This is a genomic window from Paenibacillus sp. J31R122, from assembly GCF_056269185.1.
In genome coordinates, this window is sequence record NZ_JBWDNM010000021.1 from 1 (window position 1) to 88046 (window position 88046).

An 88046-nucleotide genomic window follows, 5' to 3' on the forward strand; every position below is an offset into this window, starting at 1 on the left:
CTCTTGTAATCTGCATGCCCATGAAAGACGAACATCGGAAAGCCGTATGAGGGAAAACCTCACGTACGGTTTGATGAGGAGGGGCTGGGAAGACCAGCCCTTTACTCTAGTGTTGGTGTCCAGCCATATTGATGTATAGGTTTATATTTGCTCGTCATATAGGATATATATGGAACTTTAAACAGTTAATCTCGTAGAAGCATACTGGTTAAGTCATAACGAAGGGCGGATTTTTACATAATGATAGATGATAATAAAACCATAAAGTTAACCGACCATGTCCTGCGAGTTGCGATAACAGAGGCCGGTTATGAGGAAGATAAGCCAATAATTCGTCAAGTAGAGCTGCAGGTGGCACCCGGGGAGCTGGTAGGCTTAATAGGCCCGAATGGAGCTGGCAAGAGCACAACGATTAAAACGATTCTCGGCCTCATGCCGCATGTAAAAGGAGAAATTGAAATTGGCGGTAAAAATAAGCGTTATGCTTATGTGCCAGAGCAACCGCTCTTTTATGAATATTTAACGTTATGGGAGCATTTGAGGCTGGCGGCATCGGCATTTGAAATGGCGGAAAACCAATTTGAAACGAAAGCGGAAAAATTGCTGGAGCGTTTCAGATTGACCGAGGAAAAGCATAACTATCCCGTTCGGTTCTCCAAGGGCATGCAGCAAAAACTTATGCTTATTATTGCCTTTATGCTGGAACCGGACATCTATATCGTGGATGAACCGTTTGTAGGGCTTGACCCTCGTGCAACAAACGACTTCCTTATGCTGCTGGACGGTGAACGGGAGCGCGGTGCCGGCATACTCATGTCTACACATATTCTCGACACCGCTGAGCGAATCAGTAAGAGCTTTGTGCTTATCAATAACGGTTCCGTTGTTGCACAAGGCTCGCTAGAGCAAGTAAGAGTCGAAGCGGGATGTACGAAAGAAGCCACATTATTCGAATGCTTTCACGCATTGACTTAGGGGGATGCACAAGATGATCACACCTAGTCAGCTGTTTAGAATTCGATTGAAACGCAATGGCAAAGAACAGTTTCGAGCGTGGACAAGTGTATTGGATTGGACGGTTTGGGTCTATCTGCTTATTCCGGGGCTCTTTATTTCCGGAGGTCTCTACAGAGAGCTATGGATGGATATGGCTGATTGGGCAGACCAAATACCGTGGACTATTTTATATCCCATCGTACTGTTTATAATACTAATGTTTGGCAGACTGCGTATATTTGTGGAAGAAGCGGATCGATTATTTCTGCTACAGCATTTGCACTGGCTGCAAGTAATAAAGCGGTGGGGTTTACTCTATATGTTGGCATCCAAAGCCATTATTCTATTGCTTCCATTTGTGGTTCTGCTGCCGTTTCTATTAAAAGTCGAACAGCTATCCCTGCAACAGCTTGCTGTGGCCTCTGGATTTACTCTATTAACGGGTCTGGCAATGTCGCTTGGCTTTCATTTACTGGTTGGCAGGTTCAAAGGCTGGCGGAAGTGGACAGTGGAGTCGGTAATTTTAATTTTATTTGGAGTGATTTATTTCCTTCCTATGATTGCCGGGGTAAACGATAGAAATTGGCTGGCTATATCAATCATTGGCGTAATGATGCTAGTTTTGGTTCTATTATTTTTTACTTTACGTACTAGCATACAGTTTGAAGCAGAAGTGAAAAATGAAAGCGAAGCGCGTTTGCGCAGCACAGAATTATTGATGAGCCAGGTCATTGAGTCTAAAAAACTGATCAGCTTCAGACGGCCGATTGTATTTCGTCGTTCGCAGCGCTTATTTCGAAAGTCAGATGCTAGCACGATGCTTGCAGAAATGAGATTAAAAGCTTTTTTACGAGGCTTCACTCATATACGTGTATGGTTTGGCTTTATTTCGGCTTCCGCATTCGCGGTTAATATGGTACCAGCGCCGATAGCTGCGTTCTTACTTATATCCTTGCCAATGATAGGGAGTTCATGGCTGCACCTGCAATGGAGGCAATGGTTCACAGAACCATTTATTTCACAGTTTCCTTGGTCAGAGAAGGATGAGAAGAGAGCCGTGGTTTTGTCACGCTTCTGGCTACTGCTGCCCGCAATGGCAATATGGTCCGCGGTCTTTGGCTTTAAGCTAGCTGGTTTATGGACGGTGCTTCCAGCAGCAGTGATGGGTTGTGTTGTTTTGTATGGAGTGAATCACTTTGCGCTCCGGACAAAAGCCTGATTGAATGATAGTTAGTAGTTAAAGCGGACTGCTTTAAAAGGGGTTTATGAAGTGAGAGTAAAGTAACAAACCCAGTACCGGCGCGGTACTGGATTATTTTATACAGAAACTCTAGTTGTTTTTCAAGGCTCCCTTGAGGTGACGGCTTCCTTGAAAAACGATCTATAAATCTGAGTTTTCTGTCTTAGAGATAGTAAACCATGTATCTCCACTTATCGGAACATACTTCTGCTCCAGTACAATTCGAAAGATTTTATTGCCCCAGCTGGATACGAGCTTGCTGTCGGTTAACGGGATTTCTTCTATTTGAACGTTAAAGCTGCTCGTATCAAATTTCATTTGTACCACATCGTTATCAGATAAGAACAATATGCCATCTTCAGTATGTTTTACTTCACAAGGAGTTATAAAGTGATGCAGCAAGCTTTTATTCTGTTCTAGCTCATAACGATCATGGATGATGATCTTTTGTGCCTGCCGGTCAAGGGATGCATGACGCATATAGTGTTTGATCATGGCTTCTTCCTCATAGGATTTGCTAATGTCCATCGATATGCTGGCTATTTGCTCAGTCGCATGATAGCTTACCTGCTCTGCGTAGTATGCAGCCCCCTCGTGCTGCATCACTCCATTGATGGTGGGCAAATTGTGATATTGGGATTGCATGGTCCAAATATCATAGCGGTTTGGGCCGAAAAACTCTCGGCGATAAACCTCTACCCCGATATCAATGAGTATTGGACGGGCATTATAAAAGACGACATAATTTCCAACATCATTATGATTATGACTGTCTCCATTGCTTCCGCCTTTGATGCAGAGGAACAGACCTTTATCCGGCTCCTCGGTCTCTCGTGCTACCATAATGCCTAGACTTTCAATATAGGCTTCCGTTTCAAATTTAACAGACTTTGCTTTTTGCAGCATGCTGTGGGAATGACCAATTGAGGACAGTGCTCTCGAGAGGGAGAGTGTAGGGAAAGTTTTGTTGTCCAATTGGTACTTAAAGCAATACGCTCCAAAGTCCGCTAGCCGCATATCGTTCATCTGTATACCAGCGGTATATATAATCTCCGCAGCAGGATTGCACCTTGCACTTCCATCCGCAAAGTTTACGACATAATCCTTGCCAATATACAGCTTGCGAATATAGTCGGTAAAATGGCGAAGCTTAGGCTCCTGATAGATTTCAATTAAACCGTCAGTCGCATAATCGACCAGAGCTAGTCCTTCTAACAGCATACCGCACGATCTTCCCCAATAAGTGGCTCCCTCATCGATGCCACCGTCCTCGTCTATCCCTTGCAAGTAATAGTCCAGCATATCCATTGCACGGACAATCGCTCTTTTGCGAAGATCATCGTCTTCCTCACAAAGTAAAATGCTGGTTAAGCAGTTGACCACACACCAGGGATTCCAGTTATTCATATCTCGCCGATCGCTATAACCCATCCACCAATAATCATATCTAGTCAAAAAGGGGTCAATAATTCGGCGTTTGAGCTCTCGTTTTATTCGACGACTAATGAGCGGTTCGATCTCATCCAGCTTGTCTTTAAGAAGGTAGTAGACCATCGCCAGCGTCATTCCGGTCTCGCCAGCAAATATATCAAGTGCAGCCATATCGATGTCCGGAAGTGTACGCTCTCCATTAATAGGCTCTGGCTCGTAGATAAAGTTATGAGCAGAAACGACCCAGGAGCTTTCCTCGCAGATGCACCATATGCCATCTATAATATCCGTCAAATAGGAGCCTTCGCCTGCAAAGCACTCCGCTAGCGTCAAGGTGGAAAGGGCGTGCCTGCGAGCAAAATAAGGTGTTTCAAAGATCGCTCGGTCACCGCTTTTGAAGTATTCCATAAAGTCAGTCGCTTTCAGCATCGGATAGGCAAAGCTTTTGTAAGGCTTTGCTTGCTCTATAATTAAATTTCTGATCTGAGCATCGATGGAAGCCCATAGCTCTCGCTGCTCATAGCGGGGAAAGGGGACAAACTGCTTTAAGGGGAGAACTGGAAAAGGCTTCGTTCTTACATGGCCAGATGCGGTTGTTTCATACACTAGCTCTTTTAGCATGCTGCACCTCCGTTATTAGAAAGAAGGAGGGAAGAATAGCTTGGTTGTACAATGCCACTCTTCCCCTTTCGTTTTATTTATTGATTTCGTCAATGACAGCTTGAAGGTCGATTTCTTTGGCATAATTCGTAAAGTTAGCTGTGTAGCCATCGTAATCAAGCTTGCCCATGACATAATTGTGGAATAGATCCGTTACTTTCGCTTTAAGATCACCTACAACGTTGCTGTAGAGGGCAAACTCGCTGGATGGCAGGTTTGTCACTACTTGATCTTTATAGGTTTCGCCTATTTTTGCAATTTCGATAATGTTCTCATATTCGCCTTGAGTGTCATGATCAAATTTGAATGGATATTTAAAGTCTCGATCAAGTGGCGGGAATGACTGCCCACGGAAGCCGACACCACCATTATCCACATTCGCAACAAGTGCGCCATCAACTAGATCATAGTGATAGCCTTCAAAACCGCGGCTAGTTGCAATAATTGCTTCTGGATCCGTTAGCAGCCAAGTGAAGAAGGCATCAAACGTCTCCTTAGGATATTTGCTTGCGCTCGTAATACCGATTGGGGAGTCGGCTTCAAAGTACGATAGTCCGAATACACCCTTTTCACCTTCAAACGGTTTGACATAAGATAGATCCGCTCCCTTGAAGTTTTCATCTAAGCCAGCCTTGAGCGAGTCATAAATATCATCCCACATAATGATCGCTCCAGCTTCACCATTTATGAATTTCGTTCTAACTGCACCGTAGCTCGTGTTTGTTGGCATTTCAAGATCAATTAGTTTCTCACTGTAGAGCTTCTTCATAAAATCAAGATATTCTTTATATTCCGGCGTCAGGAATGGTACAACAGCCTTGCCATCCTTCATGTAAATCTGGTTGCGAGTGTTGAAATAAGCAGCGAACATATCTTGATCCTTCAGCACTGCAGAGAGGGTCAAAGGGATTGTATCCTTCTGTCCGTTGTTGTCTAGATCACTGTCACGAAATAAAGTCAGTACGTTGACAAGCTCGTCCATCGTTTTCGGCTGCTCTACTCCAAGCTTGGCCAGCCAATCTGTACGCAGCCACATATTCATATACTTTTGGTTTGTAACAGAGATACCGTATGTTTTTCCGTAAAACTTAAATGGTTCCACGACATTCGGATTAGCATCGAGAATAGCTTTTACTTTCTCATTGCCATTAATATAATCATCCAGAGGTACTAGAAAATCTTGTTTGACAAAAGGATACGGATTAGCAGGCAAGCGAGCAAGATCAGGCATGTCGCCAGAAACGAAAGAGGCAGTGACTTTATCCTCCCAGTTATTTTGCGGAACATGCTTAATTTCTAGATCAACGCCCGTTTTGCTCTTAAACTGATCGGATAACATTTGTGCTACATCGGGATTAGAATAATAATCCTTAGTTAGGAACGAGATTGAGGTTAGCTCTCCTTCCTTAGCTGCCCCTTCTGTCGCAGGCTTTTCAGTTGGACTTTTGGAACCGCAGGCTGATAATACCATTGTGCTGGTTAAAAGAATTGCGAGAGTAGTTTTGACTTTTTTCATTTTGCTCCACCTCTAATTGTTATTTTTGGATTAACCCTTTACAGAGCCAATCAGTACACCTTTTACAAAATATTTTTGTAGGAATGGATAAACAATCATAACTGGAATTAATGCTACAACAATCGTCGTATATTGAATGTTTTTTAATAGCGTCTGATCCGTACTGGTCGAATCCAACGAGTTTTCCATAACTAAGGTGCGTAAGACAACCTGTAACGTATGCATCTTAGGCTCACTAATATAGAGGATGACCTCCAAATAGCTGTTCCATGAGGCCATCATATAAAACAATCCGACCGTTGCTATTGCAGCAGTTGATAGAGGCAGTATGATTTTGAATAAGATTTTGATCTCCGAGCAGCCGTCAATTCGAGCGCTCTCAACCAGTGAAGACGGAATGCTCTCCAAAAAATTTCGCATAATAAGAATATTAAAGGTATTCAACGCAGCTGGAAAGATAAGTGCCGAGAAAGAATTAAGCAGCCCTAAGTCCTTTACAAGCAAATATTTGGGCAGAAACCCTAAGCTAAGGAGCATGGGGAGTACAATAATAAAGTTCAGAAATCTTCTGCCTACAAGCTCTCTTCTGGAGAGAGGGTACGCAATTCCAATAGTTAGCACCATGGACACAATAACACTGCATCCGGTTACGAACAAGGAATTTAAAAACGGTCCCTGAATGAGCTCATTTTCCAATACATATCTATAATGATCTAGAGTAAAGCCTCTAGGGAATATGCGGAATGACGCATCGGATGAGGTTGAAAAGGTGAGCTGAAAAATATACATGATCGGAAGCAGCACACTCAATGCGCATAATCCCATCACGACGTAGGATATTATTTTTACTATCTTTTCCTCAAGAGTCTGTTTAATAAGCAATGTCTACACTCTCCTTTCTAGCTTAAAATACACCTTCATCATTAATCTTTTTAGCGATTTTATTAGTAATCAGCACAAGCGTAAATCCAATTGCAGCCTTAAAGATACTGACAGCCATACCGTATCCAATCCTCATTTCACTAATCCCTGTTCTGTAGGCATAGGTTTGAATAACATCGGCTGTCTCATATACTACAGGAGCTGCCATAATAAGCACCTGGTCGAATATGTTAAGTATTTTTCCAAGCTGGAAAATAAGCATAATAACGATGGTGGGGCGAATTGATGCTAATGTGATATTCCATATTTGTGATAGCTTGCCCGCACCGTCCACCTTGGCTGCCTCGTATAGAGTTGGATCAACAGAAGTAATTGCAGCCAGGTAGACAATAGCTGAGTAGCCAGCTCCTGCCCAAATATCAGTTAATACGAGCAGCTCTCGAATATGCTCCTTGCTGGCGAACCAGTAGGTGGGTTCCACTCCTATCAGAGTGGCAAGCTGCGAGTTTATACTGTTTTGAGGAGCTAGAATAAGGAACCAAATGCTTCCGATTACAACCCATGATAGGAAATGCGGGAAATAAATAATGGTCTGCACTGATTTTTTGAACAGCTTTGAATTGATTTCGTTCAGCATCAACGCCACAATAATAGGAATTGGAAAGCCGAATAAGAGCTTCATCAAGCTAATTATAATCGTGTTCTTGAAAGCATTCATGAATGACGCGGAGTTGATTAGTCTTATGAAATTATCTAGACCGACATAGGAAACCTGCGATGCAGGAACCTCTCCGAAATTGGTAAACGCCCAACGCAGCTTGAGCATAGGGAGATATTCAAAGAGTAAATATAATGCCAGTGGGATGGCCATAATAATAAACAGCTGTCGTTGTTTGTACATGTTCCGAAAGATCGAAGCTATTTTCGATTTTTGTGGTTGCAAGGATAGGTATGCCTCAGATTTGCTAGTACGTATAACTTCCATCTCCTCTTTTGTATTTGCTTCCCCGACTTTTCACTTGAAGCTTAACAAATTGCCTTTTACCCTCACAATCCACAACATTAACGTAACATCCTGAAAATCAACCGACTTATTGAAAGCGCTTTAAAAACAATTACACTGCGTTAACAAAGGTATGCTTAGAATGAGCTATGTTGCAATGTATACTAAATGGGTGATCATTTTATAAGGGTTCATCTCTATGGCTATTCGATCGGAGGAGAAGGTAATGTTTGATATTGTAATCGTAGAGGACAAGAAAATAACCCGAGAAGGGCTTGTCCAGCTCATAGATTGGGAATCCATTAACGCACGTGTTGTAGGGGCCTTTGACAGCGGGCATTCGGCAATTGAATTTTTAAGTCACAATAAGGTCCACATTGTCATTACAGATATTGAGATGGAGAACGGAAACGGAATGGAGCTTTCAGCTTATATTCACGAGCGAATGCCTCAGACCAAAATCATTATTATTAGTGCATACGAGCGGTTTTCCTATGCCCATCAGGCGATTCAATTAGGTGTTTTCTCATATGTGTTAAAGCCAATTGTAGAGAAGGAGCTGCTAGACAAAGTACGTCATGCTACTCATCAAATCAAGAAGGATCGAGAGGTTCATGCCCTTGCCTCATTAGTGACTTTGCAGGAGCTTTCAACTACGATGGAAGCCTATCTCATGAACAGAGCAGTAGATCCTTCCATGCTGGAGCAAGCATTTGAAACGTTGCAAAGTGAGCTGGACTTTACTCGAGCTACTGCATTTGTGATTCGGGGGTATGGAGAACGTATTTCTATGCGCAGATTAAAGGAAGAGGTAGCTAGCTCAGGAAAGAAGATTATGCTGCTGCAATGCGGGACATTGCTCACCGGGGTCATCTTTGATGACAAGCCTCTTGACAGAATATATTTTGAAGACCTTTACAAAATCTTTAAATTTAGCAAAAAGGTTCGTATCGGTGTAGGAATAAACGTCGGTACGACTGCCGAGCTGAAAGCATCTTACGAAAGTGCGCTACAGGCCTATCGTTATGGTTTTCTGCACAGTTTAGAAATGGTCACCTTCTATGAACGAATACGGGAAGACCTGCAGGTTGAAAAGAAGAAGGACAGTACGCTCTATCTGGATTCCTCTTATTTAATTAAATGTATGGAAGCAGAATGGGATGTTGAGGCAGCAGAATACATCGACAAGATGTCTACGAAGTGGAAGGCCGGTAACAGCAGCATTACTCATATGATTAATCAATGCAGTGAAAGCATTTCTAGATTAACGTCAGAGCTGTCGGTCCACGCTGATGCATATGCACCTGAGACCGTGATGGCAGATTTCGAGCTCATTACTTGTCTTGCAGAGCTGCAAAGCTATATGAAAGAAAGCATGAGGTCTATTTCGAGCGAGGTTAAGAAAAATAAAACGCAAAAAATACGTCCGATTGTAAAGCTGGCCTTGTCTTATTCCTTGGATCATATAGAGGAGGTAGGTTTGAGTTTAAAGTTTATAGCGAACAAATTAAATACGAGCTATGTCTATCTGAGTAAAGCCTTTAAGGAGGACTACCAAATCGGATATACGGAATATATGAATCTATATCGGATTGAGCTGGCGAAGAAGCATCTGTCCACTCCTCACGCTAAAATTGGTGATGTTTGTGCTCGGATAGGACTGGAACAGAAAAATTTCTATTTTCTTTTCAAAAAATATATGGGAATGACGCCCAAGGAGTATCAGATTAAAAATTCACCTAGTGTTGGCTAGCCGTAAGGAGTGCCTATGTTCTATTCAATCAAATGGAAAACCTACTTCACCATTATTGCTTTCTTTACAATTACAATGGCTGTTTCAGGCATCATTGTCTATAACATCATAGAATCGGACCTACAGAAAAAAGCGATCCATACTGCTAATTTGGAAATCAACTTTGCTATTAAGCAGATTGATGATCAGTTTAAATACTTGGATCAGGCCTACTATGCAATTGCTTTTGATGAAGAAATAATTAAAGAATTAGCCAAAGAGCCAGATGAAATTAACTATAATAAAATTTTAACCAAGCTTGAAAATATTTTGTTTTCTACGAATTACAAGGCTTACTCCATTTATTTAAAAGATATTCGGAGCGGTGTGATCGTTTCTACAGAGGAATCCAGTATTGTGAAGCATAAAAGCGGCTATTGGGTGGAGGGCTTCACTAGAGAGGAGCTGAAAAAGCCAGGACTGATCCATACCCGGGATCTTACTACCGGCTCTGTTCCTCTCGTAGCACTTGCCGGGCGAGTGAAAAAAAATTATTTTGAAGATGCAGTGGCAATGCTTTCTGTGAATATGCTGCAATATTCGTTTAAGGAAATATTAGTGAAGGATAATGTATACCCTAATTCTATTCAAATAATTAGTGACCAAAACAATGAGGTTGTCGTCAATAGCAACAACGATGATCCCGCGTCGGTTATGGTGAAGATCCAAGGCGTACCAACTGGAGAGCGGGTAATGATTGATGATCAGTCGTATATTGTAATTAGCGGTGAATCGGAAAAATACGGCTGGAAATATACGAAACTGCTGCTCGAGAAAGAGGTTTTCTCTGGCATTTATAAAATTCGAAGCCTGCTTCTCTTCATTACATTTCTGTTTTCTGTTGCGATGCTGATCTTTATTTATCGCGTGTTGGATCATGTAACAGCCCCGATTTATCAGCTTTCTGCTATGATCAAAAAGTATCGTCAGAATAGCAATGAAAAAGTGGTTTTTAAGACTGACCGAAAGGATGAATTTTCCTACTTGTTTCAGAGCTTGGATGACATGGTCCAGCGAATTGACCACTTAATTGACGAGGTTTATAAGGCAGGGTTATATAAGAAAGAAACGCAGCTGCGTGTATATCGCAACAGCATTAATCCGCATTTCATTTACAATATTTTAGATTCAATTATTTGGACGATGAAGTTTAAAGACTATAACAAAGCTACCGACATTATTCAAGATTTCTCCACGTTTCTGCATCATACACTTCATGAGAGCAAAGAGTTTATTAGCGTCTTGGATATGGGGGCTGAGCTGATCTCATATTGCAAGCTGGAATCGTTTTTGAAGGACGATCTTATTACGTTTACTGTTGAGTTTCAGGAAGAGATTCAACAGCAAATGGTGCCATCGTTTATTCTTCAGCCGCTTGTAGAAAACTGCTTTAAGCATGGCTTCAAGGGTCGGAAGCAAGGACATATTACGATTAAGGGGTATATTGAAGGGCAGGAGCTTTTATTCGTAGTGGAGGATAATGGGAATGGTATGACGGAGGAAGCGCTGAATGCTTTAATGGATTATGTGCGTGATTATGATATTAATGTCAACAGAAAGCACTTTGGTCTTGCAAGTGCACACCATCGCTTAAAACTTTATTACGGCGAGGAATTTGGTGTGCGTATCACCTCGAAGCTAGGAGAAGGAACACGGATTATGGTTAACCTGCCGATTCATCGGACGGAATTTGATATTGAATAATTATGGTGATAGAACATTGATTTTCAAGGTTGTTCCTATCGAGGATATCTTTAATAATGAATGCGTACCCCAGCAAGAGCTGTCAGGTGCGCATTCATTTTTTTTCTTCTACTAAAAGGAGGACTACACTATGCGTTTATCCACTTCAACAAATTTATTGGACAAAGTATTTGACGAGTTTGGAGTTATTTCACCTGAAAGCTGTCTAGAGCAGGGTCTAGAAGCGGGTTTCAAGGTTTTTGACTATAACTTCTGCGATCAGGGTAGACCAGGTCGTCCTATTGCACAAGATGACTGGTATGAGCATATATGTCAATTTAAGAAATTCGCAGATGAGCTGGGTGTAACCTTCTCGCAAACTCATCTGCATATGTATGATCCGAATGATCCGCGAATTACTGATCACGGCTGGGAAAGAGAGCTAGTACAGCGCTCTATCGTTTGCTCGGGTGTACTTGGAGCAGAATGGGCAGTAACTCACCCGTTACATCAGCACAAGCCGAATTATTCGAGACAAGATTATTTGCAGCTGAATTTGGACTATTACGGTCCTATGCTGGACGAGGCTAAAAAGCTAGGTTACGGGCTATCACTTGAAAATATGGTGCAATGGGACAATGAATATGTATATGCGTGCAATGGAGAAGATCTAGCCGAGCTAGCGGACGCCTTCAATCGTTCGAACGTTGGCATATGCTGGGATTTCGGTCATGCCAACCTTAGTGTAAGAGACCAAGCTGCTGAGCTGCGCAAGATTGGTTCACGACTTAAGTCGACTCATATTGCGGACAATCACGGTCATGCAGATGAGCATTTGGCACCGTTTTATGGTCACGTAGATTGGCATCAAATGATGCGTGTTCTCAAAGAAATCAACTATAAAGGTGATTTCACATATGAAATTCAAGCATTTTCCAGCCCGTTGCCAGTTGAGCTTCGTAAAACAATGACTGCTCATGTAGCTGACATTGGAAGATACTTGATCGGTAAGTTCGAAGAATAGGAGACATTGTCTACTATTACCATGGCATACAGTCGGTTATACACGGAGCTGACTATAATTTGAATTGAAAAGGAAGAGTAACATGTCTTATCCTATCAGCTCATCGGAAAGAAACTGGGTCAATACTGTTTATGAGAAGCTCCTAACTAAGCTTTCGCAGGAATGTGATCGAATGGGAGATAAAATTCCCTATATTCCTATCGATGGAACATGTCAGGATTATGGTGAGCAAGATATTTCGTTTTGGACGAATGGCTTCTGGGCAGGTATTTTATGGCAGATGTATGCAGCGACCGGCGACGAAAAATATCGAAAATCAGCGGTTGGTGTAGAGCAGCGGTTGGATGTTGCCATGATCGAATTTAATGGCTTGCACCACGATGTAGGTTTTATGTGGCTGCATACGGCTGTAGCAAATTATCGTCTGACGGGCAACGAAACTGCTAAGCTGCGTGCTATGCACGCAGCCAATCTGCTGGCTGGACGCTACAACATTAATGGTCGATATATCTCTGCTTGGAACGAAAATCGCCCAGGCTGGATGATCATCGACTGTATGATGAATCTTCCCTTATTGTATTGGGCAGCCAAGGAAAGTGAAGACCCGAGATATTTGCATGTGGCGAAAAACCATATCGACACTACGATTAATTGTTTAATTCGCCCAGACGGTTCCGCTCATCATGTCGCTGTATTGGATCCCATGCATGGGCAATTACTTGAACATCCTGCCGGCCAAGGATATGCCTCAGGTTCCTCTTGGTCTAGGGGACAGGCATGGACGATTTACGGGTTTTCTCTGAACTACCGCCATACAGGTGATCTTCGTTATCTCGATATTGCTAAGAGCGCGGCACATTATTTTTTAGCTAATATCTCGCAAACGGGATATATCCCTCGTGTTGATTTCCGAGCACCAACGCAGCCAGAACAGTGGGATACAACCGCTGGTGTATGCGCTGCCTGTGGAATGCTGGAGATCAGTGAGCATGTAGGGGAATACGAAAAGCAGCTGTATATCCATGGGGCTTTGTCCATATTAAGAGCAATCGAAGAAAGTTACTGTGATTGGAATGTAGAAACTGACGGCATTGTTGGTGGAGGTACAGTAGCCTATCATCGTGAAGAGGAAACGCATGTGCCTATCATTTATGGTGATTATTTTCTGCTCGAAGCTGTTACTAGGTTAAAAGGAAACGGTTTTTTCATTTGGTAATCAACTATTTATCTTGAAGACAGGACGGTAAGGGCACATTGAAAAAAGTACTCACAAAACAATATATCATCAAAATTTTGATCAGCATCATAGGTATTGCCATTACTTGTTTCAGTGCTTCCCTGTTCTACAAGATCGATATGGGTGCAGATCCTTACCAGGTGTTCGCAATTGCTGTACACAAACAGCTAGGAATCAGTTATGGACAGGCAAATTTGCTGCTGAATTCCATCATTGTCGTTCTTTTAATCATTTTTAAGAGGAAATATATTAATGTTTCTCTCATTTTGTCGCTGATCATTGCAGGCCCACTGTTGGATGTTTTCAATCACATGCTTGGGCCGTTAATCGGTACTGATCTTTCACTGTGGTTGAAGCTGACTCTAGCGTTTACGGGTACTATCTTTTTGGCATTCGGTGTCTATCTTTATATTTCCCCTCAGCTCGGTGCCAGTCCTGCGGACAGCGTGGGTCTTATCATTTCGGATATGACAAGTATTCCATACAAGAGAATTCGGATATTAACTGATGCGTTATATACTGTCATCGGACTCTCATTGGGAGGTGTCGTAGGTATTGTGACGGTGTTATCGGTAGTGCTCACAGGACCTTGTATTGGATTGCTGCAGAATGCATTGAACAAGCGGAGGATTATGAAATATATATCCTGCTAAGCAGCATACACTGTATCAAACGGTATATATACTTCTAAGCAGCAACATTCTACGAAACGAAATATATTCTGCTAAGCAGCAACATTCTGCGAAACGAAATATATTCTGCTAAGCAGCATACACTCTATCAAACGATATATATCCTAACAAATAGCTTTTGCTGTTCTGATCATTGCGAAGTATCAAGGAATTGCCCGAAGTCTCTAACAAATGTTTTTTACCCTATATAAGTGCTGGTCGCGTAATTGTTACGTCATCCATGTTGGATGATAGTTTCGATTCTGCGTCCGGCGCTTTTTGGTTTCTGGGGGAAACTGACGGACAATAAAGAAAGGCAACTTAAGGACCATGGTTCTTAAGCGGGATTACTGCTCACCGAACAAGCTGCTGACACGTATAATAACCCATCTATAACTAGAAAAGTCTCTCGTGAGTAGACGTGTTTATGGAGGTAATGAGGGTAACTCACTGTTTAGTGAGGCTAATCTCATTAATAACAATAATCCAACGTGCAACTTTCTGTATTGTGAGGTAAACCTCATTCCCCATGAGGGAAGCTTCATCGGTAGTGAGTTTAGCCTCACTAATTCAACATACGAGCAACAGGAGCTTCTGAAAAAGTGAGCCTAACCTCACACTTAGTGTAATTACCCTCACAATTCAACGAAATCGGTCAACGGTGGGTCACTTAGTCATTAGCGATTAGTCATTATTCATTATTAATTATTCATTATTAATTATTAATTATTCATCAGTCATTATTCATCAGTCATTAGTCCAGCAATAGCAAATCAACTCGTAACGAAAGTATTTAAATTTGTCATATACCTAGCCTAGAGGCTATTAAATCTTAAGGATCTTAAGGAGGGAAGTAAGGTGATACTTGTTTCGGGTAGTAATTCAATACAACTCGATCCGCTGACGTTGACAGAGCTGGAGAGGAAGATTTTACGGCAAAAGCAGCAAAGCCCTATTATTTATCGATATCCCTCTGCAGATGCATTAGAATTTGAACTCAAAATGAGGCTGCACATAGTTGAAGCCGCCAAGGCGCTTTATGCCAGCGGAGTAGACTTTGCTACATTTGCAAACTCGAGGAGCAATGAGCGATATTGGACACGTACCGATAATGGGGGTTTCCAGCTAAAAAGCGGCGTATTGCCTTCTGTAGGTATAAACGATATTTTCATAAATGGGCATCTATATGGATTTGAATGTTCAGTAGCAATTATCATTATGTTATATAAGGCGGTACTCGATACGGTTGGTGACGCTGTATTCAACACTTATTTTCCGAATTTGTACTTGAGGGACTGGCAGCATGACCGTGATTTGCAGCTTATTACAACCTACAATAAAGACGAAGCGTATGCAGGGGATGTGCTCTATTTCAAAAACCCGGACCATGACAAGGACACGCCAGAGTGGCAGGGCGAAAATGTGATTATGCTGGATGACAATCTGTACTTTGGCCACGGCATTGGAATCGAGTCGGGACAGGATATTATTGCTGCGCTCAACCGAATGAGGGAGCCCGGCAGTACAATCTCCGCCTATTTGCAGGATCTTGTCGTATTTCCAGACTTCGAACATTTAAGGCAATTGTCCGCGCCACGTTTCCACTCAGAAGATACACGAGACAGCATGGGACAGAAACTGATTGTAGTAAGTGTAGGCTCGAGTACGGTCATTTACAAAAATGTGGATCTCTAACACGAAGAAAGATCAAGCGCTTGTTTCCTGAACGTTCAGGAGATGGGTGCTTTTTATTGTAAAATAATACGCCGTGAAGCTATTCGTTTGCTTGTTCTGCGAACCACGAATATAATGACCGTAGAACACTAGATCGACTCGGTTAGGAGACAAATAATGAGAATTCATATATTGATAGCGGATGACGACCCTTCGATTCGTGAGCTGCTGCGTTTCGTATTGGGCAAGGAAGGCTTTACGGTGCTCGAGGCGGAGGATGGAGAGGAAGCGTCCCGCCTTTTGGAGAATGAGCAGGCTCATATGGCAATTGTCGATGTGATGATGCCGGGGAAGGACGGCTTCCAGCTCTGCAAGGAGATAAGGGAGCGGTATGATATTCCTGTTCTCATGCTGACGGCAAGGGCAGAGATAGAGGATAAGGAAAAAGGATTTGATGCTGGTACGGATGATTACTTAACTAAACCGTTTGATCCTAAGGAGCTGCTGTTTCGAATGCGAGCGCTATTGCGCAGATATCGGCTCGTCTCGTCGGAAGTGATTCGGCTTGGGAGTGTATCGATTGATCGGAGAGGCTATGAAATTACGGTAGGAGAATCAGTCATGACTCTGCCGCTGCGTGAGTTCGAGCTGCTGTCGCAATTAGCCAGTCAGCCTGGTCGTATCTATACTAGGGAGCAATTAATTCAATTGATTTGGGGAGCGGATTTTCATGGAGACAGCAGAACGGTAGATGTTCACATCAAGCGGCTGAGAGAGAGGTTTGCCGACAGGGTGGCTGATTTTACGATAACGACGATTCGCGGGCTTGGCTACAAGCTGGAGGTGGGCGAAGGATGAAAACTCTTTATTTCCGCATCGTTCTGACATTTATGATTGTCGCCATGATTAGCAGCGTCGTCGGGTTGGCATTAACAAGCATATACTATCAAAATAGATTGGAATCCAACAATGTGCAAAAAATGATCAAAATCGTTGAAAACATTGGCAGCCTTTATGAGCATAACCCCCAAATGAATGTGGACGAGTACATGACTCAAATCGCAGCGCTTGGCTTTCAAATCTATGTAGTGAATGAGAGCTTTGAGGGTAAAGTGTTTGGCTCTCCATTCAAGCACGGAAAATTAAGTGAGGAGCAAATCAAAGCGGTTCTGAGCGGGTCTGAATACAAGGGTATGGAGAAGGAACGTGACCAAATTGAGCTTTTTACATTGTTCAAAAATAGTGTGGAGAATACAGCGGGTATTCCACTGCAAACGAGTGAAGGCAATGTAGCGTTGTTTATTCGTCCTGATTTGCAGGAGCAAATTGGAGACGTGCGTATCGTTGGGGCGGCACTTATAGGTTTTACCTTTGTCATAAGCCTTATTCTCATTTTATTTTTGTCTCGCTTAATCGTTAGACCGATTAATCAATTGACGAAAGCTACAAAGCAGATCGTTGCCGGAGACTTTGACGCAGGACTTCAGCTTTCCCGCAAGGACGAGATCGGTTCGTTAGCGCGTAATTTTGCTAAGATGACGCAATCGATTAAACAGCTGGATCAGATGCGGCAAGAGTTTGTCGCCAATGTCTCTCATGAGTTTCAGTCACCGTTAACGTCTATTCAAGGCTTAGTGAGGGCTGTACTGAACAAGGAGACAACGGCTAGACAGACTGAGGATTATTTAACTATTGTAGAAAAAGAAAGTATGCGATTATCTGCTTTAAGTAAGCAGCTGCTCATGCTTGCCAGCCTCGATAAGGACAAGCAGCAGCTTCAAATAACGGAATTCCGTCTGGATGAGCAAATTCGTCAGCTATTGATTTCACTAGAATGGCAGTGGTCGGGCAAGGAGCTGCAATTAGAGCTTGAGCTTCCTGAAATAGTTGTCAGAGCCGACTATCAATTGCTCTATGAGGTATGGCTGAATTTGATTTCGAACAGCATCAAATTTTCAGAGCCAGGGCATAGTCTCATCGTCAAAATAACAGCCGCGGAAAGCGTGGAGGTGGAGATTCGTGATACGGGATGTGGGATACCCGAGGAGGATCTTCCCTATATATTCGAACGGTTTTACAAGTCAGACAAGGCTAGAAACCGTACTTCGTCAGGGAGCGGGCTAGGACTTTCTATTGTAAATAAAATTGTTACCCTTCATAAGGGGACAGTCCGTATTGAAAGTCAGCCTGCTGTGGGCACAGTTGTTATCGTTACCCTTCCGTATTTGTAAGCTGTGCTCAGCAGATTTCGATCGCTAGACGATTAGGATGGATATCGTCCAATCAAACGTCACTTTTTTCCGTTTCCTTTGTATTTGAATGGAAAAGATCCAATCTAACAGGACGTTAGGAACCATTTAAGCGGGAAACGGACGATTAGGTTGGATGAAATACAGTCTAACTCAAACACTTCGTCTTGGATGGAGTGGTGATTGGATGGAATGCAGTCAAAGCAAGAGCAGAAAGGAGTTGCTGCTAAAAACGGCGACTCCTTTCGTTTTTTATTCAGCTGCGTGTTAAGCGACGTGCCCGCAATTGCTTGTATTGAAAATACACGGTACAACCAATGCAATAGCCTAAAATGGCTGCAAGCGCGGCGGCTCCCATCATCCCAGCAAATAGATAACCTGCCAAAGTCCAGCCAAACAGAAAGCTAAGCAAGGAAAAAGTAAGAAAGCCTACGCCAAGTGAATTGTTAAAGCGCTGCAGCTCTGCAGCCTCTGATTTAGAATAGGTGATAAAGTTATGAATAATTGGGCGAGCCAGAATAATAAACAAATTAGCTTTATGACCGAATACGAGTCCAATTACTTGAATCAACCACAGGACGGCAATTAGCCAAGGTATTTGAAAGCTGATTGCAACTAGTAGCAGGGCAACGATGCCAATCTGATTACTCCGCACGTAAGGAATCGGAATTTCTTTCACAGATAATACCAACTTTCCTCATTGGATTTATTTAACTTAATAATAATGGATCGCAGGCGCTTTAGCAACGAGCAATTTCGATCCATATCGCTGTCTCATTCGTCAATGACGAGGGGCAGCTTTTTTATATAAGAATGTATAAGATTTACCTTATATTCGGCTTAAATTTCACCGCGAAACGAGCTTACGCCGCCAAGGTCGGCGAAGAGTGTTAACGCTTGGCTGCAATCTTTACAAAACCTTCGAAGAGGGCTTACTTTGCGAAAATAATACTGAGGTATAGTTCAAGAGGATAGACAGAAACATAATTGCTGATACTACCAACAATAAACCACTTGGAGGATGAGTAAATCATGAAAAACTTCGGGTTTAAAAAACGACTAACACTGGGTATTATATTTGCTTCAACCCTTGTCATTATTGTTGCCTGTGGAGGCAGCAATAACAATGGAAACGAAATTTCGGATCGGACATTTGATAAATACACCTATTTGAACGCTAACCGTCAAGGAACAATTTCATTAGCTACTTATTCAGCTAATAATAAGCTTGCAGAAATTCAACCACAAAGCTGGAATGATCTGAAGCATGGAAACAGTAAAATCATTATCGGTGATGTTATTCATGATGAACATGCGCAACTTGCTGTGCTCTCTGCTGCTATTGCTTTTGGTGGCAACGCATCAAACATTGAACCGGGAATCGCTTTTTTTGAAGAGCTTGCCAAACAAGGCCGTCTTACAAGCGGGGAGGCGTGGCATGGTGAAGATGGTGGAACAGAAGTGAATTTAACTGATCAACGCAACGGGCTAGTCGCTAGCGGACAGCTGAGCAATCTACAAATAGAAGATCATCAAGCATGGGCAGAGACCTCCTATTTTCTTCCGGATGTTTGGCGGGACCGTGTGCTGACTCATATGCATTAATATGCGCAGTGGAAGTTTCGAACAAATAGTCTCAGAAAGTGGTATAATTAATCTATGACGTCAATATAGATTAATGTTAAGGAATAGAAGGGTTGCGGTTATATGTTTGTATCTGAGGACTGGAATCAGAAAGTAAAAAAAACGTTTAATGCGACTAGCAAAGAAGTTGTATATACCATTTCTGAAGCTGGGGATTTGTTGGGTCTTTCCAAGGACCAAATGAAGGTTTATGTAGATAAAAATAAACTAACTAAAGTACCCATTTCAAGAAGTGTGCACAGATATCTTCTATTGAAAAGTGAAATAGATGTTATAGTAGCAAATGGTTAAAAATAATGCGTAAGCAATAGAAATAAGGCACCTCTGACTTGAAAGCCGGGAGGTGCCTTATTTATGCTGGATATTAGCGTAAACATACATATCCATTATTTAATTCTAGGTATTACAAATGCTCTTTCAGACTTTTCAAAGCCAATACGCGGGTAATATTCCATTGCTGTCGGCGCAGAAATTAATAACAAAGTAACCTCGTCCCCTAGGTGATTCTTCAGATGGTCAATAAGCTCTTTTCCAATACCAGTCTTCTGATAATCCATGCTTACCGCCAAATCCGATAAGTAACAACAATAAGAGAAATCCGTTATTGCTCTAGCAATTCCAATTAGTCGTTCTTCGTCCCATGCAGTAATCGTTACATCGGCATTATCAATCATTTTTTGGATACGCTCCAGGTCATCGACAGGACGTTTTATGCCAGAGCTTCTAAATACATCGGAAACATCTTGGGAATGGAGCGGAGTATTTATTTTGTACGTAATTTCCATTTGTGCACCTCTTCTGTTTTTTAACCCACCATATATGCTTGTCTGCAGAATGGCGGGTTAGCTAACTCGTATTAAAATAACTATGGTTTTTTGAATTTACCGCTTTTCAATTTGTATAATCGATTATATGTCATGTGCTTCATAGACAGCCTCCTGGATAACTAGTATGACGAATGCAAAACTATCGTTACTGTTAAACAACAATCAGATATACAATATAGCCAATAGCCATTACGAAAAGGCAAATCGTCGCTGTAAGAGAGAGAGCTTTGAAGAAGCTCTCGTAGCGATCTTTAGGACCTTGACCGGGCTTAGAGATGTGATCACCAGCTTTCATTATTACTCCTTCTTAATAAGTTTATAGACAACCAGTATCGTGCTTCTTTGGTAAGTCGCACCGGATGAGGCAGTTTTAATCATGGAACCATAGCAAATGTTAATGACTTGATCGTCTTCTAGCTCAGCCAAAAATTCATTTGCTCTTTTTTCGGCAAAGACGGTATCGGTATCGATAAATTCCCTCACTTGTATCATGCGATATCACCTCCTTGATAGGAACTGTTACTATTTTGCATAGAGATAGGCACCCCGCAACTGACGCGGAATGCCTGCATACGTTCAACATATCATTGAGGGATAAGAGTGTCAACTGATGAGTCTTGTTATGTTATTACATGAAAGTTTTGATTCATCCACGAGAGTCATTTCTATATAAGGAAAAGCCCCCATCCAGAAACGAATGGGGGACTCTTTTGCATATCCACTAGTACCGCCCAATGACTTCTTCCCACCACCCGAACGATATGACAGCAGGAGCTTGATGATTCATAGATCCGGTTAGTGTGAATAGGATAGCTTTGCCTGGTGAGATGATCCAATGGCCTGCTTTCTCGCTGGATACACTCGAAAAAGAGGGGATCACCCTAGTGGAGACTGGAGTTGCTGATAAGGCTGCTGTATCAAGATGGGTTCCGAACTGAATTTGTCCATGGGGCAATGGCGTAGGCTGAAAAGCTAGGTTGGCCGTAGACACTTCATGAGACTGCTTGCCGTACGTGGGCAAGTTGGAACAGAAACAAACTTGAGAAACGAGCTTATCATTGGATAGATTGCTTAGCACATAGACATCGAAATACAAATTAACACCGGAGTTGGGAGGATTTATTAATGCAGCCCATGTGCGGTTTGAATCGGTCGGATCCAACTGATCTGTTTCACCTAAAAAATATTTGCCCATCAGTGATTTGTTGAGTGAATTACTAACATTCACCACACTAACGGGCATATAGGAATACATAGCTCCACCATCCTTTTTCACACCTCTATATTTCACCATATGATAAAATTTTGGGATCATGCATAGTTGAATCGGATAGGAGTGGGCTTATCTTCTTTATTCATAAAAGCAAAAAAAAGGAGCCGATTAGCTCCTTTTTTGCTTTTAGCTACGAGGTCTATTTAATAAAACAAACTTCGTTGGTTGTTATTCTGTTTTCTTTGGTTCCTCAAAAGTCATGCCAAGCGTGTCTACGGTTACCTTTTTCATCGAGATCATTGGATCATCTGTAGGTCTGTCGTTAGCATCGGTTGCTTGATTAACAATTTCATCAACCGCATCCATGCCCTCAGTGACTTTACCGAAGGAAGCATATTTGTTGTTTAGTGATGGGTAGTCTGCAACCATGATGAAAAACTGGGAACCAGCTGAATTCGGTTCACCTGTTCTAGCCATAGATAATACACCACGCGTGTGTGTTAGCTTGTTTTCAAAGCCGTTTTCACTAAATTCACCAGGTATGCTGTAGCCAGGACCGCCCATGCCTGTACCATCCGGATCACCGCCTTGAATCATAAATCCAGGCATAACGCGGTGGAAAATAAGTCCATCATAAAATCCTTTTTGAATGAGTGAAATAAAGTTATTTACCGTATTAGGAGCGACTTCCGGGTAAAGCTCGATTTTAATTGTTTTGTCTGTGCTTGTTGTAATGGTTACGACAGGGTGCTTGTCCGCGCCTAGAAGCTCGGGACCTTCCGGTGCGGGTGTTTCCGTCGCAGGTGGTTCCGTCGCAGGTGGTGCAGTTGTATTGCCGGTATTGCCAGACCCGAGGCTATTGTTACCTGGCAGGCCTTTAGTTCCGCCACAACCAGAAACGATGACGAGCAGAGCGATCATTAGCAGCAGCACCGTTCCAAAACGCTTTTTGTTCAGCAGCATAAAAACATCCTCCTAGTTGTTTATCCACTTTGTATTTTAGCATAGGAGTCGTTTTAAATGCCAATTTTGTCAGCTGCGACACGCTAATATATGTAAAATACTAGTTGCTTTTACTAACTCAATAGCTTCTCAATATAGTTTGCGATTGAAGCGGGATCGTCCTTTGGGCCAAACCGCTTTACAACTTTGCCGTCCTGATCGACAAGAAACTTGGTGAAATTCCACTTGATGATCTTGGAACCCAAAAACCCAGGCGCTTCTTTGGTAAGGTGCTGAAATAGCGGATGAGCGTTGCTGCCATAAACATCAATTTTCGCATATAGCGGAAAGGATACTCCGAAATTGATTTCACAAGCCTCCGCGATAGCGTGATTGTCACTTAGCTCCTGATTAGCAAATTGGCTGGAGGGGAAGCCCAGCACGGCAAAGCCTTTGTCTTTGTAGTCATCCTGCAGCTTTTGAAGGCCTTTGAACTGTGGCGCGAAGCCGCATTTGGTGGCGGTGTTGACGATTAGCATAACCTTCCCTTTATAAGGAGTGAGCGTTTGTTGCTCGCCTTTGATCGTTGTTACCTCTAAATCGTATATAGACATAGTGAGAGCCTCCCATAGTCGGTGTATGTTTTATTTGATTTAATTGTATACAATTTAAAAAGTGATGTCAATTAATCCATTCTCAAAATGAATGTAAAGTCAGATTAAGAATGGTAAGGTGAGTGTAGTGGCAGCTTGCACCTGTCTATGAGTGTGCAATACAAGCTGCGACTTATAAGACCCCACTAGCAGGCCATAAGCACAAAAATCGAGCTTAAAGCCCACAAAGTAGCCAGCTAAAGGAGCTGTAAGGCCGAAAATCGAGCTTAAACCCTCCATTTCCATGATCAAACCGGTCTCCGATAGGCCATAAGCACAAAAATCGAGCTTATAGCCCACAAAGTAGCCAGCTAAAGGAGCTGTAAGGCCAAAAATCGAGCTTAAACCCTCCATCTCCATGATCAAACCAGTCTCCGATAGGCCATAAGCACAAAAATCGAGCTTAAAGCCCACAAAGTAGCCAGCTAAAGGAGTTGTAAGGCCGAAAATCGAGCTTAAACCCTCCATTTCCATGATCAAACCGGCCTCTGACAGTTCATAAGCTCAAAAATCGAGCTTAAAGCCCACAAAGTAGCCAGCTAAAGGAGCTGTAAGGCCGAAAATCGAGCTTTAAGCTCCTGCGCCTAATCAATATCCATACCCTATGGATAGGGTATGGACCTCGGCATCCCGATAAATGAATTAGTGCGTACATTTACATTAGCGAGTATATGATTATGTTATTTAACGCGGTTAACGACTTACAAATCGCGCTACTTCATTAATTTCATCCATTTCATCGACTGTTAATTTAAATTGCATGGCTCTGACATTTTGTTCAGCATGATGCAGCTTAGATGCGCCCGGGATGGCGAATACAGTATCGCCGTGGGCATGGATGAGCCAGTTTAGAGCAACCTGTGTTGCGGAAGCGTCATAGCGATTAGCAATTTGTTCAAGTGCGTCAATTAGAGGCTTTGAGCGATTTAACCCCTCAGTACGAAACGCGGCGCTCCACTTACGCGGGCCGGAAATCGACTTTATAAGCTCTGGGTTGCGATGGAACTTGCCGCTTAAAATGCCTTGCTCGAGTGGAGAGTAAGCAATAATAGCTATACCAAGCTCCTTTGCTGTCTCCAAAATACCGTTATGCTCAATGCGCCGGTCCAGCAAGTTATATTTCACTTGATTCGATGCTAGCCTTAGACCATGCTTTCGCAGGACGCGATCTGCTTCACGCATTTGCTTCGCGGAGAAATTGCTGACACCAATATGTTGAATTTTTCCGTCCGCAGCCAGCTTGGCCATTGCTTTCATCTCACTGCTGACGGAGGAGAGGGAGAACGGTTGATGGACTTGGTACAGATTAATTTTGCGATCCTCAAGCTGTCTTATTCGTTCATCAATCGTCTTCGTGAGGTTGCCTGCTGTACGGAACAAAGGCCACCATTTTGTAGCGATGAATACGGGATCTTTAGCAGGAATGGTCTCCCTGAGCGCACGGGCTAGAAGCTGCTCAGATTGTCCATTACCGTAAATTTCAGCAGTATCAAACCAATTCATACCGCCTTCATAGCTCGTTTTTACAATATCGTTTATAGAATTGCCTTGAAGAACAGGCCAGAACTTGCCGATGAGTCCAGTACCGTTACTGAATTGCCAGCAGCCAAGTCCGAGCGGTGAAAGCCGCAAATTCGTGGATCCAAATTGGCGTAGTTTGGTTTGCAACATTAATTTTTCCCCCCTTTGAGTTTTGAATTTGACTATCGCATCATAGGTTAGAGATGAATGGTCTAGAAGGGCTATATGACTGTATACGTTAGTTAGTGGAAGGGGTATTCTGGATTTTGTGGAGAAGCTCGTGCATTTGCCTTAGCAGCAAGGTCGCATCCTCAGGTGTGGAATCCAGCTTGCAAAATAATTGAAGAGGAATGTTTTCGGCTTTAGCCTTCAACGCGATGCCTTGCTCCGTAAGTGCAACAACTACACTGCGTTCATCATTACGATCGCGCGTACGTGTAATATGGCCTGCTGCTTCTAGCTTTTTGAGCAACGGCGTCAGAGTGCCGGAATCAAGATAAAGCTTGTTTCCAAGTGAAGATACCGTTACTTCATCCTTCTCCCACAAAGCGAGCATCGTAACATACTGTGTATAGGTCAAGCCAATATCCTCAAGCATTGGGCGATATAGCTTCGTAATTTCACGTGAGCAAGCATATAGAGCGAAGCAAATTTGATTGTCTAGCTTTAATGATTCATTGCTGTCCATGTTGTCACCTCCAAAGGAAGGGTTTGTCAAACTAAATTTAATGAAATTAAATTGCTATAAATATAATATAGAGTAAACGCGAATGAACTGTCAATCTTTAGCCCGGGAGCTGGAGAAGGGCGGATGATGTGCTGGGAACGAGAACGGCAGCGGGCAGAATACGGTGTTTTTTTGTGGAGATACTGCTAAGTATGCTATAGTTACAGCATTTATTGGATAAGGGAGTGAGAGAAATGTCATATACAGCTGACGATGTCGCAGAGTGGATGCTGAACGAAGTGAAATCCGCAGGTATTTTACATCAAAGCGCCGCTGTTGCTCACATTATGAGCCACTTTGGTGAGCATTTTATTTATATTAACGACAATGGCAATCAATCAATAGGTAAAGATGTGAAAAAAGCGTTCCGAAAGCTGCATAAAGGAAGAGCGGCTTGGGAGCGAGATGGCTTTTTCTGGGGCTGGAGCTAAGGCGAGTTTGTAAATAGAGGATATTAGGTTAAAACAACGGCTATAGTTTATGAGAAAATCTGTGATCCGAAGGACGAGCTTTTTTTTAAAAGAGAGCCTATCCTTCTTGACACAGATCATGTATCCCAAAATAGTCCGTTTTTCCGTTAAATACTGCTCATGCTAATACTACTGCATGATTCCTATAATCAAACCGGCTACGGCATATGATACTAGATGATAGCCAATTGTGATCAGATATAGTCCTAGCTTGTGGCCTTCGAATAAATAGTTCATACCGATTTTGAGCGAGATGCTTATCCCGATCAGCAGTCCGATAATTAGTCCGGAAACCGCCGTCGGCTCATCCGTAAGCGTCAGCAGGAGCGCCAAAATAAATGCGCCGCCAAGCGCGGTCAATGCTGTAAGCACATAAGTAATTGGACCACCGCCTGACATATCCTCCATCTTCAAGCCACGCTGTTTTACCCATTGATTACCGAGCAAAATTGGAGAGTACCACAAAAAACCAAGTACCATTGTTGCGATTGTAGCTAATAACACGCCCCAAATATTAATGTCTGAAAAACTAACCATAGAAATTCTCCTCTTTTCATATAATCTCCCCAAAGTAGCCGAGGCTCATAAACGTATTATCAGATGGATGCGATAGAAAAACAAGATAGAAACTGTTATTTGAACACTATTATAGAAAGACAGGTTAAATCGAAGTTGTATATAGAGTTAGCGGAAGAAGTATTGACAAAGTTAACTGTAACAATTAATATCACAGTATGACCGGTTGGAAATCATATTGATTGAAACAGATGAACCCGTGTTTTGTTGGAATAAGTAAGAGAACTTTGTTTCAAATGTATAGAAATTGATTACAGTTATAAGGATGTACTTACTTTTGAAGATAGGTGGTGCAGGAGAATGGACTTTAAAATAAGTGACTGGGTTCAAGGCAAGGCGCAGAATGGCGAGTTAGTATACGGGTTTATTGAAACGATTGATGTTTTAGACAAAATCATAAGCGTATATGTTGTGAAATCGGATAACGATGACATCGTGGGTAAAACGGTAGCTGTGCGTGAGCATTGGCTTAAAAGTGTACCGGTCATTTCGGTAGAAGATTCCCAGCTCATGCAAAACCTAATTGATATGGCTCTCGCAACCAGAGATGAAGCCTGGTTTATGGAGCTTACCGAAACGCTTAGAAAAAATCAAAGCAGCACGGTTCAAATGAAGAAACAAACTAAAGCTTATATAGTGAACACAAACCGGTTAAGCCAATCATCATAACGAATAAAAATAGGATGCAAATCTCCCGTTTAAGCTTGCCGGGTACTGATTTCATTGTAACAAAGTGTTAAAAATAAGGAGGCTCATAGCTTGATTAAGTTGATCTATGCTGATGAGTCTCTTCTATATCTAAGTATGTCCGCCTCACCTAACATTAACCAACAAACGTTAAGCTCGAAAATCGAGCTTACAGAACAAAAACTAACCCGAATGAGAGTCATAAGCTCGAAAATCGAGCTTACAGCCCCGATTCTAGAGATGATTCTAGCTTTTGACAAGCTATAAGCCTGAAATTCGAGCTTACAGCACGAAAATTAACCAAAAAAGAAGCTGTAAGCTTGAAAATCAAGCTTACAGCTTTTTAGCCTATAAATCGACTTCTCCCTCTAGATAAAGAGGGGAGGAAATGATAGGGGCAGGATGAGGAGTGGATCTACTCCTCAGGAATTGCTATTTTTTAGAAGCTATGGAAAAGATGATAGTTTTGGAGGCTGTGTCGATTTGGATATTAACGTTATCGTTGCCGATAAGCTGCTGCTGAGATGCTACTTTCTTGTTTTCTTCGACTTTCATGCAGATGTCATTGAATAGCTCACGGAACGCAATAGAGTTATAGCCGAATAATTGGTTTGAAAACTGTTCAACCACCTCTTTATTGCGAGCCAACGTTCCTTCACGCAGTCTCATTGTGATGCCATAGATGCCATATGTGTATATTGCGGATCGAGCCAGATAGCTGCCTCCTCATTGATAGAGGTCGAGTTTGCTGATAGTTCTATAAAGAACAGGCTGGCAGGGGACATCGGATTATCTCAATAAAAAAAAGCTCCCGAACCTTCGCGCCAAGTGCGCGAATGCTCGGGAGCTTTATAATAAAGGCTAGTCGAGAACGGCAGCAATATGCGCCTTTGTAACTGACCAATGCGATGCTGTCCAAACCTTCTTTTTCTTATCGATATAAAGAATTTGTGGGGATTCATGCTTTACGGAAGTATCCTCAGCAATTTGATTCGATACAGGACGTGATTCGATTACTTTAACAAGAACATAATCGACACCCTCATTAGGCTTGCTCTCCAAGTAGTCATTAAACTCTTTATAAGCATTCGCACTCACGGGGCAGGTCGTGCTGTGCTTAAAGACAACGAGCGGGCGGGAGTCAGAGTTTTCAAAGACGCTGTTCCATTCTTCTGCAGTTGTAATTTCTTTGTAAGACATTTACGAAAGCACTCCTTTGTCTGCTGAGCAGGATTATTTAGTATATAAGAGTTTATAAGTTTTCACTTATAAATGTGCTTATATATCTTCGCGAAACGAATGCTTTTGCCGAAGAAGAAGGCGACAGCCGTTTACGCTTGGTTAGTATAAGTATTATATCTTATATTGCTAATGAAAGTCATATCGGAATGCTATGGGATGACGCGGTTAGTTTTATCTTGTTATTGCAATCCTATAAAAGCCATGTTATGATTACTTTTGTCAAACTGACTGATTTGGTTTTTTGGTCAGTTTCTGGGGAGTAATCATAGACGGCGTCAGCAATATACGCTTAGGAGTGATAGGATGGCAGCAGATCGGCGGCAGCAAATTGTTGATGCGGCGGGAAAGTCATTTGCGTTGTTTGGCTACAAAGCGACGACGATGGATCAGGTTGCACGGATAGCGAATGTCGGCAAAGGGACAATCTATACTTTTTTTGCTAATAAGGAAGAGTTGTTTCAGGAAATTATGAATCGACTTATCCAAGAGATGAAGCGAGTTGCGGAGAAGGCTGTTGATCCGAATCGGCTATTTTTCGATAATTTGAATGTCGCTCTGGAGCAGCTGCTTGTTTTTCGTGAGGAGCATGAGCTGGCGGTTCAACTGGCGCATGAGGTGCGAGAAATTGGCACACCGATGGCGGTTGAAGCTATTGAGCAGCTGGAGAAGGCGGTCATAGGCTACATTCAGCATGAAGTGCAGCTTGCAGTTGATAAAGGCGAGATTAAGAGCTGTAATCCCGAACTGACCGCATTTATTATGTTGAAGCTCTATATGGCGCTTACGGTCGATTGGAAGAAGACGCATGAACCGCTGAAGATGCGGGAGGTTACTGAGCAGCTGCGATTTTATTTGCAGGAAGGACTGGCTCCGGAATAGGTCGGATGCCTTTTTTTACACAACAAAATGACTGAATGACAAATACGGTCAACTAGTATAATGGGAGAGTGGATAGTTTGAAGCTGAAAGGATTACAGCAATTTGGAAGGGAACTAGCGGCAATCGCACGCAATAAGAAGGTGCTTATTCCAGTCTTAGCAGTACTGACGATTCCGGTTATGTATTCGGCGATGTTCCTCGGAGCTTTCTGGGATCCTTACAGTCGCTTGAATGATTTACCGGTTGCGATCGTTAATTCGGACGCTGGTTCAGAGTTTAATGGCGAGGCCATGCATGTCGGTAAAGATTTTGAGGAAGAGCTAAAGAAAAATCCGACATTTAATTGGGATTTCGTAACTAAAGAAGAGGCGATGGCTGGGCTTGAGGATAACAGCTATTATATGGCTATTGAAATTCCAGCAGATTTTACGGAAAAAACAACTACATTGACGTCGAAAAATCCGATACCGGCAGAGTTAACCTACTTACCTAATGAAAGCTATAACTTTCTAGCGTCTCAAATCGGCGGCTCGGCGATTGAAACGATGAAGTCTATGTTGAACAAAGAGGTGACGGCTGCTTATACACGTACCGTGTTTGAGCAAATGGAGCAGCTGGTTGATGGTATTGGTGAAGCGAGCGACGGTGCTGGCGAAATTGCGGATGGCACGGCAAAAGCTAAGGATGGCGCAGTGTTAATCCAGCAAAACCTTAGTAAGCTTGTTAGTGGTTCATTGACGCTGCAAGAGGGTGTTGCCAAGCTTGATGCGGGCGGACAGAAATTACAGCTCGGCAGTACGGATCTAAACAAAGGCGCGGCTAGCTTGGCAAGCGGACTTTCCGGGCTGGAAGCTGCACAAAAGCAGCTTAACACAGGGGCAGCATCGCTTGGTGATGGCGCTGGTGCGTTAGGTGCCGGGGCAGTTGATTTAAGTAATGGCTTGTCACAGCTATCTGGTGCAAGCAAGCAGTTGAGCGAGAGCACTACTAGTGCTCAGCAAGCGTCAGGTCAGCTCGCAGGAGGCCTTAGTGCTTCTGCGAAAGGAACGGAAGATTTAAAAGCAGGAGCAGCTAAGCTGGCCAGCGGACTAGAGCAGCTGGCACAAGCGGATTCGGAGCTGGCAAAGGATGAGAGCTTCCGTTCCTTGCTAGCTGCAAGTAAAGAGCTTTCGGCAGGATTGACGAAGGCTTCTGCAAGTCAGTCAGAGCTAAGCAGCGGCGCAAATAAGCTGAATGATGGCCTTACTCAAATCAAGACAGGGCTTGGTACTTTTGATACGAAGCTGCAAGAAGCGGCAGCTGGCGGTAAGAAGCTTGAAGCTGGCGGCAAGCAATTGATTACAGGTGCTGATCAACTGACGAATGGTATGACACAGTTTGGCTCTAAGCTGACAGAGGCAAGTGCGGGAGGAGCTAAGTTGGCAGCGGGGGCGTCACAGTTGAATAGCGGTGCTTCTGAGCTCACTACGGGTCTCAGTCAGTTATCTGCAAATGTGATTCCTTTCGTAGACGGTACAACGCAATTGGAAGACGGTGCTGCTCAGGTAGCTACGGGGTTGCTTAAGCTGGATGACGGTACACATGAGCTGTCCGGCAAACTAGGTGAAGCAACGGACAAAACAGAAGGACTTGAGCTGACAGATGGCATGGTTGACATGTTCGCTGATCCGATTAAGCTCGGTGTTGAGAAGTTCAACGAGGTTCCTAACTATGGAACAGGCTTTGCTCCTTATTTCCTATCACTTGGCTTATATGTAGGAGCATTGCTTATTACGATTGTTTATTCGGTACGCGAGCCTGCGATTCGACCGGCAAACGGATGGAGTTGGTTCTGGAGCAAAGCATTGACACTCATATTGATTGGTGCGATTCAGGCGCTTATCGCAGATGCGGCTCTGATATTCATACTTGGCCTTGAAGTCCAGAGTATATCGCTGTTCTTGTTGTACTCTATACTGACGAGCGTAACCTTTATGATGCTCGTTCAGTTCCTCGTAGTGACGCTTGGTACACCAGGAAGATTTGTCGCTATTGTCATTTTAATTTTCCAACTGACAAGTTCAGCTGGTACGTTCCCATTGGAGCTTATACCAAACTGGATTCAAAAAGTGACACCGTGGTTGCCGATGACCTACTCGGTTTCTGGTCTCAAAAGTGTCATATCCAGCGGCGATTTCAGCTCCATGTGGAAAGACGCTGGAGTGTTAGCCGGATTTACGTTAGGATTCGCAGTATTAACACTCGCTTATTTTACGGTAAATCATCGCAAAACAAAGAACGACAATATGGATACGGCAGCTCAACACGCCCTATCTTAATAAGTAATAAACAAAAACCGACCAATTTGGAGTCTACTGAAAAACCCGTGTATTAATCTTGTGAAACGAATTTATATTAAAATAGGCTGTTTTTCATTCTATTCTGAATGGAAAGCAGCCTATTTTTCTTCTTCTCTATCTCTTTTGCTTCATAAGTGTCAATGTTCTTTTGAGATTAACAGCGAATATGGCCATTGCCCCTTGCATATGCATGCCAGTCAGAATCCGAGGAAGATGCCACATCATACCGCGTCTATATTTTAGTTCGCTAAGCTCTGTTGATTTGATGCTTATCGAATACGATTTTGTCTTTGATCCTTCTTTATAACACCCCGCTTTGGTGATTTCTGATTGAATCGTGCTTTCGTGTGCGTATTTCAACGCATGTAAGTGGGATAGATGGGCGTGTAGAATGGATATCGTACATTCAAACAGCTTATATTCCCATGTTTCAATGTGTTTGAATGGAAAAGATACAATCAAATAGGTTGTTTGAAGCTCTTTATCAACGTAACAGGCGATTAGCTTGTATGAAATACAGTCTTGGACAAATACAACGTTTTTGAAGTGGAGTTGGTTGTATAAAATACAGTCAAATACTATAAATGAAAGCGCACTTGGAAACAGAATACTTCATTCACATTTTTAATGACAGCGCATCCAAAAGAGTACATAATAGAGACAAAATCAGTGATGGGCTGATTCGATGTCGCGATCACTGTCCATTCCGTGGTTGCGCTTCGCAAAATCATAACCGCTAAACACAATGAAGCCGCCATGCAGATTATTCACCATTTCGCAGGATAGCAACCTACTTTTGACTCTTTTTACTATGCTATCATGGGCTACAGAACCGTTAAATAATGGATAAGGTGGGGTGGGTTTACTATGATACATTGTCCGAATGAGATTGTCCGATATCTTGATCAATTAATTCATGAGAAGGTGACTAATTGTTATTCCCTCGCTCTTTCAAGTAACGGAAATACTTATGAAACGTACAGTGGATCCGTACTTACTTCTAACGGTTCAGAAATAGTTATACAGAAGGATACTTCATTTAACGTCGGCTCTGTCACTAAAGTGATAACGGCTTCTCTTGCTGTCAAATTGGTTGAGAAGGGCATCATTTCGCTGGATGATCCGGTAACAAAATATATCCCCACCTATAGATATCCGCATACTATCCTTCAATTGATGCTGCATACAGCTGGATATGAATCGTCGCTGAATGGTCCCCCTTGGCCTACTCCTGAAAAAATCGAATCGTATAAAAAACAGATTTATAATCATCCGATTACCGAGGTTGCAGATCGAAACGCTGGCTACTATACGCAAGGGTATACGATCCTGATGGATATTATGGAGAAGGCGAGTGGTATGTGCTTAGATAGTCTGGGAACACGTTATTTATTCGAACCCATGGGAATGCTCGATACCACTTTTCAAACAAGCAGCTCAGCGCCAGGAACATCTACTTTGCCATACGATGGCGGCAATAACGGCCCCGTTAAAGAATTAGAAGGGTTGGCTACCACGGGAGATAGCGGCTTGTATTCTACAGCTTCCGATTTGCTTAGATTCGGGGTGATGCTGCTTGAGGACGGACGGTTTGAGGGAAGACAAGTATTCTCCAAAGCGGCTGCAAAGCTGATGAAAAGAGAAGTGACGAATAACCGTTTCAATAAGACGCCGGCATTATGGGTTAAGGGTTGGCATGACAACTATGGATGCTTCGGAGACCTTTTTTCATCATCGGCAATGGGCCACCCTGGATTCAGTGGATGTATGCTGGTGTTGGATCCAGAGATCCAGTTTGTCGGGGTGTTGGTTACCAACAGTCAGAAGCTTCATGCAGACGGGTCGAACTACCGAAAGCTATGGAATGTGACAGTTAGCTGTTTATCCAATATAGACGAGGGTTAGCCCTTTTCCCGTATGATATTAGTAAACTTGAGAAGCCTAGAAAGAGAAGGCTTCTCTTTGCTTAGCGCAGGAATAAAAGCTAGTACTACCCAGCAGTTAGTACCAGTTTATCGAAAAATTATGCGAATTAAGCCCTAATAGGCTCTATCTATACATTCTATTCATGCTTACTCTTGCCGTTTTTCGGAGATGCTGTATAATCACTATTGTTTCTTCTAAACAGTAAAGGGGAATATGATATGTCCGATCAAACGATTATTCGCTTCGAGCATGTGACCAAGCGATATGACCATAACGATTCAGCCATTTTGAAAGATGTTAGCTTTACTATCGAACGCGGAAAATTTTATACATTGCTTGGCCCGTCTGGCTGCGGAAAAACGACGATTCTTAGATTGATTGCCGGCTTTATCGAACCATCGGAGGGCCAAATTTATTTTAATGGAAAAATAATAAACCGTGTGCCGGCGAACGAGCGTCAAGTGAACACTGTATTCCAGGATTACGCGCTGTTCCCGCACCTAAATGTATTTGAAAATGTCGCCTTCGGACTGCGCATCAAAAAGCTGAAAAGCGCTGATGTCACAGCCAAAGTAAAGGAAGCGCTGCGCTTCGTCAACTTGAATGGCTACGAATCGCGGGAAATTACCGAGATGTCCGGCGGCCAGCGCCAACGCGTTGCAATCGCTCGCGCGATCGTTAACGAGCCGGAAATTATTTTGCTGGATGAGCCTTTATCTGCACTAGATCTTAAGCTGCGTACTGAAATGCAATATGAGCTGCGCGAGCTGCAGCGCCGACTGGGCATTACATTCATCTTTGTCACACATGATCAAGAGGAAGCACTAGCAATGTCGGATGAGATTTTTGTCATTAATGAAGGAAAGATTCAACAGAGCGGAACGCCAAACGACATATACGATGAGCCGATTAACCGCTTTGTCGCTGATTTTATCGGAGAGTCCAACATTGTGCCGGGCCGTATGGCTCGCGACTTTGTGGTGGAATTTGCTGGACATTCCTTTGAATGCGTCGATCAGGGTTTAAACCCGAACGAGCCGATTGAAATTGTCATCAGACCAGAGGATTTGGAAATTACTTCATTAGAACAAGGGAAGCTGCAGGTTAATGTCGATTCGCAGCTGTTCCGCGGAGTGCATTACGAGATTTGCTGCTTGGATGAAGCGGGGAATGAGTGGCTTGTTCACTCAACGCGCAAAGCGACGGTTGGCGAGAAAATCGGGCTGCATTTTGATCCTGAGGCGATACATGTTATGAGGCTTGGAGAGACGGAAGAGGAATTTGATAAACGTCTGGAAGCTTACAGTGAGGTCGCCGATGACGAATAAATCACGCGGCTTTTATCTCATCCCTTATATGGCGTGGATTGTACTATTTGTCGTAGCGCCAATTGTGCTTATTTTATATTATTCATTCTTCGATGTAGAAGGCCAGTTCACGTTTGACAACTACGCGAAGTTTTTTACGCCTGTTTATTTGCGAATGACGCTTAGCTCTTTCTGGTACGCCTTTCTCATTACGAGTATTTCCTTGCTTGTCGCTTATCCGACTGCTTATTTGCTGACAAGAACGAAGCATAAGCAGCTGTGGCTGCTGCTCATTATTTTGCCAAGCTGGATCAATTTGTTGTTAAAAGCTTACGCCTTTATCGGCCTGTTCGGTACATACGGCTTTGCAAACTCTTTTCTGGAGCTAGTTGGTATTGGCACGAAACAGATCCTCTTCACGGATTTCAGCTTTGTATTTGTATCAGTATACATCTTTATCCCGTTTATGGTTTTGCCGATCTTCAACGCGCTTGAAGAGATGAATCCTACGCTTATTTATGCTGCGAGAGATCTAGGGGCATCGGCAATGACTACATTCCGCCGTGTTATTTTTCCTCTGACGCTTAGCGGTGTGAAATCCGGTTGTATGGCCGTGTTTATTCCAGCGTTGTCGCTATTTATGATTACGCGGCTTATTGCGGGCAATCGAGTGATTACTCTCGGAACGGCAATTGAGCAGCATTTTCTAGTAACGCAGGACTGGGGCATGGGGGCGACGATTGCTGTATTCCTTATTATCGCGATGGCCATCATGATGCTGTTGACAGGTAATCGAAAGCGAGGTCTAATAGATGCCCGGAAAAAATAAATGGTCCAACATCTACCTGATTGTTGTGTTTGCGATTTTGTACGCGCCTATTTTCTATTTAATGTTCTACTCGTTTAATAGCGGCGGCTCAATGCGAAGCTTTGAAAGTTTCACCCTAGACTATTACAAGGAAGTATTCGAGGATACTAGGTTGCTCATTATTGTGCTTAATACTTTTGTTATTGCATTGCTGTCATCATCCATCTCAACCATATTGGGTGTCATAGGCGCAATCGCGATCCATCACATTCGCAGCAATCGGCCGAAGCAAACGCTGCTAACGCTGAATAATGTGCTAATAGTAAGTCCGGATGTCATTATCGGCGCTTCGTTCTTAATCTTGTTTACTATTATCGGCATTAAGCTTGGCTTCGTATCGGTGCTTCTGTCGCATATTGCGTTCAGCGTGCCTATCGTTGTTATTATGGTGCTGCCGAAGCTGCAGGAAATGAGCCCAACATTGCTCGACGCCGCGCGCGATTTGGGAGCAAGCTCATGGGATGTGCTGACAAAGGTTATGCTTCCGTTTATTAAACCTGGCATATTCGCAGGCTTCTTCATGGCGCTGACGTATTCGCTTGATGATTTTGCGGTTACCTTCTTCGTTACTGGAAACGGCTTCTCTACATTATCAGTCGAGATTTATTCCAGGGCGCGCCAAGGCGTATCCTTATCCATCAACGCGCTGTCGACGCTCATTTTCTTATTTACGATAATGCTTGTCGTGGGCTACTACTTCATTAACCGCCGCAACAGCAAGCAGACCTTGAAGGAGGGGCACCGATGAAGCAGCTTGTGCGCCTGTTCGTAGTTGTGTTTGTCGTTTCATTCGGGCTCATTTATTTGATTAACTATTTGAATGAAAGCGAAGGCTACAGCGGCAACAATACACTTACCATTTACAATTGGGGCGATTACGTAGATCCGGAGCTGCTTAAGCAGTTTGAGGAGGAGACGGGCATTAAAGTCATTTATCAGACCTTCGATTCCAACGAGGCGATGATGACCAAGATTGAGCAAGGAGGGACAACGTTCGATGTAAGCATCCCTTCCGAATATGCGATTAGTAAAATGAAAGAGGACAATTTGCTGCTCGAGCTCGATCATTCAAAAATTCCAAATTTAAAATATATCGATCCACGTTTCATGAATCTGTCCTTTGATCCGGATAATGCATATTCCATCCCTTACTTTTGGGGAACGGTCGGTATCGTGTTTAATCCAGAGCTTGTGGGCGATCTGACGTTTTCCAGCTGGGATGACCTATGGGATGAAAGCCTCCACAATCAAATTTTGCTGCTGGACGGTGCGCGTGAGGTTATGGGCATGGGGCTGAATAGCTTAGGCTACTCTCTTAATGATACAGAGGAAGCGCATTTACAGGAAGCAAAGACGAAGCTGTCCAAGCTGACACCTAACGTCAAAGCGATCGTGGGCGATGAGATTAAGATGCTGCTTGCGAATGAGGAGGCGGCTGTTGGCCTTGTATGGTCAGGCGACGCTTCTGAAATTATGGATGAAAATGAGAAGCTCGACTACGTTGTGCCGTCAGAAGGCTCTAATCTGTGGTTCGATAATATGGTCATACCGAAGACAGCCGAAAATATAGAAGGAGCCCACCAGTTTATTAACTTCATGCTTAATCCTGAGGTTGCCGCTCAGAATGCGGAATACGTCGGCTACTCAACTCCGAACACATCGGCACTGGAATTGCTGCCCGAGGAAATTTCCAGCGATGAGCGCTTTTACCCCAATGAAGAGATAACGGGAAGGCTTGAGGTTTACGATAATCTTGGCAAAAGAATGCTGGCCCACTATAACGAATTGTTTCTAGAGTTTAAAATGCATAAAAAATAGCCAATAAAAGCGGTTGCATCCCCACTTGCGCGTGCTATGATGGATGTGGAATTACAGGAATAGACAAACTAGCGCAAATGGGGAAGTTTGAAATGAATAACAAGTGGTTGAATTACGGCGGCTTGGTGCTTATAGCCGTTGTGTGGGGTGCAAATTTTGCTATATCGCGTCTCGCAATGGACTCGTTTAATCCGATTGTGTTTTCGTTTTTACGTTTTGGACTGGCTGTTCCGTTCTTTTTTATTATTTTGAAGCTTACCGAGGGAAGCGTTGGCATTCCATGGCGCATCGTTCCGAGACTTGCTTTAATTGGCCTCATTGGCATTACAGTGCTCGAAATAACCGTCATGTATTCGATTAAATATACGACACTCGCGAATGCGTCGCTGCTCAATGTAGCGCCATGGCCGATCTTTGCGGCGTTGTTCGCTCCATTTTTTACCCGAGAGTCCATCACGATGAGACTAATTGTTGGCGGAGCCATTTCACTAGTAGGTGTTAGCCTAGTTATTTTAGGCGGTGGAGAGGGCTTTACGCTTACCTCCGAAAATATGCTGGGCAACGCTATGGCGTTCGGCATCAGCATCGTTGGTCCGTTGTTCAATCTGGCCTCCATGTCGTTGATGAAGCAATATTCCGCATTGCGAGTGAGCACTTGGACGATAGCATTCGGATCATTGTTTATGGTGCCACTGACATTTGGAGCCTGGGGACAAACCGATTGGTTAGCGCTTGGCGCAAGTCATTACCTCTCCATCGCTTATAACGTACTTATCTGTACCGTCTTAGCATTTGTTTTATGGAATGCTTGCATGTTTAAGGTGGGAGCGACGAGATCTAATTTCTTCCGCTACGCAGTCCCGGCGGCTGCTGTCGTTGCAGGATACTTTATGTTCGATGAGAAAATCGCGCTGCTGCAAATAGGTGGAGCTGCATGTATGGCGGCAGGGCTAGTCTGGATCACCATCGAACGCAAGAAGATTTAACCATTCGAATACTAAAAACCCATATTTTATTCAATTTTAAAAAGCTGACTTCACAATAGATTATCTATTGTGTGTCAGCTTTTTGTTCGTTTTGAATTTATTAATTGTTTATTATTGTAAATTGAAGGGTTGTTTCTTGTTTTTTGTGTAAGTTTAGATACCATGACGTGAAATGTTATTTGACAATGGACAAAGAAATGAAACATTTGCACTAAAAAACCAAAAAAATTCTTTTAAAATAAGAATGGAACAGTTAAAATTGAGAAAGTGGCTTTAGAAAAGAGTCAAATCCAATAATGAAGGAATGATCGGGAATGACAGTCAGTACAGTCCAAGAAACATTAAATCCGTACGAAATCGCTCAACAACAAATCGATACAGCAGCAGCTCTATTGAATTTGCCAGAGCATGTTACCGCTATATTGAAACACCCTAAGCGTGTATTGTCTGTAAGCTTTTCTGTTCGTATGGATGACGGTTCTATTCGTGTGTTTGAGGGCTTCCGTGCTCAGCATAATGATGCGATTGGGCCGACTAAAGGCGGCATTCGTTTTCATCCTGACGTAACGATCGATGAAGTTAAAGCACTTTCCATGTGGATGAGCTTTAAGTGTGGTGTTGTTGGCTTGCCATATGGCGGCGGTAAAGGCGGCGTTATTTGTGATCCTCATGATTTCAGCAAGGGCGAGCTAGAACGCATCAGCCGCGCATTTTTCGAGTCGATCTCTGATTTTGTTGGTCCTGATAAAGACATTCCAGCACCGGATGTTTACACAACTCCGCAAATCATGGGTTGGATGATGGATACTTATAGCCGTTTAAGCGGAAGATATTCCCCAGGAGTAATCACAGGCAAACCGCTTATCATCGGTGGCTCGCAAGGACGTAATGAAGCGACAGCACAAGGCTGCGTTTATACAATTTTGGCCGCGCTTGAAGATGCTAACCTTCCAGTAGCCAATGCAACTGTAGCTGTTCAAGGCTTTGGTAATGCAGGCAGAATCGCTGCTCGTCTACTTAGCGAAGCAGGCTGCAAAGTGGTTGCGGTGAGTGACTCTAGAGGAGCTATTTACAACGCAAACGGTCTTGATATCGAGCAAGTGAGCGTATTGAAAGACACAACTTCTATCCGCGAGTATGGCGATTGTGAAATTATAACTAATGAAGCTTTGCTTGAGCTTGAAGTTGATATTCTTGTACCAGCAGCTCTTGAGAATGTAATTACAGCTGTGAATGCTGATCGTATTCACGCGAAAATTATTGCTGAAGCTGCAAATGGTCCAACAACTCCAGAAGCGGATCGCGTTCTACACAGCAAAGGTATTACTGTTATTCCGGATGTTCTTGCAAATGCTGGCGGCGTTACTGTTTCTTATTTCGAGTGGGTTCAAAACCTTCAGCACTACTACTGGAGCGAAGCAGAAGTTCTAGAGAAGCTTGAAGTGAACATGATTAAATCCTATGTAGCCGTTCGTGACCTTGCGAAAGAATACGGTACAGATCTTCGTACAGCTGCTTACATGATCTCAATTAAGCGCATCGCGGCTGCTATGGAAGCAAGAGGCTGGATTTAAATTATAAGAATTTATAAGTTTCGCACTTATAACAACAGAAGAGGTGCAACAAAATGACGCAGCTGATACGAATTGGTATCGTTGGTTACGGGAATTTGGGAAGAGGCGTAGAGCTTGCCATTAAACAAAACCCTGACCTTAGACTGGATGCGATCTTCACACGGAGAGATCCAGCTTCGATTCCTTCTGAAACAAAAGCTTACTCAATTGAAGAAGCAGAACGGTTCGTTGGAGAGATTGACGTTATGGTATTATGCGGCGGTTCTGCTACTGATCTTCCTGAGCAAGTGCCTGCTTTTGCGCGCTTGTTCAATACGGTTGACAGCTTCGATACACACGCGAAGATTCCAGCGTTTTTTGATGCGGTTGATGCCGTTGCAAGAGCTAATGGTAAAATCAGCGTGATCTCAACTGGCTGGGACCCGGGTTTATTTTCTTTAAATCGCTTGCTGGCAGAATCGATATTGCCGGAGGGCAATGAATATACGTTCTGGGGCAAAGGCGTAAGCCAAGGTCACTCCGATGCTATCCGCCGTGTGAACGGTGTGAAGAATGGTGTGCAATACACGATTCCTAACGATACTGCGGTAGAGAGAGTTCGCAGCGGTGAAAACCCAGAGCTTTCGACCAGAGAGAAGCATCTTCGCGAGTGTTACATTGTAGCTGAGGAAGGCGCGAATCAGGAGGCGATTGCGGAGGAAATCCGTACGATGCCGAACTATTTTGCCGACTACGATACAACGGTTCATTTTATCGATGAAGCTGAGTTGAAGGCTAATCATTCAACTATGCCGCATGGCGGTATGGTGCTGCGCAGCGGTAAGACGGGTCAGAACAGTACTCAAATTATTGAGTTTGGCCTGAAGCTGGACAGCAATCCAGAATTTACAGCAAGTGTACTTGTGGCCTATGCAAGAGCGGCTTATAAGCTTGCTCATGAAGGACAGGTAGGCGCAAAGACGGTGTTCGACATACCTTTTGCCTACCTTTCACCAAAATCCGCGCAAGATCTCCGAAAGCAGCTACTTTAGGACTAATAAAATAGTCGAAAAGCAAGCTGTCGAAATATAACGTAATACGCTGATAGTTTCACTTCCATATGGTAAAATGTTATGGAGCAGTCTACTAGACGGTTCTTAATATATTTTACTAGGAAGTGAAGATCAGCATGATAGATATCCATACACATATACTACCCGGATTGGATGATGGGTCGGCAAAATGGGATGATACTTTGAATATGGCTCGGACAGCTGTATCGGAGGGAATCACAACCATCATTGCTACACCGCACCACGCCAATGGAACCTATATTAACGAAGCAGACAAGGTAGTGGAGCACGCCTGTCGAATAAACGAACAGTTGGTTGCGGCAGGTGTGCCTATTACTATAGTGACCGGACAAGAGATTCGGGTGCATGACGATTTGCTGGAAGCATGGTATAGAAAGGAATTACTTCCTTTAGCCGGTTCTAGTTATATATTGATAGAGATGCCATCCTCTCGTATACCGAAGGCTATGCTTGATTTAATCCACGAACTTTCCATATTGAATCTCAAACCTATTATTGCTCACCCCGAACGTAATGCCGAAGTTGTGCAGCACCCGGAAAGACTTGCTGAGTTAATCGAAGCAGGCGCATTCGCACAGGTTACGACACATTCGTTAGTAGGAAGCTTTGGCAAACGTATTGAGCAAACTGCTTGGTCACTTTGCAGAGACGGTCTCATTCATATCGTATCATCAGATGCCCATCATATTGAGCGCAGAGGCTTTCGTTTGCGTGAAGCTTATGATCGCATAAATGAGCGTATGGGGGAGAACTGGGAAACTTATTTTCTCAAAAATGCACAATGTGTATTGGAAGACAAGCCATTTGGAAGCCCCCCCCTCACAACTAAATCAACTCCAACCATAGGTAAAATCCGTCAACTTCTATCCTTTTTTTCGAAAGGCTAGAAATGACTGTTTTTTTGTGCTTTGAAAAAACTACATCGTTTTATTTCGTGCTTGATGGATAGAGGTAGCTCTAGCTTTGACTGTAAAACATCCAATCAACACCACATTTAAAACCATTTATTTGAATTACACTGTATTTCATCCATGCTAATTGTCCGTAAGGTACTCAAATGGTCGCTAGCGTCGATTTAGATTGGATCTTTTCCATTCAAATACAAGGAAAACGAAAAAAAGAGTTGTTTGATTGGACAATTTCCATTCTAATCACCAATCGACCGTGGACGAATGAGCCCTATAGAATTAGGGATGCTCGTTTGCATACAATTACATGAAATCAAGAACTGATTTTGAGGTAAATCCTAAATTTAACAATTATTATCCCTGACATTTGTAGTTGGGGATTTTTTTGTGTTAGTCGTTAGTTACGGATGACGTAGTGGTAAACTAACTAGATTTTATTTCGTCGCACTTTTCAAGTATGATAGAGAGGTGTTGTTCTCGTTGGAGGTGTAAATGAAAGTGAATAAATCTGGAATTAGGGTATCAACAATAGTATGGGGATTATTGCTGCTCGGATGGTTAACGTTGCTATTTATATTTTCTTCTCAGTCCTATGAGCAGCAAAGTATTCAACCGCTATTACATAAATACTTCACTCATGCACAGCTTGTCCATTGGCTTCCAGACATGACGATTAAGTATCGCAACAGTGCAGTGAATTCGCATTATAGCCCGTTCAACTTTATTGAATTTGTATTTCGTAAGGGTGCGCATTTATTTGTGTACGCAACCTTTGCTTCTATTTTATTTATGTTTCTTCGGTCGTTTAATCCACGAAAGCTATTCAGAGCTATTGTGGTAACACTTGTTATTTCGTTTGCAGTCCCAGGGTTAGATGAGCTCAATCAGCTTAGGAGTAATGAACGTACAGGAAATGGGACCGATGTTTTACTAGATTTTACAGGGGCATGTGCGGGCGTATTGGCTTGTTTAATTCTCCTAGGCGTAGCTTGGATTTTTAGGAAAAAGAAGCGGGGTAGCAATAACTGTTAATTAGATGATGCAATATAATCAGAATTATGTCATCTGAGAGGAGTTGCATGAATGAATATCATGCCGTCTTACGAATGCGCTAGAGCGCATAAGGGGACGGCATTTTTTTGTTCGAACAAAACCAACTAAATCAAGAACGGTAATGCAATGAAAAATTTGTAGCAAGGCGTGTTCAAATCTACCCATGCGAAAATCGCTGCCGGTATTTACGTGGAGAGATGCCTTCATACTTGTCAAAGCAGGACGTGAAGTAAGCCGCATGATTGAAGCCAACCTCCTCGGCGATGCGGGCTATGGCGAGATCGGTTTGCAGCAGCAGGAGCTTAGCTTGTTCAATACGAAAGCGCATCAGGTAGTCGAAGGGTGCACAGCCGAATTCCTTTTGCATACATCTCGCAATATAGACAGGATGAAAGTTAATACTCTCACCAAGCGCTTGCGCTGTAACATCTTCTTTGTAATGCTCACGTAAGTACGAGGCCGCTTGCTCCGCGCATAATGCAGAAGGTGAAGGACCCTGTACCTCCATGGATGCGGATAAGTGCTCAATTACCTCTTGAAAAATAAGCTGCTGTTTCCATTTAACGCTTGGCATATGATCATTCTTATTTAACTGAATGAGCTGGCGGAGAAGGCTTTCCATCTTTGATGGCTGCAGCAGCTTAGTGAATTGCGGCAGCTGCTTTATGAAGGTTTGTGTTGTGTAAATATTAGGTTTAACCGCTCTATCTTCTGGCCCGTTTATTAACGGTGCTGCCACTGATTGAAGAGACACGTTCCACGCCCCTGTCGTCTGAAAATGAATCCAGTAATAGCTGGTCTGCTCCTGGCAAACGAGCGTTGCATAATGGTAGGCATCCGGGCGCAGCAAAAGAATGTGTTTTGCTTTAACCTCGTATTGCTGATCTTCCTCTCCAATATACAAGCAGCCTTTCGTGACGACAAGCAGGTCAAATACCTCAATGTTTCGTCTGCTCGGATGTTTGTGGCCTGGAGGTGTTGTGGTATATCCTCCGATTATATAATGCGGAAGCGGTGGAATCGTCAGATGGATAATGGACATTGATTAGAATTCTCCTTCCGACGTTGAAGTTTGAATCGTTATAGTTTTGGTTGCGATAGTGATACATATGAAACAGTATAGCATCTATAATTTGAAATGACGATTCAAGAACAGTCATCGGACTCGGACATAGAAATGTGCCGAAGCAGGAGGAGTTATTATGGCTATACCAGAGAGAAAATTTACACTGTGGATGCTTGCTTGGCCTATTTTTATTGAGTTGTTTTTGCAATTTTTGTTAGGGGCAGCAGATACGTTGATGGTTAGCCGCATATCGGATGATGCCGTAGCCGTTGTCGGCTTCTCCAACCAGCTGTTTCAGGCTTTAACGACTTTATTCATAACTGTAGCGAGCGGCGCCGGTATATTAATAGCCCAGAAGATTGGCTCACGTAATGGTGAGGATGCACGTACGATTGCTATTATGGCAGTTAGTGTGAGTACAGTGCTCGGCTTGGTTCTAAGTGTCGTGCTCATTATTATGCCGGGAGAAATAGCGTCTATCCTTCAATTGCCAGAACGATTGCTTCCGCTGGCGAAAATCTATATTTCAATTGTCGGCGGAGGCATGGTGTTTATTGCGCTTATGTCGGCACTGAGTACAGTCATTCGTAATACAGGAAATACGAAGGGGCCTATGTATACGGCGATAGGAATGAATGTGGTGCACGTATTTTTTAACTATGTCTTTATATTCGGAGCTTTCGGTTTTCCGAAATGGGGCTTGATGGGCGTCGCGATTTCGACGGTGCTATGCCGCCTGCTTGCTACTATTGTTCTGTTTATTATGTTTCTCTATTCTTTTGAACGGTCGATTGGCTTTAGAGATTTGAAAGCATTTCATCGGAGGCTGTTTGGAGATATTTTGCGAATTGGATGGCCGCTTGGGGTGAACATGTCATGCTGGGTTTTTTCTCAGTTGATTATTTTCAGCTTTATCGCCATTCTAGGTCCGAATGAACTCGCGGCGAGGACGTATATGAACACGTTGGAATCGTTCTGCTTCTTGCTTGGTTATTCGGTAGCACTCGCTGTGCAAATTCAAATTGCCCATATGTTCGGAGCGGGCAGGGTGAAGGAGGCTTATGGCTTAGCCTTTCGCGCTATGTGGATTGGCCTCGCTGTTGTAACGGTCAACGCGTTTCTCATTTATTTATTTGGCAGGCAGCTTCTAGGGTTGTTCACAACGAATGCAGATATTATTACGCTTGGTGTTTCTTTGCTGGGGCTCAATTTGCTGCTTCAGCCAGGCAAAATGATTAATATGGCGCTCGGCAATGCGCTTAATGCGGTCGGAGATACCCGCTTTACCATGTGGATATCCGTTTTTTCGCTGTGGTTGATTGCAACGGCGCTAGGCTATTTTATCGGCATTGGGCTCGGCTGGGGCTTGGTCGGGATATACTTGTGTATGATTTTGGATGAGTATACTCGCGGTGCTCTATCGATCTTCCGTTGGATGGGTAAAAAGCATTTGCGCAGAGCGGAACGTGCGGAGGCTGATGTTCCCCGTGCTGGGAAGGATGGCGGAACGGTGGTTGGTGTGTAATCAGGCAGCGCAGTGCGTCTAATAACATTGTATAATAGAAGCAGGAAAAGGCGCATTTCAACAGATGGGACGGGCTTCTTTCCGTATTGAAAGTAAGGGAGCGAGACAATGATATGGCCTCTATAATTGTAATGAATGAAAAAATACGCGCCTCAGAAGTGCAGCTGACGGGTCTAAAAGGCGAGAGTCTTGGCGTTGTTTCACGCGAGGAGGCACTAAAGCTGGCACGCGAGTTGAAGGTTGATTTGGTATGCACCTCACTTATGAGTAGTCCACCACCTTGCAAGCTGGTCGGGAAAGGTCAAGCGAAGCAGCAGCAGGATCAAGAGAAACGCGGCGCTAGAGTCAAGGAGCAGCCGAGCAAGGTGAAGGAGCTGCGATTGACTGCTCATATTGAAGACCATGATTACGATACGAAGGTACGCCAAGCGGTGAAGCTTCTTGCTTCAGGCAATGCTGTTCAGCTCGTTGTACGTATCCAGGGCAAAGAGGGACAGAAAGCGAAGGAGCTGCTGGAGCGAATGGTGAAGGATTTAGCCGAAAACGGTAAGAAGCAGTCAGGCATTCAGCTTAGCGGTAAGCAGGCTGCGGTGCAGATGCTTCCGTTGTAAATTCAATCGGAGGGGATATTGGCTGCAATAAATCCTGCTTTGAAGCCTTAGGCTCGATTTCGTGCTTACAGTGGCTTGTCCGTCAGGATACTCCATTGTAATTATCCTGTAAGCTCGATTTTCGAGCTTATAACTTAGATTATGGTTCGTTTACAGGCCGTAAGCTCGTTTTTTGATCTTACAACAGCTTATCTGTTGGAATAATTCATAATAGTTGACTTGTAAGACTGATTATCAGGCTTACAGGTCATTTTTTGGTTAGTTTACTGGCTTTAAGCTCGATTTTCGAGCTTATCAGTTCAGTGGTGCTCGTTGTTCTACAGTTTGGCTGAGGTGAAGAGTGATCATGTGGGAGATCGTACTTGCAAAGCCACTTTGCTCGCCGATTGCATCAAGCACAGTTCGGCGCTAGATAATCGGGCAGGCTGTATTGATGATCCAGGATAAATCCGATCATCAATAAAGCATGTTTTTTGCTTAGCGGCACAATTGCCCTATTTGTTGACGACTATGAGCATGCATTATAAAATGAGTAAATGGTGTTTGGCCAAAAACGAAACTAGCGCTTTAATAGTTAAACGATGCAGGTTTAGGTACAGGTAGCGGACGTAAGCTCACAAGCTGGTTTGGTGGTTAATCCTGATTTTTGTCATAATTAGTCGTATATTGTTAGCCTGCAACATGCGCATAAGAGAGAAGGTTGAAATGGATGGTAGTTTTACAGCAGCAGTTGTCGCCGCTCGTGCAGGCGCTTGGTTTAAAGCCGCATGTTGAGGGTGGATGGTACAAAGAGATTTGGAAGGCATCATTCGAAATTCCGCAAGAGGTGCTTGGAGCTCCTTATTCAGGTCCAAGATTCGCGGCTTCATCTATCTATTTCATGCTTCACCCTGGTGAGTTCTCAGATTGGCATAAGGTTTATTCGGACGAGCTATGGATGTGGCATTCGGGAAGTCCTATTATGTTAACACTTGGTGGAACGGATGAAAATCCTAACAATAGACAAGAAATTATCGTTGGTCCAGATATTGTTGCCGGTCATCAACCGCAGGCGCTGGTACCAGCTAATGAGTGGCAAATGACAACTTTGCTTGGCGACGAGCCTGTGCTCGTGTCATGTGTCGTTGCGCCGGGCTTTCATTACGATGATTTTCAGCTTATCAAGAAATAATAGATAGAACATATATCACTGTGTGATTAGCAATAGCATATCCAATTATTCTTTATTCATAAGCAAAGACGCCTTGCCGCTAAAATAGTTGCTTGGCGTCTTTGTTTATTAAGGAACAGCATATCTTCTCATCTTTGTTTATAGGATAGAAATAAGCTAAAAATCTCGTCTTTTATCGCTCGCAGCTAATCGTGAAATTGGCGTGAAGCTCCTCGCCTGCATCCAGCATCACAAGCTCCTCTTGCCGATTAAGCTCCATAGTCATGGCCATCCAAGGCTCTACGCATACGAATGGACGATCCTGCACCGACCAGATCACCACATATTTGAAAATATCGTCATAGGTCAAACGCACACGAGCGTCTTGGACTACAGGAAAAGAAATTTCACTCTTGCGCGCGTCGAGCAAGCAGACAGACTCAACAAGCCCCTCTAAGTCAATCACTCCGTCAAACGGCTTCTCTACATTGTCGTTATAATCCACATAGCGCGTAGCGTCTGATTCATAAGCTATACGTTTGCTTGAATCAATCGCAAAATAAGGGTGGAAGCCCGCATAAAACGGCATAGCCTCTGACTCACTTAAGTTGCGGTATTGCTGATGTGTATGTAATTGTCCATCCTGAAGGACATAAGTGAACAGCAGCTCAAATGCAAAAGGGTAGGCTTGCAGTGTTTGTTCATTACTGCGAAGACGAATGGTAATCGATGCTTCGCCTTCTGTTTCCTTGCTGACCACATCCCAAACCGCCGTGCGCGCGACACCGTGGTTCGCCATCGTGTATGTCTGACCTTTCCATTCATAGCTGGAATTTTCAAGTTGGCCGCTAATCGGGAATAATATCGGGTTGCCGCCGCGAATATTCGCTGTAGGATGCTCGAAGGTCGCTTTATCCAAATAAAACAGCTCTAATCCATGCAGCTGGCATCCAATAACGATACCGCCTCGTTCCGGACATACGAGCACGCGCGAGGAGGTGCTGCTCTCCGTTAGTTCATACAGGGTATACGTATCATGATAACTGCGTACTTCATAGTTCGACACTTGACTACCTCCGATAATTGTAGAAGTTTATTTGAGAGAAATTATAACATATTTCAGCAAATCAGCCATCAACGGCACAAGCGTTAACGGCTGTCGTTGTCTGTGGAGAGAGTCCATAGTCATGGAAATAATAATGGATGGACGAGTTTCGTCGGATTATGAGGATAATCTCAATAATACTGAGGTTAGGTTCGCATTTTTAAAACACCTATCTCTCGTTTATCGAATTAGTGAGGCAAACCTCACTGGCCATGAATCTATCCTCATGGGAAATGAGGTTTACCTCACAATACAGAACATTGCACTCTGCATGATGATTATTAATGAGATTAACCTCACTAAATAGTGAGGTTCCCTCATTACCTTATTATCTCGTTCAATCCCGAGAGGCTATACCATCAATTAACGAATAGAATGGAGTTTGTCCAATCAAACCTCTGCTTATTTCGTTTTTCATGCATTTGAATGGAAAAGCTCCAATCTAACATCATGTTAGTAAGCTATTACAAAAGAGCAGTATCCCAGCGGTCATTAGACCAAAGGAATACTGCCTCTCTATAAGCTCGAATATTCGATTATTCTGCTGGTACAGCTGCATCATCAGCAGGAGCAGCTTCTTTTTTCTCAAGCTTGTTAGTGATTTTCGCTTTTGAACGAATTTCTGTCATCCAAGCTTCGGAAAGACCTTGCGCTTCTTGAGCAACGAGCTGCGTACGGATGAAATCCTTTTTCTCTTCTAATGTTGGGACGACAGCTTCTTTAAAGCCTGTCTTCTTAATAATGTGGAAGCCGTGTTCGGATTGTACAACTCCGCTAACTTCGTTCATTTTAAGTGCCCATGCAGCTTCTTCAAACTCAGGAACCATTTTGCCTTTAGGGAAGTAACCAAGATCGCCGCCCTTATCTTTTGAACCTGGGTCAGTTGACTTCTCTTTAGCAAGTGTAGCAAAATCAGCGCCTTGCTTCAATTGGGCAACGATTGCATCAGCCTCTTCTTTAGTAGCTACTAAAATATGAGAAGCTTGTACTTGTTCAGGAGTGCCAAGCGATTCTTTGTTAGCATCGTAGAATTCTTTAATTTCGGCATCTGTTACGTCTGTCTTAGGCTCTAAAATTTTGCGGATCGTGAGATTTACTTTTGTATCTCTAGCCAATGTTTCAAGCGTCATACCATATTGAGCAATCGTTTGATTAAAGACATCCTCTGAAGGGAAGCTTTCTTTAATCATGTCGATTTCAGCTTTTACATCAGCATCAGTTACGTTAACATTATTAGCTTTTGCTTCTTGCGCAATTAGTTCTTCTGTAATCATGTTATCCAACGTGGCAGGCCCGCCTGCCAATACCAATGCATCATAAAGCTTGTCCTTGCCTATATTGACACCGTTGACAGTTGCCACGGTTTCATTGCTGCTTCCAAATGGAGGCTTAATTAGCACGATGATTAGCGCGATCGCTAGTATAGCAGAAATGGCAATCCATGCTTTGCTGCCTCCTCCTTTAGGTGCTTCTGCGGGAATTACGGAGCCTGCTGCTGCAGCCTCACGGATTTCGTCATTTGCATCCTCAGGCAATCTGTCTGATGTTTCTGCCTGCAGCTCAGCTTCTATCTCGGCATCTTGTACCGACAGCTCGTCTTGTTGTGTGTAACGTTCTTCTTTCGCAGTCAAATCCTTTTCTGCATCTTTGTTGGACTGCGATTCATTGTTATTCATTCGATAAACTCCCTTCAATTTGCGATTCTTCAACTACTATAACAAAACAGAAATGAAAAAACCTTAATCTAAAATAAAAATATAGTATCCAACTGTAATTGTATAGAGTTTTTCTCAAATTTCGAGCCTATTCCTGGTTTTTATTCAACCTTCAGAACGATTAATTTGGTGTTTATAGGAATCGAAAGAGGTGATATGATGGTTAAAACAGATAATCCAACATTATCCTGCAAAATTCGTAGCAACTACAAAAACAAACGGCCAGCTTCCACATTATAGCAATTAATTATTCATTCCGCTAGTAAGCGGAATATGCACTCCATCAATTACAAATGTACGCAGGAGGAATCAGCTTTGCGGAAGAATGCGGGAATTTATATCGGGTTAGCTTTAGCCATGGTTATGCCATTGTTAGCTTATATTCTACTGCGGTCGACAGCATTGGATAAAATGTTTAAAGCGCCCAATGAGCATTTTTATATCGTTAGTTTAGTTTCTGTACTAGCACTCGCTCTCTCGATTGCAGTGGGCATTGTTGGCATTCAGCTGCGTAATATAAAAATTAGCTTTCTATCCTTGTCCTATGTATCGCTCGCAACCTTATTCGTTCTTCATGGTTTATCGACTCCCGGTTTTCTTATGCACCATTCCGGAATATCCGGCAGTGCGGCTCAACTGAGTGTTTTGCTGGCGGTTATATGGTTGTGGCTTTCATCCATTTCCGTAGATCATTCGCTTATGAAATGGCTGGCTAAGTGGCAGCGTATGCTGCTTCCCGTCTGGGTATTGTTTCTCCTAGTTTGCAGTATGATATTATGGTCATATCCAAATCTGACAACCTACATTCATTTTAAGGAAAAGCCAATCATGCTGATTACGACTTTCTTTATTGTAGGAATGAATTTGTCGACGATGTACCGCTATTTGAAAACCTATCTGTCATCAAGGTTTCCATTGCAGCTTGCAGTTGTGTACAGCTCAGGTTGGATGATCTTAGCTCAGATCATTATTGTAACCGGGAAATCTTGGATGATTAGCTGGTGGCTTTATCATTACTTGCTGCTTGCATCTGTCATCATTATGGCAGCAGGCATAATCAAACAATATGTCAGCTCGGGTTCAATCAACTCATCGGTTAAGCTCTTGTTCCGAGCTAACCCGCGCGACTGGATTAATAGACATATGTCTGCCAGTGTTAGAGAGCTGATTATGACCACGGAAGCTCGGGATTCCTATACGGCTGGCCACAATTACCGAGTTGCCCTTTATGCTTTGAAGCTGGGCGAGGAGCTCAGCCTGTCTGCTAATGAATTGCGCGCTATTGCGCAAGGAGGGCTTGTGCATGATGTTGGCAAGCTGCGTATTCCGGATGAAATATTAAACAAGCCGGGGAAGCTGACGTTGGAGGAACGCAAAGTAATTGAGGGACATCCGGTCTCAGGGCATGAATTATGCAAAAGATTAGGCTTTATGCCGGAGGAGCTGTCCATTATACGCTCACATCATGAGAAGTGGGATGGCAGCGGATATCCGGATCAATTGGCTGGAGAGCAAATACCGCTTCTAGCGCGCGTAACCGCGGTCGCTGACGTATATGATGCGCTCACCTCGTCGCGATCCTATCGACAAGCTATGTCACATGCTGCGGCTATGGAGATTATCGTGAAGGAAAGCGGAAAGCATTTTGACCCTCTTTGCGTACAGGCTTGGATCAAACTAGTTAGCGAGCAGGTGGATTTTTTCGAAGAGACTGTACGCAACAGTCCGCATTTGAACTTGAGACATAAGGTTACGAGGACATCAAATACTTAATTGGAGGAAGATCACATTGATATATTCTGCATCTAACAATAGATATGAAGGTATGAAGTATAATCGCGTTGGACGGAGCGGTTTGAAGCTGCCGACTATTTCACTAGGCTTATGGCATAATTTCGGCGGCGTTGACCGCCATGAGAATGGGCGAGCTATGGTTCGTCGCGCTTTTGATCTCGGAATCACCCATTTTGACCTAGCAAACAACTATGGACCGCCCCCTGGCTCAGCGGAGGAGACATTCGGTCAAATTTTGAAGCAAGACTTCGCCGCTTATCGCGATGAAATGATTATTTCGACGAAAGCCGGCTATATGATGTGGGATGGTCCCTACGGCGATTGGGGTTCTAGAAAATATCTGGTTTCCAGCTTGGATCAAAGCTTGAAACGTATGAAATTGGATTATGTAGATATTTTCTATTCGCACCGCCCAGACCCAGAGACGCCGCTGGAGGAAACGATGGCAGCGCTCGATCATATTGTTCGACAAGGCAAAGCGCTTTATGTCGGTATTTCCAACTATAGCGCGGAGCAGACTGCTCGCGCTTCAGCAATTTTGAAGGATCTCGGTACTCCGTGCCTTATTCATCAGCCTTCTTATTCGATGTTTAACCGTTGGATCGAGGATGGACTTCAGGATGTATTAGAGGAAGAAGGGATCGGTTCGATCGTATTTTCTCCGCTTGCCGGCGGGTTGCTCACGAATCGTTATTTGAATGGTGTGCCTTCTGACTCACGAGCAGCAGGCCCGAGTGTATTTTTGAAGACCGATCAACTTACAGACAGCAAGCTGACGAAAGTGAAGCAGCTTAATGAGCTGGCTCAGGAGCGCGGACAATCACTAGCCCAAATGGCGCTTGCTTGGGTACTGCGTGGAGGTAAAGTAACAACCGCATTAATAGGAGCAAGCAGAGTGGAACAAATTGATGATAATGTGGCAACGTTAAACCGTCTGGATTTTGACGCCGAAGAGCTTGCGCGAATAGAATCCATTTTGTCAGCTGAATAGTTTAATCGAACGCTAGAGTAATGTCCGCTTCATAGTGGCTGCTCTAGCGTTTTTCTTCTCCATGCAGTAAGAAAAAGGTATAATAATCTCAATATACTACATATGTGAACAACATGGGGCGGAAGGGGAAAGCTGCTTGAACAAGATGTCGCTTAGGACAAAAGGTTTGATGTTAATGGTTCTAATTTCTTTGATTCCGTTACTTATTGCCGGAGTGGGCAACTATACGGCAGTAAAGCAATCGATGCTTCAAGCGGAGATCGAGAAAAAAAGCAGCAAGCAAAGTATTCGCGCAAATATATTGGCTTCGGAGATGGCGATTCGCAAAGCCGAGGTTCTAGTTATGAGCCGAACGGAAGAGGTGCGCTTTGGAACGGATAAGCAGCGTTTAGATTATTTTGGCAAGGAGCTTATTCGCAGCGGTTTTGCATATTACTCCATTGGATATATTAATTTGGAAGGTATGGGCATAAGAACAGATGGCGGGCAAAGGGATATGTCCAAAGAACCGTTCTTTGGACAGGCCATTCAAGGCCAAGTCATTATAACCGATCCTTATAAGCCCGTGTTTGCCAATACGCCTCAATCCTATATTGTGGTTCCCGTCTATGAGGAAACATCTGAAGTGAAAGGGCTTGTTTACGCATCTATTCTCTTTTCTACTCTTCAGTCCTATTTACAATCTGCGGATGAAGAGGGACCTATGAGCTTTTATAATGAGACCGGAAAAATTCTTTACTCAGCCGATCCTAAAGTGAAGGCTAACACTTCATTGTTCGATGAGGACTCCAATTTACTTCCAGTTGCTCAGAATATGGTGAAGACCTTGGAAGGAATAACTAAACTAAAGATAGGGAATAAGGTATACGCTGTTTTTCATACCAAAGTAAAAGGTACGCCTTGGCGATTCGCGCTGCAGGAGCCGATGTCTAAAGTAGAAGAAAAGCTCGCCCCTATTTTTTGGCGCATATTTTCGTCGATTGCACTTGCAGAGGTAATTATCGTTATTTTCTTCTACTTGTATTTCGAGAGCATTATTAAGAGGCTAAAGCGCATTTTAGGAGTGACGGAGCAGGCTGCTGATGGCCGATTTGAAGCAGAACATCTAGCAGTTGAGCCGAATGATGAAATCGGACAGCTAGCTCATTCTGTGAACGGGATGATGCTGCATTTACAGGAGATGTTCGATCGGCTTGAAGCTATTATTAATCAGAATCAATATGCATTCATTGTATTGGATGATCAATACAAAATTACTTATTTAAACAAAACAGCGGAAGAGCTGCTTGGATATAAAACGGAGGAATTGGCGGGCCATGCTACACCTTTGCTGTTCATGGATTTGGATGAGATTCGTGAAGAGGCTGAGCAGCTGTCGCTTAGGCTTGGACGGACAGTGCAGCCTGGCATTGAGGTATTTAAGGAGCTTCGTCTCGAGAACTTTTCATATGAACGAGAGTGGACATTTATACATAAGAATGGCACCCGGATTCCAACACTGCACAGCTCGAACGGCTTGCGTGACCGAAATGGCCGATTTTCAGGAGTTGTGGGTATGGTTCTTGATATATCGGACCGAAAGCATGTTGAGAAGGCGCGTAACCGATTGCTTGATATTGTAGAGTCGGCCAAAGATTTAATCGCTTCTGTGGATGCCCGCGGCAGGGTTATCTACGTGAATCGTGCTGGCAGAGAGATGTTATGCATTGAAGATACTCATCATACGGTCGAGCAATATATGCAGCCCCAAATGTACGCCGAGCTTGTGAAAGGCGCGGATATGGCAAGAGAGCACGGTTTTTGGGAGAGCGACACACAGTTGATGAAAAGCAATGGCGAGCCGCTGCATGTCTCGATGGTCGTCGTTGCCCATCAGAATGAACGCACAGGAGAGCTGTTCTTCTCTTGTATAGCACGTGATGTTACGGAGCAGAAAATGGTGCAGGAAGAGCTAGTCCGCGCGACATTGGAAGCGGAGGAGGCCAATCGGGCCAAGAGCAGCTTCCTTGCGCGGATGAGCCATGAGATAAGAACACCGCTCAACGGAATTATTGGATTGACGCAGCTTATGCGCAAAACAGGATTATCAGCGTCGCAGAAGGATTATATGGACAAAATGAACACGTCCTCCGAGTCGCTGCTGCGCATTATTAATGATGTTCTGGATTTCTCCAAGATCGAAGCCGGCAAAGTCGACGCGGAGCGTCTGCCATTCCAGCTGGATGATCTGCTGCACCGCATTACGGATCAATTAAGTGTATTTATGGGCGGCAAGGAGCAATTTGAGTTTATGATTGATACGCCTGAGCATTTGCCTCAGACCATTATTGGTGATGCGATGCGTCTCGAGCAGGTGTTGGTCAACTTGTGCATGAACGCTATTAAGTTTACGAATAGAGGCATTGTGAGATTGAAGCTTGATGTTACTAAGGAGCAGGGCAATAAGGTTATGATTGGCTTCATCATTTCGGATACGGGTATTGGGATGACACAGGATCAAGTGGATAAGCTATTCATGCCATTTACGCAAGCAGATGGTTCAACAACTCGGAAATTTGGAGGAACAGGTCTTGGGCTTGTTATTTCCAAAGCTCTTGTCGAAATCATGGGCGGCAAGCTTATGGTGGATAGTATAGCGAAGGTAGGCAGTCAGTTTTATTTTATGCTGGATTTTGAAGTGGCAGAAGGTGAGCGGGAGCAGAGTTTGCAGGTTCGACAGGATCTAAGGGAGCAGCCGGTCTGGATTGTAGAAGACGATGAAGATATGAGGGCGCATTGGAGCGCGATTATTGAATCATACGGGCTGACTCCATTGACCTTCGATTCTTGGAAAATAGCACAAGAGCGTCTTCGCCGAATTGGGGCGGGCGCTATTCCAAAGCTTATTTTGCTGGATATGGAAATGCCAGATATGTATGGAACGGAAACCTGGTTGGATTTTCACAGAGAGGCTAAAGCGGCAGGCGTTAAGACGATAGCAATGACAACCTCTTACGGCCGTGATGAGATGCTGCAGCTCCCGGTCGAACAGCGGCCGCTAAGCTTATTAATAAAACCGGTGATGAGAAACGGTATGATCAGAGCTTTAAGTGGCGCATTTGAACAAACGACCTTGGAAGAAAGCTGGCAAGATAGTGTTGCCGAGCCTGTAGTGGAAACGCGTGATAATAACATCCATACTCGCGTTTTATTAGCGGAGGATAACAAAATCAATCAGCTGGTCGCGATTGAAATTTTGAAGGGATTCGGCTATGAGGTCGGCCTAGCTGAGAATGGCCAAGAGGTTCTTGATAAGCTGGTGTATGAGCAATGGGATCTAATATTAATGGATATTCATATGCCTATTATGGACGGATCGGAAGCGGTTCAAATCATTCGCAGTCAGTCTCAATTCGATAACATTCCCATTATCGCGGTGACAGCAAACGTGCTTCGGCATGATCATGAGCAGTATTTAAAGCTAGGTATGAATGATGTTGTAACCAAGCCAATCGATGCGGAACGTCTGCATGGCGTTATTTTGTACTGGCTAAAGAAGGCTGGGTTGCTTGCGGCGGATGTAACGAGTGAGTCTAGCATTTCAACAACTGAAGATCGTAAACGCCCAGTCGAAAACAATATGATTATGCTGCCGTCAATAGCAGGTATGGATGTGCATCGGGCAATTGCTCGAGTTAACGGCAAGCTGCCGATTCTGATTCATATGATGATGCAATTTAGACAGGATAATGAGACATTTATCGACCAATTGCGAATGCTGGTGAAGCTTGGCGAGATGATAACCGTTAAGCGCATGGTTCATACATTAAGGGGTGCAGCGGGCTACTTATCAGCTGATGCTCTAGCGAATGCCGCATCCGATGTCGATCTAAGGATAAGGCAAGAACAGCTGGATCCGCTTGAGCTCCAAGCATCTATTAATCAATTGGAGAAGGAAATGAAGAAGCTGCTGGAAGGCCTTCAAGGAGTAGATACAGCGTTCTACAAATTTTCCTAACAATTTTCTAACAACTGATTGTTCCTTGCTAATAGGTATTGTATAGTAGAGATACACAATTTTTCGACAGCTTCTTCAATCCTGATAAAGGGTGACGCTAATGTATAAGGTTCTAGTTATTGAAGATGATGTCATGATGAGCAACATGCTGTCTATGTATTTATCAGAAGAGGGTTACTCCGTCATGCAAGCTTATAGGGCGGATGAAGGACTGAAGCTCGTTGTGGATTTTGCGCCGGATATCGTGCTGCTGGATCTGATGCTTCCTGATTTGGATGGTATGGAGGTTTGTGCGCTCATACGAAAGCGTTCAAACCTGCCTATTATGATTTTATCGATGAAGAGCGAAGTATCTGAACGTGTGCAAGCATTGAAAGCGGGAGCAGATGACTATATGTGCAAACCTTTCAGCATGCATGAAATGACAGCAAGGGTAGAGGCCCTCATTCGACGTTCAAGTACGATGCAAGCGGAGATGTCTCAAGAAATAGCTGCGACGCTTGAAGAGAAGGATGAGTCCGAACCTATTCAGCTTGACTTTGAGAGACGCTTATTGCTTGTACGCGGTCAGTTTGTCGAGACGACCTTCTCGGAGTATGAGTTAATGAAGCTATTCCTCGCTTACCCAGGGAAGGTATTCAGCAGGGAAGAGCTAATAAATGCTATCCGAGGTTTTGATTCGTTTGTGACGGATCGCGCCATCGACGTACATATCGTGAATCTTCGTAAGAAAATAGAACAGAACCCGAAGGAGCCACGGTTAATCCGGACCGTTTGGGGTTTTGGATACAAATATACGGCTCAACTCCCCAGTGCTAGTCAGACTTAAGATAAGAGAATTTCATTTTAGGGAACTGTTTCGATCATTCGGAACGGTTCTTTTTTTGTTCGAAAGTATAATAACTGCTCCTATTGTTAAGATATCTAACATTCTTCTAAATATCATCTTTAAGTTTCCTAATACTTATATGGGAATATTAGACTTTAGATTACAGAGTCAGGATGGTGAATCAAGAAATGGATGCGCTAGCCGGTTTTGCCGGGCGCAAGGAAGTATTTGAATATTTGGATCATGCTATTCATAAAGCGGGGGCTGAGAGAAAGTCGATGGTTGTTGCTTTGGTCGACTTAGATCATTTTTATCGCATAAATGAATTAAAAGGTATGAGCTATGGTAACCAGGTACTTCGTATAATAGAGACACGCCTTTCAGAGATAGAAACTTTAGGGTCTTCTGTGAGTAGATTAGGTGATAATAAATTTCTAGTAACGATGCCTCTCGGTAATGAATCGAATCAGGATTGGTTAGCTGTTGAGATGTTGAAAAATACGGTCGATAGACCTTTTGATAACGCTGGCAGTGAGCTCTATCTTACAGCCAGCATTGGTGCGTCATCGTTTCCAAAGGATGGGCAGACGAGTGAACAGCTGATTTGCCACGCAGAGACTGCACTCTATCTGGCGAAGGAGCAAGGTGGCAATCGAGCGCTCTTCTATCATGCAGCTGACGCACTGCGTCTAAATCGTCGATCCGATATAGCGGCGGCGCTCCGACCGGCATTATATATGCGCCAATTTCATTTGAATTATCAACCGACCTATCGGATGTCAGATGGCAAATTAAGAGGCTTTGAAGTTCTTATGCGCTGGAATCACCCCGAGCTGGGTTCGATTACACCGACAGAGTTTATACCTATAGCCGAGGACATTGGCCTGATCATGCCAATCGGAGAATGGGTTTTGCGAGAAGCGTGCAAAACGTTTGCAGGTATGAATCAATATGGCTTGAACAATTTAATTATGTCGGTTATCGTATCCCCTATACAGCTGCGGGATCAAGCTTTTTCCCAGAATGTGCTTCATATATTAGGCGAGTATGGACTGACAGCTTCATCCCTTGAAGTTGTAGTAGCGGGAAGTAGGATGCTGGGCGTTTCAGAAATGTATATTACTACGCTTAACTGGCTGCGCGCGGCAGGCGTGTGCATCTCTCTCGCTGATTTTGGAACAGGAAATTATTCCCTTACTAACCTAAACCAACTACCGATAAGCAGCTTAAAGATAGATAAGACTTTAGTCAAAATGATTGATAACCTAAGTATGGAGCGCATCATTGTTGAGGGCACGATTAAGCTTGCCCATGATCTGGGGCTTGAAGCCATCGCGGAAGGCGTGGAGCAAGAGGAGCAATACGACTTGCTGAAGGCATGGGGTTGTGACTATGTGCAGGGCTTCCTGCTAGGCAAGCTGACGGAGCCGGATGTGCTCGATCTGTCCATGATACGGCGATAACTCATCCTGCAATTGTACGTAACACTTTTAAATAAAGTATTCATTTTTTTGAGCAAAGGGTCTGTCCATTAAGGTGATTAATCTCCTTAGGGGACAGACCCTTAAATTGTTTCTATCTCACGATATCGTTAGCAGTGCCGCGCTGGGCGGCTTCTGTCATGAATTTGCGATTTGTTCTAGCTGACTTCCAAGTAGAGTTTTGTACCATCACTATATTGGAAAATGGCTACATCGCGAACCATTTCAACTGATTTAATTCGTCTCCACTTTTTTCTAAAGTCAAAATCCATTTCCATCTCGAACAATTTATGCTGAAGCAGTTCTACAGATGTAACTTGTTCGATAGGATAATAGACAGGGACGGATCGACTTTTGAAGGTAATGATTTTCATCATTTCCTAAGCACCTCCGATTGTTTTTATTCATTTTAACTTAAACCTTTTAGCGTCTTATGAAACTGCCATGAGGATAATGTTTATTTTACTCACACTTTCCTAATAGTTAAGAGCAGTAAGTTTTCTTCTGATTACATGAATTAATCGCATTAAAGGATGTATGAAGCAGATTTATATCAAAAACATCAGTAGGTGTTGGGGAAGAAAAAAGTAGCAGAGTGGGGTAGTGGGGGCTGTAGGTTCAGCCCACAGAACTGCAAATTGTGAGGAGGCTGTTGCAAGAGAAGGAACATAGCGCTGGCTGCCCAGCTCTTATTTATCAAGAAACAAAAACCCGCCGCTTTTGTTGGTTGTTAAGGCATATATGATAGCTATAAAGGCAAGATGAAGCGGATAAAAGCTGCGCCAGACGATACGAGGAATACGTATTCGATCCACTTTTCCCATAAAGTCAGGCACATACACAATAAGCAGCGTGGAGAACAAGCTTGCGATCTGCAGAAAACCGCCATTCAACAATAGATTTACAAAGTTGAGGGAAAAATGTGAAATGAGCATCCACTGAGCAGCCATATAACGATAAATAAGAACAAGCAGTAAGGCATATGCGCCATAGCTAATAGGTATAGACTCAAGGAAAATAGCAGTAATAAGAACTGCAAAGATTTGAATGGCGGGCTTGCCGTTCCATTTATCTAGAAGGCTTAGAAGCAGCAGGCAAATGAATAAGGTGCCTACCGTATTAACTTCTAACCGTTGAATGGCAAATTGATAAGGCAGTTGAGATAGGATGGCAATGCATCCGACTCGCATCAGGTATCGATTCATATTTCGAGTACGGGAATATCCAAGCACTAAAGCATACGCGTAGAAGGGAAGTGCAAGCCTTCCGATTATTCTCCAAGTGCTGTCGTCTGGAAACCATACAAGGCCGATATGGTCGATAAGCATGGTAAGCATAGCTAGAAATTGCATACTAGTCACCTTCGTTCAGTCAGATGCAGCTAGTATACCATGTGCTGTAAGAATAGATGAATAGGAAGACCTCCAAGCCGCTTACTGAACGGTTAAGGAGGTCTTCATCATTTTTTGTAGAGCTATAGACCTGCGTTCTTTTGCAGGCGTCTTGCGATTTCAATGAAGTCTTCTTGAGAAATGCCGGGCGCAAACTCCTCCGGCAATGCACTTAAGTCTGGCATGGGTGCCCCTTGTGGTGAGCCTTGTATCACTTCAAGCGGAGCGCCGGTTAACGGATTTTGTCCATTCCATATGAGGACAATATCCTTATAATCGTTAGGACTAAATGTATAAAGCTTGTTGCCAATGCCCATCGCTTCATATTTGCGAGCCGTTTCAAATTGGTTGTTGCTAAGGTTTGGAATCGGAATAAGCTTTTTCACATCGACGCCTGTCGCAATTTCTAATGCCTTCGCATAGGCAAGTATGTGGACACCGCCCCGCACAAGCAAATAGCCGATCATTGCCCGAGCTGTCGGATGGTCTGTCATTTCATATACACGCATTTTGTGCGTTCTTGCACCGCATTCTAAGAAGAAGTTATGCAGAAGATCAAGCACGAGATTACCGCTGCTGAACACACTATCGCCGGTCCATGCTCTTCCCATGGAATCCCCAGGTATCGAAGTTTGTGCTGTCGCTATAAAAAAGTAACTGTTACGTTTATTTACACCTTCCCTCAGTGGTGTCGAATTGGGGTCGCCCGGAGTTGTTGTACCTGTAAGTACCATATTTATCGCTGTTGAAACAAGCTCTACATGACCGAATTCCTCAGCCGTTATACTTGACACAAGGTCATAGAACGGCTTGAGCTTCTGCTTTTCACGGAAGTTGAAGGATTGGTACATATAGTTGTTCAAAGTCGACATCTCGCCATATTTTCCGCCGAGCAGCTCTTGAACGGCGGCGGCTGCATTAGCATCCGCATAGGGAGAAGGCGGTAGCTCTATTTGAAGCCGATTTGTTCTTTCAATCACAAGCGTGCTCACCTCTTCTCATTGACAGTTCATTCTTTCCATGTTTATGACGGCTATCGCAGCCATAGACCGATGTTGTCAAAGGAGTACAGGCACTTGGCGACGGCTTGCAGTGAACGAAGCATTGTTAACTTGGCCAGCGGCCATTCCGTTTTAATGAAGTAAGGTAATGACAAGCAGCTCATATAGCACAAGTGGCAGTACGGCATTATAAGGGTTGAAAAAAGCGCGTGGATCACGCATCGTGCACTGTAAATACAATATACAATGGTCAATGTGCATGATCATGCCTTCATAGACGTGTCCATCGACGGTTCGAACGCGTACATGCTTGTGCATATGGCCACCGCACATGGCCATAACATGCTCCCGAACCTCCATTACCATTTCAGTGTGCTTCGGATCAGCTTGATACACGATAGGGGCGGAGTGTGCCATGCCGCCCATCTGTGCCATGTTTGGCGAGTTTGCCATGCCGCCCATCTGTGCCATGTTTGGCGATTGCGCCATGCCGCCCATCTGCGCCATGTTAGGCGATTGCGCCATGCCGCCCATCTGTGCCATGTTTGGCGATTGCGCCATGCCGCCCATCTGTGCCATATTTGGCGATTGCGCCATGCCGCCCATCTGAGCCATGTTTGGCGAGTGTGCCATGCCGCCCATCTGCGCCATGTTAGGCGATTGCGCCATGGCGCCCATCTGCGCCATGTTAGGCGATTGCGCCATGCCGCCCATCTGCCCCATGTTTGGCGAGTGTGCCATGCCGCCCATCTGCCCCATGTTTGGCGGGTTCGCCATGCCGCCCATCTGCGCCATGTTAGGCGATTGCGCCATGCCGACCATCTGCCCCATGTTTGGCGGGTTCGCCATGCCGCCCATCTGTGCCATGTTTGGCGAGTTCGCCATGGCGCCCAACTGCGCCATATTCGGTGAGTTCGCCATATTTCCCTTTGTGCCTTTTTTGAGCGTGTTGGCCATATTTCCTATTCTTTGAGAATCGGTAGCATTGCCTATTTTCATTGTATCCTCAGACAAGCAAATAACCTCCATTCGTATGGTATATCTATATAGATATGCGGACATAGGGAAGGTCATACCGAGACTGAAATTGGCGTTGGGGTAGAGTAACGCACTCGTAATGCGTAGGCCGAAGGTTCAATTCCCTTATTCGTGTTTGTAATCCATTGATTGTTCAAGCTTCTCTCTGGTGATATCGGATTCGTAAAAATCAGACGGATTGCTAGAATACGATATTTTCTGCTTGATCATTTTGTTAGACAGAAGTATACCGGATAGCTATAATTGCTTTGTAGCAGCAGGGTCAAGCGAGGGGGCATAAAATGTTTTTTAAACGAAGCAGTATCATATTCTCATGGCTAGTATCGTATATTGCAATTCTGCTTGTACCCGTATTGACAGGTGTTTTTATTTATGTGAAATCTAATCAAACAATCGTCGATGAAGTTAACCGATCAAATAATCTAATACTATCCAAGGTGCAAAAAGATATAGACACACTGCTTGAGGATGCAAATCGACTAAGTGTGGAAATCGCCTTAAATCCTCAAGTGCAGGAACTGCTGACAATTCAGGAGCCGCTGAAGTCAGAAAAATATTTTACACTCTACAAAGCTTTCGAAAGCCTAAAGGTGTTCAAATCATCTAATCGGTGGAATGATTACTTTGTCTATTTCAAAGCCATTGATACGATCGTTACACCGGAATTAAGTAATACTAGCAAAACTGTTTATCATAATTTGTATGGGGCAGGCAGCGAAGGATATAGTGCTTGGATCAGATATTTGGACGATTATTTTCAAGGTGATTTTGTGAGGTTTGGCAATGATCTGGCCTTTATTCGCTCGATTCCGATAGGGAAGAACGGGACGAGTCAAGGTAACATCGTCATTTTTTTGGATCAGGCGAAGTTTTGGGTGGATAATGCAGAAGATTATTTGCACAACGGTGTGACAGCTATTATTGATGATAACAATCAGGTACTTGCTTCTACTCGTTCAATGGATGGGCCACTACCGGTGACTTATAGTGATTTAAGCGGCGATAGCGGTATTCTCAAGGTGCAGGATGGTGACCAGAAATTGGTCATTTCATATATTAGTTCATATACAACTGATTGGAAGTATGTAGTCACGATGCCTGAGCATATCTTCTGGGACAAGTTGGAAGGTATCAAGAAAGCGACAATGATGAGTTTGCTCATATGCCTGTGCGTGGGTTGCGGTCTAACTTATGCTTTCGTACGTCGTAACTATTCGCCTGTACGTGGAATGCTCGACATGTTCCAAGAAAAGAAAAACGAAGATAAGGCTGTCAGCAAGAGATTCAATGAATATGATTTTATGAAACAAGAGATTTATTCCACATTGCTTGAAAATAAGGAAATGGGAAGCAAATTATGGCGGCAAAAGAGCGCTATGCGCGATCATTTTCTCGAGAAGCTGTTCAAAGGCCGGGATAGCGCGATTCCGCTGCAACAGTTGATGAATTTGCATGAAATCGATTTCGTATCTGATAAGTTTGCTGTCATGATCATTAATGTTGAAGATTACAATGACATCTCGCCTCCGTTAGTGCGCTTTGCGGTAATGAATGTGGCAGAAGAGTTGGCGATCCAAGCTAATCAAGGATTTGTCATGGAGCTAGACGATTTCATCGTTTGTCTTGTCAATTTTCGAGAGAGACAGGAGCTTGCATGGAAGCAGGATTTCACTGAAGTTGCAAGCCAAGTGCTAAAATTTATGGAGAGCAATTACCGGGTTCCGGTGACGATTGCGCTGAGTCGCCTACATATATCAATAACGGGAATCTCGAAGGCGTATTACGAAGCGCTGGAGGTCATGGAATACCAGAGCATTTACGGTGTGAATGGAATCATGGATTACAGTGATATGGAGCTGCCCCGTGCCAATGGCGAGTATTATTATCCGCTTGAGAAAGAACAGGCGTTGATGAATTGCATCAAGGCAGGCGATTATGGTACTGCCGAAGCGATTATAGACGAAGTATTTAAGGACAATCTAGAGCAGCGCAAGCTTCCACTCAAACTTGCCAAATGTCTTTTTGTAGATCTTGTCGGTACGATGATAAAAACAATTAATGGAATAAGTGCTATCTATGATAATGCTTTCTTGGAAGAACTTAATCCGATTGACCGACTGCTGGGTTGCCAGACGGTTAGTGAAATGAAGCAGCAGCTAAAAAATATATTACGCAGTATTTGCGATTCTGTAGGGCAGAAGCAGGTTGGAAAACGGGCGAATGACGTTCTTCAAAGAGTTACTGATATCGTAGCGGTCAATTACAATGATGTTAACCTGAGCATTGCTTCCATTGCTGAACAAATCGATATGCACCCGGCCTATGTATCGAAGCTATACAAAGATGGTACAGGAGTGTCACTTCTTGATTTTATCGGAAAATACCGCATAGAGCAGGCGAAACAAATTATGAAGGAACAGGGCATGAATATGGAGGCCGTCGCTCTGATGGTCGGGTATGCCAACGTTCGTACGTTTCGCCGCGTTTTCGCTAAATATGAAGGGGTTACACCAGGCAAATATTCAGAGACGATTGAATAATTCAAAACGACAAGAGGTCAGCCAGTAACTCCTGGTTGGCCTTCTTTTTCGAAATAAGCCCCTTGATTCTAGCTATTGTCCCCTCGTAGGAGTTTTATTTTTTCCTGTAGGGATAACGTTTTTGAGATAATGTCCCCCGTTTTTAGGTTCTGTCTCTATCGGTTCGGAGATATCGTGACTAAACTTAAAACTGTCGACGTCGACTTTGCAAAATTACAGTAAAAAATTTGGGGGAGGCTAACAATGAGTAAACGTGTAAAGAGTATGTTTCTGCTAATCGTTGCTGCGGCCATGCTTATCGTAACAACGGCAGGGTGCGCGAAAGGGAATGATCCAGTAGGCGAGGAGAAAGATCCCGAGAATACGGCTGGGTCAGAGGCTTCTCAGGAAAATTCGCAAGGGGAGGCATCATATCCGATTAGCGGGGGAGTAAAACTGAAATATTGGCTCCCGTTGGCTCCAAATACATCGGCTAATTTCAAAAATCTTGTGGAAACGGAATTTGCAAAAGAACTAAAAAAACGTACAGGCGTGGAAGTAGAATTCATTCATCCTGCAGCTGGCACTGAAAATGAACAGTTTAATTTGATGATTGCTTCCGGTGACCTGCCTGATATCATTTGGTACAACTGGACCCAATACCCCGGAGGTCCGGAGAAAGCGATCTCCGATGGTGTCATCGCCAAGTTGAACGATTTGCAGCCGAAGCAAGCGCCGAATTTGTCCAAGTATTTGCAGGATAATCCGGACATTGACAAGATGGTCAAGACAGATGAAGGTAGCTACTATTCATTCCCATTCATTCGCGGTGATCAAAAGTTGCTCGTCTCCGCGGGGCCGGTTATTCGTAAAGACTGGTTAGACGAGCTAGGACTTCAGGTACCGACGACGATGGACGAATGGCATACGATGCTTACGGCATTCAAAGAAAAGAAAGGGGCGGCAGCTCCGTTTAGTCCATATTGGAATATTCAGGCTGTTCTGTCATGGGGAACATTTATCGGTGCCTATGGGACTACCAAAGGCTTCTATACGGATGAAGGACAGGTTAAGTACGGACCGATTGAACCAGCGTACAAAGAGTTTCTTACTACGATGAATCAGTGGTTTTCCGAAAAATTGCTCGACAATAACTTCGCCACACTGGATACGAAAACGGTGGACGCCAACATTATGAATGGCAAATCAGGCGCAACCGTTGCCAGTGCAGCCAGCGGTGTGGCGAAATGGACGACGACTATGAAGGAAAAGGATCCCAAATTCCAGGTTATCGGCGCTCCGTATCCAGTATTGAATAAGGGGGAGCAACCGCAGTTTGGACAATATTCCTTACCATTCACTAGTTTCGGGGCGGCGATTTCAGCCAATAGCAAGAATAAAGAAGCGGCTGCTAAATTTTTGGACTATCTGTACAGCGAAGAGGGGATGCGGCTCGCCAACTTCGGTATTGAAGGCATAAGTTACACGATGGATAACGATAATCCCGTATTTACCGATCTGATTCTTAACAATCCCGACAAATTGCCAATTAGCCAGGCGATGGCACAATACACGTTGTCGCATGATATGGGGCCGTTCATTCAGAATCCGGATATTTTGCAGACAATGATTCCGGTACAGGCAGAAGCGGGAGCGACATGGATCAATACGGATGCGGCGAAGCATTTCCTTCCGCCAATCTTTGTTACCACCGAGCAGCAGGGTGAGATGGCAAAAATTATGAATGAAGTTACGACCTATGAGAATGAAATGTTACTTAAATTCATTATGGGTTCGGAACCGATCAGCAATTTCGACAAATACGTAGAGCAAATGAAAAAGCTAGGGATTGAAAAAGCGATCAGCATGCAACAGGCTGCGCTGGAACGATACAACAATAGATAGCATTATAGCTGACAGCCGGGGGGATGATTTTCTAGTTACATTATCCATCCCGGCCTATAAACAGGGAGAAGGTGTAAGTATGAGTGTGCAAGTCCGTGAGACACTGCGCAGTAAAATTCGCAAGGACTGGCTGAAAAACTATTCATTGTATCTCATCGTTTCACCAGTGCTCCTTTACTATATAATTTTTCATTATATGCCAATCTATGGTGCAATTATTGCTTTCAAAGACTTTGTGCCGACCAAAGGCATATGGGGAAGTTCTTGGGTTGGATTCGAACATTTTCAAGAATTTTTCAACAGTTATTATTTCTGGCGCATTCTTAAAAATACCCTTGTCATTAGCTTAACTTCACTCGTTTTTGGCTTTCCGGCCCCGATAATTTTGGCTTTGCTGATTAATGAAGTTAAAAACCGCTTTTTCTCTCGGTTCATCCAAACGGTTACTTATATGCCACATTTTATTTCACTGGTCGTGGTGTGCGGCCTGATCATCGATTTTACTCGCGATACTGGAATTATTAATACGATCATCGCTTTTTTCGGTGGTGACATAGAGACGATGTTGAATAAGTCGGGCTATTTCGTTCCCATCTATGTATCTTCAGAGATTTGGCAGGAGATTGGTTGGGGATCGATTATATATTTAGCTGCGATGGGCTCCATTGATCCGCAGCAGTATGAGGCGGCCACGATTGATGGCGCCGGACGTTGGAAGCAAACGCTCCATGTTACACTTCCAGGAATTGCTCCAACCATCATTATTCTTCTCATTTTAAAAGTTGGAGGCATTTTGAGTGTAGGCTATGAGAAAATCATTTTGCTCTACAATCCGGCCATTTATGAGTCCGCGGACGTTATCTCAACCTATGTATTCCGGAAAGGTTTGCAAGAATTCGCATGGAGCTTCAGTTCTGCCGTAGGTTTGTTCAATTCCACCATCAATTTTATATTACTTATCGGAGCGAATTGGCTCAGTAAAAAAATTAATCAATCAGGTTTATGGTAGGAGGAAGACAGAGTGAAAACAAGCATCAGCAGAAAGGGATTTATTGTCGCAAATGTACTAATACTCTTGCTGCTTTCATTAGTTACCGCTTATCCAATCCTGTATGTATTGTTCGCATCGCTAAGCAATCCAGCAGATTATTTGGCCCATCAGGGGTTGCTGCTGAAACCGGCCGGCTTTTCGCTTGAAGCATACAACTTGGTGCTAGAAAACCAGATGATAGTGAGCGGGTACTTGAATACAATTATCATTGTTGTCACCGGAGTTACATTCAACTTGTTTATGACTTCACTCGGCGCCTATTTTTTGTCCCGCAATGATGTGTTGTGGCGCAATCCCATTATGATGATCATTGTGTTTACAATGTTCTTTGGCGGCGGCTTGGTTCCTTATTATTTGACGGTTAAAGGTCTTCATCTGGACAACACGTTGTTAGCACTCATTATACCGACAGCCGTCAATACGTTTAATCTGATATTGATGCGAACGTCATTTATGAACATACCGGAGGAGATAATAGAATCTTCAAAAATGGATGGGGCTACACATTTGACGGTATTATTCAAAATCGTCTTGCCGCTGTCCCTACCCGTCCTAGCTGTTATGGTGCTTTATTATGGAGTCGGCCACTGGAATGCCTGGTTTAACGCGATGCTCTTTATACGCGATCGAGATTTGTATCCGCTGCAGCTTGTATTACGGGAAATCCTAGTGCAAAACAATACCGAAGCAATGTTAGTCGGAACGGATTCATTCGATAAAGGATTAGTGGCTGAGACAATCAAATATGCTGTCATTATCGTCGCCACTGTTCCGATTTTGGCCCTTTATCCTTTTTTGCAAAGGTATTTTGTGAAAGGCATGATGATCGGAGCGTTAAAAGGATAAAGAATACGAGGGAGATAAGCCCATGAATGAAAAAATGGACCAGGGGAAATCAATATTTCAGGCAGGGGTTACAGATCCTGCTGGAGTGATCGCTTGCGTAACGGAGCGGATGCTTGAGACTCGTTCGCGAAAGACGATTCGGCTGCGTCCTTACATGGAACAGCCCATCAAACAGAAAACTCCATTCGGACCGTATGAAGCGGATTTTATGGCTTGTTGGCCCGACGCAAAGGAAGGCTCCGTTGCTTATGCTGCAGCCCGATTTCATGCCGACCGAGAGCAGGATGTCATACTTACTGCAAAAGGCAACTCGAAGCTGTGGGTCAACGGTGAGATGTACGCTGACACACAGACGATTCCCATAAAGATGAAGCGAGGGTGGAATGTACTGCTTCTGCAATGTGTAAGGGACCGCCATCGCTTTGGATTCGATCTTATTATTGCATTTCCGAGGTATCCGGGAATGTGGGCCAAAGACTATTTATTTTCAACACGTCCAACGTTTCCGCAGTGGGTGCTGCAAGGTGAGGAAGGATTTGCCTACATCGGTCCTTTTGCTCCGGAGGCCAGCGAGCGGGGCAGTAAAATGCTACTAAATCTTGAAACAGAAGCGTTGTCGGGTCAGTTCTCCTCGTGGGAGCCAACTATTTCTGCACAGACGGGGCTTCAGTTCGCGGATTTTACAGAAATGTACGGTCCGAATACTGCTAGTGCTTATGGGATGACTTATTATTCAAAAAATGATATCGCTTCCCTAATGTTGTATGTCGTGCATGAAGGTGGGATTAAAGTTTGGATTGATGGTATGGAGGTGTATCGTTCAACTGCTGCTGGTCAGATTCAAATCGAGGTTGTTTCAACTAACCCACGTGGACAAGTACTTATTAAATGCATTCGTCACACTGAGGCTAGCAGATGGGGATTTAAGGCGGAAATAATAGATACTGTGACCGGGCAGAGGGCAGATGGAGTACCCGAACTTGACTCCAAGCGCGGCGATGACGCACGTTGGCTTTATATAGGGCCATTTGGCAGTTCGGGAGTGGAAGCGGAAGCACTGCTGGATCAGAGTTTTGCTATAGAAATGGCTCCAATTGGCTTTGAACATCTGTATGTCATAGATGAAGGTGAGGCTAAAGCTTACTGGCGGCTTTCATCTCCTGACACCTTTGTCAGACCTTATTTGGACGGCTTCTTCTTCGGCCAATGGTTTTATGCCATCCAGGTTGGACTGTACGGGCTGTTGCAAGCGGCCGAAACGATAGGGTCAACCGAGGTGATTCGTTATGCAACGGATAGCATGGCTGTCATGGCCCAGTATCATGATTATGCGCTCTGGGATGCCAAGCGCTACGGAGTACCGTCTTTAATTCCGCGCGCTCAGCGCTTGGAGGAGCTCGATCCATGCGGCGCGATTGGCGTTATGTTTATCGAAGCCTATAAACGCACAGGATGCGAATCCATGCTTCCGGTAATTGATCGAATAGGCAATGCCGTCATGAATGACGTACCTCGGATGCATGACGGTACGTTTTATCGGGTAGAAACGATGTGGGCGGATGATTTTTTTATGAGCTGTCCATTTCTCGTTCGTGTGGGTCAATTGAAGGGGGATACCCGTTATTTTGATGAGGTCATTCGTCAAGCAAAAGGTTTCCATAGACAGCTATGGATGCCGGAAAAACGCTTGTATGCCCATATTTATTATCCGTTGGAAGATGTGAACAGTCGAGTACCTTGGGGAAGGGGGAACGGATGGGTCATTTTTGCAATGACAGAAATACTGCTCAACCTCCCAAGTGAATATCCGGAGCGTGATTGGCTTCTTCAATTGTTTAAGGAACTGGCGGCTGGTATTGCAACTTATCAGAACGAATCTGGAATGTGGCATCAGGTGTTAGATGAAAGCGCTTCATATGAGGAAACCTCATGTACCGCAATGTTTGTATTGTCTCTTGCCAGAGGAATTCGCTTGGGATGGCTGGGAAGTGAATATTTGGAGGTGGTGAATAAAGGTTGGCTTGCTCTAATGCATCATTGTGTAGACGCTGAGGGGAATGTATATGGAGTATGTCTCGGTTCAGGTTGCGCAAAGGAATCTTCCTATTATTTCGATATTCCCACCTATATCAATGATGATCATGGTACAGGCATTGTTCTGCTGGCAGCGGCTGAAATGGTCTTACTAATGAAATAGAAAATCCGAAAGCAAATCTTTACTTGGTACCATTTTGAAAGGGGATGGACGGCTTGAAAGGATTTAGCATACGGTCAACTAAAAAAAATTTTATTTGTTTTCTAGTCATTACGATCTTGTTAAGTATATCTGGAATTCCAGGTGTGCCCGGAATGGAGGTCAATGAAGTGCAGGCAGCTGTTGTCAATTATTATCCTGTTTCAGATGCTACAGTTCGCGGCGGGACTTTTGCGGACACGAATTATGGGAGCGCCAGCACCCTCGATGTGAAAAATGATACTAATTCAACCTATTCCCGCAAAGCTTTTTTACGTTTCAATATTTCAGATTTTCTGGATAATGCCGTACAACAAGCGAAATTAAAGATTCAGATTCAGGTAAAGGGAACCGATGCAAGCCGCACCGTAAGTATCTATGGTTTAACTGATCCAGATGAAGACTGGGAGGAAGGGAGCATTACCTGGAATAATGCACCCATATCGGGTACATTGCTTCAGCAAATTAATGTTACAAGCACCGACACCGTTGTGGAGTTCGATGTTACTGAATTTATGAACAGCCAGATGACAGATCGGACAGCGGCCTTTATGCTGGCCATCGATAGTGCTGCTTCCTCTGAAAGTCATGTCAACTTCTTTTCCAAAGAATCGACCATGAAACCGGAACTGAATATGACTGCCCAAAATTACAGCACATTCACGTCTCTTCGTCTAGTGCTGACCAATCGGAATATTAATGTAAGCGGAGCGACGGAATACCGCATTGTTGCAAGTACTGCTGATGGCAAAAAGGTGGATGTGACGGAAAATGCTTCAGTTTCGACTGAACAACCCGATAAAATTCGAGTGGATACCATAAAGAAAAAGATTACGGGCCTTGGTGCCGGCACAGCTCAAGTATACGCTGTTTTAGGAGGACTGAGGCATTCCGCGGCGCTAAACATTAATAACTTTGATGAATCGCCGATCCGGGTTGCCGGCCAAGTAGTCGTTAATGAAGATTTCGAGGGGGATACGCCATCCTTTGTACCGTCTAACGATTCGGCTATAACTGTTGTTGAAGATGGATCGGGCAACCATGCGCTGATGATCGATGGAATAGGCGGAATTAAACGGACCTTGGATATTGAAGGCGATTATGGAAATTCGGATGCGGATTCCGAATATATGGTTGAAGCGGACGTCAAGCAGTTAAACAGTAATGCCAGTAGCAATGGGGGAATTTCGTTTCATTTGCGGAACAGCGGTGACAACAGAGATTATGTGTTTCGTTATATGGATACGCTGAAATACAATGCTAGTACGCACAAATATGACGCAAACCAGCCAGCTCATCGAGATCGAATCGGCATTGCCCGAAACAATGCCAACTCGTTAAATGAGTGGTATTACGGAGCGTTCAGTTCAATCGAGACAGAAACACTTAATAAAACTAATCGCAGCTTTAATGATACCTATGTCAAAATGTCGGCGATGATCAGCAATCGGCTCATTTCCCAATATCCGTATGACGGTTCGCCATCATCGATGTTTGATAATCTGGTTTTCAGCGTTAACTCTCCAGACGGAGTGAAGAGAGTTAGCACAACCACACTCATCGGAGAAAATGACAGTATGTCCGGTGTCGATATCGTAAGTTCAGGCAGGTATTTGACTACATTAACCAAAGGAAAAGCATATTTGCAGACTGAGAATACGAAAGCCTATTTTGACAAACTTAAAATAACGAAACTACACACAGCTCGGGGAATACAACTGTTTATTAAGGATGCGCTTGTCGCTCCCGGCCAAACGACGGGCTTTGAAGTAAGAGCGTATACTTCGGCATATTCTTATACGGTCATACCCAATGATAAAGTGACTTTCAGCTCGATGCCTGCCTCACTTGGTTTTAATCAGGCAGCGGGAACACTGACTCCCACAGCCGAAGGTGCATATGAGATTACCGTTGCAGCAGCAGATGTCATGAACCCGTATAAGGTAAAGATATATACAGCTAAACTGACGGTAAGAAGTGGGGATGTTCTTGAATCATTTGGGCTGCCGGGCCTGAGAACCGTGTCCTATCCTGAATTGCTGTCGGTGCCAGCGGCGGATTTGGTCGATGATGGAACCGGCAATCAAGTTTACCGTCTGGCAAATGGCGTCAGCAGACTGATGGGAGACGAAGATTGGACCAATTATGAGATTGAAGGTAAGATCAAAATCGTAACTCCAATGATTGATCTGAAAGATTACAATACTGCGTTCGAAGTACTGATGCGTCGTAAAGCAATTCAGAATGAATATTTGGGTGAGGGCGGTTTTCCTTTTGTTTACCGGATACTGCACGATAATGATGATAATTACATGCGAATTGGCACTTCACCGGGACCCAAAGTAAATGTTGTTGATGACAATTGGCATACTTTTTCCGCGAAAGCGATCAGTAATCAGTATATCTTTTCTATCGATAATGTGGTTCAGTACTATGCTTCTGGTACAGATATGAGTGGCGGCTTTGCGTTTAGAGCAGAGAATTGCGTAGTCTACATTGATGACATCCGGATCAGAAAGCTGGAAGGAGGATCGCTCGCAGAGGGAGAGCATTCTTCGATTACGGCAGATAAATCGGATTTGGAAGTAAACATTTACGATACCGTTGATTTGGCAGAGTTGACCGCGATTAAAGCTCATTATGCCGCAGGAAAAACGAAGTACATCACTAAAGATCCGGCGCTAACCTTTACCATCAAGTCAGGTGCTGACAAAGCGGAACTATTCGGCGGAGATACGTTCCGGTTCAAAACGAATGCGTCCGCAGGAGACATTGTAACCATTCATGCCGCTTATCATGATTTGCCGCTTGATCTGACTCTAACAATAACTGGAGCAGTCCCAACAATTCCAGAATTGGAATATGTCAAAGGCGGCACGGCAATCAGACAAGAAAATTTACTATATAAATTGCGAAGCGCATACGAAAAGTCTGATCGTCCTCCTTATGCCAAGCATTTTATGTACTTAACTGAAATCTTCGGGAAAATGATGTTAAATCCCGAAGAGAGAAATTATGATGATGCCGTCAACTGGATGATAGACGAAGTGATTTGGGATGAGGGAAGACCAAACGGCAGAGCAAATGGAGCAGCGGATTTTTACTTTGCTCAGATGTTGATTCTCTATAATATGCTTGACGGCAGAGTGAATGTTTCCGACGCGGTATGGCAGAGAATGGCTCACTTGTTACAGGAGATTGATTATTCCAACCCGACGGAATTTATGTCCGAGAATCATCGGCTCATTTATTTTGCCAGTGGCTACCTCGTTAGTGAACTTTGGCCGGATGCGTTGATGTGGAACGGAAAGACAGGATTGGAAAATCAGACGATGTTTACTGGATATTTGCGCGAATGGATGAATTCTCGTCTGAAGACGGGTATGGGGGAGTTTGACTCTATCAGTTATTACGGAATTGATATTGGCGGCTTATCCATGCTGTATACCTTTTCCAAAGATGAAACTGTGAAAAATATGGCTTTCGATATGCTAGACTATCTGATGGCAGATATGGCAGTTGATTCGTTAGACGCCAATATGGGTGGCGCTCATGGTCGAACCTATGTCAATTCACCGAAAACTATGTTGTATGGTCATTCCAATTATGTTGTGGATTTTCTATTTGATACTGCTATAGTCGATGTGGACGAAGACTATGCGGAGGTCAATGTACAGGCTGGATTGCTGCCAATAAGCACATATAGACCATCGGATGTGCTGTATGCTCTTGCCCGGGATCGAAACAAGAGACTGACTAATAAGGAACAGAAGGCTGTTTATACGATTCCGGACATCCCTACTAGGAACAAGACGGAAACTCTGAAGAAGTACACCCATGTGACACCAGAATATACATTGGGATCGATAGTCCAACAGGAGGTTGCACCTTTTACCAGCCAAGATTTCCAAGGATTTCAGGATATTCCGTGGTCTCTAACATTCGGGAAATCGATGGATGCGGTTATTTTCGACAGTCATCCAGGCTTGAATGAAACAGATACAGGATCGCCTCATGCCTATTGGAATGGTGACTACAAAAGTATGACCTACAAATATTTTCAAGAAGAAAACGTAATGCTTGGCATGCATAAAATAACGAACAATGCGCAGTTCAGCCATTTTTGGATTCCCAGAAAGTATTTGGATGAGGTTGTAGAAAACAAGGGCTGGGTATTCGTTAGAAAAAATAACGTGTATGCCGCAGTTAAGATGCTAAAGGATGGTGTCGTAAACGATATCGCTCAGTATAGCTGGACGAAATCCGGGAGATGGGCGGATATCGAGGCGAAAATTAATTCGAAGAATACGGCGTTTGTCTTGGAAGTGGCAGATCCAGCAGAGTTTTCCGGAACGTTCGAGGACTTCATCACAGCCATTCTGGCCAATGAGGTCGCTCATCCGATTACTTATGTCATTAACAACGGATATTACGTCCAGTACCAAGGGTTGAATGGCAAGTTGATCAAGTTGGACTATAATTCCGATGTAAGAGAGATCGATGGTATGCCGGTTGATTTCAACGCCTACAAGTCACATGACGCTGTAAGCACCATTAACGGTGAAAATTACATGTCTTCTGAATGGGACTCTGGGGAGATTGTCATCTCCCATGGATCACTAAGCAGAACGATCCGTTCCTTTGACGTTGACACGGACACTCCCGTTACTACAGCTTCCGTTACTCCGGCTCAACCGGATGGAGCGAATGGATGGTACGTCAACGCGGTTACAGTGACCTTGCATGCGGCAGATAACTTGTCTAGTGTAGCGAAGACAGAGTACAGTTTGGATGGTGGTAACGTATGGGAAGAGTATGCGGATGGTGTTACTCTTAATCATGGTTCTCAGTCTAAGATTCACTATCGTTCTACGGACAAAGCGGGCAATGTGGAAGAGATGAAAAACATCAGCGTCAAACTAGATACGGTCGCACCTGCTATTACGGTAACTGGGTTGGCAGATGGCACCTATCTCAATTCCGTGGATGTTACGCCTGAAATCGAGTTGAATGATCCGTTGTCGGGTGTAGATCCTGACAAGGTATCGGTAACGTTGGATTCGAATGAAGTACAACAAGGGACGGAGATTGCTCTATATACGCTGCCGCTTGGTGTCCATACGTTTGTCGTAAGAGCAAGCGATATGGCCGGAAACGAAATGAGTCAAATCATTACATTCGAAACTTCAACAAGCATCGACACCTTAAAGGCTTTAGTCACACGTTTTACAAGCGATCATCAAATCAATGATGTCGAAATAACCAATAGTTTGCTTGAAAAATTGGAACAAGAAAATTTGAAATCATTCGTTAATAAAGTGCGTGCACAAAATGGAAATCATGTTTCGAGTGAAGCGGCAGCATACCTTCTGCGAGACGCTCAACACTTGATCGACTCTGACTCCGTTCAAGTCCCAGACTGATATAAAAGGACTGTCCTATTCATTTAGGATGGTCTTTTTCGTTGTTTATGGATTTAGGACAGATATCACAGAGGCTGACGTAGTCGCATATTATAGATGAATTAAGCTAAAGAGAAGAATAAACAGGAAGGGGATTGAAGATGCCTAGAATACCTAACTTTCCGCCAGCGTTGTTAGAGGAACATAAAAATTGGCATCATACGTATCATCTAGTGCCGGGAAGTGTGCCGCCGCCAGGCTATGGGCAACGTTTTTTGCGTTTTCACCGTGATTATATAAACCGAGTGCATAATTGGCACGATGGGATGGGTTATGATCCAAGGTTTATTGCGGGCTGGAGTCAGATTCCTGATGGCATACGCCGTACGAGCTGCTATGATGCTGCGGCGGAGCAAAGGGTTCAATTTAATCCGCGATCATTCGCAACGGAAGATGAACTTGGAAGTTTTATCGAAACGAGGCTGCATGGCTGTCTTCATGAAATGGCGGCGCAATTGTACAATCAGCCTGAGCTGAATGACTTTGACCTTGCGCCGCGAAATACAGAATTTTATAATATTCATTATTTAATCGATATGTGGTACCGTAATTGGGAACAGGCTTGGGGTGTTCAAGGACGCCCGGACGTTCAAGCTAATCGATCTACGTACAGCCATGCAAAGCCCGAAGGACATTTGCATAGTAAGAGGGATCGCGTGGCACGAATTGATGCGCGTGGACGACTCGCTGTACTTGCACCAAATCGTTACTCTCCCCGGAAAGCACAACGCCTTCTACATTCACCTCGTCCAAAGAGCCTTCGAACAGTTCGATTAGCTCGTCGAGGTCAGCCTCAAACACCGCGGCCACTTCTTCGGGCTGCAGCTTCAGTTCGTTTAGCGGCAGGGTACAAACGTAGCCGAAAACATCGCTAACCTCACGATCAATGAAAGGAAAGCCGTTCACTTCACCGCTGCATTGCTCGCGAATTTGTCCGAGCGGTATAAGCTGCTCGAACTCGGCATGAATGCCGAGTTCTTCTTCGAGCTCTCGCACCGCATCGCGTACAGTTTCTCCTGCTGACAAATGGCCAGCAGCCGTTATGTCGTAGCAATTCGGATTTGTATCCTTACCGGATTGGCGCAGTTGAAACCAGACGAACCGGCGGTTTCCTTCGTGCCGCGTCAGCCAGCAGTGAAAGGAACGATGCCAATAACCTTTGGCATGTGTTTCTGTGCGCGTCGCAGTTCCGATTGGTGTAAGCTGCTCATCATAAATGTCGAACAGTTCATCAGCCATGCTGTACAGCTTCTAACTGAGATGTGCAGTGTTTGCAGCGTGAAGCTTTAATAGGTACCTGCGACAAACAGTATGGACATTCCTTCTCCGTTGGATCCGGTGTCTTCTCCTCAACCTTCTCGGATCGACGCAGTACATTTATAAATTTGACAAGTAAAAAGATACAGAATGCTACGATTAAAAAGTCCAAAAGCACATTGATAAATTGGCCATAAGCTATGGCGGGAAGTGTCGTTTTATCTGCGGTGGCTTCTACGGTTTCCTTAGTTACAAGATAGATTTTCAAATCCTTAAAATCTACCTTCCCTACTATGGCTCCAATTGGCGGCATAATAATATCATTAACGATAGAAGTTACTATTTTGCCGAATGCGCCTCCGATAATGACCCCGACAGCCAAATCAATAACGTTGCCGCGCATAGCAAACTCTTTAAATTCCTTGACGATCTTCAAGATGTCTCCTCCTATTCCTACATTCATAAAGTATAGCCCGATTCTAGCAAGCCTATTTTATCATAATAACGGAAGTAGAAGAATAGAGAAACAGAACACTAATATTACGACAATTTGTACAAAAATTAGCACGAATAAGAAAGGGTTTTTTGTTGAATTGTCGAATTTTACTAGTGATTGCAAATTTATAGGTAATTAGAGGGGTCTTATGAACCATGTCACTTTTATGGGGAATCCATACTATTTAATCTTGTCATTTATTATTGTGTGTTACGCATCGTATACGATGCTTAGTATGACCCAGCATATGAAGCCGAAGAAACAAGTTCATAGCTTTAATTGGCTTATTGGTAGCGCGGCGGTTTTTGGGCTGGGTCAATGGTCGATACATGTCATCTCCTTACTTGCCTCCGATTACATTATTCATCTTAACGGGTACACTTTACTTGTTTTAGTTTTCAGTTCTATCATTACCTATATAGGATTGCTCATTTTGAATACGGACAGGCCTATTCGTGTACGACTATTTTTTAGTGCTATGATGATTGCACTTTCAGCAACTGTGCTTCACTACATTACGATGCTTACTGGTTCTATTAATGCTTTTATGATTAACTGGCTGCTATTTATACTCTCTTTCTTCGTCATCTTCGTAGGTTCATACATCACTTTTTATTGGATGAGTCAAGGGTCGCCAAAGCATAAGATAAAAAGCAGCATCATTCTTGGTCTGTCTACTATGATGATGCATAAGCTCGCGATTCAAGCTCTTGTTGTGGAGCACAATGAATTAATAACAACAGATACAATGAATGATTATCTGCTTTTGTTAGCCTTCATGTTTGGCATAGCTACATTACTCATACTGAGCTTTAGTCTTACGACATGGTTTGCCGAAAATAAGTTTAAGCAAATTGACAAAAGGTATAAGCTTTTGGTTGAAAATTCGTTGGATACGATCGCATTAATTAGCGAAGGGAAATGGGAATTTATCAATCGCTCCGGGCTTCACATGTTCGAAATAGAAAGCCGCGATGATTTAATCGGCCAGTCTATTTATAATCTGCTAGAAGAGAAGCACCATGACGAGATGAGTTTATGGCTGGAAACGGACGACGAAGTAGAAGAAGCACAATTGTTGAAGCAGGCGAAGTCTAATAAACCGATAGAGTTAAAATGGAGGACGGTAAACGGCACTCTGCTGCATACGGAAGTAGTTCGAGTGAGCACAACTTTCTCAGGCAGGCAAATCGAGCAAATTATTATACGTGATATTTCCGAGCGCAAAAAAAATGAAGAGCTGCTTATTAATTCAGAGAAGCTGTATATCGCGGGTCAACTCGCTGCCGGTATTGCTCATGAAATACGCAACCCGCTCACTTCATTGAAAGGATTTTTGCAGCTTATCGCTTCGGGACGCGGCAGTGACAATTATTATGGCATTATGAAGTCAGAGCTCAATCATATTGAATCAATTGTTAGTGAATTGCTAATGCTCTCTAAGCCGCAAAGCTATGAATTTTCAATAAAGGATACATGCAAGCTAATGGACGAAACGGTTGGCTTATTGCAAACACAGGCCATTTTGTATAATGTAGTCATCGATTTCCAAACCGAATGCAAGTCGCTATGGGTAATGGGTGTAGAGAACCAGTTGAAGCAAGTGTTTATTAATGTGGTCAAAAATGCAATCGAATCGATGCAGAATGGTGGGGTTGTATCGGTAAGGATGTCGTATGACGATGACGGAATGGTCAAAATTGTTATTCAGGACCAAGGCTCCGGCATTTCTAAGGAGCAGCTGTCCAAGATAGGACAGCCATTCTACACGACGAAGGAAAAAGGTACGGGGCTTGGCTTAATGGTCACTTACAAAATAGTAGATAATCATCAAGGTCAGATTACGGCTCATAGTGAAATAGGGAAAGGAACAACCTTTACGATTCGACTCCCATATAAGGAGTAAGCACCCTTAAGCTTGTCCATTATATAAGTATACGGATTGCGTTTGAGAGAACACTCGCTTGAAGCGGGGGCGCATGAAGCGCTTCACCATCCCCGAATGCATAAAGCTCTATAACCTCTGGTTCAATATGAATCACTTTTCCGGTAAGTATGCTGACATAAGGCAGCTTTGTATGATTCCCAGTCAACAGCGTAGGGAATAAGCGTAGAAGCTGCAGCGGCGTACAGGAATGTACGATACAAATATGTAGGAAATGATCGTTTGCTTTTGCCTCCGGACATATCCGTAAGCCGCCTCCATAAGAGGAGGTATTCGCAACAGCAATGAGCCACCCTCGTTCAAAGCGATGTGTTATTTCATCAACCGTAACAACGACTGGAAATGGCCGAAATGTAAGCAACGTATGGAACACGCCTATAAGATAGGCTAAGGAGCCGATTCGGAACAGATTACACCATCGTTTGTAAAAGGAACGGTTTACAGCATTGGCTATAGCTCCGTCAAAGCCTGCTGCCACAGCGGTCAGCGTATACTCGACATATGACTTGCTTTGATCCACGTCTGTTTCTGAAGTGGTTTCTTGTAAAAAGCTAGATGATGATTGTATAAGATCAATAGCTGTTGCTTGGCCTGACAGCATTTGCTCTAGCGCAATGAGCGGGTTGCGCGATATACCTAATGCGCGGGCTGTGTCGTTGCCCGAGCCTGCCGGAATAACAGCAAGCGGAACATTGCTTTGGATCAGTATAGGCAATAGACTATGTATGGTTCCATCGCCGCCAATTACGGCAACTGCTTTTAATTCTGTAGTTTGCGATGAAGCCGTTTGCAGGAGCAGCCGCTCCGAAATGGCCGCTATTGCGTTTGGATCTTTAAGAGAGATAGTTGAATAGCGCAAGCCGCGCTGCTTTAGTGCGGATTCTATTTTATGCCAGACACGCTTTCCTTTTCCGTTACCGGCTAACTCATTTACAATGATAAGATACATACACGTGCTCCTGTCGAAATTTATGTAGGTGGAATAGGCATCCGAATTATTATAAGGGTGAAGGTATGAAAATGAAACCCTTTTTAAATTATAAGAAAGATAGCAGCTCAGGAGTTATTCAACTGGCGCTTTTTTGAGCTTTTTTTGTATTTATAGAGTGAATTCGGCATTTTTTTCTGTATAATAGCTGAAGGTGTTTATGCATATGAGGTGGGAGGCGGAATCGGCGTGACAATAGGAGCAAGAGTACTCAAGACAGGAATGGCCGTAGCGCTAGCAATCTACCTTAGTGGATTTTTTGGATTCGAATCACCGCTTATTGCAGCGGTGGCTTCCATTTTGACCATTCAGCCGTCTATTTATCGATCTTGGCAAAGTGTTGCCGATCATGTGCAAACGAATTTGCTTGGAGCGCTCATTGCTTTAGCTGCAGTTCGTCTGTTCGGTCATACGCCGATCGCTGTCGGGCTCGTTTGTATCGTAGTTATACTCATAAGTATTCGTCTTAGAATGGAAAGCACAATCGGGCTGACGCTTGTAACGGTCGTTGCTATTATGGAAGCAAATGGGCAGGGCTGGGAGACTGCGACTGAACGGTTTTTGATGGTATTCACAGGAATTGGATCCTCTTTTATCGTCAACGTGCTTGTTTCCCCGCCGCGGCCGCGGAAACAGTTTACAGGCCACGTTCATCAAGCGTATAACCAGCTTTCACTGCTGCTGCGAACGGCGATTTCCAATGAAATGAAGGAGCAGGTTTTTCGCTCGGAGAAGGATCGGCTTTACGCAATGCTGCGTAAGCTTGAGGAAAGCTATGCGGTATTTGAAGAGGAGCGCAAAGTATTAGCCAAAACGAAGACAAGCCATGCCAGACAACTGCTCGTATCGAAGCAAATGATTAAGACGCTGCACAAAGGGGCGGATTTGCTCGATGTCGTGGAGGAGCATTATTTTGCATCACCGAGTGCTGGGGAATGGGCGAAGCGATTTGATCGGCAAATTGAAGACCTATCGAAGTACCATGAGCATATTTTGCTTAAGGCTGAGGACAAGATGAAGCCGAATGTGTTAATAGAGCCGGAAGAGGAACGCGAGGAGCGGCTTATTAAGGATTTAACCACTTATATTATGGAAGATCCAGATGAGCATAAGCGTCTAGTATTTGTTGCTTCAGGTGTTTTCGAATATGCGTATCATTTGCGGCGTTTAGAAAAGCTGCTCGACCAAGTGCAGCAGCGAGCGGTTGGGACGAAGCGGGATTATGAGAAGTCAGGTGAGCCTGAGGAGCCGATGACGGGGCTTTGATCGTCTAATAGCGAGGAATGAATGAACGGCTGCGGTTGCAGAAGCTCTCGAATAATCTAAAAAACAGCAGGTTGAAGGCTAGCTTACTAGCGCTCTGACCTGCTGTTTTTCTTGTGAAGCTGCTTCATACCCTACCTGGATGAGCTTGATTAGTGAAGCATGTGCTTAATGATTATCGTCGTCCGTTTTATTGCTGCCTTCATGACGGCGGGGATGCTGCATATGCGCTTCTGGGTTATGAGCGCCATCATCCGGAATTAATTGCGGATCGGTACGCCCTTCGTGATTGTTTTCGAAATCGTACTCAACCAGCACCCACTCAGTCGTTCCAAGCATGGGATCTGCCGGAAGTATTTCGCCTCGATCCATCTTCTCTACGCGGCCCCATTGATTCTTGTATACCCCTTCAACCTCGGCTGCCTCTCCGGATATCGGAGCCATCTCATGATGATTGTTTTTGTTGCTCATCGTTTTAAATAACCCTCCTTGGGGAAAGCATTATCTTCGGCAGAAGATCAACAATAGTTTGCCACGAAAGGAAGAAATGTATGAGCAGCTTAGCTCTTATCCATTTAGTTGATAACGAGCTTCTAGATGCTTGCCGCCGAACCACATGACGAGAACTGCTGTAACGGATACAAAAATACGCCAAGGCTCATCGACGAGGTTGCCAATATCAAAGCTGATGAGCGAAATACAAAAGATCATAACCGCTTTTCCAAGCAGGTTGGCAAGAAAAAACGTATGAAAGGGTACTTTGCTGATACCCGATATGACGGTAATAATAATAGAAGGAGTAAAGGGAAAGCAGGCAAGCAGGAATAAAGGTGTAAAGCCTCTACGTTCTACCCAGTCAAAAAATTTCTGTGATTTCGGAAATCGTCTTTCCAACCGACCCTTAACTCTTCTTCCGAGCTTGCGGCTTATCCAGAACACGCACAATCCGCCAGTAGTCACTCCAGCCCAGGAAAGTAAAAATCCGATACCTAGGCCATATATATTGGCGTTAGCAGCAATGATAAGAATTAGAGGTAAGATAGGAAGAAATGATTCGACAAACGGCAGCAGGAGGCCGGGAAGAGGACCCCAACCAGAATAGCTTTCCAATGTTGCTTGTATTTGATCCAAATCCATATGCTTAATATTGAGAATCCAATCTTGCAGCTGACTCATATATCGAACTCCGTTCTACTTGTTTGTTGCTTCTTCGCTTGGGTTAAATGCTTTGAATGGAAACCATACATAAAATAATCCGATGATCCCAAATAGGACGGCGCTTGTCCAGAATACGGAGGTCTCGCCGTTCCAAGATGCGATATATCCGCCTGCGATTGGCCCGATCATGACGCCGACGCCTTCAACTGTAGATAGTATACCCCAACCCAAACCTTCTTGCTTTGGAGGTACAAAGGATGCCAGCAGCGCATTCCATGATGGCAATATAGCTGCATAGGACAAGCCTAGGGCAATGGCAATAATTAAACAATACCAGAAGGAAAGCCCCCATGCCAGCATATATAGTCCAAGTGCGAATGCGCCGAAGCCAAACACGAGAAACCACTTCTTTCCGCCTAGCTTGTCCGATAATCTGCCCATAGGAATTAGCCCAACTACGGCAAACAGTCCGCCTGCTGTCAGCAGCATCGAATATTGTGTGCCGGATAGTCCAAGCTGGTGATCGGCGAAGCTTGGTAAAATAGGAATAAGCATGCTAGCGCCTGTCGTTTGTAAAATCATTCCTGGCAGAAGCACCTTCATTTGGCTGAGCCGAGCGCGTAGAATAATCAATTGCTCACGAAACGGCATGCGATGTGGGGTTTCCGCTTTTTTCTTGCTCATGAATAAGGCTAATAGAACAGCCAGAACAGATAGGCTGCACAGCAGCTTATATGTGAAAGATGTGTTGTAGTCTAGCAAAATATTGCAGAGAATAGGGCCGCTTCCGAGCCCAGCGAGCCAAATTGTGTATAAGAAGCCCATTTGTGTAGCACGCTTCTCTTCTGATACTTTTGTGAGACATACAATCCAAATCGGTGATATGCCAATGCCATAAAGCGCAGCTGCTCCGATAAATAACCAGGGCAGCTCGGCGAATTGCAACAAATACACACCGGCAAGCGATATAGCAAGTCCCATTACAACGATCATACGGATAGAGAATCGATCGAGTAAGTAGCCTATAACCATTTTGAGAAGTGTATCCGTTATGTAGTGGGCAGATATAGCGATACCTATAATTTCAGGTGTATGGCCAAGTACTTTGGCACCAAATATAGGAAGGAGACTAACTAATACAGCTCCTCTGACAAATATCACAATAAATAAAATAACGGAGATGAGACGCATCTCCACTCCAAACCAAGACTTTAGATCATTATGCACAGACAGTCTCCCTTTCGAGGTTGACGGGGTATTTTTTTTCAGTATAAGTTACTTGGATATTATACCCAAGTTGCATGGTTTTCCTTCATTTGGCTCTTAGTTATTATTTCTGTATAATGGTTAAGATATCCATTCTATATAAATTCGAAGGAGCGATGAAGAATATGCAATACACGAATTTAGGACAATCGGGGCTTAAAGTAAGTCGATTATGTTTGGGTACAATGAACTTTGGTGTGGATACGGATGAAAAGGAATCATTTCATATATTAGATGCAGCATTGGAAGCAGGAATTAACTTTTTTGATACCGCTAACATTTATGGCTGGGGCGAAAACGCGGGTCGAACAGAAGAAATTATCGGGAAATGGTTTCAGCAGGGGAATGGTCGCCGCGAGCGTACCGTGCTGGCCACAAAAGTATATGGTGATATGCACGATGCCCATGACGGTCCGAATCGTGATGCGGGTCTGTCCGCTTATAAAATTCGCAGACATTTGGAAGGCTCGCTTAAGCGATTGCAGACTGACCATATTGAACTGTACCAAATGCACCATGTAGACCGTAAGGTGAATTGGAGCGAGCTATGGGGAGCATTCGAAACCGCACAGGTGCAAGGAAAGATTGGCTATATCGGGTCCAGTAACTTTGCAGGCTGGGACATTGCAGTGGCGCAGGGTGAAGCGAAGGCGAGAGGATCCCTAGGATTAGTGTCTGAGCAGCATAAATATAACTTGCTTTGCCGTCTGCCAGAGCTGGAAGTATTGCCGGCATCGCAAGCGTTAGGACTTGGTGTTATTCCTTGGAGCCCGCTCGATGGCGGTTTGCTTGCAGGGAATCACCGTCGCAAGGACGGCGGAAGACGCAGCGGTGATACAAAGCGTCTAGAGAAGCATCGCGAGCAGTTGGATGCCTACGCGAAGTTCTGTGACGAGCTCGGTGAGCCCGAGGATCTCGTGTCACTCGCCTGGCTGTTATCAAATCCAGCTGTGACCGCGCCGATTATCGGTGTGCGCACAATTGATCAGTTCAAACGGTCGCTCCGCGCAGTTGAAATCCAATTAGACGAGTCAGCGCTGAAGCGTATAGACGAAATCTTCCCAGGCCCAGGCGGTGACGCCCCACGCGCTTACGCTTGGTAAATCACAAAAGCTCCGTTGCCCCGCTTTCTATAGGGGCAACGGAGCTTTTGTTAGTAGACTGCAAGCGCTCAAACTAGACATATTGTCGTCATCCTAACATGAACGCCGCAAACTAACTATTATTAAGAGCGTAGAGCGTAGAGCGTAGACTGAAGACCGAAGACCGAAGACCGTAGACCGTAGACCGTAGAGCGTAGAGCGTAGACCGTAGACCGAAGACCGTAGACCGTAGACCATTTGCAGACATGGAACCCTCTTCACAGAGAGGTTACAGACTAGCCAGGAATTGAGAGAATGAACTAGTTAGCATAAAAGTCGCTGACTAACCAGAGTTATGAGTATGAACTAACTAGCACAATACTCACAGTCACTCACTATTTAGAATTGTGAGTATGAACTAACCAGCACCAGTGTCGTTGACTAACCGGAAATGAGTTTTAAAACTAACCAATATAGAATCTGTAAGTGTGTAAATAAAACGTACAGCTCTTTTTAGTATGTTCTCTGTGTACCGTGCAGTTGTAAGGTCATGCGAGAAACGGGCCAACTGCTCACAAACTGGTTAGTAAAGAAGCTGTAAGCGTGTAAACGTGCTTACAGCTTCATTCGGTCGGTATTGGCGAGCTGCGAATAGTCCATAAGCTCGAAAATCGAGCTTACAGACCAGAAATCTGCTCAAAAAAGAGCTGTAAGCTTAAAAATCAAGCTTACAGCACTCATTAGTTGGTTTTTATGGACTGTGGAGCGGTCTGTAAGGTCGAAAATCAAGCTTAAAGGCCAGAAACAAACCAAAAAAAAGTCTGTAAGCGTGAAAATGGACCTCTGTCAAGAAAGTAGACACTCCTTAAGGGTATCAAACTAGTGCTTTATAGTATTGTAATTCGAATTGCACTGGCGATAAGTAATCCAAAGAACCATGGATTCTCTTCCTGTTGTAGAAGAGCTCAATGTACTCAAACATATCTTGTTGTGCCTGTGCTTTGGTGTAGAACTTTGTGCAGTAAACAAACTCTTTTTTGAGTACACTGTGAAAGGATTCGATGCTGGCATTGTCATAACAGTTACCTTTACGACTCATACTCGCTTTCATCTTATATTTTTTTAGTCTTGCACGGTATTCATCTGAAGCATATTGCGAGCCTCGGTCTGAGTGGTGAATAAGCCCTTTTGGAGGTTTTTGAGCGGCATAGGCGTGATCCAATGCTGCAAGCACCAAGTCTGTTTTCATCCGATCTGAGAGCTTCCAGCCTACAATTTTACGTGTGTATAGATCAAGTACGCTAGCAAGATATAGACGTCCTTGCCGACAGGAAATATAGGTAATGTCAGTTACCCATATCTTATTGGGAGCCGTCGTCTTAAAATTCTGGTTCAGTATATTTGGCGCAATCGAATAGGAGTGATTGGAATCAGTTGTGTTTACTCGGAACTTTTTAGATACACATGAACGTAGTCCATTGGCATGCATGAGTTTACTGACTAAACGTTCCGATAATACCCAACCTTCCTTTCGTAGAAGGGAAGTAATCTTAGGGCTGCCATACCGTCCGATAGAGTCCCAGAAAAGAT

At 43.8% G+C, this 88046-nt stretch carries 74 protein-coding genes and 1 pseudogene; 44 read left to right on the forward strand and 31 right to left on the reverse strand.

Features of this window, described 5'->3' with window-relative positions:
• Positions 1 to 240: 240 nt before the first annotated feature.
• Positions 241 to 975, forward strand: coding sequence for an ABC transporter ATP-binding protein (locus AC0YN7_RS26305; protein ID WP_475812987.1), 735 nt, complete (start codon positions 241 to 243; stop codon positions 973 to 975).
• Between the two features lie 13 nt (positions 976 to 988).
• Positions 989 to 2215: an ABC transporter permease gene (locus AC0YN7_RS26310; protein WP_475812988.1), complete on the forward strand. Its 1227-nt coding sequence runs from the start codon at positions 989 to 991 to the stop codon at positions 2213 to 2215.
• A 162-nt stretch (positions 2216 to 2377) separates the two neighbouring features.
• Here the strand turns inward: AC0YN7_RS26310 and AC0YN7_RS26315 are convergent, their stop codons facing one another.
• From AC0YN7_RS26315 to AC0YN7_RS26330, 4 genes are all read right to left on the reverse strand, one after another.
• Complete coding sequence (locus tag AC0YN7_RS26315) at positions 2378 to 4288, reverse strand: heparinase II/III domain-containing protein (protein WP_475812989.1); 1911 nt, start codon at positions 4286 to 4288, stop codon at positions 2378 to 2380.
• Between the two features lie 73 nt (positions 4289 to 4361).
• Positions 4362 to 5843, reverse strand: a complete 1482-nt coding sequence (locus AC0YN7_RS26320; RefSeq protein WP_475812990.1) for an extracellular solute-binding protein — start codon at positions 5841 to 5843, stop codon at positions 4362 to 4364.
• A gap of 30 nt (positions 5844 to 5873) precedes the next feature.
• Positions 5874 to 6725 carry a carbohydrate ABC transporter permease gene (locus AC0YN7_RS26325; RefSeq protein ID WP_475812991.1) on the reverse strand — a complete coding sequence of 284 codons (852 nt, stop codon included), beginning with the start codon at positions 6723 to 6725 and terminating at the stop codon, positions 5874 to 5876.
• Positions 6726 to 6747: 22 nt separating this feature from the next.
• Positions 6748 to 7626, reverse strand: coding sequence for an ABC transporter permease (locus tag AC0YN7_RS26330; RefSeq protein ID WP_475812992.1), 879 nt, complete (start codon positions 7624 to 7626; stop codon positions 6748 to 6750).
• 328 nt (positions 7627 to 7954) lie between these two features.
• On the opposite strand from AC0YN7_RS26330, the gene AC0YN7_RS26335 reads away from it, so the two are divergent.
• From AC0YN7_RS26335 to AC0YN7_RS26370, 8 genes are all read left to right on the forward strand, one after another.
• The gene (locus AC0YN7_RS26335) at positions 7955 to 9481 is read left to right on the forward strand and encodes a response regulator (protein WP_475812993.1); all 1527 of its coding nucleotides are present in this window, start codon (positions 7955 to 7957) and stop codon (positions 9479 to 9481) included.
• A gap of 15 nt (positions 9482 to 9496) precedes the next feature.
• Positions 9497 to 11224 (forward strand): sensor histidine kinase, encoded by a 1728-nt coding sequence (locus AC0YN7_RS26340; RefSeq protein WP_475812994.1) that lies wholly within the window; start codon positions 9497 to 9499, stop codon positions 11222 to 11224.
• 130 nt (positions 11225 to 11354) lie between these two features.
• Positions 11355 to 12227 (forward strand): sugar phosphate isomerase/epimerase family protein, encoded by an 873-nt coding sequence (locus AC0YN7_RS26345; RefSeq protein WP_475812995.1) that lies wholly within the window; start codon positions 11355 to 11357, stop codon positions 12225 to 12227.
• 82 nt (positions 12228 to 12309) lie between these two features.
• Positions 12310 to 13443 (forward strand): glycoside hydrolase family 88 protein, encoded by a 1134-nt coding sequence (locus tag AC0YN7_RS26350; protein WP_475812996.1) that lies wholly within the window; start codon positions 12310 to 12312, stop codon positions 13441 to 13443.
• A gap of 38 nt (positions 13444 to 13481) precedes the next feature.
• Positions 13482 to 14117, forward strand: a complete 636-nt coding sequence (locus AC0YN7_RS26355) for a YczE/YyaS/YitT family protein (RefSeq protein WP_475812997.1) — start codon at positions 13482 to 13484, stop codon at positions 14115 to 14117.
• An 876-nt stretch (positions 14118 to 14993) separates the two neighbouring features.
• Positions 14994 to 15830 (forward strand): protein-glutamine gamma-glutamyltransferase, encoded by an 837-nt coding sequence (locus tag AC0YN7_RS26360; protein ID WP_475812998.1) that lies wholly within the window; start codon positions 14994 to 14996, stop codon positions 15828 to 15830.
• Positions 15831 to 15986: 156 nt separating this feature from the next.
• Positions 15987 to 16667, forward strand: coding sequence for a response regulator transcription factor (locus tag AC0YN7_RS26365; protein WP_475812999.1), 681 nt, complete (start codon positions 15987 to 15989; stop codon positions 16665 to 16667).
• Positions 16664 to 18040, forward strand: a complete 1377-nt coding sequence (locus tag AC0YN7_RS26370) for a sensor histidine kinase (RefSeq protein ID WP_475813000.1) — start codon at positions 16664 to 16666, stop codon at positions 18038 to 18040. The genes AC0YN7_RS26365 and AC0YN7_RS26370 overlap by 4 nt, the downstream gene beginning before the upstream one ends.
• Positions 18041 to 18314: 274 nt before the next feature.
• Here the strand turns inward: AC0YN7_RS26370 and AC0YN7_RS26375 are convergent, their stop codons facing one another.
• Positions 18315 to 18749, reverse strand: coding sequence for a DUF4395 domain-containing protein (locus tag AC0YN7_RS26375; protein WP_475813001.1), 435 nt, complete (start codon positions 18747 to 18749; stop codon positions 18315 to 18317).
• Positions 18750 to 19090: 341 nt separating this feature from the next.
• Between AC0YN7_RS26375 and AC0YN7_RS26380 the strand changes: the two genes are divergently transcribed.
• Positions 19091 to 19663: a hypothetical protein gene (locus AC0YN7_RS26380; RefSeq protein ID WP_475813002.1), complete on the forward strand. Its 573-nt coding sequence runs from the start codon at positions 19091 to 19093 to the stop codon at positions 19661 to 19663.
• A gap of 102 nt (positions 19664 to 19765) precedes the next feature.
• Positions 19766 to 19993 (forward strand): DNA-binding protein, encoded by a 228-nt coding sequence (locus AC0YN7_RS26385; protein ID WP_475813003.1) that lies wholly within the window; start codon positions 19766 to 19768, stop codon positions 19991 to 19993.
• 95 nt (positions 19994 to 20088) lie between these two features.
• On the opposite strand, the gene AC0YN7_RS26390 is transcribed toward AC0YN7_RS26385, so the two are convergent.
• The 9 genes from AC0YN7_RS26390 to AC0YN7_RS26430 form a co-directional block, all read right to left on the reverse strand.
• Entirely contained in the window at positions 20089 to 20487 is a 399-nt protein-coding gene (locus tag AC0YN7_RS26390) for a GNAT family N-acetyltransferase (RefSeq protein ID WP_475813004.1), read from the reverse strand.
• Positions 20488 to 20680: 193 nt separating this feature from the next.
• Complete coding sequence (locus AC0YN7_RS26395) at positions 20681 to 20824, reverse strand: hypothetical protein (protein WP_475813005.1); 144 nt, start codon at positions 20822 to 20824, stop codon at positions 20681 to 20683.
• A 2-nt stretch (positions 20825 to 20826) separates the two neighbouring features.
• Positions 20827 to 21021, reverse strand: a complete 195-nt coding sequence (locus tag AC0YN7_RS26400; protein WP_475813006.1) for a sporulation protein Cse60 — start codon at positions 21019 to 21021, stop codon at positions 20827 to 20829.
• A 229-nt stretch (positions 21022 to 21250) separates the two neighbouring features.
• Positions 21251 to 21784, reverse strand: coding sequence for a DUF6143 family protein (locus tag AC0YN7_RS26405; RefSeq protein WP_475813007.1), 534 nt, complete (start codon positions 21782 to 21784; stop codon positions 21251 to 21253).
• A 186-nt stretch (positions 21785 to 21970) separates the two neighbouring features.
• Entirely contained in the window at positions 21971 to 22705 is a 735-nt protein-coding gene (locus AC0YN7_RS26410) for a peptidylprolyl isomerase (protein WP_475813008.1), read from the reverse strand.
• A 113-nt stretch (positions 22706 to 22818) separates the two neighbouring features.
• Positions 22819 to 23298: a glutathione peroxidase gene (locus tag AC0YN7_RS26415; RefSeq protein ID WP_475813009.1), complete on the reverse strand. Its 480-nt coding sequence runs from the start codon at positions 23296 to 23298 to the stop codon at positions 22819 to 22821.
• A 99-nt stretch (positions 23299 to 23397) separates the two neighbouring features.
• Positions 23398 to 23811 carry a hypothetical protein gene (locus AC0YN7_RS26420; protein WP_475813010.1) on the reverse strand — a complete coding sequence of 138 codons (414 nt, stop codon included), beginning with the start codon at positions 23809 to 23811 and terminating at the stop codon, positions 23398 to 23400.
• A 219-nt stretch (positions 23812 to 24030) separates the two neighbouring features.
• Positions 24031 to 25008, reverse strand: a complete 978-nt coding sequence (locus AC0YN7_RS26425) for an aldo/keto reductase (RefSeq protein ID WP_475813011.1) — start codon at positions 25006 to 25008, stop codon at positions 24031 to 24033.
• Between the two features lie 88 nt (positions 25009 to 25096).
• Positions 25097 to 25546: a MarR family winged helix-turn-helix transcriptional regulator gene (locus AC0YN7_RS26430; RefSeq protein ID WP_475813012.1), complete on the reverse strand. Its 450-nt coding sequence runs from the start codon at positions 25544 to 25546 to the stop codon at positions 25097 to 25099.
• Between the two features lie 233 nt (positions 25547 to 25779).
• On the opposite strand from AC0YN7_RS26430, the gene AC0YN7_RS26435 reads away from it, so the two are divergent.
• Positions 25780 to 26016, forward strand: coding sequence for a DUF6953 family protein (locus AC0YN7_RS26435; protein WP_475813013.1), 237 nt, complete (start codon positions 25780 to 25782; stop codon positions 26014 to 26016).
• Between the two features lie 168 nt (positions 26017 to 26184).
• On the opposite strand, the gene AC0YN7_RS26440 is transcribed toward AC0YN7_RS26435, so the two are convergent.
• Positions 26185 to 26592: a DUF1761 domain-containing protein gene (locus AC0YN7_RS26440; protein WP_475813014.1), complete on the reverse strand. Its 408-nt coding sequence runs from the start codon at positions 26590 to 26592 to the stop codon at positions 26185 to 26187.
• A 339-nt stretch (positions 26593 to 26931) separates the two neighbouring features.
• On the opposite strand from AC0YN7_RS26440, the gene AC0YN7_RS26445 reads away from it, so the two are divergent.
• Together AC0YN7_RS26445 and AC0YN7_RS26450 are read left to right on the forward strand one after the other, a co-directional pair.
• A complete protein-coding gene (locus AC0YN7_RS26445) occupies positions 26932 to 27300 on the forward strand; it encodes an IDEAL domain-containing protein (protein WP_475813015.1) in 369 nt (122 codons plus the stop codon).
• Positions 27301 to 27390: 90 nt separating this feature from the next.
• On the forward strand, positions 27391 to 27585 hold the full coding sequence (locus AC0YN7_RS26450; RefSeq protein WP_475813016.1) for a hypothetical protein: 195 nt from the start codon (positions 27391 to 27393) through the stop codon (positions 27583 to 27585).
• A 594-nt stretch (positions 27586 to 28179) separates the two neighbouring features.
• Here AC0YN7_RS26450 and ytxJ read toward each other — a convergent pair.
• Entirely contained in the window at positions 28180 to 28518 is a 339-nt protein-coding gene (gene ytxJ, locus AC0YN7_RS26455; protein ID WP_475813017.1) for a bacillithiol system redox-active protein YtxJ, read from the reverse strand.
• Positions 28519 to 28863: 345 nt separating this feature from the next.
• Here ytxJ and AC0YN7_RS26460 point away from each other — a divergent pair, with 345 nt between their 5' ends.
• Together AC0YN7_RS26460 and AC0YN7_RS26465 are read left to right on the forward strand one after the other, a co-directional pair.
• On the forward strand, positions 28864 to 29439 hold the full coding sequence (locus AC0YN7_RS26460) for a TetR/AcrR family transcriptional regulator (protein WP_475813018.1): 576 nt from the start codon (positions 28864 to 28866) through the stop codon (positions 29437 to 29439).
• Positions 29440 to 29516: 77 nt separating this feature from the next.
• Positions 29517 to 31757, forward strand: a complete 2241-nt coding sequence (locus AC0YN7_RS26465) for a YhgE/Pip domain-containing protein (protein WP_475813019.1) — start codon at positions 29517 to 29519, stop codon at positions 31755 to 31757.
• 135 nt (positions 31758 to 31892) lie between these two features.
• Here AC0YN7_RS26465 and AC0YN7_RS26470 read toward each other — a convergent pair.
• Positions 31893 to 32096 (reverse strand): annotated as a pseudogene (locus tag AC0YN7_RS26470) (IS5/IS1182 family transposase); the annotation flags it as partial.
• Positions 32097 to 32645: 549 nt separating this feature from the next.
• Between AC0YN7_RS26470 and AC0YN7_RS26475 the strand changes: the two are divergent.
• The 10 genes from AC0YN7_RS26475 to AC0YN7_RS26520 all read left to right on the forward strand — a co-directional run bounded on the left by AC0YN7_RS26475 (position 32646) and on the right by AC0YN7_RS26520 (position 43270).
• The gene (locus AC0YN7_RS26475; RefSeq protein ID WP_475813020.1) at positions 32646 to 33683 is read left to right on the forward strand and encodes a serine hydrolase domain-containing protein; all 1038 of its coding nucleotides are present in this window, start codon (positions 32646 to 32648) and stop codon (positions 33681 to 33683) included.
• A 239-nt stretch (positions 33684 to 33922) separates the two neighbouring features.
• The gene (locus tag AC0YN7_RS26480; protein ID WP_475813021.1) at positions 33923 to 35032 is read left to right on the forward strand and encodes an ABC transporter ATP-binding protein; all 1110 of its coding nucleotides are present in this window, start codon (positions 33923 to 33925) and stop codon (positions 35030 to 35032) included.
• Positions 35022 to 35840, forward strand: a complete 819-nt coding sequence (locus AC0YN7_RS26485; RefSeq protein WP_475813022.1) for an ABC transporter permease — start codon at positions 35022 to 35024, stop codon at positions 35838 to 35840. The genes AC0YN7_RS26480 and AC0YN7_RS26485 overlap by 11 nt, the downstream gene beginning before the upstream one ends.
• Positions 35824 to 36627, forward strand: a complete 804-nt coding sequence (locus AC0YN7_RS26490) for an ABC transporter permease (RefSeq protein WP_475813023.1) — start codon at positions 35824 to 35826, stop codon at positions 36625 to 36627. Before AC0YN7_RS26485 ends, AC0YN7_RS26490 begins: the two co-directional genes overlap by 17 nt.
• Positions 36624 to 37697 (forward strand): ABC transporter substrate-binding protein, encoded by a 1074-nt coding sequence (locus AC0YN7_RS26495; protein WP_475813024.1) that lies wholly within the window; start codon positions 36624 to 36626, stop codon positions 37695 to 37697. Before AC0YN7_RS26490 ends, AC0YN7_RS26495 begins: the two co-directional genes overlap by 4 nt.
• A gap of 92 nt (positions 37698 to 37789) precedes the next feature.
• Positions 37790 to 38683, forward strand: a complete 894-nt coding sequence (locus AC0YN7_RS26500; RefSeq protein WP_475813025.1) for a DMT family transporter — start codon at positions 37790 to 37792, stop codon at positions 38681 to 38683.
• Between the two features lie 314 nt (positions 38684 to 38997).
• Positions 38998 to 40257, forward strand: a complete 1260-nt coding sequence (locus AC0YN7_RS26505; RefSeq protein WP_475813026.1) for a Glu/Leu/Phe/Val family dehydrogenase — start codon at positions 38998 to 39000, stop codon at positions 40255 to 40257.
• 53 nt (positions 40258 to 40310) lie between these two features.
• Positions 40311 to 41288 carry a diaminopimelate dehydrogenase gene (locus AC0YN7_RS26510; RefSeq protein ID WP_475813027.1) on the forward strand — a complete coding sequence of 326 codons (978 nt, stop codon included), beginning with the start codon at positions 40311 to 40313 and terminating at the stop codon, positions 41286 to 41288.
• 137 nt (positions 41289 to 41425) lie between these two features.
• Positions 41426 to 42217, forward strand: a complete 792-nt coding sequence (locus tag AC0YN7_RS26515) for a tyrosine-protein phosphatase (protein ID WP_475813028.1) — start codon at positions 41426 to 41428, stop codon at positions 42215 to 42217.
• Positions 42218 to 42730: 513 nt separating this feature from the next.
• Positions 42731 to 43270: a VanZ family protein gene (locus tag AC0YN7_RS26520; protein ID WP_475813029.1), complete on the forward strand. Its 540-nt coding sequence runs from the start codon at positions 42731 to 42733 to the stop codon at positions 43268 to 43270.
• Between the two features lie 178 nt (positions 43271 to 43448).
• Here AC0YN7_RS26520 and AC0YN7_RS26525 read toward each other — a convergent pair whose 3' ends face one another.
• Positions 43449 to 44333 carry an AraC family transcriptional regulator gene (locus AC0YN7_RS26525; RefSeq protein ID WP_475813030.1) on the reverse strand — a complete coding sequence of 295 codons (885 nt, stop codon included), beginning with the start codon at positions 44331 to 44333 and terminating at the stop codon, positions 43449 to 43451.
• A 160-nt stretch (positions 44334 to 44493) separates the two neighbouring features.
• Between AC0YN7_RS26525 and AC0YN7_RS26530 the strand changes: the two genes are divergently transcribed.
• The 3 genes from AC0YN7_RS26530 (at position 44494) to AC0YN7_RS26540 (ending at position 47664) form a co-directional block, all read left to right on the forward strand.
• Complete coding sequence (locus tag AC0YN7_RS26530; RefSeq protein WP_475813031.1) at positions 44494 to 45882, forward strand: MATE family efflux transporter; 1389 nt, start codon at positions 44494 to 44496, stop codon at positions 45880 to 45882.
• A gap of 122 nt (positions 45883 to 46004) precedes the next feature.
• Complete coding sequence (infC, locus tag AC0YN7_RS26535; protein ID WP_475813058.1) at positions 46005 to 46493, forward strand: translation initiation factor IF-3; 489 nt, start codon at positions 46005 to 46007, stop codon at positions 46491 to 46493.
• 709 nt (positions 46494 to 47202) lie between these two features.
• Positions 47203 to 47664: a cupin domain-containing protein gene (locus tag AC0YN7_RS26540; RefSeq protein WP_475813032.1), complete on the forward strand. Its 462-nt coding sequence runs from the start codon at positions 47203 to 47205 to the stop codon at positions 47662 to 47664.
• Positions 47665 to 47836: 172 nt separating this feature from the next.
• On the opposite strand, the gene AC0YN7_RS26545 is transcribed toward AC0YN7_RS26540, so the two are convergent.
• Together AC0YN7_RS26545 and AC0YN7_RS26550 are read right to left on the reverse strand one after the other, a co-directional pair.
• Entirely contained in the window at positions 47837 to 48709 is an 873-nt protein-coding gene (locus AC0YN7_RS26545; RefSeq protein ID WP_475813033.1) for an aldose epimerase family protein, read from the reverse strand.
• A 575-nt stretch (positions 48710 to 49284) separates the two neighbouring features.
• Positions 49285 to 50424, reverse strand: coding sequence for a peptidylprolyl isomerase (locus tag AC0YN7_RS26550; RefSeq protein ID WP_475813034.1), 1140 nt, complete (start codon positions 50422 to 50424; stop codon positions 49285 to 49287).
• A gap of 354 nt (positions 50425 to 50778) precedes the next feature.
• Here AC0YN7_RS26550 and AC0YN7_RS26555 point away from each other — a divergent pair, with 354 nt between their 5' ends.
• The 5 genes from AC0YN7_RS26555 (at position 50779) to AC0YN7_RS26575 (ending at position 59537) form a co-directional block, all read left to right on the forward strand.
• Positions 50779 to 52236 carry an HD-GYP domain-containing protein gene (locus AC0YN7_RS26555; RefSeq protein WP_475813035.1) on the forward strand — a complete coding sequence of 486 codons (1458 nt, stop codon included), beginning with the start codon at positions 50779 to 50781 and terminating at the stop codon, positions 52234 to 52236.
• Positions 52237 to 52252: 16 nt separating this feature from the next.
• A complete protein-coding gene (gene mgrA / locus AC0YN7_RS26560; protein WP_475813036.1) occupies positions 52253 to 53248 on the forward strand; it encodes an L-glyceraldehyde 3-phosphate reductase in 996 nt (331 codons plus the stop codon).
• Positions 53249 to 53393: 145 nt separating this feature from the next.
• Positions 53394 to 57245 carry a response regulator gene (locus AC0YN7_RS26565; protein WP_475813059.1) on the forward strand — a complete coding sequence of 1284 codons (3852 nt, stop codon included), beginning with the start codon at positions 53394 to 53396 and terminating at the stop codon, positions 57243 to 57245.
• Positions 57246 to 57345: 100 nt separating this feature from the next.
• Positions 57346 to 58074, forward strand: a complete 729-nt coding sequence (locus AC0YN7_RS26570) for a response regulator transcription factor (protein WP_475813037.1) — start codon at positions 57346 to 57348, stop codon at positions 58072 to 58074.
• Between the two features lie 188 nt (positions 58075 to 58262).
• Positions 58263 to 59537: a putative bifunctional diguanylate cyclase/phosphodiesterase gene (locus tag AC0YN7_RS26575; RefSeq protein ID WP_475813038.1), complete on the forward strand. Its 1275-nt coding sequence runs from the start codon at positions 58263 to 58265 to the stop codon at positions 59535 to 59537.
• A 176-nt stretch (positions 59538 to 59713) separates the two neighbouring features.
• Here AC0YN7_RS26575 and AC0YN7_RS26580 read toward each other — a convergent pair whose 3' ends face one another.
• The 4 genes from AC0YN7_RS26580 to AC0YN7_RS26595 all read right to left on the reverse strand — a co-directional run bounded on the left by AC0YN7_RS26580 (position 59714) and on the right by AC0YN7_RS26595 (position 62961).
• Complete coding sequence (locus tag AC0YN7_RS26580; RefSeq protein ID WP_475813039.1) at positions 59714 to 59932, reverse strand: hypothetical protein; 219 nt, start codon at positions 59930 to 59932, stop codon at positions 59714 to 59716.
• 312 nt (positions 59933 to 60244) lie between these two features.
• Positions 60245 to 60907: a TraX family protein gene (locus AC0YN7_RS26585; RefSeq protein ID WP_475813040.1), complete on the reverse strand. Its 663-nt coding sequence runs from the start codon at positions 60905 to 60907 to the stop codon at positions 60245 to 60247.
• Positions 60908 to 61029: 122 nt separating this feature from the next.
• Positions 61030 to 61926, reverse strand: coding sequence for a manganese catalase family protein (locus tag AC0YN7_RS26590; protein WP_475813041.1), 897 nt, complete (start codon positions 61924 to 61926; stop codon positions 61030 to 61032).
• 153 nt (positions 61927 to 62079) lie between these two features.
• A complete protein-coding gene (locus AC0YN7_RS26595; protein WP_475813042.1) occupies positions 62080 to 62961 on the reverse strand; it encodes a hypothetical protein in 882 nt (293 codons plus the stop codon).
• A 305-nt stretch (positions 62962 to 63266) separates the two neighbouring features.
• On the opposite strand from AC0YN7_RS26595, the gene AC0YN7_RS26600 reads away from it, so the two are divergent.
• From AC0YN7_RS26600 to AC0YN7_RS26625, 6 genes are all read left to right on the forward strand, one after another.
• A complete protein-coding gene (locus AC0YN7_RS26600) occupies positions 63267 to 65525 on the forward strand; it encodes a helix-turn-helix domain-containing protein (protein WP_475813043.1) in 2259 nt (752 codons plus the stop codon).
• 243 nt (positions 65526 to 65768) lie between these two features.
• Positions 65769 to 67409 carry an extracellular solute-binding protein gene (locus AC0YN7_RS26605; RefSeq protein ID WP_475813044.1) on the forward strand — a complete coding sequence of 547 codons (1641 nt, stop codon included), beginning with the start codon at positions 65769 to 65771 and terminating at the stop codon, positions 67407 to 67409.
• 79 nt (positions 67410 to 67488) lie between these two features.
• On the forward strand, positions 67489 to 68418 hold the full coding sequence (locus AC0YN7_RS26610) for an ABC transporter permease (protein ID WP_475813045.1): 930 nt from the start codon (positions 67489 to 67491) through the stop codon (positions 68416 to 68418).
• A 12-nt stretch (positions 68419 to 68430) separates the two neighbouring features.
• Entirely contained in the window at positions 68431 to 69306 is an 876-nt protein-coding gene (locus AC0YN7_RS26615) for a carbohydrate ABC transporter permease (RefSeq protein WP_475813046.1), read from the forward strand.
• A gap of 22 nt (positions 69307 to 69328) precedes the next feature.
• Positions 69329 to 71503: a glycoside hydrolase family 88/105 protein gene (locus tag AC0YN7_RS26620; protein WP_475813047.1), complete on the forward strand. Its 2175-nt coding sequence runs from the start codon at positions 69329 to 69331 to the stop codon at positions 71501 to 71503.
• Between the two features lie 53 nt (positions 71504 to 71556).
• Complete coding sequence (locus AC0YN7_RS26625; RefSeq protein WP_475813048.1) at positions 71557 to 76962, forward strand: CBM96 family carbohydrate-binding protein; 5406 nt, start codon at positions 71557 to 71559, stop codon at positions 76960 to 76962.
• Positions 76963 to 77604: 642 nt separating this feature from the next.
• On the opposite strand, the gene AC0YN7_RS26630 is transcribed toward AC0YN7_RS26625, so the two are convergent.
• Positions 77605 to 78240, reverse strand: a complete 636-nt coding sequence (locus AC0YN7_RS26630; RefSeq protein ID WP_475813049.1) for an NUDIX hydrolase — start codon at positions 78238 to 78240, stop codon at positions 77605 to 77607.
• Positions 78233 to 78721 carry a large-conductance mechanosensitive channel protein MscL gene (gene mscL / locus AC0YN7_RS26635; RefSeq protein WP_475813050.1) on the reverse strand — a complete coding sequence of 163 codons (489 nt, stop codon included), beginning with the start codon at positions 78719 to 78721 and terminating at the stop codon, positions 78233 to 78235. The genes AC0YN7_RS26630 and mscL overlap by 8 nt, the downstream gene beginning before the upstream one ends.
• Before the next feature lie 181 nt (positions 78722 to 78902).
• On the opposite strand from mscL, the gene AC0YN7_RS26640 reads away from it, so the two are divergent.
• The gene (locus AC0YN7_RS26640; RefSeq protein ID WP_475813051.1) at positions 78903 to 80660 is read left to right on the forward strand and encodes an ATP-binding protein; all 1758 of its coding nucleotides are present in this window, start codon (positions 78903 to 78905) and stop codon (positions 80658 to 80660) included.
• A 19-nt stretch (positions 80661 to 80679) separates the two neighbouring features.
• Here the strand turns inward: AC0YN7_RS26640 and AC0YN7_RS26645 are convergent, their stop codons facing one another.
• The gene (locus AC0YN7_RS26645) at positions 80680 to 81648 is read right to left on the reverse strand and encodes a diacylglycerol/lipid kinase family protein (RefSeq protein WP_475813052.1); all 969 of its coding nucleotides are present in this window, start codon (positions 81646 to 81648) and stop codon (positions 80680 to 80682) included.
• Positions 81649 to 81876: 228 nt separating this feature from the next.
• Here AC0YN7_RS26645 and AC0YN7_RS26650 point away from each other — a divergent pair, with 228 nt between their 5' ends.
• The gene (locus AC0YN7_RS26650) at positions 81877 to 82953 is read left to right on the forward strand and encodes an FUSC family protein (RefSeq protein ID WP_475813053.1); all 1077 of its coding nucleotides are present in this window, start codon (positions 81877 to 81879) and stop codon (positions 82951 to 82953) included.
• Positions 82954 to 83118: 165 nt separating this feature from the next.
• Here the strand turns inward: AC0YN7_RS26650 and AC0YN7_RS26655 are convergent, their stop codons facing one another.
• The 3 genes from AC0YN7_RS26655 to AC0YN7_RS26665 all read right to left on the reverse strand — a co-directional run bounded on the left by AC0YN7_RS26655 (position 83119) and on the right by AC0YN7_RS26665 (position 85335).
• Complete coding sequence (locus AC0YN7_RS26655; RefSeq protein WP_475813054.1) at positions 83119 to 83421, reverse strand: transposase; 303 nt, start codon at positions 83419 to 83421, stop codon at positions 83119 to 83121.
• 96 nt (positions 83422 to 83517) lie between these two features.
• Positions 83518 to 84126 carry a TVP38/TMEM64 family protein gene (locus AC0YN7_RS26660; protein WP_475813055.1) on the reverse strand — a complete coding sequence of 203 codons (609 nt, stop codon included), beginning with the start codon at positions 84124 to 84126 and terminating at the stop codon, positions 83518 to 83520.
• A 15-nt stretch (positions 84127 to 84141) separates the two neighbouring features.
• The gene (locus AC0YN7_RS26665; RefSeq protein WP_475813056.1) at positions 84142 to 85335 is read right to left on the reverse strand and encodes an MFS transporter; all 1194 of its coding nucleotides are present in this window, start codon (positions 85333 to 85335) and stop codon (positions 84142 to 84144) included.
• A gap of 164 nt (positions 85336 to 85499) precedes the next feature.
• Here AC0YN7_RS26665 and AC0YN7_RS26670 point away from each other — a divergent pair, with 164 nt between their 5' ends.
• The gene (locus AC0YN7_RS26670) at positions 85500 to 86477 is read left to right on the forward strand and encodes an aldo/keto reductase (RefSeq protein WP_475813060.1); all 978 of its coding nucleotides are present in this window, start codon (positions 85500 to 85502) and stop codon (positions 86475 to 86477) included.
• A gap of 853 nt (positions 86478 to 87330) precedes the next feature.
• Here the strand turns inward: AC0YN7_RS26670 and AC0YN7_RS26675 are convergent.
• Positions 87331 to 88046 (reverse strand): IS3 family transposase (locus tag AC0YN7_RS26675; protein ID WP_475813057.1); only part of this gene is annotated, 716 nt, incomplete at its 5' end.

Coding starts and splice junctions, on each gene's coding strand:
- AC0YN7_RS26490 (WP_475813023.1), top strand. CDS start 35,824: ATGCCCGGAAAAAATAAATGGTCCAACATCTACCTGATTGTTGTGTTT.
- AC0YN7_RS26420 (WP_475813010.1), bottom strand. CDS start 23,811: ATGGAAATGGAGGGTTTAAGCTCGATTTTCGGCCTTACAACTCCTTTA.
- AC0YN7_RS26570 (WP_475813037.1), top strand. CDS start 57,346: ATGTATAAGGTTCTAGTTATTGAAGATGATGTCATGATGAGCAACATG.
- AC0YN7_RS26410 (WP_475813008.1), bottom strand. CDS start 22,705: ATGCTGCTGAACAAAAAGCGTTTTGGAACGGTGCTGCTGCTAATGATC.
- AC0YN7_RS26475 (WP_475813020.1), top strand. CDS start 32,646: ATGATACATTGTCCGAATGAGATTGTCCGATATCTTGATCAATTAATT.
- AC0YN7_RS26380 (WP_475813002.1), top strand. CDS start 19,091: ATGAAAAACTTCGGGTTTAAAAAACGACTAACACTGGGTATTATATTT.
- AC0YN7_RS26305 (WP_475812987.1), top strand. CDS start 241: ATGATAGATGATAATAAAACCATAAAGTTAACCGACCATGTCCTGCGA.
- AC0YN7_RS26620 (WP_475813047.1), top strand. CDS start 69,329: ATGAATGAAAAAATGGACCAGGGGAAATCAATATTTCAGGCAGGGGTT.
- AC0YN7_RS26435 (WP_475813013.1), top strand. CDS start 25,780: ATGTCATATACAGCTGACGATGTCGCAGAGTGGATGCTGAACGAAGTG.
- AC0YN7_RS26495 (WP_475813024.1), top strand. CDS start 36,624: ATGAAGCAGCTTGTGCGCCTGTTCGTAGTTGTGTTTGTCGTTTCATTC.
- AC0YN7_RS26670 (WP_475813060.1), top strand. CDS start 85,500: ATGCAATACACGAATTTAGGACAATCGGGGCTTAAAGTAAGTCGATTA.
- AC0YN7_RS26350 (WP_475812996.1), top strand. CDS start 12,310: ATGTCTTATCCTATCAGCTCATCGGAAAGAAACTGGGTCAATACTGTT.
- AC0YN7_RS26525 (WP_475813030.1), bottom strand. CDS start 44,333: ATGTCCATTATCCATCTGACGATTCCACCGCTTCCGCATTATATAATC.
- AC0YN7_RS26415 (WP_475813009.1), bottom strand. CDS start 23,298: ATGTCTATATACGATTTAGAGGTAACAACGATCAAAGGCGAGCAACAA.
- AC0YN7_RS26585 (WP_475813040.1), bottom strand. CDS start 60,907: ATGCAATTTCTAGCTATGCTTACCATGCTTATCGACCATATCGGCCTT.
- AC0YN7_RS26610 (WP_475813045.1), top strand. CDS start 67,489: ATGAGTGTGCAAGTCCGTGAGACACTGCGCAGTAAAATTCGCAAGGAC.
- AC0YN7_RS26460 (WP_475813018.1), top strand. CDS start 28,864: ATGGCAGCAGATCGGCGGCAGCAAATTGTTGATGCGGCGGGAAAGTCA.
- AC0YN7_RS26645 (WP_475813052.1), bottom strand. CDS start 81,648: ATGTATCTTATCATTGTAAATGAGTTAGCCGGTAACGGAAAAGGAAAG.
- AC0YN7_RS26505 (WP_475813026.1), top strand. CDS start 38,998: ATGACAGTCAGTACAGTCCAAGAAACATTAAATCCGTACGAAATCGCT.
- AC0YN7_RS26340 (WP_475812994.1), top strand. CDS start 9,497: ATGTTCTATTCAATCAAATGGAAAACCTACTTCACCATTATTGCTTTC.
- AC0YN7_RS26310 (WP_475812988.1), top strand. CDS start 989: ATGATCACACCTAGTCAGCTGTTTAGAATTCGATTGAAACGCAATGGC.
- ytxJ (WP_475813017.1), bottom strand. CDS start 28,518: ATGTCTTACAAAGAAATTACAACTGCAGAAGAATGGAACAGCGTCTTT.
- AC0YN7_RS26425 (WP_475813011.1), bottom strand. CDS start 25,008: ATGTTGCAAACCAAACTACGCCAATTTGGATCCACGAATTTGCGGCTT.
- AC0YN7_RS26655 (WP_475813054.1), bottom strand. CDS start 83,421: ATGAGCAACAAAAACAATCATCATGAGATGGCTCCGATATCCGGAGAG.
- AC0YN7_RS26320 (WP_475812990.1), bottom strand. CDS start 5,843: ATGAAAAAAGTCAAAACTACTCTCGCAATTCTTTTAACCAGCACAATG.
- AC0YN7_RS26510 (WP_475813027.1), top strand. CDS start 40,311: ATGACGCAGCTGATACGAATTGGTATCGTTGGTTACGGGAATTTGGGA.
- AC0YN7_RS26405 (WP_475813007.1), bottom strand. CDS start 21,784: ATGTATTCCTATATGCCCGTTAGTGTGGTGAATGTTAGTAATTCACTC.
- AC0YN7_RS26630 (WP_475813049.1), bottom strand. CDS start 78,240: ATGGCTGATGAACTGTTCGACATTTATGATGAGCAGCTTACACCAATC.
- AC0YN7_RS26370 (WP_475813000.1), top strand. CDS start 16,664: ATGAAAACTCTTTATTTCCGCATCGTTCTGACATTTATGATTGTCGCC.
- AC0YN7_RS26540 (WP_475813032.1), top strand. CDS start 47,203: ATGGTAGTTTTACAGCAGCAGTTGTCGCCGCTCGTGCAGGCGCTTGGT.
- AC0YN7_RS26660 (WP_475813055.1), bottom strand. CDS start 84,126: ATGAGTCAGCTGCAAGATTGGATTCTCAATATTAAGCATATGGATTTG.
- AC0YN7_RS26395 (WP_475813005.1), bottom strand. CDS start 20,824: ATGAAAGCTGGTGATCACATCTCTAAGCCCGGTCAAGGTCCTAAAGAT.
- AC0YN7_RS26315 (WP_475812989.1), bottom strand. CDS start 4,288: ATGCTAAAAGAGCTAGTGTATGAAACAACCGCATCTGGCCATGTAAGA.
- AC0YN7_RS26430 (WP_475813012.1), bottom strand. CDS start 25,546: ATGGACAGCAATGAATCATTAAAGCTAGACAATCAAATTTGCTTCGCT.
- AC0YN7_RS26580 (WP_475813039.1), bottom strand. CDS start 59,932: ATGATGAAAATCATTACCTTCAAAAGTCGATCCGTCCCTGTCTATTAT.
- AC0YN7_RS26520 (WP_475813029.1), top strand. CDS start 42,731: ATGAAAGTGAATAAATCTGGAATTAGGGTATCAACAATAGTATGGGGA.
- AC0YN7_RS26550 (WP_475813034.1), bottom strand. CDS start 50,424: ATGAATAACAATGAATCGCAGTCCAACAAAGATGCAGAAAAGGATTTG.
- AC0YN7_RS26575 (WP_475813038.1), top strand. CDS start 58,263: ATGGATGCGCTAGCCGGTTTTGCCGGGCGCAAGGAAGTATTTGAATAT.
- AC0YN7_RS26440 (WP_475813014.1), bottom strand. CDS start 26,592: ATGGTTAGTTTTTCAGACATTAATATTTGGGGCGTGTTATTAGCTACA.
- AC0YN7_RS26565 (WP_475813059.1), top strand. CDS start 53,394: ATGTCGCTTAGGACAAAAGGTTTGATGTTAATGGTTCTAATTTCTTTG.
- AC0YN7_RS26500 (WP_475813025.1), top strand. CDS start 37,790: ATGAATAACAAGTGGTTGAATTACGGCGGCTTGGTGCTTATAGCCGTT.
- mscL (WP_475813050.1), bottom strand. CDS start 78,721: ATGAATGTAGGAATAGGAGGAGACATCTTGAAGATCGTCAAGGAATTT.
- AC0YN7_RS26485 (WP_475813022.1), top strand. CDS start 35,022: ATGACGAATAAATCACGCGGCTTTTATCTCATCCCTTATATGGCGTGG.
- AC0YN7_RS26390 (WP_475813004.1), bottom strand. CDS start 20,487: ATGGAAATTACGTACAAAATAAATACTCCGCTCCATTCCCAAGATGTT.
- AC0YN7_RS26640 (WP_475813051.1), top strand. CDS start 78,903: ATGAACCATGTCACTTTTATGGGGAATCCATACTATTTAATCTTGTCA.
- AC0YN7_RS26530 (WP_475813031.1), top strand. CDS start 44,494: ATGGCTATACCAGAGAGAAAATTTACACTGTGGATGCTTGCTTGGCCT.
- AC0YN7_RS26605 (WP_475813044.1), top strand. CDS start 65,769: ATGAGTAAACGTGTAAAGAGTATGTTTCTGCTAATCGTTGCTGCGGCC.
- AC0YN7_RS26445 (WP_475813015.1), top strand. CDS start 26,932: ATGGACTTTAAAATAAGTGACTGGGTTCAAGGCAAGGCGCAGAATGGC.
- AC0YN7_RS26385 (WP_475813003.1), top strand. CDS start 19,766: ATGTTTGTATCTGAGGACTGGAATCAGAAAGTAAAAAAAACGTTTAAT.
- AC0YN7_RS26480 (WP_475813021.1), top strand. CDS start 33,923: ATGTCCGATCAAACGATTATTCGCTTCGAGCATGTGACCAAGCGATAT.
- AC0YN7_RS26365 (WP_475812999.1), top strand. CDS start 15,987: ATGAGAATTCATATATTGATAGCGGATGACGACCCTTCGATTCGTGAG.
- AC0YN7_RS26330 (WP_475812992.1), bottom strand. CDS start 7,626: ATGTACAAACAACGACAGCTGTTTATTATTATGGCCATCCCACTGGCA.
- AC0YN7_RS26335 (WP_475812993.1), top strand. CDS start 7,955: ATGTTTGATATTGTAATCGTAGAGGACAAGAAAATAACCCGAGAAGGG.
- AC0YN7_RS26345 (WP_475812995.1), top strand. CDS start 11,355: ATGCGTTTATCCACTTCAACAAATTTATTGGACAAAGTATTTGACGAG.
- AC0YN7_RS26600 (WP_475813043.1), top strand. CDS start 63,267: ATGTTTTTTAAACGAAGCAGTATCATATTCTCATGGCTAGTATCGTAT.
- AC0YN7_RS26515 (WP_475813028.1), top strand. CDS start 41,426: ATGATAGATATCCATACACATATACTACCCGGATTGGATGATGGGTCG.
- AC0YN7_RS26400 (WP_475813006.1), bottom strand. CDS start 21,021: ATGATACAAGTGAGGGAATTTATCGATACCGATACCGTCTTTGCCGAA.